This window comes from Xanthobacter agilis (assembly GCF_021730435.1).
GTDB classification, from domain to species: domain Bacteria; phylum Pseudomonadota; class Alphaproteobacteria; order Rhizobiales; family Xanthobacteraceae; genus Xanthobacter; species Xanthobacter agilis.
Window position 1 is genome coordinate 107,128 of the sequence record NZ_JABWGX010000004.1, and the last position, 112,177, is coordinate 219,304.

A 112,177-nucleotide genomic window follows, 5' to 3' on the forward strand; every position below is an offset into this window, starting at 1 on the left:
CGCCCTCATGCTGTGTTGTCGCGTCCATGGTTCTGCTCCTTGCTCTCAGCAGGATCCCAAAAACTTATCCTGGGATCTCCTGGAGCAACTGGCGTGCCAGCTTGCGGAGCGAAGAATCTGGAATATTTATCAATATGTTAGTGGGGTGTGTCGGTGTCGCGTTCCAAACATGTCCACACCGCGCGCATGACATGTTGGAAAAGTTACACGCGAACCGTGGGCAAACCAGCCCCATTGAAATGCAGCATCTACTCCGCGTCGAGCCGTCGGGCCATTCCGGAAAACTACGGAGACGCGGGCGGCGGCGACGGTCGCGGAAAACGAAAACGGGGCCCGCCACAAGGGCGGGCCCCGTTTTCAGACCATTCATGTCAGGCCTTGGCGTTCTCGACGATGATCTCGATGGCGCGCGGCAGGGGAATGGCGATCGGGGTGATCGCCTGTTCCAGAAGGAACTTGAGCTCGTTCTTGGTGAGCTCGTCGGGGTTCACCAGCGCGAAATGCGGCGTGCGCGAGCGCTTGGAGATCTGCCGCGCATAGTTGCGCAGCATCTGGTCGTGGAAGCGGCAGCCGAGGAACAGGAAGGCCCGTTCCGTGCGGCGGTGCTTGATGATGTCGGGGATCGGCGTCTGGATGTCGATCTCGGTGAGAACCTCCACATAGTCCGCATCGGAAATGAGGTAGTTCTTGGCCGGAGCCACGCTGCCGTGAGGCGTGTAGAGGACGGTGGTCCAGCCTTCGGCGGCGTCGCGCTTGGTTTCTCCGCCGGCGGCGTCATAGAAGCGATACCAGCGATCCTCGCCGATGCCGGCGCGGCTGATGCCCTGCACCTCGCCCCAGTCCGAGCGCTCGGCGAGCGCGCGGCGCATGGTCCCGTCATACCAGGCGTCCACGATCACCGGCAGCGGCAGCGACGCCAGCAGGCGATGAAGCGCCGTGGGTTCCACCACCGGCGTGAAGGCTTCCGTCATCAAGGCGATCACGGCGCCCCGCAGCTTGGTGCCTTCGATGTGCTGCGCGGCGGACCAGGGATTGCCCTTGGCCCGCTTCGGCAGCGCCACCTTGGTGGCGAAGAAGGCCGCGAGCGCATCCGGCGTCATGGGGACGGCCGGGTTGACCCCCGCGCTGATGGCGGGGCCGAGATAGGGGACGATGTTGCCCGAAGGCAGCGCGCGCGCCACGTCGGCGAGAACCGCTTCCGCATCGGCGAGCTTGAGGACATCCCCGGGGGGAACGGGCAGGTTCATGGCATTTACTCGTCTTCGCCGCGTTTGCGGGCGTTCACGGTGATGGGCAGGGTCGTGTCCGCAGCCATCTCGGGCAGCTCCAGCACCCAGCCATTGGCGATCTTGATCCAGCCACCCCACAGGGTTTCGTGCTCGTACTCCACGATCGGCTCCTCGAGGTCCTTCTTCGGGACATAGATCGACAGACCCATCTCCGGGGAACGGCGAATCATGATTTTCATACGTTGGGCTCCTGGATCGAGTTCAACTCGCCGCTGCGACCACGGCCGGGGCTCAAGGGGCCCGCCTGCCGGTCATTTCGGAAACCTGCGAGGGCACCTGACGCGGCACCGCGCATGTCAAAACTGTCGGGATCACGCATGGGGCGCCGCCGGTTCGCCCTGCCGGTTCTTCCACGCCGGGGACATGTCCCGCAGCTTGGTGACGATGTCGGGCAGCACCTCCAGCACCCGGTCCACGTCCGCCCCGGTGTTCTCCCGCGAGAGGGAGAAGCGGATGGCGCCGTGAAGCGCGGTCGCCGGCAGGTCCATGGCGCGCAGCACATGGGACGGCTCGGTGGAACCGGAGGTGCAGGCCGAGCCGGTGGAGGTGGCGACGCCGGCCCGGTTCAGGTGCATGAGTACCGCCTCGCCATCGAGATATTCAAAGGCGATGTTGGCGGTATTGGGCAGGCGGTTGGTCTCGTCCCCATTGCGCATGGTGTGGGGAACCTGCTGCAGCACGCCTTGTTCCAGGCGGTCGCGCAGGGCCTTGACCCGGCTGCCCTCGTCTTCCAGGTGCTGAAGGGCCAGGGTGGCCGCGGCGCCGAGGCCGACGATGGCGGGCACGTTCTCGGTGCCGCCGCGCCGGCCGCGTTCCTGGTGGCCACCGCGGATGAGCGGCTTGAACTTCACGCCCTTCTTGACATAGAGCGCGCCGATGCCCTTGGGGCCATGCAGCTTGTGTCCGGAGAGCGACAACATGTCGATCTCCATGGACTTCAGGTCCAGGGGCACCTTGCCCACTGCCTGCACGGCGTCGGTATGGAACAGGGCACCGGCCGCATGGGCCATGCGCGCCAGCTCGTTCACGGGAAACAGGGTGCCGGTCTCGTTGTTGGCCCACATCACCGAGGCGATGGCCGTGCGCGGACCGAGCGCCGCCGCATAGGCGTCCACGTCGAGCCGGCCCTGCCGGTCGACGCCGATCTGGTGCACCTTGATGCCGCGCGTCTTTTCCAGATGCGCCACCACGGCGAGGATGGCCTGGTGCTCCACCTTGGTGGTGATGATCTCGTCGCGCCCGGCGTCGAGGTCGGCCTGCGTCTCCAGGGCGGAGACGAGGGCGGCATTGTCGGATTCCGTGCCGCCCGAGGTGAAGATGATTTCATGGTCGAAGGCGGCGCCCAGCAGCGCTTGGAGCTGCTTGCGGGCCGCCTTGACCGCTTCGCCCACCTTTTCACCGAAGACGTGGGTGGAGGAGGCGTTGCCGAAATGCTCCGAAAAGAACGGCAGCATGGCTTCAACCACGGCCGGGTCGGTCCGGGTCGTCGCATTGTTGTCGAGATAGACGGGCGACACGGCAACTCCCCTCATGATCCGGCGGTGGATGGCCCGGCGCTCACTGCGCCGGGGTCGGAGCCTTCAGGTTGATGAGCGGCTTGTTGAGGCTGCCGGCCACCGGGATCAGGCGCACCAGCTCGCCGAGCCGTTCGACGATCTTGGACTGGATGCCCTCGATGGTCTCGCTGGCCAGCTTGCAGAAGACGCAGGCGCCGGTCATCTTCACCATGACCTTGTTGCCTTCGATCTCAACCAGCTCGCAATCGCCGCCGTCGCGCTTGAGGTTGGGTCGCACCTCCTCGATGACGGCGCGGATGATCGCCTCGCGCTCCGCCTGCCGGTCAGACGCGGGCTTGCGCTCTTCAGTCTTGAGCTCGTCGGTCTCGGCCAACATCGCACTGTCCTTTTCGTAAGGGGATCGGTCGTTCAGGCTCTGATGGGCCTCCCGGGAGACCCGGGCGGCGGACCCGGCGTCACGCCGGGCCGGACGGATCGGTCTCAGCCGAAGGATTTGCCGCAGGAACAGCTCGAGGTGGCATTGGGGTTTTCGAAGGTGAATCCAGAACCCTCGATGGCCACCACGAAATCGATGGTCGTGCCGGCCAGCAGGTCGTGGCTGTTCATGTCCACGAACACCTTCACGCCGTCCCGTTCGATCACCGTGTCGTCGGGCTCGCCGTCATTGACGAGACCCATCATGTACTTGTATCCGGCGCAACCACCCGCCTCGACCATGATACGCAGACCGCCCATGGGTTCTGGGGCGGTGCCGATGGCCTCGCGGACGGCATTCAGGGCGCTGTCGGTCAAATTGATCATCTGCTCGACCTTCGGTGCAGGGTACGCTTTGATGAAGTTCAAGCAAGCAGCGTGCCATTATCCAATGAACTGATTTATATCAATTTTTTGCGGCCGGGCTGTTGTCTTTCCGACGCGTGTTGGGTTTCGGACAGCTCCCGCCGCGGCATTTCGTCGGCGCTGCCGGGCGCGATGTCGCAGCCGCGCGGGGCCTCCGCGGCACCTCGAAAGCCATGGGAACACAAAGGCTTTGGCCGCGTTCGGCGGGGCCCTGGCGCGCGCTGGCCCCGGAGGCGGCGGGCGGCGATGCCCTTTTGCCTTTGCGACATTCGCTTTCGGCAAAACATTTGCATGAAGAGAGCGCTTGCGCCCGCGCAGGCCGTGCGCCGCGCCACCTGTGCCAAGAAGCGTCGTGCGTGACAACTCGGAGACCAGATATGACCGCGATCGACGATACCCCACTCGGCCGGCTGGACAAGGAGGGCCGTCTGCTCAACGCCGTGCTGAAGCAGCAGACGAAGCCGGGCCGGTTCGGCTTCCGCGGGGACATCGCCTTGAAGTTCCAGCCCCAGCTCGCCGACGAGAAGCGCCCGCCGGAATACACCATGGAGCAGGTGCTGACGTTCGGCGAGGAAGGCAAGAGCACCCTTCCGGTGCTGGCGGGCTACCTGCAGAACTTCGCCTTCCTGAAGGATGTTGCAGATGTTCTCGGTGACGCGCTCTCGCCCGATGGAAAGTACATCATCTTCGCCAACAACATCGACTTCCTGAAGAAATATCGGGTCAGCTACGGCGACAAGAAGTTCTACGTGCTGCCGTGCGATGAATCCACGGTGTGGAAGGAGATGACGGACCTCCTCAGCATCGACAAGAACGACATCAAGAAGCTCGACACCGGCGGCAAGACCGATGTGGTGCTGGAAGCCGCGCTCGCCTGGCACGAAGAGTTCGAGCCCATCACCTACGAGGAGGGCGTTGCCGCGATGGAGCCGGTGAAGAACCGTAACGAGAACCGTCCGGTCTGACGGGCGCGGGATATCGCCGTCTCCGATGCAGGTGTCGCGGGGGTGCGTCGCATCCCCGCCTTTTTGCGCGGTTGGCCCGCAGATCTGTCTCGATCCGGATGAGCGGTGCTCATCCGGATCCGGCCCTCAGGCCGTAGGGTTCAGACGCCGCCGCCCTCGTCCGAGCAGGAGGTGATTTCCTCCTCGTCATCGTCCACTTCCTCCGCGAGGGGGATGCCCACCACGCAGATGTCGTTGTCGAGGACCGCGAGCGGCACCGGGGTCAGCCCGTCGCCCTTGCACGGTCCGTCGAGGCAGGTGCCGGTGCCGATCTCGAACAGGGCGCCGTGCTTGCCGCACATGAGGCGGATGCCGTTGGGGTCCATGAACTGGTTGCGCTCCCAGTCCAAATTGACCTGCTGATGGGGGCAGATGTTTTCATAGCCGAACACCTGCTTGCCCCAGCGTACCACGACGATGTTGAACGGCTTCTCTTGGCCGTTCTCGTCGAGGCGTACCAGTTGGAACCCTCGCGCCCGCTGGCTCGGGATGTCGCTCATGCTGCAGATGGCGTAGGCGATCGGCTCGCCGGGGGCTTCTTTCTGTGCGACTTCGGTTTCCATTGCGTCCTCGTTCACGGCTCCAGTTCGGTGCGGCGGGCGGCCTCGGCCAATCGGCTCAAGAGGCCATTTCCGGCCGCGCCGCCAGTTCGGCCTTCGCCAGCAGGCGACGGTTGGCGGCAAGGGAGAAGTCGCGCCACGCGGCGGCGATATCCCTTAAGATTGTCTGCATGTAGTCCTTCGACAAGTGGTGCTCGTCCGGGAAGTTGGACAGCGCGCAGGAGGTGCGGTTGAAGGCCACCACGTCGTCGATCAGGGTCTGGATGAAATCGCGGAACGGCTGCTGCACCTCCGGCATCAGCGCCGAGCGGCCCTTCTCGACCGCCACGTCGCGCATGTCGAGGGGCAGGGCATCGAGCATGTCGAGGGCGCGATCATAGGTGTCCTCCACGGCGCCGAGGATGGCCCGTTGGGCGAGCTGGTCGCGCTGCTGGCTGGACAAGGCCCGGTTGAGGCGGGCGCGATAGGCGTCGAAGGCGGCATCGCTTTGTCCCGCCACCCAGGCGGAAAAGCGCGCGAGGCTCGTGGCATTGATGGAGCCGCCGATGGTCGGCAGGCCGTCATCGTCGGCTTCGGCGGCGTGCAGCCGGGCCAGGGCGCGGTCGATGCGGCGGGCCGCCTCCAGGGCGCCTTCCAGATAGCCCGCGCCCTGGGTCGCGGTCTCGGAGCCGCCGAGGTGCAGGCGCCCGTCCCACAGGGGCCGGCGCAGCAGGGGATTGGAGAAGGCCACATGCTCGCCGGCCGGCTCCGCCTTGTCGCGGGCGCTGCAGGTGAAGGGCTCGCGCGCCCAATCCTGGAAATGCAGCTCGCCGTCGCCGTCGAGGGCAGTGCCGAACACCTGCATCATCTGGCTCTTCATGAGCAAGGGCAGGCCGACCGCGAAGCTCTCCCTGAGCTCGGGCGGGAAGGAGAGGAAGCCGCCCAGGGCGGCCTTGGTGCCGGTGGCGTCGCAGGCGTCGAAGATCTCGCCGGTCACCGCCTGCTCGTGGGTCACGAAGGCATTGCCCGATTGCCCCGCCTCGCGCCAGTAGGGTTGCTTGTAGGCGATGACGACCTTGGCCTGGGCGGCCATCCAGGTCGGGGCGGCGCCCATGGCGTCGCGGGTGGCGGCGTCGAGAGCGGGCTCGAAGCGCACCGTTTCCGCCACGAGGCGCGGCGGCAAGGCGATCACCACATGCTTCGCCTTAACCTCCACCAGCACGTCGTTGACGCGGAAGGTGAGGGTGACGTGGTCGCCGGCGTCCGCCACCGCCACCAGCACATGGGAGAGGTGGATCTTTTCGTCGGGAACGCCATCGGCGAGGGTGGCCACCAGCCGCGTCACGCCGCCGGCGATGCGCCGGGCACCGCCGTGCACGCTCGGCGAGGCGAGCGGCTGAGCGCTCTTGTCGGCCTCGGCCAGGTGCAGCACCGTGCCCTCGTCGTGCTGGGCGAAGGTGGGCAGGCCGAGATCCGCCAGGAAGGCGGTGACGAGCGGCTGGGTGTCGGGCCAGAACCATGTGGGGCCGAGGTCGAGGGCCTCGCCGGTGGTGGCGGACACCGCGGTGAGAATGCGCCCGCCGAGGCGGGGGCGCGCCTCGTAGATGGCGAAATCACGGTCTTGCCGCTTCAGGTGCCGGGCCAGGGCGAGGCCGCAAAGTCCGCCGCCGATGATCGCTGTGTCGAGCATGGACTGTCCTTCGCATGACGTGCGTTTTTGGAAGCCTTGCAAGATTCGCGCTCATCTGTGGCCGATCGCGCCGCCGGTCCGCGCAAAGCCTTCGCCCGACAGGGTGGGGGGGCACCGTGGTTGATCGCAATGACCGATCGTGTCGGGTCACGACGCGGCGCGAGGGCGGCAAGCGGACACGGACAACGTCGTATTCTTACGGATTGCGGCGGCTTCCCGACATGGCACGCGCGAGGCTCCATCATCGACACGGTCTATCACCGGTGCCCTGAAGTCGTGCGCCCGCAATGGCTGGTGCCGGGTCCGCGATGGTTTCGATGCGCCGCCGCGGCGGCTGGCACGAAATTTGATGTTCTCAGGGCGAACCGTTTGCCTTTGGAGAGCTGAGATGAACGTTGCGTCTGAATTCGCCCAGAAGTCGCTGGACGAGATCAAGGAGCTGCTGGCGGGGGCCACCCTGACGGTCTATTCGGTGGCCCGTCCGACCTCGGCCGATCAGCCGGTGGACCGGAGCGGCAAGCTCGCCACCTTCACTTTCGCCACCCCGGCCTTCAACACGCCTTCGGAAGATGGTTCCGAGGTTCCGAGCTTCGTCGCCAACCCGGTGCCGGGGCTTGATGCCGGCACGCCCGGCTTTGCCCGCGCCGTCACCGCCGAGGGCACGGTGATCGCTGATTTCTCCGCCGGCCCTGGAGATCGCGAGATCAAGTTCGCGGAAGTGACGGTCTCCACCAACGCGCCGGTGAAGGTGGCGAAGTTCAAGTTCAATCCCGAAGGCGGCTGGCCGGAGCGTGAGGACTATTACGACAGCCATCCGCGTCCCGGCTTCGAGATGCCCAAGGTCCGCTGAATTCAAAAGGGCGCGCCGCTCCGGCTTGGGGGCGGCGCGACTGCGCAGTCGTGACATCCGCCGTGCGCGAAACGAGCCGCGCCGGCCCGCCGAGAAGGAGCCCGTGATCGCATGAGCACCACACTTCCCGGGGCCCTGGTCAGCACCGAATGGCTGACCGAGCATCTTTCGGACCCGGATCTCAAGATTCTCGACTGCACCTGGCATCACGAGAGCACAAACCTCGACGGCCGCACCCAGTATCGGGGCCGCCACTTGCCGGGCGCCGTCCATTTCGACATCGATCACGTCGCGGACAAGTCTACCGGACTGCCGCATATGCTGCCGTCGGCCGCCGACTTCGCCAAGAAAGTCGGCCTGCTGGGCATCGGTGACGGCGACCGGGTGGTGGTCTACGACCGCAATTGCGGCGGCTCGGCCGCGGCGCGCGTGTGGTGGATGTTCCATGTGTTCGGTTACGACAACGTGGCGATGCTCGACGGCGGCTACGGCAAGTGGGTCGCGGAGAAGCGCGCCACCGAGATGTCCCCGGTGCGGCCGGAGCCGAAGACCTTCACCGCCGCCTTCGCGCCCGAGCTGGTGCGCGGCATCGCGCAGATGCGCGCGAACCTGCTGTCGGGCGCCGAGCAGGTGCTCGACGCGCGCGGCCCCGCCAAATTCAACGGCAGCCAGGAAGATGTGTTTCCGGCGAGGAAGCTCGGGCACATTCCCAATGCCGTGAACCTGCCATGGGGCGATTTGATCGTGCCCGAGACCGGGGTTCTGGTGCCGCCGGAGGCCATTTCGGCGCGGTTTGCCGCGGCCGGCGTGGATCTGTCGAAGCCGATCGTGGTCACCTGCGCCTCGGGCACCATCTCGTGCGTGCTGGTGCTGGCGCTCGCGCTGATCGGCTGCAAGAATGTGGCGGTCTATGACGGCTCCTGGGCCGAATGGGGCCTTGCCGAAGATACTCCGGCGGTGGCCGCCTGAGGCGTGCCGCCGGAACCAAGCGATCCAAAGCCAGCGATGGGCGAGCCGGGAGCGCAAAGATGAGTGGCGAGCAGGATGTCGTCCTGGAGCAGATCTGCGAGGGGACGGAATATGCCCTTCAAGGCAGTGCCGATGGCGCGCATTATGTGCTCCGTTTCAAGGCGGAGCAGATGACCGCGACCATCGCGGGAGAGGATGCGGAACGTTTTCGTTCGGATTACGATGCCGTGAAGGCACAATTTCCGGACTGGACCTGTGACCAGCTGCTGGCGCAGCTTTGGGATCAGGGGGGCTATAGCTGGCTGGCCATTCAAGACGGGTGATCACGATGGCAACTACATTGATCAAGACCACGGCGGATGGACGCAAGCTCGAGGTTGTTGGCCTCGCCATCATGCTCGACGGAACGCTCGAAGCGTTCGACCTCATGGAGGTGAAGCTTCACCCCAACCGCCGCAAGATCTGGGAGGTCTCGCCGGACGCCGTGTATATGGCGGGGCGGGTGACCCTGACCCAGGAGGAGGCGGACAAGGTGAGCGAAGCCTTCAATGCGGCCGAGGCCGAAATTCTGGCAAGTCCGGCGGCCATCAACGAGCGGTTCCGCATCGCCATGATGTGGCGCGCACGCTCTGAAGGCATCGAATAAGCCAGCGGCGCCGGGATGCGCGTCAGGTTCGACGGAAAAGGGGCGATGGCGCGGCCATCGCCCCTTTCGGCGTTGGGTCGTGACGGTCGTTCCCCGCTCCCAGCCGCCGGTCGCAGTCTTCGGCCCCCCGATCTGCGCGGGCGCGCGAATGGGGTGGCGTCGGTGGAGCCGCGCAGCGGGGGGGGGGAGCGGTTGGCACGGCTCACATTGCACCTCTTGGCCTTTTACGCCATCGGCCGCAGTCGTCGCGCAGCGGCAGCGCAGACTCAAGCTAAGGCCATTCCTTTGGGCAAGATGAGAGACAGAATACCATCGGCCCCGGTTAAAGACCGGGGCCGATGGTATTCGTGCCCGGTCGTCGTCCGGTACCGGCGGGATTGACCGAAGGCCCACGGGCCTTCGGTAGAAGGCATCGGAGGCAGGTCCGTCAGCCGAACTTGAACAGCACGCCGTAGCCGCCGCGCGGATAGTTCCATTCGATGTCGCCCGAGGGCTCGCCGATGATGCGGCAGGTGCCACATTCCACGCAGCCGTCGGCGGTGATCTCCACCTGACCCTTGTCGTTCAGCTCATAGCAGCGCGCCGGGCAGGCGGTCAGCAGCGACTTGAGGGCCGGGGTCGGCTCGGTGTGGGCCCGAACCTTGATGTGGGCGCGGCCGGCGTCCACCAGATAGCGGTTCTGGAAGAGTTTATCCTCGACGCGAACCGCGGGTTCCGTGCTTGCCATATCCATCTCCCTTGATTGTCCGCGCCGGTGCTCTCTTCCCGACGCGGACGGGTGTACCGATCAGCGCTGTTTCAACGCCACGCCCGTGCGAGCTTGAAGGCATCGCCGAACAGGCCCGCCCAAGAGCGCGCCGAAGTGAACGACTTCATGGTGAGCTTCTGCTTCTCCTTCTTCGGCGTGCCATCGACGCGCACGAAGTTCTGCATCGCCTTGTTGACGAGCTGCGGATAGGTGAGGAAGAAGTTCTGAGACTGGACATGCAGAAGCTGCGGCATATCCTTGTATTTCTTGAGATCCTTCATCACGAAGGAGTCTTCCAGCATCTTCTTGTACAGCGAAAGGTTCGCCGCGGTCATGGGGTCCTTGCGGGACTTGACCTGGAAGATAGCCTCGGCGGCGATGCGGCCGGAGGTCATGGCGAGGTTCGAGCCCTCGCGGTGGATGGCATTGTTGAGCTGGGCCGCGTCACCCACCACCACCCAGCCGTCGCCGAACAGCTGCGGGATCGCCTTGTAGCCCCCTTCGGGGATGAGGTGGGCGGCGTATTCCTTCACCTCGGAGCCCTCGATGAGGGGCGCCACGGAGGGGTGCTTCTTGAACTTTTCCAGCAAGGTGTAGGGGCTTTCGCCGCCCTTTTGGAAGTCCGACACCAGGCAGCCGATGCCCAGCGAGATGCACTCGCGGTTGGTGTAGATGAAGCCCATGCCGGTCATCCCCTTGGAGATGGTGCCGGCGGCCTCGATAACCGCGCCTTCGTCGCCCTTGATGTTGAAGCGCTCCTCGATGACTTCCTGCGGCAGGAAGTGCATTTCCTTCACGGCGAGCGCCACATCGGTGGGCTTGGGGATCTTGCGCAGGCCGGCGCGGGTGCCCAGCAGGCCGCTGACACCCTCGGCGAGCACCACCACGTCGGCATGGATCTGGCCGCCGCCGCGATCGGTCTTCACGCCGATCACCTTGCCATAGGCGTCTTGCACCAGCTCGGTGACCGTGGTCTCGCACACCACCAGGGCGCCGGCCTCGCGGACCTTGGACGAGAACCACTTGTCGAACTGGGCGCGGATGATGGTGTAGCGGTTCGGCTTTTCTTCGTTGAAGTCTTCCGAACGATAGTGCAGGCCCACATGGGAGGTGTCGCCCATCATCCAGAAGCGCTGCTCGATGAGGTGACGCTCAAGGGGCGCGTCCTCACGGAAGTCGGGGATGATCTTCTCGAGCATGTCGGCGTACAGGATGGCGCCCTGCACGTTCTTGGAGCCCGAATACTCGCCCCGCTCCAGTTGCAGCACCTTCAGGCCGCGCTTGGCGAGAGTGTACGCGGCGGCATTGCCGGCCATACCGGCGCCAACCACGATCGCGTCGAATTTTTCGTCGATCATTGGAGTATCCTCAGCTGGCCAGCTTGTCGCGGGAGTGCGCGGACAGGCGCTTGCGGAAGGCTTCGGTCAACGCCGGCAGGAAGCGGATGGCGTCGGTGACGATGCCCACATGGGCGAAATCGAAGATGGGTGCATTCTTGTCGGTGTTGATGGCGACGATCAGGTCCGCGCCCTCCACACCCACACGATGCTGGATCGCGCCCGAAATGCCGGCGGCGATATAGAGCCGCGGGCGAATGGTCTTGCCGGTCTGGCCGATCTGGCGATCGGACGTCACCCAGCCCTTCTGCACCAGCGGACGCGAGCAGCCGTATTCGGCGCCGATGGCCTGGGCGAGCTGGCGCACCAGCTGGAAGTTCTCCGGCGAGCCGAGGCCCATGCCGCCGGCCACGACCACGTCCGCATAGGCGAGGTTCGACTTCGAGGACTCGCGGTCGGGGATGAAATTCAGCACCTTGGTGACGATGTCCGCCTCGGCAAGGCCCAGGGGCAGCTCGATCACCTTGCCGAGCGGCTTTTCCACTCGGTCAGGCATGGGCATCACGCGCGGGCGCACGGTGGCCATTTGCGGGCGATAGTTGAGGGTGTAGATGGTGCAGAGCAGCGAGCCACCGAAGGTGGGCCGGGTGGCGGCCAGCGAGCCGTCGGCATCCACGTCAAGCTCGGTGGAATCGGCGGTGAGGCCGGTGAGCAGGGTGGTGGCGACGGCGCCGGCGAGGTCGCGGCCCAGGGTGGTAGCGCCCAGAAGCAGGATTTCCGGCTTGTAGGTGTTGACGAGGTTCGTCATCGCCGCCGTGTAGGCCTCGTTACGGTAATCTGCGAGGGCCGGGTCGGCGCAGACATAAGCGAGGTCAGCGCCATAGCAGAAGGACTCGGCGACCGCGTTGCGCACCGTCTCGCCTTCCGCGCCCACCACCACTGCGGCGAGCTCGACGCCGAGTTTGTCGGCAAGAATGCGGCCCGCGCCCATCAGCTCCCACGACACGGGATGCACCTGACCGCGTTCCTGCTCCACGAACACCCAGACGTGCTTGTACGCCTTGAAGTGTTCCGGCAGCTCCTTCTTGGTGGATGCGCGTCCGCCGGCGGCGGCGGGGGCGGGGGTCTTTTTCGGCTCACTCATGGGTGTCGCTTTCTTCTTGATGCCTCTTGTGGTCGCGAACCTTCAGAACCCGCGAGCGAGTTCGGTGAGGTCGGCCTCGAGAGCGGGCTGGCGGGTGAAGATCTCCGCGATCAGCGCATCGGGCAGCGAGCCGCCTTCGGGGATCTCGATGAACTTGGCCTTTTCGGCGCGCGGGCTCGGCGCGAACACGCGCTTCACGATGGTGGGCGAGCCCTTGAGGCCGCACTTGCTGAGATCCTCGACGCCGGCCTCCTTGGCGTTCCACTTGATGATTTCTGCCCGGGCGCCGCGCAGGGCGTCGGCCATGGTGCCGCGACGGATCTCGTTGGTGCCTTCCAGCATGGCCACGAGGCAGGGCAGCTTGCTCTTGAGAACCTGGGTGCCACCTTCCGCGCGGCGCTCGATGGTCACGCTGCCCTCGGCGGCGTCATATTCGGTGACCTTGGCCGCATAGGTGATCTGCATCAGGCCGAGGCGCTTGGCGATGCCGGGGCCGACCTGGGCGGTGTCGCCATCGATGGTCTGCTTGCCGGTGAAGACAAGGTCGGGGGCGCCCCAGGTGTCGCTGATCTTCTTGATGGCGGTGGCGAGGGCGAACGAGGTGGCCAGCGTGTCGGAGCCGGCGAAGAAGCGGTCGGTGAGCAGCACCGCGCGGTTCGCGCCGAAGGTGAGCGCCTTGCGCAGGCTGTCCTCGGCCGAGGGCGGGCCCATGGTGAGCACGGTGACTTCGCCACCGAACTTGTCGCGCAGGCGCATGGCTTCTTCGAGGGCGAACAGGTCGTACGGATTGATGATGGTCGGCACGCCCTGCCGCATGATCGTATTCGTGACGGGATGGACGCGGATCTGCGCCGAATCCGGGACTTGTTTGATGCAGACGACGATATGCATGAGATTGCTCCGAGCCCTTCACCTTGGCTCCGGACCATGACTAGCAAGCACCGTACCAACGTCGCGAGGGTGACGATTCTGGAAATAAAACAATGAGCTGATAGGCGCGTCGTATGGCGCTGCAGCATGAGCGCTTCCCGTGGGTGGGGTCGCATGTCGGGAACGCGACAGATTCGCAGAAGTCCTGTCGCATCAAGGGGCGCGGCCGACAAAGGGCTCAGCGGCGGGTACGGGACGGCCGCCGATGGCCATGGGGCGCATGCCGGCCGAAGCCGGTTGGAGCGTCGTTGTGGGGAAATCGATGGACCTGCATCGGGCGCGGTACGGGCTGGGTTTCAGTCCCGCGATGCTGAGATGTCACGAAGACTTCACGACAGCCTGTGGCGTTCAGCCGGCATCGCCGGTGCGCGGCTTCCCGTTTTCGCGATCGGCGACGGCCGGCGACCCGAGGACAGGGAGGCGAGGATCTGTGTGGTGTCTTGAAAAAGGGTCCCCCGCCGTGCGGCGGGGGACCAAGCATGAATGGGGGGTGTTACGAAAAGTCGAAATAAGGGGGAAAAGAACTTCGAATGCTCCGGCCAACCGAAAAAGTCGGAATGGAAAAATCAGGGGCCGGTGGAAAAGGCGCACCAGGCGGATTTCAAATACGCTCCGCCTGGTGCGTTCTGGGCGTCAGCCTCAGGCGGTGAGCTCTGAGGCGGTCTTGCCGACCTGGCTCTCGTCCACGGCCTTCAGGATGCCGTGCTCCATGAGCATGTCTTCGAGCTCGTCCATGGTGATCGGGGTCGGGATGATGCCGTTGCCCTTGTTCGCATGCACCTTGGTGGCGAGGTTGCGGTAGTGCTGGGCCTGCTCGCTCTCGGGCGCATACTCGATCACGGTCATGCGGCGCAGCTCGGCATGCTGCACGATGTTGTCGCGCGGCACGAAGTAGATCAGCTCGGTGCCGAGCTTCTTGGCGAGGTTCTCCGCCAGCTCCAGCTCCTTGTCGGTCTGGCGCTCGTTGCACACCAGGCCGCCCAGGCGCACGCCGCCGGAATTGGCATACTTCAGAATGCCCTTGGAGATGTTGTTGGCCGCATACATGGCCATCATCTCGCCGGACATGACGATGTAGATTTCCTGCGCCTTGTTCTCGCGGATGGGCATGGCGAAGCCGCCGCACACCACGTCGCCGAGCACGTCGTAGGACACATAGTCAATGTCCTCATACGCGCCGTTTTCCTCCAGGAAGTTGATGGAGGTGATCACGCCGCGGCCGGCGCAGCCCACGCCCGGCTCCGGACCGCCCGACTCCACGCAACGGATGTCGCGGTAGCCGACCTTCATCACGTCCTCGAGCTCGAGGTCTTCCACCGAGCCGGCGTTGGCGGCCAGCGACAGGATGGTGTCCTGCGCCTTGGCGTGCAGGATCAGACGGGTCGAGTCGGCCTTCGGGTCGCAACCCACGATGAGGATCCTGTGACCCATCTGCGCAAGCGCAGCCAGGGTGTTCTGGGAGGTGGTCGACTTGCCGATACCACCCTTGCCGTAAAACGCGATCTGTCGCAGCGACATCTTGCTCTCCTTCGAACCTATTTGCAGAAGACCAGCGCGCGCGTGGCGCGAGGCCGTTTCTCTCGTCATCGATATTTCGTCGGAAACGCCCCGCGGGTTACGGGAAGGAGCGCATCGCTGGCAGGTCGCCTAGGCGTGCACTCAGCCCTCACTCGCCGTTGCGCCATGAGAGGAGCAACCAGCGTGCCAATTGCCCCGAGGGCTCAAAAAGCCTTGATGTACATCAAATTCGCCTCGGGAATGACGGATCGGCAACGCTGTGTCGAACCCGACAGCGACATGAGACGCTGTCGCAATCAAAACAACGTCGCGTCTGTCACGGGCGGTGCCGATTGCGCGGGGCGCCAGTCCGTGCCGCATGCCGCCGCGCGAGTCGCCGCTCTCTTCGTGCGCGGAATGAATATTGCTTGATGCGAACAGGCGGCTGGCCCGCGTGGCCGGGCGCTGTCAGCGGCGTTGAGGATTTGAGCGAGGAGCGACATGCAGATCGGCGTTGAAACTTCCAAGGCTGTCGACCAGCGGCGCGTCTTCGTCGTGGACGAGGACGAGATCATCCGGGCGGCGCTGCAGTTCATGCTGCATGACGAGATCGAGACCCACGAACTCGCCACCCCGGAAGAAGCCTATGAGAAGGGAACCGGCTGGCTGCTGCCCCATGTGGTGCTGCTGGGCGTGTCCTACATCAAGAGCCGGGGCAACGAGATCATCGCCGAGATGAAGGAGAAGTTCCCGAACGTGCGCATCCTCATCGTCTGCGACAAGGCGGACGAGGCGGTCGCGGTCGGCGCCATGAAGGCCGGCGCCGCCGGCGCGGTGGTGAAGCCGCTCACGCTCGAGGGTGTACGCAAGAAAGTGGACACGGTGCTGGGCCGCGGCGGCGCCGCGCCCTTGGTCCAGCTTTCCATCCTGAAATAAGGCGAACAACAGGGGTCACGCGTGGCGACAGTCGTCTTTTACGAGAAGCCCGGCTGCGGCACCAATGCCCGGCAGAAGCTGATGCTGGCCAATGCCGGCCACGCGCTGGAGGTGAAAAGCCTGCTGGCCGAGCCGTGGACCGTCGCGCGGCTGAAGTCGTTCTTCGGCCAGACGCCGGTCGCGAGCTGGTTCAACCCGGCCGCCCCGGCGGTGAAGTCCGGCGCCGTCGATCCGGCGGCCATGGAGGCCGAGGCCGCCCTCGCGCTGATGGTGGAACAGCCGATCCTGATCCGCCGCCCGCTGGTGGAGGTGGAGGGCGCGCGCTGCGCCGGCTTCGATCGCGAGCCGGTGCTCTCGCTGCTCGGCGCGGGCGTGGTGCCGCCGGAAGGCTGCTCGCGGCCCGCCGATGGCGCCTCCTGTCCCGATCCGACGGCCGCCACGCCGTCCGTGCAGCCGTGAACGTCGCGGCGGCCCCGGCCGCGACTCCGGCGGAGGTGGCGATCGCCTATCATGAGCGCACCAAGCACAGCCTGAAGCGCTATGCGGCGGGTCCCGAAACCCTGGACTGGGACGGGCAGCCCGACCCGTTCCGGCAGTTCGCGGGCGCCGCGCGCACCGAGCTGCCCTTGCTGGCGGACCAGCTCGACACCGTTTACGCGGACCTGTTCGTGCCGGGGGCGGTGGCGCCGGCCCCGCTCTCGCTGGCCGCCGTATCGACGCTCTTGGAATTGTCGGTGGGGCTCACCGCGTGGAAGGAGCTGGGGCCGGACCGGTGGGCGGTGCGCGCCAATCCGTCCAGCGGCAATCTGCATCCCACCGAAACCTATGTGATCGCGCAGAATGTGCCGGCGCTGCCAAGCGGCCTCCATCATTATGCGTGCCGCGATCATGTCCTGGAGCTGCGCTGCCCGAGCGCGGAGGCGGAGAGCGCCGCCGCCGGCCGGCTGTGGATCGGCCTCAGCTCCATTCATTGGCGCGAGGCGTGGAAATACGGCGAGCGCGCCTTCCGCTATTGCCAGCTCGACACCGGCCACGCCGTTGCGGCCTTCCGCTACGCGGCGGCGGCGTTGGGCTGGCGGGCGCAGCTCGTGCGCGGCCTGGACAGTGCCGCCCTCGCGGCGCTGCTGGGGCTCGACCGGGCGGAGGATTTTCCCGGCGCCGAGCGCGAGGAGCCGGAACTGCTGATCGCCATCGACGCGGACCCCGGCGCGGCGTTCGTGGCCGATGCGCTGCCGGCGCTGGACCGCGCGCACTGGACCGGCACCGCCAATGTGCTGGACCGCCATCCCATGTACCGTTGGCCAGTGATCGATGAGGTGGCCCGCGCCACCCGAGTGACGCAAGCCACGGCCGCGCCGCCGCCGCAGGCGGGGCCGGATTATCCGCCGCGCCTGCCGCCGGCCACCGCGCGGGCGGCGGGCGTCATCCTCGGCCGGCGCAGCGCGCAGCGGTTCGAGGCCAAGTACCACATGCCGCGCGAGACTTTCTGGTCCCTGCTCGACGCGCTCTTGCCGCGCGCGGTGGCGCCGTTTGACGTGTGGGAGCGGCCGGCGGCGCTGCACCCCATCGTGTTCGTGCACAAGGTGGAAGGGCTGGAGAGCGGTCTTTATGCGCTGCCCCGGCTACCGGCGGCGGGCGACGTCCTGCGGTCCCTGCTGCGGGATGATTTCGAATGGACCAGGCCCGAGGGCTGCCCCGCGCATCTGCCGCTCTACCGCCTCGTCCGCAATGACGCGCGGGGCGTCATTCGCACCTTGAGCTGTCACCAGGCCATCGCCGGCGACAGCTGCTTTTCGCTCGGCATGCTCGCCACCTTCGATGAGGCGATGGCGGGCGGGGCGGAGCATTACCGGTACTTGTTCTGGGAAGCGGGAATGATCGGGCAGGCGTTGTATCTGGAGGCGGAGGCGGCGGGCCTGCGCGGCACCGGCATCGGCTGCTATTTTGACGACGATTTCCATCACCTGCTCGGCCTCCAGGGGCGGCAGTTCCAATCCATGTATCACTTTACCGTCGGGCGACCCATGACGGATGCCCGCATCGTCTCATCCCCGGCCTATCCGGGCAGAAAGGCTTGAGGAGGCTGCCATGGCCGAACGCGTTCCGTTCCGCTGCATCGGCGTCAAGGAAGCCGACGCGCTGCTGAAGGATCCCCGCACTGTCACCCTCGACGTGCGCGATGCCGGCGCCTATGGCGCCAGCCATGTGGAAGGCGCCCGCAACATCACGTTTTCGGGCCTTTCCGAGCTGATCGTCGGTACCCCCAAGGCGGCGCCGGTGCTGATTTATTGCTACCATGGCCACGCCAGCCGCGAATTTGCGCAGACCTTGTCCGATTTCGGCTTCAAGGACGTGTACAGCCTCGATGGCGGCTATGAAGCCTGGCAGAGCTGGGAGCACGCCAATGCCCCCACCGGCACGCCCGACGCGACCCTCGCCGGCTGGCTCACCGGGCTCGGCTTTCCGGCCGAGGGCATCAATGCCACGGTGGACAACGGCATGACGCCGCTGATGAAGGCGGCACGGGAGGGGCTCGGCGAGATCGTGGACCGGCTGATCGCCCTCGGCGCGGCGCTCGACCAGCGCAATGCGGACGGCAACACCGCCCTCTGGCTCGCCTGCGTCGGCGATCACCTCGATATCATCACCGCTCTGGCGAAGGCGGGGATCGACATCGACAACTGCAACGACAACGGCGCCACCTCGCTCATGTATGCCTCGTCCGCCGGCAAGGCGGACGTGGTGGCGCGGCTGCTGGAGCTTGGCGCCGATCCCCTGCCGGAAACCCTCGACGGCTTTTCCGCCCTCGATCTTGCCGCCACCGAGGCCTGCCTTTTGCTGCTGCGGAAGGCCGCCAAAGCCGCCAAGGCGGGGCTCGCTCCGGCCTGATCCGCCGCCACGCGCGCAGCGCGCCTTTGTCCCGTCGACCGCCGGCGCCGGCGCCCCCATAGTCCGCCCAGCTGTATGCGCCGGCGCAGAGCTGCGCGTCGCCCGGCGCCGGGCGGTCGCGGCTCGGCGCGCGGCTGTTTTCCGGGAGCGCGAAATGATGAAGTGGTGGACCGAGGCCCTGCTCGACGAGCTGCTGGGCGAGGATACGCCCCATGGCGATCTCACCACGGAGGCCATCGGCATCTCCGGCGCGCCGGCGCGGCTCCACATGTCCATGCGGGCGGAGGCCACCTTATGCGGCGTCGAGGTGGCCGAAGCCCTGTTCCACAAGGTGGGGGTCGAGGCCGAGCGGCTGGAGTCTTCCGGCGCGCGGGTGCCGGCGGGTGGCGCCATTCTCACCGCGTGCGGTGCGGCGGGTGGCGTGTTCGCGGCCTGGAAGGTGGCGCAGACGCTGGTGGAATATCTCTCGGGCATCGCCACCCTGACCGCGGACATCATCGCCGCCGCGCGGGCGGTGTCGCCTGAGGTGGCGGTGGTGACCACGCGCAAGACCCTGCCCGGCGCCAAGGCGCAGATGATCGCCGCGATTCGCGCCGGCGGCGCCTTCCCCCACCGGTTGGGTTTGTCGGAAACCCTGCTGGTGTTTCCCGAACACCGCGCTTTCCTGGATGATACGGTGGCCCGTGTCGCCGCCTTGCGCCGGGCGATGCCGGAAAAGAAAGTGGTGGTGGAGGTCAAGACCCTGGACGAGGTGATCGCGGTGTTGCCCGCGCGACCCGACGTGTTCCAGTGCGAGAAGATGACGCCGGACGCCATCCGCGCCGTGGTGGAGCATGTGGAGGGCGCGGGTTCGCCGGCGCTGGTGGCGGCGGCCGGAGGGGTCAATCTGCAGAATGCGGCGGCCTATGCGGCGGCCGGAGCACGGATTTTGGTGACGTCCGCCCCCTATTGGGCGAAGCCCGCCGATGTGAAGGTGGCCATCGGTCCGGCGTGAGGAGCGTCCCGACCGGCGGGAGCCCCGCCGGTCGACCCACCAGGGAACTTCGGTCGGGCCTATTTGCCCACCAGGATGCTGGACGACGTGATGAGCGCGGTGACCGCGTCTCCCACCTTCAGCTCCAAGTCTTTTACCGATTGCTCGGTGATGTGCGCGAACAGCACATTGCCGCCGCCGATGTCGATGCTGACCGTGCCCGAGATCGGTCCTTCGTGGATCTCGACGATCTTGCCCTTCAACTGATTGCGCGCGCTGATCTTCATGTTCGGTCTCCCGAGCGGAGGCCGGGAAGGGTGCCGACGGACCATGATATCGCATGGGGCATAGAAAACCGGACCCGCGCAAACCCCTGTCGTGAACCCGCCGAAGTGGCGCTCATGGTCTTGCGCTGTCACCTTTACGACACCTGTCGGTTCGTGTTTTATATTTAAAATCAATACATTGATAAGTTGGTCCGGGCTTTGCATTGCTTGAGGCGAGCGGCCGGCTGCAAATCCGGTGGCTTCGATCCCGAAGGCGCCCGAAAGGGCGGTGAGGCAGGCGGACCGCAGGATGATCTCTCTTTCGGCCAGTGCGGTTGAAGTGGTGAAGGCGGCCATGTCGCGGGCCGATCGCGCCGCCGAGGGGCTGCGCCTGGTGGCGGGAGAGGGCGCGCGCGACGCGTTGCAGGTGGTGCTCCATCTCGATGTGGCGCGGGCGGACGACATGGTGATCGAGCAGGGCGGTTTGAAGCTGTTCGTGGACGATCGCTCCCGGCGGTTCGCGGACGGGTTACGCATCGATTTCGTGGCGTCTCGCGGCGCGGGAGATGGCGGGTTCGTGGTGGCTGCGGACGTGGTTCGCCCCGACCGGCTGGCGTGAGGCGGGCATGTTCGGATCGCTCTTATGTCTTCCTGATGCCGGGTGGCGGGCGACCGTCGCCCTGGATGTGCGGTTGAGTTTGCATTTGACGCTGTCCGTACCGACGCATCGTCGCCGGTGCTTTTCAACGCCACTCGCTTGGTAGATTGGAAGGGACCCATGCTCGCGAAGTCACCATCGGCCGTCTCGGGCCGCACGGCGCCGGAAGGATCGGGGCCTTCGTCCCGGGGAAAGCCGGCTCGGACCGTTTTCCTGAACGACACGACCTTGCGCGATGGCGAACAGGCGCCGGGCGTCGCTTTCACCCGCAGGGAGAAGATCGAGATCGCCGAGGCGCTGGCCGCCGCCGGCGTGCCCGAGATCGAGGCCGGCACCCCGGCCATGGGTGACGAGGAAATCGAGACCCTGCGCTCCATCGCCTCGCTCAAGCTGCCCATGCGGGTGGTGGCGTGGTGCCGGATGAGCGAGCAGGATCTGTTCGCCGCGGTGAGCGCAGGGGTGACGGCGGTCAACCTTTCCATCCCCACCTCCGATCGCCAGTTGCAGGGCAAGCTCGGCCGCGACCGGGCCTGGGCCCTCGAGGCCTTGCGCCATGTGGTGGGGCTCGCGCGCAAGATCGGCTTCACGGTCGCGGTGGGCTGTGAGGATGCCTCCCGCGCCGATCCGGAATTCCTCTGCCAGGTGGCCGAGGCCGCGCGCGACGTGGGCGCCTTCCGCCTGCGGCTCGCCGACACGCTGGGCGTGCTCGACCCGTTCTCGACCTATGCCCTGGTGCGGCGGGTGGCCAATGCCACCGATCTCGAGATCGAATATCACGCCCACGACGATCTGGGCCTTGCCACCGCCAACACCCTGGCGGCGGTGACGGGCGGTGCGCGCCACCTCTCGGTCACGGTGACCGGCCTTGGCGAACGCGCAGGCAATGCGCCGCTGGAAGAAGTGGCGATCGCGCTGCGCCAGACCGCGCGGGAGGAGACCGGCATCGATCCGCGGGCCCTGCGGCCCCTGGCGCAGCGGGTGATGGATGCCGCCGGCCGGCCCATGCCGCGCACCAAGGCGATCGTGGGCGAGGATGTCTTCACCCATGAGTCCGGCATCCATGTCTCCGGCCTGCTGAAGGATCGCGCCACCTACGAGGCGCTCAATCCGGACCTGCTGGGCCGCAAGCATACCCTGGTGCTGGGCAAGCATTCGGGCCTTTCGGCGGTGTCCCACGCCTTGTCCGAGCAGGGCTTGAGCGTGGACGACGCGCGCGGCCGGACGATCCTGGAGCGGGTGCGCGAATACGCCACCCGCACCAAGCAGAATGTCTCTCCGGAGGTGCTGCGGCGCTTCTATGAGGAGAGCTTCACCGAGGAGGCGTTGCGCCGCCGCCACCTGGCCGTGATGGGAGCCTGACCATGATCATGGGACACGCGAAGGGATCTGGCGCGGAAGCAGCCGCGGGGGTCGCCGGTCCGGTGGCTGCCACGGTTGCGGCGGAGGCGCCCGCCGTGGCGCCGGTTTCGGTCTGGCGGCTGATCCGCGAAGACGTCAATTGCGTGAAGTCTCGCGATCCGGCCGCCCGCAATACGCTGGAGATCGTGCTGACCTATCCGGGCGTGCACGCCATCATCTGGTACCGGCTTGCCAACCGGCTGTGGCTGCGGGGGGTGAAGTTTCCGGCCCGCTTCCTGTCGTGGCTCGGGCGCTTTTTCACCAATGTGGACATTCACCCCGGCGCCACCATCGGTCGTCGCTTCTTCATCGATCACGGGGCGGGCGTGGTGATCGGCGAAACGGCGGAAGTGGGCGATGACGTGACCCTCTATCACGGCGTGACCCTGGGCGGCACCTCGTGGACCGCCGGCAAGCGCCATCCCACTTTGCGCGACGGCGTGCTGGTGGGGGCCGGCGCGAAGATCCTGGGGCCGATCACGGTGGGGGCGGGCTGCCGCATCGGCGCCAATTCCGTGCTGATCGAGGATGTGCCGCCGGGCATGACGGTGGTGGGCATTCCGGGCCGGGTGGTGAAGCCGGTGGCCGACCGCCGGCGGCTCGGCGACGGTCGCATCGACCTTGAGCATCACCTGATGCCGGACCCGGTGGGCGAGGCCATCGTCTCCCTGCTCGATCGGATCGAATTTCTGGAGGCGCGGCTGGCCCATCTTCAGGGCGAGCTTCACCGCAGCCGCACCGGTGGCGGCTGTGCAACCGCCGATGAAGCCGCGTGACGTTTGAGTTTCCCGCTCCCTAAGCGGGGTCCCCGCAAGGGCAACAAAAGACTGGAGCTTGGAATGTCGGTTCTCGATACGCTGAAGTCGCTGTCCAGCGCCGAAGAGTTTTTCACCACCCTCAAGGTGGACTACCAGCCCGAGGTGCTGCAGGTGTTGCGCCTGCATATCCTGCGACGCATGGGCCAGTACCTCGTCTCTGCCGATTTTGAGGGCAAGAGTGAGGAGGAGGTCTTTTCCGCCGCGCAAGCCATGCTGGCGCAGGCCTATGAGGACTTCATCAAGTCGAATCCCATGGCGGAGCGGGTGTTCAAGGTGCTCAAGGAGCATGACCCGAGCCGCGCCGCCGCGAGCGGCCCCAAACCCGCGTTCGTGCCGCTGACCACGCTGACCACCGGCAGCTAGGACAGGGCCGACGCTTCCGTCGCGCCGCACTCGTGGCGCGACCGGTTACCCTCCCTCCGCATGCGTGGTGTTTGAACAGGCATTGCGAAGGTTCCCTTTTTTGATCGTGCGGATTGCTCGGCGCGCGCGGGGGGAGGGTAAACTCTGTGGCTGACGCCACACCAAGGCCGCGGCACCGAAGGGGGCCGCGGCCTTGGTGCATGTCGAGGGTCCCCTCGCGCCGGCCCCCGCTCCGTGCCCGCCCTCTTGATCGGCGCGCGCCGGAAGGATCACATCCCCGCGGCGGCCCGGCATGCCGCCTTGTGTTCGTGGATGCAGGAGCAGGGTATGGGTCATCGATCCGGAAATACCAGCGGCGACCGTGAGGCGGTGTCTCAGTCGGGTGAGGCCGGCCAGCCGGCGCGCGGGAAAACCCGTCCCCAAGTGATCTGCGGCGTCTGCGCCCAGACCTTCCCGCTGGACCAGACCGTGCCGCTGGCGGAGCTGCGCCCGGCGTTGGCCGCATTCGCCCGGGAGAGCCATCCCGATCTCGGAGCCGAGGGCCTTGTCTGCCTCAAGGATCTGGCGCGGCTGCGGGCGGCGTTCGTGGCGCGCCTGTTGGAGCGCGAGCGCGGCGAGCTGGGCGCGCTCGAGATAGAGGTGGTGGAAAGCCTCGCCGCCAACGAAACCCTGGCGGAAGATGTGGAGAAGAGTTTCGAGCGGGAGCGCACGTTCGGGGATCGGATGGCCGACGCTTTGGCCATGTTTGGCGGCAGTTGGGGCTTCATCGGCGTTTTCGCCGCGATCCTGGTGGTGTGGATCGTGTTCAATCTCATCACCGTGGGCCGGGCGCAGTTCGATCCCTATCCGTTCATCCTGCTGAACCTGGTGCTGTCCTGCCTCGCCGCCATTCAGGCACCGGTCATCATGATGAGCCAGAAGCGGGTCGAGGTGCGCGACCGGATGCGGGCCGAAAATGATTTCAAGGTCAATCTGAAGGCCGAACTGGAAATCCGCCACCTGCATGAAAAGCTCGACCACCTGCTCGGTCAGCAATGGGAGCGTCTGGCACAGATCCAGGAAATCCAGCTCGATGTGCTGGAGGCCATGAACGGACGGCGGAAATAGGCGCTGGCGGGGCGCTTGCGACCTCCGCCAGCGCCTCCGGCGATACGGATCACCACCGACGGTGTCGGTGTGCTGCATCGCACAAGAAGCAGTCAGCGGCGGCCATATCCCACTATTTGTGCAGGGCCGCCGGCTTGAACGCCTTGTCTAATGGGAGTAGTCAAGCGCCGCTCGGCTCCTGCTCGATACGACAGGCTCATTTCCGGGGAACAGGCATGGCCCGCAACAAGATCGCCCTCATCGGGGCCGGCCAGATCGGCGGAACGCTCGCCCTTCTGGCCGGGCTGAAGGATTTGGGCGACGTGGTGCTGTTCGATGTGGTGGAGGGCGTGCCCCAGGGCAAGGCGCTCGACCTCGCCGAGCTGGCTCCGGTCGCGGGCTTCGATGCCACCTTCGCCGGCACCAACACCTATGACGCCATCGGCGGCGCCGATGTGGTGATCGTTACCGCCGGCGTGCCCCGCAAGCCGGGCATGAGCCGCGACGACCTGCTCGCCATCAACCTCAAGGTGATGGAGCAGGTGGGCGCGGGTATACGAAAGTACGCGCCGGAAGCCTTCGTCATCTGCATCACCAATCCGCTGGATGCCATGGTGTGGGCGCTGCAGCGCACCAGCGGCCTGCCGGCGATGAAGGTGGTGGGTATGGCGGGCGTGCTCGATTCCGCGCGCTTCAGATACTTCCTGGCCGATGAATTTGGTGTGTCGGTGGAGGATGTGACCGCGTTCGTGCTGGGCGGCCACGGCGACACCATGGTGCCGCTTGTGCGCTATTCGACGGTCGGTGGCATTCCGGTGCCGGACCTGATCCGCATGGGCTGGACCAGCGCCGAGCGCATCGCCGCCATCGTCGAGCGCACCCGGAACGGCGGGGCGGAGATCGTCAACCTGCTCAAGAGCGGCTCGGCCTTCTACGCGCCGGCCGCGTCCGCCATCGCCATGGCGGAGAGCTACCTGAAGGACAAGAAGCGCCTTCTGCCGGCGGCCGTACGCCTCGATGGCGCCTATGGCCTCAGGGATATTTACGTGGGCGTGCCGGTCGTCATCGGGGCGCGGGGTGTGGAGCGTATCGTCGAGGTCGATCTCGACCCGGCGGAACGCGCCATGTTCGAAAAATCGGTCGCATCGGTCGAAGGACTGGTGGAGGCCTGTCTGAAGATCGCACCCGATCTCGGGAAGTGATCTCGGTCAACGGCGGCTCTCCCACGGGAGTGCCGTCATCGTGCCGGTCGTCAAGCCGGCGAGGTGAAGGAGACGAATGTTCCCCTCCTCGGGGCGCGCTCTCCCGCTTCGGCCTTCTGGTCCGGACGGAGGACGCGGGTCCCAGCATCGCGATGGAGGCGGTGCAATGGAGACGGTCGTCGTCCGCTCCAGCCACGGGTTCGGTTCGGGGCGGCCGGCGTCGGTTCAGGGGGGAAGGGGCACTTCGCAACCCTCAGGGGACGAAGACATGAATATTCACGAGTACCAAGCCAAGGCGCTGCTGAAGACGTTCGGCGCGCCGGTCTCGCGCGGCGTGCCCGTGCTCAAGGTGGAAGACGCCGAGGCGGCAGCCAAGGAACTCGGCGGCCCGCTCTGGGTCGTGAAGTCCCAGATCCATGCCGGTGGGCGTGGCAAGGGCAAGTTCAAGGAGGCCGCCGCCGGCGAGAAGGGCGGCGTGCGTCTCGCCAAGTCGATCGAGGACGTGAAGCAGTTTGCGCAGGAAATGCTGGGCAACACGCTCGTCACCGTGCAGACCGGCCCCGCCGGCAAGCAGGTGAACCGCCTCTACATCGAGGACGGCTCCGACATCGAGAAGGAGTTCTACCTGTCGCTGCTGGTGGACCGCGCGACCTCGCGCGTCGCGTTCGTGGTCTCCACGGAAGGCGGCATGGACATCGAGGACGTGGCCCACAAGTCGCCTGAGAAGATCGTGACCTTCTCGGTGGACCCGGCCACCGGCGCGCAGGCCTTCCACGGCCGCAAGGTGGCCGAGGCCCTGGGCCTGTCCGGCGACCTCGCCAAGCAGGCCGGCAAGCTCGTGAGCGCGCTCTACACCGCGTTCACCGAGACCGACATGGCCATGCTCGAGATCAACCCGCTGATCGTCACCAAGGACGGCCAGCTGCGGGTGCTCGACGCCAAGGTGTCGTTCGACTCGAATGCCCTGTTCCGCCATCCGGAGCTGACCGAGCTGCGCGACCTGACGGAAGAGGATGCGAAGGAAATCGAGGCGTCCAAGTACGACCTCGCCTACATCGCCCTCGACGGCACCATCGGCTGCATGGTGAACGGCGCCGGCCTTGCCATGGCGACCCTCGACATCATCCAGCTCTACGGCGAAAGCCCGGCCAACTTCCTCGACGTGGGCGGCGGCGCCAACGAAGAGAAGGTGACGGCGGCGTTCAAGATCATCACCGCGGATCCCAACGTGAAGGGCATCCTGGTGAACATCTTCGGCGGCATCATGAAGTGCGACGTGATCGCGCGCGGCGTGCTGGCGGCGGTGAAGGCGGTTGGCCTCCAGGTGCCGCTGGTGGTGCGCCTTGAGGGGACCAATGTGGAAGAGGGCAAGACGATCATCCGCGAGAGCGGCCTGAACGTGATTCCTGCCGACGACCTGGATGACGCCGCGCAGAAGATCGTGGCCGCTGTGAAGAAGGATGCCGCGTGATGTCCGTGCTGATCGACGCCAACACCCGGGTCATCACCCAGGGCTTCACCGGCAAGAACGGCACGTTCCACGCCGAGCAGGCCATCATGTACGGGACCAAGATGGTCGGCGGCACCAGCCCCGGCAAGGGCGGGTCCACCCACCTCGGCCTGCCGGTGTTCGACACCGTGATCGAGGCCAAGGAGAAGACCGGCGCCGATGCCTCGGTCATCTACGTGCCGCCGCCGGGGGCCGCCGACGCGATCCTGGAAGCCATCGACGCCGAGATCCCCCTCATCGTCTGCATCACCGAGGGTATCCCGGTGCTGGACATGGTGAAGGTGAAGCGGGCGCTGTCCGGCTCCAAGTCGCGCCTCATCGGCCCCAACTGCCCCGGCATCGTCACCGCCGGCCAGTCGAAGATCGGCATCATGCCGGCCAACATCTTCAAGCCGGGCTCGGTGGGCGTGGTCTCGCGCTCCGGTACGCTGACCTATGAGGCCGTGTTCCAGACCACCCAGGAAGGCCTCGGCCAGACCTCGGCGGTGGGCATCGGCGGCGACCCGGTGAAGGGCACCGAGTTCATCGACATCCTGGAGATGTTCCTGGCGGACCCCGCGACCCAGTCGATCATCATGATCGGCGAGATCGGCGGCTCGGCCGAGGAAGAAGCGGCCCAGTTCATCGCCGACGAGGCGAAGAAGGGCCGCAAGAAGCCGATGGTGGGTTTCATCGCCGGCCGCACCGCCCCTCCGGGGCGCCGCATGGGTCACGCCGGCGCCATCATCTCCGGCGGCAAGGGCGGAGCCGAGGACAAGATCGCGGCCATGGAAGCTGCGGGCATCCGGGTGTCCCCGTCTCCGGCGCGCCTCGGCAAGACCCTGGTGGACGTGCTCAAGGGTTGAGGATCGGCACCCCGCAAGGGGCCTGTCCGGATGCGGCCGCGGCCGCATCCGGGTTTTGGTTGGTCCGGCGGCGGTGATGCCGCCGCCGGACAGCCCGGCCGGCTTCGGCCGCCGGGGGCGCGGTGCGCCGGCGGGAGGTCAACACCCAGGGGGGTGGCCGCGGGCGCGCGCAAGCGCCGATGACGAAGAAGGGGCGCGGGGGGAAGCGCCGGCTCTGAATTTCGCCGTGTTTTCCGGCGAGGGGCGGAGCGGCTGAAAAACGATCATGCGGATGACGCACGTCAGGTCGGCTTTTGCCGTGCGCCTGGCGGGACTATGTAAGCTGACGAGCACCCCATCCCGTGGCTGCCACGAGCCGGGCGGGGGTGGAATAAGGCGATCCGGTTTCGGTCGGAGCGTCGTGTTTGTGGCAGATTTTTCGGTTTCGGGCTTGGTTTTCTGTGCGGAACGCGCACAAGGAGGGCGAGGCCCGAGGCCATCCGGGAAGACACCCATGTCGCGCGCGGAACAGAACGATATTTTCCTGAATACCTCCTTCCTCGATGGTGCCAATGCCGCCTGGATCGAGGACCTCTACGCCCGCTACGAGCAGGACCCGAGCTCGGTTGACGCCGAGTGGCAGAGCTTTTTCGCAGGTCTCAAGGACGATCCGGCCCAGGTGCTGGCGAACGCCCGCGGCGCGTCCTGGAAGCGGCCGAACTGGCCGCTGCACGCCAATGGCGAGCTGGTTTCGGCCATGGACGGCCAGTGGGCCGAGGTGGAGAAGCACGTCGGCGACAAGGTGAAGGCCAAGGCGCAGAAGGCGGGCGTGGAGCTTTCCGCCGCCGATGTGCAGCAGGCCACCCGTGACAGCGTGAAGGCGCTGATGATGATCCGCGCCTATCGCATGCGCGGCCATCTGCATGCCAATCTCGATCCGCTCGGCCTCACCCCGCCGCGCGAGGCACCGGAGCTGGACCCGGCGTCCTACGGCTTCTACGAGGCCGACCTCGACCGCAAGATCTTCATCGACCACGTCCTCGGCCTTGAATTCGCGACCGTGCGCGAGATGCTGGCGATCCTGCGCCGCACCTATTGCTCGGACATCGGCGTCGAGTTCATGCACATCTCCTCGCCCGAGGAGAAGGCCTGGATCCAGGAGCGCATCGAGGGGCCGGACAAGGAGGTCACCTTCACCCGCGAGGGCAAGCGCGCCATCCTCAACAAGCTGGTGGAGGCCGAGGGCTTCGAGAAATATCTCGACGTCAAGTATACCGGCACCAAGCGCTTCGGCCTCGACGGCGGCGAGAGCCTGATTCCGGCGCTGGAGCAGATCATCAAGCGCGGCGGCAATCTCGGCCTCAAGGAGATCGTGTTCGGCATGGCCCATCGCGGCCGCCTGAACGTGCTGACCCAGGTGATGGGCAAGCCCCACCGGGCGCTGTTCCACGAGTTCAAGGGCGGTTCCTGGGCCCCCGACGACGTGGAGGGCTCGGGCGATGTGAAGTACCATCTTGGTGCATCGTCCGACCGCGAGTTCGACAACAACAAGGTCCACCTGTCGCTGACCGCCAACCCGTCGCACCTGGAGATCGTCGATCCGGTGGTGCTCGGCAAGGCCCGCGCGAAGCAGGACCAGTGGGGCGACACCGAGCGGGTGAAGGTTCTGCCGCTCATCCTGCACGGCGACGCCGCCTTCGCGGGTCAGGGCGTGGTGGCCGAGTGCCTCGGCCTGTCGGGTCTGAAGGGGCACCGCACCGGCGGTTCGCTGCACTTCATCATCAACAATCAGATCGGCTTCACCACCAATCCGCGCTATTCGCGCTCCTCGCCCTATCCGTCCGACGTGGCGAAGATGATCGAGGCGCCGATCTTGCACTGCAACGGCGATGATCCGGAAGCGGTGGTGTTCTGCGCCAAGGTGGCCATCGAGTTCCGCCAGCGGTTCCACAAGCCGGTGGTCATCGACATGTTCTGCTACCGCCGCTTCGGCCACAACGAAGGCGACGAGCCGTCCTTCACCCAGCCGAAGATGTACAAGGTGATCCGCCAGCACCCGAGCGTGCTGGAACTGTACGGCAAGAAGCTGGAAGCCGAGGGCGTGGTCACCGCCGGCGAGCTCGACACCATGCGCGCCGCCTGGCGCGAGCGCCTGGAGGCCGAGTACGAAGCCGGCCAGGCCTACAAGCCCAACAAGGCCGATTGGCTCGACGGCCGCTGGGCCGGTTTCAAGGCGGCCCAGGAGAGCGATGATCCGCGCCGCGGCAACACCGGCGTCCCGGTGGATCTGCTGAAGAGCATCGGCGACAAGATCACCACCGTGCCGGAGGGCTTCAAGGTCCACCGCACCATCCAGCGCTTCCTCGACAACCGCAAGAAGGCGATCGAGGACGGCGTGGGCATCGACTGGGCGACTGGCGAGGCGCTGGCCTTCTCCAGCCTGCTGCTGGAAGGCCATCCGGTGCGCTTCAGCGGACAGGACGTGGAGCGCGGTACTTTCTCCCAGCGCCATTCGGTGCTGCTCGACCAGGAGACCGAGGCCCGCTACAAGCCGTTCAACCACCTCTCCGACACCCAGGCCAAATACGAGGTCATCAATTCGATGCTCTCGGAAGAGGCGGTGCTGGGCTTCGAGTACGGTTATACCCTCTCCGAGCCCAACACGCTGGTGCTGTGGGAGGCGCAGTTCGGCGACTTCGCCAATGGCGCCCAGGTGGTGTTCGACCAGTTCATTTCCTCGGGCGAGCGCAAGTGGCTGCGCATGAGCGGCCTCGTGTGCCTGTTGCCGCACGGCTATGAGGGCCAGGGGCCGGAGCACTCTTCCGCCCGCCTGGAGCGCTACCTCCAGCTCTGCGCCGAGGACAACATGCAGGTGGCGAACTGCACCACCCCGGCCAACTACTTCCACATTCTGCGCCGGCAGCTGAACCGCGAGTTCAGGAAGCCGCTCATCCTGATGACGCCCAAGTCCCTGCTGCGTCACAAGAAGGCGGTGTCGCGCCTGGACGATATGGTGGCCGGCACCTCGTTCCACCGCGTGTTGTGGGACGATGCCCAGTCGCATCCGGACGTGGCCGGCGTGACGCTGGTGCCGGATGAGAAGATCCGTCGGGTCGTGCTCACCACCGGCAAGGTCTATTACGACCTCCTCGAGGAGCGCGAGAAGCGCGGCGTCAACGACGTCTACCTGATGCGCGTGGAGCAGCTCTATCCGTTCCCGCTGAAGACGCTGGTTCAGGAGCTGTCCCGCTTCAAGAACGCGGAAGTGGTGTGGTGCCAGGAAGAGCCGAAGAACCAGGGGTCTTGGTTCTTCGTTCAGCCCTACCTGGAATGGGTGCTGGAGCAGGCGGGCGGGGTGGCCAAGCGGCCGCGCTATGCCGGCCGTCCGGCGTCCGCCGCCACCGCCACCGGCCTCATGTCCAAGCACATGGCGCAGCTCAAGGCCTTCCTCGAAGAAGCCCTGGGCTGAGGCGGATCCGTGCCGCACTTCCTGTTGCGCCTCACCCCGCCGCGCGCCTCGTTTCCGAGCGATGCGCGCCCGGCGGAGCTTGATGCCATGGTCGCCCACGGCGCCTTCTGGCAAGGCGAGGCCGATGCCGGCCGCGCGCTTGCGGTGGGGCCGGTGGCGGACCCGGACGGCATCTGGGGGCTGGCGCTGGTGGAGGTGGCGGACGAAGCCGAGGCCCGCGCGCTTGCCGCGCGTGATCCCGTCATCGGGGCGGATCTCGGCTTCACCTATGGGGTGATGCCCCTGTTGTCGCTCATCACCGGCCGGGCCGATGGTCCGGCCGCCGATTGACTATCCGCGGCCGGGCTCCGGCTTCGGCTTCATAAGATGTGCCGGGGGTGTCCGGCATCCGAGTTTCGCGAGATGTGCCGGGAAGGCCCGGCATCTGAGTTTCACATGATGTGCCGGGAAGGCCCGGCACATGCCGACATTTGAGGGAGGCCCCACAACAGGGGCGAACACCATGGCGACCGAGATCCGCGTACCCACTCTGGGCGAGTCCGTGACGGAAGCGACCATCGGCAAGTGGTTCAAGAAGCCCGGCGAGGCCGTGAAGGCCGACGAGCCCATCGTCGAGCTGGAGACCGACAAGGTCACCGTCGAGGTGCCCGCTCCGGCGGCCGGCGTGCTCGCCGAGATCATCGCCAAGGACGGCGATACCGTGGGTGTCGGCGCCCTGCTCGGTTCCATCACCGAAGGCGCCGGCGCGTCCGCGGTCGCCCCGGCCGCGGTGGCGCCCGCTCCGGCGCCCGTCGCCGCCCCGGCTCCGGCCGCGGCCGCCGCCCCGGTCGCGGGTGGCGCCAACGGCCCGGCGGTGGCCCGCATCGCCGCCGAGACCGGCCTCAACCCGGCGGCCGTTTCCGGCACCGGCAAGGATGGCCGTGTCACCAAGGGCGACATCCTCGCCGCCGTCGCCTCGGGCGTTCCGGCCGCCGCTCCGGCCGCGCCGCGCGCCCCGTCGACCCCGGTGGACGCCGCCCGCGAGGAGCGGGTGAAGATGACCAAGCTGCGGCAGACCATCGCCCGCCGCCTGAAGGACGCGCAGAACACCGCCGCCATGCTCACCACGTTCAACGACGTGGACATGTCCGGCGTGATGGGCCTGCGCGCCCAATACAAGGACGCGTTCGAGAAGAAGCACGGCACCAAGCTCGGCTTCATGGGCTTCTTCACCAAGGCGGTGATCGCGGCCCTCAAGGACCTGCCCGCGGTGAACGCCGAAATCGACGGCACCGACCTCGTCTACAAGAACTACTACAACATCGGCATCGCGGTCGGCACCGAGAAGGGCCTCGTGGTCCCGGTGGTGCGCGACGCCGACAAGCTCTCCATCTCCGACATCGAGAAGCAGATCGCCGGTTATGGCCGCAAGGCGCGTGACGGCAAGCTCGGCATCGAAGACATGCAGGGCGGCACCTTCACCATCACCAACGGCGGCATCTACGGCTCGCTGATGTCCACCCCGATCCTCAACGCGCCGCAGTCGGGCATCCTCGGCATGCACCGCATCGAGGAGCGCCCGGTGGTGGTGAAGGGCCAGATCGTCATCCGCCCGATGATGTATCTCGCCCTGTCCTACGATCACCGGATCGTCGACGGCCGCGAAGCCGTGACCTTCCTGGTGCGCGTGAAGGAGACCCTGGAAGACCCGGCGCGCCTCGTGCTGGATCTGTGATCGCAACGGACCTGTGAGCGGACCGGGGGCACGGCCAGCCGCGCCCCCGCAATCCCGCGCCGACCGGGAGCCCCGCCATGGTGAGCCACCTTTCGCAATATCTGACCCTGATGGCGGTGTTCGCGCTGGCGGCCGTCGCTCCGGGGCCGGATTTCGCCATGGTGGTGCGCCAGAGCGTGGTTCATGGCCGGCGCGCGGGCCTTTTCACCAGTGCCGGGATCGGCATCGCGCTGTTGTTCCACGCCAGCTACACGCTGGCGGGTGTCGGCGTGCTGGTGGCCCATTCGCTGACCGCCTTCACCGTCCTCAAGTGGGCCGGGGCGGCCTATCTCGTTTATGTGGGGGTCAAGACCCTGGGGGCGCCCGCACCCGTTGGGCTGCATTGCGAAGGTGAGGACCGCGCGGCGCCGGCGATCTCGGATCGGCGCAGCTTCGCCCTCGGTTTCCTCACCAACATCCTGAACCCCAAGGCGGTGCTGTTTTTCCTGTCGCTGTTCGGCAGCGTGGTCAGCGCCGATACCCCGCTTGCCGTCCAGGGCGGCTATGCCCTGTCCATGGCCGTGTTCGCCGTCTGCTGGTTCACGGTCGTCACCTTCTTCTTCACCGGGCGGGCCGTGCGTGACGGTCTTGCCCGCTTCGGCCGCTGGTTCAACCGGATCACCGGCGCGCTCCTTGTCGGCCTCGGCATCCGGATCGCTCTGCAAAGGGCCACCATGGTGCCCTGAGGCGGGCGCGGCGGCCTCTCACATCGAGGAAAGTCTCATGTCCTACGATCTCATCATCATCGGCACCGGCCCCGGCGGCTATGTGGCGGCCATCCGCGCCGCCCAGCTCGGCCTGAAGGTGGCGGTCTGCGAGAAGCGCGGCACCCATGGCGGCACCTGCCTGAACGTCGGCTGCATTCCCTCCAAGGCCCTGCTCTACGCTTCCGAATTCTTCGAGGAAGCCGGCCACAAGTTCGCCGAGATGGGCATCGGCGTTTCCGCGCCCAAGCTCGACCTGAAGGCGATGCTCGCGTTCAAGGAGCGCGGCGTGGATGGCAATGTGAAGGGCGTCGAGTTCCTGCTGAAGAAGAACAAGGTCGACGTCTACATGGGCGTCGCGAAGATCCTGGCCCCCGGCAAGGTCGAGGTGACGCTGAACGCCGACGGCAAGGTCGAGACCCTGGAGACGAAGAACATCCTCATCGCCACCGGCTCGGACGTGGCGCCGCTGCCGGGCGTGACCATCGACGAGAAGCGCATCGTCTCCTCCACCGGCGCGCTGTCGCTGGACAAGGTGCCGGGCAAGCTGGTGGTGGTCGGCGCCGGCGTCATCGGCCTGGAGCTCGGCTCCGTGTGGCGGCGCCTCGGCGCTCAGGTGACGGTGGTGGAATTCCTGGACCGCATCCTGCCCGGCATGGATGGCGAGGTGGCCCGCTCGTTCCAGCGCATCCTGGAAAAGCAGGGCTTCGCCTTCAAGCTCGGCACCAAGGTGACGGGCGTGGACAGCTCGGGCAAGACCCTCAAGGTGTCGGTGGAGCCCGCCGCCGGCGGTGCCGCCGAGGTGCTGGAGGCGGATGTGGTGCTGGTCGCCATCGGCCGTATTCCCTTCACCGCCGGCCTCGGCCTTGAAGAGGTGGGCGTGGCGAAGGACCCCAAGGGCCGGGTCGTCACCGACGCGCACTTCGCGACCTCGGTGCCCGGCATCTACGCCATCGGCGACGTGATCGCCGGCCCCATGCTCGCCCACAAGGCCGAAGACGAGGGCGTGGCCTGCGCCGAGATGCTGGCGGGCAAGGCCGGCCATGTGAACTACGATGTCATCCCCGGCGTGGTCTACACCTTCCCCGAGGTGGCCTCGGTGGGCAAGACCGAGGATGAGCTGAAGGCGGCGGGCGTGGCTTACAAGGTCGGCAAGTTCCCCTTCACCGCCAACGGCCGCACCAAGGTGAACAACACCACCGACGGCTTCGTGAAGATCCTGGCCGATGCGGTCACGGATCGGGTGCTGGGCGCCCACATCATCGGCCCCGAGGCCGGCGAGATGATCCACGAATGCGCGGTGCTGATGGAGTTCGCCGGTTCGTCCGAGGACCTCGCCCGCACCTGCCACGCTCACCCGACCCGCTCCGAGGCGGTGAAGGAAGCGGCCATGGCGGTGGAAAAGCGCGCCATCCATATGTGATCGCCGCGTCGCGGGGCCTGTCCCCGCGCCGGCCCTTCCGTTGCCGAGGCGCGGGCAAAAAAGAGCCCCTCGGGACGGGTGTCCGGAGGGGCCTGGAGGAGGTCAGTCGGTCTATCGGCAGGGCCGATCGATCTGGGGAACATGGGGTGCTTCGGCTAACAAACCGTTGCCCTTCCCGCCGGATTCCGGTCCGGGCGCCCGCCGGCCCGCCGGCCCGCCGGCCCGCCGGCCCGCCGGCCCGCCGGCCCGCCCACCGGCGCTGGCTACCCGTCGGCTCCGGCTATCCGGCGGCATAGGTCACGGCCTCGATCCGCCAGCCGTCGGGATCCTCGAGGAAGGCCGCGTAATAGCCCGCGCCATAGTGGGGGCGCGGACCCGGTGCGCCATTGTCGGTGCCGCCGTTGGCAAGGCCGGTGGCATGGAAGGCGTGAACCGCCGCGCGGTCCGGTGCCCAGAAGCACACATGAAAGCCCGGCGGGCAGGCGATGGGGCCGGGTCGCGCCTCGACCCAGAATGGCGCGGCGCCCGGCGTGCCCTCGGGCGCCGGCAGGGTGCCGGGCGGACCCCAGCAGGCGGAGGCGCCGGCGGGCTCCAATTCGTCCGCCACCTTGACCAGGCCGAGGGGGAACAGCACCGCGTTATAGAATGCGATGGCCCGCTTGAGGTCGGTGGTGCCGACCGACATGTGCTCGATAACGGGACGCACCAGCGTCATGGCGGTGTTTCTCCGGACTCCGACGGCAAGATGGCCGCGACTCCATGATACCATCGACTGTATCATCGGCTCTACCATCGGCCCTGGTCTTTGACCGGCGCCAAGAAGGTCGGTCCAGGCGCGGCCCGGACCAAGACTCATGGGTCAAACGCATGAGCCCGTGGCATGCGCCATCGGTGGCGCGAGATGCCGCGGCTCTTGCGGGGACGATCACAGTCCCCGAGTTCTGACCGCGCGGGGAGGGCGCGCGGCGGTCAGCCGGCGATGGGTCTTATACCATCGACCCTGCTCCTTGACCGGCGCCAAGCGGGTCCGCTCAGGCGCCGCGCGGGCTTGACCAAAGCCACGTGAGTCAAGCGCACAGGCCTTCGGTCTTACGCGCGCGGATGGGCGGCGCGATAGGCGGCCATGAGGGCGGTGGCGTCCACCTCGGTATAGATCTGGGTGGTGGCGAGGGAGGCGTGGCCCAGCAATTCCTGAATGGCGCGCAGCTCGCCGCCCCGCGCCAGCAGATGGGTGGCGAAGGAATGGCGCAAGGCATGGGGCGTGGCGCTGTCCGGCAGGCCCAGGGCACCGCGCATGCGTTCGACCGCGAGCTGCACGATGCGCGGCGAGAGCGGGCCGCCCTTGGCGCCGCGAAAGAGCGGGGCTTCCGAGGTCAGCACATAGGGACAGAGCACCTTGTAGGCGGCGATGGCCTCCGCCACCGGCGCGATGAGCGGCACCATCCGGGTCTTGTTGCCCTTGCCGGTCACTGTGATCTGATCGGTTCCGGCCATGACGGTGCCGGCGGTGAGGGAGAGCGCCTCCGAGATACGCAGCCCGGCGCCATAGAGCAGGGCGATGACGGCGGCGTCGCGCGTCAGGATCCAGGGCGCGCGGTCCTCTCCGGCGCGGGTGGCGGGATCGGCGAGGGCGCGGGCGGCGGCGACGGAGACCGGCTTCGGCAGGCTTCTCGGCACCTTGGGGGCGCGCACGGCGGTGAGAGCGCCCACCTTGCCCTGTCCTTCCCGCTCCAGGTGGCGGGCGAAGGAGCGTGCGGCCGCGAGCAGGCGCACCAGGGTGCGGGGCGCCACCCCGTCCGCGCGGCGGGCGGCCAGCACCGCGCGCACGTCGGCCGGCGTCAATGCGGCGAGATCAGGCAGGGACGGTCGCCCGCCGAGATGCAGCGCGAGGCGCTGCAAGACGGTGGCGAGGTCGCGGGCATAGGCTTCCAGCGTCTTTTGCGACAGGCGCCGCTCATGGGCGAGCCGGGCGAGCCAGGCTTCGGCGGCGGTGGCCACGTCCGGCGCGGCGGCCGCCAGCAGGGCATGGGTGGCGCGCGCGGCGCGATCCTTGTCGGTCATGGCCATGGCGGCAGCCTCCCGCTGCGCTGGGATGGGGCATCTCTGTCCGGCGCGAAGGTCCGGCGTGATGCCCAGAGTGCGCGCGCGGACGTTGCCATTTCGCTCATGCTGTCGCGAAATCGGCAAGCGCGCGGTCCTGAACTTGCATCGTGAGTGCGTCGTCGGATCCCGTCGCGCGTCGCGACCGAGGGGTCGTGTCCGGCCGCAGCGAAAGCGAGACAGGAACCCATGCCGGTCGATTTCAGCCGCCCCATGCACCAATGGCTACCCACCCTGACCTATGCGGGGTTCCAGCCGGGCCTGCCCGACCTGGTGCTGGGCCGCCTGCCGGAACCGGTCTCCATCGCGGTGGGCCGGGCCTACAAGGGGTGGATCGTGGAGAGCGAGGCCGAGCGCGCTGCGCTCGCGGATGCGCTCGATCGCCCCATTCCCCAGCCGGAGCCGGGCCGGCTTCATTTCAAGTCCGGGCCTGATGCCGCGTGCGCGGCGCCGTCGGAGGGGCCGTGCTTCCTTGCCCTGTACACGCCGCCGTCGGAGGGGTGGCCGTTCCTGGTGCTGTCGGCCTGGCCGGCGGATCGGGCGCGGCGCACCCGCATCCAGCGTGATCGCTACATCTGGGAAACCTTCGCGCAGAAGGCGGCGGCGCTGGCCGAACTCGAGCGGCTTTCGCCCTTGCTGCCGGATGCACCGGTGTTGCGACAGCCCGGCTGATCGGGCCGCGGGCGCCGAACCCTCGCGGGATGCGGCGGCGCGGCTCTCGACATCGGCCGAGGCCGCAGGCATAGCGGGGTCATGTCGTCCCCCGTCCGCATGCTCGCGGCCCGCACCTCGCTTGTGTCCGCCGCCACCCTGGCCTCGCGGGTTTTTGGCTTCGTGCGCGATGCAGCCACCGCCGCCATCCTGGGCGCGGGACCGGTGGCGGATGCGCTGACCGCCGCCCTCTCCTTGCCCCTGCTGGCGCGGCGGCTGCTGGCGGAAGGGGCCTTCAACCTCGCCTTCATCCCGGCCCTGGTGCGGGCCGAGCAGGGGGGGCCGCGCGCCGCGCGGCGGCTCGCGGGGGCGACCCTCATCGTGCTGGCCGGCGTGCTGCTGGCGCTCGCCCTTGTGGCCGCCTTCTTCATGCCGCAACTCATCCGGGTGCTGGCGCCGGGCTTCCTGCCCGATGGCGACCGCGCCACCGTCGCCATCCTGTGCGGGCGGGTGGCGGTGCTTTACCTGCCGCTGGCGGGTCTGGCCGCCATCTACGGCGGCGTCGCGAACACCGCGCAGCGGGTGCTGGTGGCGGCGCTGGCGCCGCTGGCGGCCAATCTCACCGTGCTGGCGGTCATCGCCGTGCTGCTGGCGCGCGATCTGGTGGCGAGCGATGTGGCCGCCCTCGCCATCGCCGCCGCCACCGTGGCGGCCGGCTTCAGCCAATGGTTCTTGATGATGGGCGCGGCGCGCGGCTGCCCGGCGGCGCCAACCCTGTCGCCGGGGCAGGGCGGATGCGTGGAGCCGGCGTCCCTGCCGTGGCGGGCCGCGTTCGGGGTGCTGCGCGCCGCGTCTCCGGCGCTGTTGTTCGCCGGGCTCAGCCAGTTCCGAATCATCATCGCGGCGGCATTCGCCTCGGGGTCGGAAGGCGCGGTGGCGGCGCTCAACTATGCCCAGCGCCTGATGGATCTGCCCTTGGGGCTGGTGGGGGCAAGCGCCGGCGCGGTGCTGGTGCCGCTGCTGGCCCGTCATGCCGCCGGCACCGGCGATGGCGGGCCCCGCGCCGCCGCCGGCGCGCTGCTGACAGCCTTGGCCTTCGCGCTCCCGGCGGCGGTGGGGCTGGCGGTGCTCGCCTATCCGATCGTGGTGGTGCTGTTCCAGCGGGGCGCGTTCGACACGCAGGATTCCGCCTTGACCGCCAATCTGCTGGCGGTGCTGGCGCTGGCCCTGCCGGCCCAGGGGCTGGAGCGGATCCTGTCCGCCACCGCCGCCACCTTCGGCCTTGTGCGCGGGGCGGAGCGGATCGCGCTCGGCTCCCTCGGCCTGTGCGTCCTGAGCGCCGCGCTTGGGGGACATCTGGTGGGGCCGGTGGGGGCGGCGGGTGCCGTCGCGGTGTCCGCCTTCGCCTCGCTGGCGGTGTTCGTCGTGCTGCTGGCGCGGCATGGCGCGCTCGCCATCGATCGCCGCATGGTCGGGGCCGCGATCGGCCTGCTGGCGTCGGCCCTCGCCATGGGGGCCGTGGTGGGGATAGCCGATGCGCACTGGACCGGCGGGACCGACGCGCCGGCCCAGGCGCTGCGTCTGGCCGCCTTGGTCGGCCTCGGCGTGGGGGTCTACGGCGGCTTGGGCCTGGGCTTCAAGCGCTGGATCGGTCGGGGGAAACGCTGAGCGCGCTGACGGGCGACGCCCCTGTGACGGGACTGGTCCGGCCGTCTCTTGCATCGGCGGGGCGGGGGTGGCATGACGCCACGGGTTCCAAATGGGGCCATGGCAAGGCGCTTTCACCGCGGCGGGTTTCATCCGGGGCGGCAACGCCGGCCGGGCCGCCCGGCTCGCGCAGCCGTCCGAGCATCCGGTTTCCGGATCGCGGCCGGCGCCGGCATGGTCCCAGGCGGGAGCGGGGCGGTTTCGCCGCCCCTCGTTTTCAAGAAGATCGGGGCGCAGGCCGCCCTTCAGGAGGTCGCCATGGCGGCGGTCGCGGAACGTGTGTTTTCTGGGGTGCAGCCCACGGGGAATCTGCATCTCGGCAATTATCTCGGCGCCATCAAGCGCTTCGTGGAGCTGCAGAACAGCCACGAGTGCATCTATTGCGTGGTGGACCTCCACGCCATCACCGTCTGGCAGGACCCTGAGGAGCTGAAGCGCCATACCCGCGAGGTCACGGCGGCCTTCATCGCCTGCGGCATCGACCCCAAGGCGCACATCGTGTTCAACCAGAGCCAGGTGTCGGGCCATGCGGAACTGGCCTGGATCTTCAACTGCGTGGCCCGCATGGGTTGGCTGAACCGCATGACGCAGTTCAAGGAAAAGGCCGGCAAGGACCGTGAGAACGTCTCGGTGGGCCTGTTCGCCTATCCGACCCTGATGGCGGCCGACATCCTGCTCTACCGCGCCACCCATGTGCCGGTGGGCGAGGACCAGAAGCAGCATCTTGAGCTCACGCGCGACATCGCGCAGAAATTCAATACGGACTTCGCCCCCTCCATCGCCGCCTATGGCCATGGCGAGGGCTATTTCCCGCTGACCGAGCCGCTGATCGCCGGACCCGCCACGCGGGTGATGAGCCTGCGTGATGGGGCGAAGAAGATGTCGAAGTCCGATGCATCCGACTTCTCCCGCATCAACCTCACCGACGATGCCGACGCCATCGCGGGCAAGGTGCGCAAGGCCAAGACCGACCCGGAGCCCCTGCCGTCCGAGGAGGAGGGCTTGAAGGGCCGTCCGGAGGCCGAGAATCTGGTCGGCATCTATGCCGCGCTGTCGGACAGCTCCAAGGCGCAGGTGCTGAAGGATTTCGGCGGCGGGCAATTCTCCGCCTTCAAGGCTGCGCTGGTGGATCTGGCGGTGGCCAAGCTTGGCCCCATCGGCGCGGACATGCAGCGCCTGATGAATGATGTGAGCGCTATCGACGCGATTCTTGCCGATGGCGCCGCCCGTGCGCGGGCGCTCGCCGACCAGACCATCCGCGATGTGAAGGACATTGTTGGCATGGTCCGCGCATAAATTTGCGCGGAGCGGCGATCGGGCCGCTCCGTGTTGGGAATGCGACGCGGCTCCGGGGCACGCTCCGGAGAGAAAAAGTGTCGCATCCGCGCTTCGGCGCGGTGCCGTGCGCGGGCGCTGCCCCCGTGCCGGCAGAGAGGGTCAACGGTATCTTTTGATGGAGCAAACGCGGATCCTTGCGGCAAACGTAGGGTCATGCACGGCGAAAGCGGGGGAAAAGCGTGCAGCGGGCGCGACCCGCCGCCGCAGGGCCGCCGCACCGCGCGACATCACGCACCTTTGACCTGTATCAAGGAGAAAATGGGCCTCGCGCGCATGGTGCGCTGGAGGCTCCGTGGGTGCAGTGTCACGCCTCGGCGCAAGGGGTTCTGCAATGTCGACAATTCAAGATCCAATCCCAGCCCCGGCGAAGTCCATGCGGTTTGGGGAGGCCGCTCTGCTGGTGGTCTTCGCTCTCTTGGCCTTCCTATCCATCATCGTGGCGGCGAAGGCTTACACCGCGGCTTACGCCTTCCACGCCTATCTGTTCGCGGCGGGTTCCATCGCCGCGGTGTTCGCCATCGGCAACCGCTACATGGACCGCCCGGCGGGCACCGTGCCGCAGCTTGTCGACGGCAAGCCCAACTACAATTTCGGCGTGGTGAAATTCGGCGTCATCGCGGCGGTGGTGTGGGGCGTCGCGGGCTTCCTCGCCGGCGACCTGGCGGCGTGGCAGCTGGCCTTTCCGGCCTTCAATCTTGACACCTCGTGGCTATCCTTCGGGCGGCTGCGTCCGCTGCATACCTCGGCGGTGATCTTCGCCTTCGGCGGCAACGTGCTGCTCTCCACCTCGTTCTACGTGGTGCAGCGCACATCCCACGCGCGCCTTGCCGGCGATCTCGCCCCCTGGTTCGTGATCCTGGGGTACAATTTCTTCATCGTCATCGCCGGCACCGGCTATCTGCTGGGCATCACCCAGTCGAAGGAATATGCCGAGCCCGAATGGTACGCCGATTTGTGGCTGACGGTGGTGTGGGTGACCTATCTGCTGGTGTTCGTCGCCACCATCTGGAAGCGCCGCGAGCCCCATATCTACGTGGCGAACTGGTTCTACCTTGCCTTCATCATCACCATTGCGATGCTGCATCTGGGCAACAACGTCACCATTCCGGTGTCGCTGTTCTCGGCCAAGTCCTACATCTATTGGTCGGGCGTCCAAGATGCCATGTTCCAGTGGTGGTATGGCCATAACGCGGTGGGCTTCTTCCTGACCGCCGGCTTCCTGGCCATCATGTACTACTTCATCCCGAAGCGGGCGGAGCGGCCGGTCTATTCGTACCGCCTGTCCATCGTCCACTTCTGGGCCCTGATCTTCATCTACATCTGGGCCGGTCCTCACCACCTGCACTACACGGCCCTTCCCGATTGGGCGCAGACCCTGGGCATGACCTTCTCGGTCATCCTGTGGATGCCGTCCTGGGGTGGCATGATCAACGGCCTGATGACCCTGTCGGGTGCGTGGGACAAGCTGCGCACGGATCCGGTGATCCGCATGATGGTGGTGTCGGTGGCGTTCTACGGCATGTCCACCTTCGAAGGTCCGATGATGGCGGTGAAGGCGGTGAACTCGCTCAGCCACTATACCGAATGGACCGTCGGCCATGTGCATTCCGGCGCGCTCGGCTGGGTGGCCTACATCTCCTTCGGCGCCATCTACTGCCTGGTGCCGTGGCTGTGGAACAAGCCCAACATGTATTCCGTGAAGGCCATCAGCTGGCACTTCTGGATCTCGACGCTGGGCATCGTGCTCTACATCTCCTCCATGTGGGTGGCGGGCATCATGCAGGGCCTGATGTGGCGTGCCTACACCGGCCTCGGCTTCCTTGAATATTCGTTCATCGAGACGGTGGACGCGGTGCATCCGCTCTATGTCATTCGCGCCACCGGCGGCCTCTTGTTCGTCGCGGGCGGTCTGATCATGGCGTGGAACGTGTGGAAGACCATCAACATGCCGCAGGCGGTGGCCGAGCAGAAGCTCGCCCTCGCCCCCGCGGAATGAGGGAGAAACGACCCATGGCGTCGCAAGGCACGTCCATCTGGGCCAAGCACCAGATCTTCGAGAAGCACACCTACTGGCTGATGCTGGGGATCCTCATCATGATCTCCATCGGTGGCCTGGTGGAGATCGCACCGCTCTTCTACCTGAAGGGCACGGTCGAGACGGTGCAGGGCATGCGGCCCTACACCCCTCTCGAACTGGTGGGGCGCAACATCTACATCCGCGAGGGCTGCTACAACTGCCACTCGCAGATGATCCGCCCGCTGCGTGACGAGGTGGAGCGCTACGGCCACTATTCGCTGGCGGCCGAGAGCATGTACGACCACCCCTTCCAGTGGGGCTCCAAGCGCACCGGTCCGGATCTGGCGCGCGTCGGCGGCAAGTATTCGGACATCTGGCATCAGGAGCATCTGCACAACCCGCGTTCGGTGGTGCCGGCCTCGATCATGCCGGCCTATCCGTGGCTGTCGCAGACGAAGCTCAACACCAAGCATGTCGAGCAGGACATGAAGGTGCTGCGGCTGGAGGGCGTGCCCTACACCGACGACGATATCGCCCATGCCCAGGCTGATCTTGTGACCCAGTCCACCACCGATGCCGAGGCGGATGCGTTTCAGAAGCGCTACCCCAAGGCGCAGGTGCGCGACTTCGACGGCAACCCTGGCGATCTCACGGAAGCCGACGCGCTCATCGCCTATCTGCAGATGCTGGGCACGCTGGTGGACTTCAAGCTTTATGACAACAAAGCGAACGTGAGGTGAGCCATGTCGGAGACCTACGAAACGGTGGCCGGCATCGCTCAGACCTGGGGTCTGGTGTTGTTCGTGGTCGCGTTCGCCCTCGTGGTGGCCTACGCCTTCTGGCCCGGCAAGAAACGGAAGAAGGAAATCGAGGACGCCGCCAACATTCCGCTCAAAGAGGATTGATCCCGTGAGCACGAGCGAAAATTCTCATCACGGCCGGCTCGACCCGGTCACCGGCGTCACCACCACCGGGCATGAGTGGGACGGCATCGAGGAACTCAACAATCCGCTGCCGCGCTGGTGGCTGTGGGTGTGGTACGCCTGCATCGTCTGGTCGATCGCCTACTGGGTCATGTATCCGGCGTGGCCGCTCATCTCCAGCGCGACTCCGGGCGTTCTCGGCTGGAACTCGCGCACGGCGGTAAGCACCCAGATCGCCGACCTGCAGGCACTACGCGCCGAAAGTACGGCGAAACTCGCGAGCGCGTCGCTCCCGCAGATCGAGGATACCCCGGCGCTGCTCACCCTGGCGCGGGCGCAGGGCCGGGTGGCCTTCGCGGACAATTGCGCGCCCTGTCACGGTCAGGGCGGCGGTGGTGCCGTGGGCTTCCCGAACCTGAATGACGACGATTGGCTGTGGGGTGGTAGTCTCGACCAGATTTACCAGACCATCAACTTTGGCATCCGTTCGGGTGACGATCAGGCCCATGTGGGCAACATGCCCGCCTTCGGTCGCGATGGCATCCTGACCAAGCCCGAGATTTCGGCCGTGGCCGGCTATGTCCGGACCCTGTCCGGCCTCGACAAGCCGGGCGCGGACACCGCCAAGGGCAAGGAAGTCTTCATCGCCAATTGCGCGGCCTGCCATGGCGACGAGGGCAAGGGCAATCCGGAGGTCGGCGCCCCCAACCTCACGGACAAGATCTGGCTCTATGGTCCCGACAAGGCGACCATCGAATATGCCGTCACCAACGGTCGCGGCAACGTGATGCCAGCGTGGCATGGGCGTCTCGACGCCACCACCATCAAGGTCTTGACGGTGTACGTGCACTCCCTCGGCGGCGGTCGCTGATCGCCGCGGAGCATGCCCTGACATTAGCCCCGGCCGTTGCGCGGCCGGGGCTTTTTGCATCGAGTGACTCTTTTCGGAGCTGCCGATGGAGCTTCGCGCCCGGCGTCCGCGCGGCGGTGGGGCATGGTCGCGAACCGCCGCCGTGCCGGGCGGAAACGCACCCGTGACACATTTCGCCGCGCGGCGAAATGTCGGTGTGGCCTTTCGACCACCTGACACGGTTCTACATTCTAGAGCATGAATATTTGAACGCTCCCAAACGCGCGATCGCTCCGATGGCGGTTCGCCGTCGGGGCCGCCAGCCCCTCCGACCCGCGGACATCTGGTTGCGGGAGCGGGACGCCTGATCGGCGGGGCAACATCCGTGTCGCCTCGGGTCGCTGTGCCCGAGGTCAACCTTCGGCGACGTATCCATGACAGCCCTGACGACCAAGTCTGAAGCCCATACCCCGGCATCGGGGCATACCCCCAACGTGGCCGGCCCAGACGACGATATTCCGCTCTATGAGAGCCGCCGGAAGATTTTTCCGCAGGCGGTTCACGGGCGCTATCGGACGATCAAATGGGCGGTGCTGATCGTCGCGCTGGCCATCTATTATTTCCTGCCGTTCCTGCGTTGGGATCGCGGGCCGGATGCACCCAACCAGGCGGTGCTGCTGGATCTGCCGGCGCGGCGCTTCTATTTCTTCTTCCTGGAGATCTGGCCGCAGGAATTCTATTACGTCGCCGGCCTGCTGATTCTTGCGGCGCTGGTGCTGTTCCTGATGAACGCCCTGGCCGGTCGCGTCTGGTGCGGCTACATGTGCCCGCAGACGGTGTGGACCGACCTGTTCATGGCGGTGGCGCGTCTGGTGGAAGGCGATCGGCGCGAGCAGATCCGCCTCGATGCCGCGCCCTGGACCCTGGACAAGGTGGTCCGCCGCACGTTGAAGCACTCCATCTGGCTACTGATCGCGTGGTGGACGGGCGGCGCCTGGGTGCTCTATTTCGCCGACGCGCCGACCCTGGTGAAGGAGCTGGTGACCTTCCAGGCCTCGACCGTGGCCTATGCCTGCATCGGCGTGCTGACCTTCACCACCTACATGCTCGCGGGCCACATGCGCGAGCAGGTGTGTACCTACATGTGCCCCTGGCCCCGCATCCAGGCGGCGCTGACGGACGAATATGCGCTCAACGTGACCTATTGCTACGATCGCGGCGAGCCGCGCGCGTCGGTGAAGAAGGCGGCGGCGGCCCGCGCGGCCGGCAAGCCGGCGGGCGATTGCATCGACTGCGACCAGTGCGTGGCGGTGTGCCCCACCGGCGTTGACATCCGCCAGGGTTCGCAACTGGCCTGCATCCAGTGCGGCCTGTGCATCGACGCCTGCAATACGGTCATGACCAAGATCGGCCGGCCGGGTGAGCTCATCACCTACGAGAGCGAAGCGAACATGGAAGCGCGCCTCGCCGGCAAGCCGTTCGTCCAGCGCCTCATCCGCCTGCGCACGCTGCTCTATGCGGCCCTGATCGCGGCGGTCTGCGGCCTGATGCTCACCACCCTCATGAACCGGTCGACGGAAGGCGTGTCGGCGCTGCATGACCGCAACCCGCTGTTTGTGAGCCTGTCCGACGGGTCGGTGCGCAACGCCTACACCCTGCGGCTGACCAACAAGCAGATCGGGGATCGCACCTTCGCCTTGTCCATTTCCGGGGTGCCGGGGGCGCGGCTCGATGTGGTCGGAGACGATGCCGGCAAGCTCGCCATCGGCCCGGACCAGACCCGCGAGCTGCGGGTTCTGGTGACGACCCACGACAAGCTCCCGCCTTCCGCCTCACTTCCGCTCACTTTCCAAATTCGGGATGTGGCCACGGGCGGGACGGCGTCGGTCACCGACCACTTCATCGGCCCGTAGGGAAGGATTGGGCGGTCGCGATCCGCGGCCGCCGCCACGATGGAGCGGTGGATGACGGCAGCAGACAAGGGCACGCGCCGCCCGCGTGAAATCACGGGCGCCATGGTGCTGGCGGGCCTGTTGGCCTTCTTCGCCCTCGTGATGACGGTGAATTTCACCATGGCGCGATTCGCCGTCAGCACGTTTGCCGGGCTGGAGACCGAGAGCTCCTACAAGGCCGGGCTGGCCTTCTCCAAGGAGAGCGACGCGGCCGAGGCGCAACAGGCGCGCCATTGGGCCGTGGAGGTGGACCTGGAATCGCCTGGCGGCACCCGCCGCACGGTCGAAGTGCGGGCCCTGGATGCGGCGGGCAAGCCGCTGTCGAACCTCGACGCCGATGGGCGCTTCGCCCATCCCACCGACGCCCGGCGCGACGTGGTGCTGGAGGTTCGCCCGCTCGGCGACGGGCGCTACAGCGCCAGCGCCGAGGTTGGGCCCGGTCAATGGGACTTGGTGATTGATTTTTCGCAAGGCGCGGACCGGCTGTTCCGGTCCAAGAATCGGGTGCAGCTTCCGTAAGCGGCTCCGTCGCGCGCGAACTCGCCCTGTGCGGGGAAGCCGGAGCGGCGCCGAGGCTGCGGGGTGGCGCGCACCAGCTGCGCCGCCTCACCCTGGAGTACGATGGCGAACGCGGGGTCGTCGCACCGGCTGCGCCGTCGTACTCACTTCTGTTTGAGGCCATGGCCGGCGTCCCCCGGGCGGCTTGCCGGACCAGCGCCGAGGTGCCATGCAGGTGACAAGAACAGGCCGGCGGGCCGGATGGCCGGCGTCGGGCGGGTCGGCATCCGGCTTACCCACGGGCATCCCGCCGGCCGATGCCGACCGGGAGGCGGCGGTCGTGGCGCAAGGTGGCCGCGGCAACCGGGAGGGGGAAACGGGACCAGGACGGGCCATGACAGAAGCGGCCGACTATTCCATCTTCGTGGCCCGGGGGGAGGACGGTCTCTCCCAGATGAGCCTTGCCATCGATGGCATCGATTGCGCCGCCTGCATCGCCGACATCGAGGATGGCGTGAAATCGTTGCCCGGCGTGGTGCGGGCACGTCTCAATTATTCCACGCATCGGCTCGCCGTGGCATGGAGCGCCGAGGCGAGCGCATCGGACGTGGTGGGTAAGCTGGAGCAGCTTGGCTACCGGGCCCATCCGTTCACGGGCCGGGTGGAGGAAGAGGAGGCCCGGCGTGCCCAATGGCTGCTGCGCTGCCTCGGGGTCGCCGGCTTCGCCATGATGAACATCATGCTGCTCTCCATCTCCGTGTGGTCGGGCAACGTGTCGGATATCACCCCCGAAACGCGGGACTTCTTTCACTGGATCTCGGCGCTCATCGCCCTGCCGGCGGCGGCCTATGCGGGCCAGCCCTTCTTCCAGAGCGCCATCCGGGCCATTCGAAGCGGCAAGCTCAACATGGATGTGCCGATCACCATCGGCGTGTCGCTGGCGCTGGGCATCAGCGTGTTCGAAACCGCCATGAGCCGCCCGGAGGCCTATTTCGACAGCGCCATCATGCTGCTGTTCTTCCTGCTGGCGGGCCGTTACCTGGACCATGAGGCGCGCCGGCGCACCCGCGCGGTGGCGGGCAACGTGGCCGCGCTCCGGGGCGAGATGGCCCACCGGCTGGAGCCGGACGGCACGCCGGTGCGGGTGCCGGTGCAGGCGCTGAAGCCCGGCGACCTGATCCTGGTGGCGCCCGGCGAGCGCCTGGGCGCCGATGGCGTGGTGGCCTCGGGGCGCTCCTGCGTGGATGAAAGCCTCGTGACCGGGGAAACCCTGCCGCGTGAGTTGACCGTGGGGGCGACGGTCTATGCCGGCAGCCTCAACGGCGATGGGGCGCTGCATGTGACGGTCACCGCCGGCGGACAGAACACCCTGGTCGACGATGTGCAGCGGCTGCTCGACGGGGCGCTGGCGGCGCGCGGTGCCTATGTGCGGCTCGCGGACCGGGTGGCGCGGCTTTATGCGCCGGTGGTGCACCTGACGGCCCTCGTGTCCATGATCGGCTGGCTGATCGCCGGCGCGGACCTGCACTTTGCGGTGATGATCGCGGTGGCGGTGCTCATCATCACCTGCCCCTGCGCGCTGGCGCTGGCGGTGCCGGCGGTACAGGTGACCGCCACCGGACGGCTGTTCCGGGCCGGGCTGCTCATCAATGCGGGCGACCTGCTGGAGCGCCTCGCCACCGTCGATACGGTGGTGTTCGACAAGACCGGAACATTGACCCTGCCGGAGCCCGCGCTGCGGTTGCCGCCGGGCGCCGATCCGGCGCTGGTGGGACTGGCCGGGCGGCTCGCGCTCTCCAGCCGCCACCCCCTGTCGCGGGCGCTGGCGGCCCATGCGGACGGCGGCGCCCTGCCGGATGTCGCCGAGGTGCCGGGCCAGGGGGTGCGGGCCGTGGTGGACGGCGCGGAAGCCCGCCTCGGCAGCCTCGCCTTCTGCGCGGCGCCGGTGCCGGAGGATCTGCCTGCGGATGTCTCCCTCATCGCCTTCCGGCATGGGGCGCGGGCGGTGGTGATCGGCGTGCAGCAGGCGCTGCGGCCCGATGCGGTGGCGGTGGTGGCCGCCCTCAAGGCGCGGGGTCTTGATGTGCGCATCCTGTCCGGCGACCGGGCGGACGCGGTGGCGCCGGTGGCGGCGGCGCTCGGCATCACCGAAGTGGCGGCGGGCCTGAAGCCGGCCGACAAGATTGCCGCTCTTGAGGCCTTGAAGGCTCAGGGGCACAAGGTTCTGATGGTGGGCGACGGGCTCAACGACGCGCCGGCTCTCGCCGCAGCCACGGTGTCGCTGTCACCCGCCACCGGCGCGGCGGTGACGCAGGCGCATGCCGATGCGGTGTTCCTCGGTCGCCGGCTGGCGCCGGTGCTGGCCACGGTGGATGGGGCGCGTGTCGCCGCCCGGCTCATGCGGCAGAACCTGGGGATCGCCGTCGTCTACAACCTCATTGCGGTACCACTGGCCATCGGCGGCATCGTGACGCCGCTGGTCGCCGCCCTTGCCATGTCCGGTTCGTCCATCCTCGTCACGGTCAATGCCTTGCGTGCGGCCCGGCCCGGGCGCAAGGATGAGGCCATCGACGCCAACCACCTCAAGGAGGCCGTCGCATGAACGTCCTCGTTTTCCTGATCCCGATGGCGCTGCTGCTGGGCCTTTTGGGCCTCGCCGGCTTTTTGTGGAGTCTCAAGAGCGGTCAGTACGATGACCTCGACGGGGCCGCCGTCCGCATCCTCAATGATGACGACGTGAAGACATGAGGCCGCAGGCGGAACCGGCCGAACCGCGAGCCGGCATGCTGGTCTGCGTCTGCGACCCGCAGCTCGACGCTCCGGCCAACGACAACGGGCCGAAGGCCATTCCCACCTTCGGCCTGGCGCTTGGCTTCGCCTTTGCCGTGCTGGCGCAGACGGTGGCCTCCGCGGCATTGCCGCTGGCCGGAGCCATGCTGGCGTCACAGCCGGCGTTCGCGACATGGCCGTTTGCGGCCATGCTGCTCGGCGCGGCGCTTGCGTCCTTTCCGGCGTCCTTCCTGCGGGACGCGTTCGGTCGGCGCACGGGGTTCGCCCTCGGCGCCTCGCTGGGCATCGCCGGTGGGGCGTTGCTGGTGGCGGCGCTGTTGCAACGCCAATTTGCCTGGGCCTGTCTCGGCGCCCTGTGGCTGGGGATGGCGCAGGGCTTCTCCTTCTTCTACCGCCACGAGGCCGCCGCCGCGAGCGGGCGGCCGGCGGCGGCCACTGCCGGCGTGCTGGCGGGCGGCGTGCTGGCGGCCCTGGCGGGGCCGACGCTCGCCGGCTTTGCCGAAAATCTCGCAGCCCCCTTCTTCCTGGTCGGCGCGGCGGGGCTGGCCGCCGGTGCGCATGCCTTGTCGCTCGGGGTGGCGGTGACCCTCGCGCCCGATCCGCCACCGGTGTTCCGCCCGAAATCCGTGGCGCCGCTGCGGGTCATCGTGGGGCCGACCCTGCTTGGCGCCCTGGCTTGGTTCGGCATGAGCGCCGTGATGTCCGGGGCACCGCTGGCGCTGATGGGCTGCGGCATCGGCGAGGCGGCGGTGTTCGGCTTCATCGCGCTGCATGTGGCTGCCATGTATGCGCCGGCCGTGCCCCTGGCCCTGGTGGGCGACCGGGTGTCGCCGCCGGTGCTGGCGGGGGTGGGCCTCGTTCTGGTGACGGCGGCAGTGCCCTTGCAGCTTTACGGTTCGGCGGAGGCGATTACGGCGGCGCTGCTTGCGGTCGGCGCCGGCTGGTCGATTGCCACGGTGGGTTGCACGGCATGGCTCTATCGCGCGGGCCGTCCGGGCCGCCTCGGCCTTGCCTTGCATGATGGCACACTGTTCCTGTGCGCCATTCTCGGTGCCCTGGCCGGCGGCCTGCTGTTCTGACGGGCGATGGCCGCCATGCCGTCATCCGGTGGGCGGGGCGGGATCATGCCGCCGCGCGTGATATCCGGACCGACGACGGGCGTGGGTCGGCGCCGGGCGGGGGATGTTTCTGGGTGCGATAGGGTGAAGCCCGCGCGGCTCCAGGGCGCGTGCTGTGGCTGTTGTCGCCACCATCCCCCGGCCAGGGTCCTCAAGCGAAGCGCCATGGGCGGGGCAAGGGACCGGTCGAAGGGCCGCTCGGAGCATTTTCAAGCGAAGTGGATTCCGGTTCGCGTGAAGAAAATGCGTGAATGCAAGAACTTGGAGCGGCTGACATGAGCTCGCGCAAACGGAAGGCGCTCTAAGCGCGGTGGAGGGTCGCCTGTGACGCATCCGTTTTCCCTTTCCGGCTCCACGGCCCTCGTCACCGGGTCCGCGTCCGGCCTTGGCTTCGAGATCGCGGCGGCGCTGGCCCAGGCCGGGGCCCATGTGCTGGTGAATGGGCGTGATGCCGCGCGGCTTGCCGCGGCGGTCACCGCAATCATCCGGCGGGGTGGCCATGCCGAACCGCTGCTGCTCGACGTGTGCGACGCGGCGGCGGTGACACGCACGGTGGCGGGGCTCGGGCCGGTGCATATCCTGGTCAACAATGCCGGGGCGCGGGACCGCCGGGGATTCCTCGACATGGCGCAGGACGATTTCCGCCGCTTGGTGGAGGTGGATCTGATGGCGCCGGCCCATCTCACCCGCGAGCTGGCGCGGGGCATGGTGGCGCGCGGCAGCGGGCGCATCATCAACATCGCCTCCATCGCCGGCCCCCTCGCGCGGGCGGGAGACGCGGCCTACACCACGGCCAAGGGCGGGCTGGTGGCCCTGACGCGGGCCTTGGCGGCGGATCTCGGGCCGCACGGCATCACGGTCAACGCTATCGCGCCGGGCTATTTTCTCACCGAGCCCAATGCGGAGTTCGTGCGCGACCAGGCGGTGGGCGAATGGCTGTCGCGGCGCACCGCCCTCGGACGCTGGGGGCGGCCGGAGGAAATCGCCGGGGCGGCGGTGTTCCTCGCCTCGCCGGCGGCATCCTATGTCACCGGTCATGTGCTGGCGGTGGACGGCGGCTACCTCGCCCATTTCTGACGCCCCCCCGAACGCGGGACGGCGGGGGAACGACGGTTTCAGCGCACCCAGAAGCGGGGCAGCAGCAGCACCAGCGCGGTGAGGATTTCCAGCCGGCCGAGCATCATGGCGAGGGTCAGCAGCCAGATGGCGCTGTCCGGCAGGCCAGCGTAATTGCTGGAGGGACCCACCACCGGGCCGAGGCCCGGCCCCACATTGGCAAGGCAGGAGACGGCCGCGGAAAAGGCGGTGACAAGGTCGAGCCCGATGAGGTTGAGGCCGATGGCAACCAGCATGAACGTGAAAAAATAGAGAAAGACGAAGCCCAGGACCGAGGCCACCACATCGTCCGCCACCGGTGCCCCCCCATAGCGCAGGGGGAACACGCCGTGGCGGAAGGCGATGCGCTTGAAATGCTGGCGGATGGCCTTGGCGGTGATGGCGACGCGCATGGCCTTCAGGCCGCCGGAGGTGGAGCCGGTGCAGCCGCCGAGGAACATTAGAACAAGGAAGATCGCGTTCGAGAGGGCACCCCAATGGGTGTAGTCCACCGCCATGAAGCCGGTGGTGGAAATGAGCGAAGCGACGGTGAACAGGGCGCCGCGGAAGGCGGCCTCGCCACTGGCAATGCCCTGGAATGTCTGCTGCAGGAACGAGGCGGCGGTGAATAGCGCCACGATGGTGAAGAACACCCGCACTTCCGGATTGGTGAACAGCCGCCCGACGTCGCCATTGAGGGCCCGCACATAGAGCGGGAACGGCAGGGAGGCCACCAGCATGAACACGATGGCCACATAGTCCACCATCGGGTTCTTGAACACCATCAAGGAGTAATCGGAATTGGCGAAGCCTCCCGTCGACAGGGTCGACATGCCGAGGGTGATGGAATCAAACAGGTTGAGCCCGGCCGCGCGGTAGCACACCGCGCACACGGCGGTGAGCAGCACATAGGCGATGATGAGACCCTTGGCGATGGCCCCGGCCCGCGGCAGGAACTTCTCCGACTTGTCGGATGATTCGGTGCGGAACAGCTGCATGCCGCCGATGGACAGCACCGGCAGCACGGCGATGGCGATGGCGATGATGCCGATGCCCCCGAACCAATGCAGCAGTGCCCGCCATAGCAGGATGCCCTTCGACTGGGCGTCGAGGCCGGACATCACGCTGGCGCCGGTGGTGGTGAGGCCGCTCATGGCCTCGAACACCGCCTTGGTGAAGCTGAGCTGGGAGGGGCCCCACATCAAGGGCAGTGCCGCGAACAGGGTCAGCACCACCCAAACGCCGGTGGTGAGCAGGAAGGCCTGGCGCAGGTCGAGCTTCTGCACGCCGCCGTTGCGGCCGGAGGTCCACAGCAGCACGCCGACGAAGACGGTGATGGCGGAGGCGCCGATGAACGCGCTCTGCCCGCCCGAGCCGTGGGCGAAATCCACCGCCGCCGGCGCCAGCATGCTGCCCCCGAGAATCGACAAAAGGATGCCGAGGGTCGCCGCCACCGGGCGCAGATTGAGAACGGAGAGGGCCTGGGCCTCCACCGTCGGGATACGCGCCGCGTGCATGTGGCCCCTGTCCTTGCCTCTTGTCCTTGGCGTCTTGCCCTTGGCCCTTGGCCTTGGCTTTAGCCCTGGCGTCCACGCTGGCGGGCCACCGGGCGACTTGCCTCGGTCCGGCGTTCCTCAGTTCAGAACGCGCCGGGCGTCGGGCACATCCAGGGAGAAGGGTGGCACCTCGATGGTAAATTTCTCGCCGCTTTCCGTTTGCATGTCGTAGCTGCCGCGCATGATGCCGGTGGCGGTATTGAGCGGCACGCCGCTCGTGTATTCGAACCGGCCGCCGGGCGGCAGTACCGGTTCTTCACCGACGACGCCGGCGCCGTGCACTTCCTCCACATGGCCGTGGGCATCGGTGATGACCCAGTGGCGCGCCTTCAATTGGACGGTTTCGGAACCGAGATTGGAGACTTCGATGGTGTAGGCCCAAAAATGGCGGCCGTGCTCCGGCTCGGACCGCTCGGCCACATAGCGCGGTGTCGCGGTGACCTGGATCTGCCGTGTAATGGCGCGGTACATTCCCGCTGAACTCCCCTCAAGGCGGGGGCGCGCCCCCGCGGCCAAAAATGAATTCGCGATCTGCTTCGCGGACATAAGAACGCGCGCAGCATATCGCGTGGCGCAGCGCTGTGCACCCTCCTCTTTGAACGGCCGACCTGCCCCGGGGTACCAGCGCAGGTCGCGGGTGCGGGCGTTTCGTGCCGATGCCGGCAAAAAGCGGCATCTGGGTTCCGTTGCACTGTGTCCAGGCCGGCCCTACTTCTGGTTCGATCTGATTTCCGGTCTGGTCCGGCGTCGGCAAATGCGCGTTCTCACGATGATCGGCCCTGGCGGTCCCGCAGTTCGCCGGTAAACAGGTTCCCTTGATTTCCTCGTGCGCTGGAGGCTTCCTTGGACGCGAACCCCACTCCCACCCTGCAGGATCTGCCCATTGGCCTCGCCGCCGACGCGGAGCGGCAGGAGTTCGACAGCATGGGCCAGATGCGCGTGCCGGGCGATCGCTATTGGGGCGCGCAGACCCAGCGCTCGTTGCAGCATTTCAACATCGGCGACGATCGCATGCCCAAGGCGGTGTATCACGCCTATGGCTATGTGAAGAAAGCCTGCGCGCTGGTGAACCACGCCGCCGGCCGGCTGCCGGAGTGGAAGACGAACGCCATCGTCCGCGCCGCCGACGAGGCCATCGCGGGCCTGCTGGACGACCATTTCCCGCTCTATGTCTGGCAGACGGGATCGGGCACCCAGTCCAACATGAACGTCAACGAGGTGATCTCGAACCGGGCGATCCAGCTGCTCGGCGGCGCCCTCGGGTCGCAGCACCCGGTGGGGCCCAACGACGACGTCAACATGGGGCAGTCGTCCAACGACACCTTCCCCACCGCCATGCACATTGCGGCGGTAGACGCCTTTGACACGAAGGTGCTGCCGCAGGTGGGCGCCTTGTGCGACTCGATCGAGCGGAAGGCCGAAGGCTGGATGGAGGTGGTCAAGATCGGCCGCACCCATCTGGAAGATGCCGTGCCCCTCACCGTCGGGCAGGAATGGTACGGCTGGGCGGGGCAGCTTCGCGCGGCCCTTGCCGATGTCGCTGCCAGCCGTGCCGGCCTTTACGAGCTGGCGGTGGGCGGCACCGCGGTCGGCACCGGCCTCAATGCTCCAGCCGGCTTCTCGCAGGACGTGGCGGCCAAGATCGCCGAGCTTACCGGCAAGCCCTTCGTGACCGCGCAGAACAAGTTCGCGGCCCAGGGCTCGCTCGACGCCATGGTGCGGGCCCATGCGGCGCTGAGAGGGCTCGCCGTGGCGCTGATGAAGATCGCCAACGACATGCGCTGGCTCGCCTCCGGTCCCCGCTGCGGCTTCGCCGAGTTGAAGCTGCCCGACAACGAGCCGGGCTCTTCCATCATGCCGGGCAAGGTGAACCCCACCCAGTGCGAGGCCATGGTGATGATCGCCATCCAGGTGCTGGGCAATGACACGGCGGTGGCGTTCGCGGGCTCTCAGGGCAATTTCGAGCTCAATGCCATGCGTCCCGTCATCATCAAGAATGTCCTGCATTCCGCGGGCATCCTGGCGGACGGCTGCGAGAAGTTCCGGCTCTATTCGGTGGAAGGCACCGAGCTGAACCGCGCCCGCATCCAGCAGTATGTCGAGGGGTCGGTGATGCTGGTCACCGCATTGTCGCCGGTGATCGGATACCAGAATGCCGCCCATATCGCCGAAAAGGCCATCGCCGACGGCACCACCCTGAGGGAAGCCGCGCTCGCGTCCGGAAAGGTGAGCGCGGACGTGTTCGATCAGACCATCGTGCCGCTGAACATGGTGGGCAAGGGCCTCGCCGGCGCCTGAGGCGCGAAGGCTCCGGGGCCGCTCTTCAGGTCTCGAGCCTTCCCCTCGGCGGGCCGCGGGGCAGGGGCGGTTCGCGCTGGCCTGGAGCAGGCGCGTCGCGGGGCCAGATGGCGATCCACTCTCGCTCGGAACGCCAGATCTCGCCTCCGGCTCCGGGGGGCATCCGTGGCCTCAGAAGCGCTGGCAGGGCGTCGCGGATGTCCTCGTCAATGCGTTCGTCTTCCAGTCGGGTGCCCCAGCCGAGATAGAAGAACGGCTGGGCATAGCTCCAGTCGCCGGGGTTCGTGGGCAGCCGGTCGAGGGCTTCGTTCAGGGCTTCCGAAGCCGGACCGAAATGGGCGGCGATGGCGCGCAGCGAGGCATCTGCGGTGGCCGGGCTGGCGAAACAGACCCGCACGATCGGTGCCCCGAACCAGCGGCTGAACAGCCCCGCGAAATTGTTGGCGACGCTTTCGGCCGGCGTATCGAGGGCGGTCCGCGAAGCCGAGCACCAGACGGCGCGTGCTGACCCGTGCCAGGTCGGCAACGCTCGATCCGATGAGGGCGGGGATCGGATTAAGGCCCATCTGGTGCAGCAGGGCGCCGACGATGTGGACCGGCCCGGCAGCCTCGCGAAAGAAGGGCAGGGTCACGTCGAGCCGCCTCGCCCGCTCCCGCAGCCGACGCGCGGCGGCGGATTTGAAGGCGGCGGCCGCCGCTCGCCGCGCCCTTGTGCCGGAACGGTGTGGGGAGCATATGATGGAAACTCGCTGCGTGGATCATTATTAGAATTATTCTAATTACAATGATTTTTGAGTGCTTATTTTGGCCTTGGCAAGCCGTTAAGATGAATTGATTGTAGCTGGACGCGAGGTTTCAGGTCTCTGAGCTGATGTCTTGCACCGGGGGTGGGATGTGTTTGCAACCAAGGCGCGAGCGTCGTTCCGGAAGAACATGATCCTTCAGATGAACTGTTGGCGCTTCGTGACGACATGCCTCACGGCTACCATGTCTCGGTTGAGCCTGGCCCCTTTTTCTCTGTCGCTGGCGCTCCCTGCGTCATGTGCTCGTCGGTCGGTGCCGGATGAGTGCGCGCGAACGCCGAGCGCGCCTGGGTGGATCAACTTCGGTGGAATGAACCCTTTCCTGATGCCGGATCCGGCTGGAGGTAACAATGCATGACGCCGCCATGACGCTCTCTGCTGACGGGGAGGTGGTGACGCTGGCGAGCCTGGAGCCGGGGGAAAGCGGAATCGTCGCGGGTGTCTTGGCCGGCGTTTTCGAGAACGGGCTCTCCATTCGTCTGCGTGCGCTGGGCGTGACCGTGTCGCGCGAGGTCTTCATGGTGCGGAAGGGGTGGTTTGGCGGCCCCTTCGTCGTGCGCGCCGGCAAGGCGACCGAGATCGCCATCCGCAGGACCGAGGCCACCCTCGTCATGGTGCGTAGGTCTTGAGGGCGATGAGCTAGAGCATTTTCGGTGAACTCCGGTTCACCGAAAATGCTCTAGCTTCTTGTTTTATCGCAATTTCAGACGCAAAACCGCTGCACACTTTTGCTGAAATTGCTCTAGGGATAGTGAGTACAGAATATGTCCGGCGTGGCGGGACGCTCGCCAAAGGCAAGTATACGGCGCGCAAGCGTACGGCGCGCAAGCGTACGGCGCGCGTGGGACACGGGAGCGCGCGTGCCTTGTTCGATCGCATTTTTCTAGACTTCTGGAATCCATCATGAATTGCTGTGCGCCGGAAGAAAAGCTTGTTCCGCTGAATAGTGTGCCGCGTGTCGCCCTGATCGGCCAGCCCAATACGGGCAAGTCCATGTTGTACAACCGGATCACCGGCGCCAGCGCCTATGTGGGAAACTGGCCGGGCATCACGGTCAGTCTGTCCAATGCGCGCATCAAGCTCGCCGCGCGCGATGTGGAGTTCGTGGATCTGCCGGGGATCTATGATCTCGAAGGATTTTCCGACGACGAACGGGTGGTGGCCGATTTCCTGAAGACCTACCCGGTGGATCTCGTCATCGTCGTCGTCAACGCCAGCCAGATCGATCGTCAGATCCTGATGCCGCTGCAGGTCCGGCAGCTCGGCTTGCCGGCCGTCGTCATGCTCAACATGGCCGATGAGGCGCGCAAGGCCGGCATTGAGATCGATCCCGCAGCGCTCGCCGCGCGGCTCGGGGTGCCGGTACATCTCATCAGCGCCAAATATGGCGAGGGATTTCCCGAAGCCATGGCCACGGTGGCCACGGTGCTCGATCAGCGCCACGGCACGCCGCCGGTGATGGCGGACTACGACACCCTGCGCGGCACTTTGATGACCGAGGACACGCTGGCCGAGGCCCTCCGTGGCTCCGTGATCTATCCCGAGACGCCGCCGAAGTCGCTCACCGAGCGGCTTGATCGCTGGCTTCTGCATCCGATCCTGGGGTTGCCGCTATTTTTCGCGGTCATGCTGTGCGTCTTTTACCTCGTCTGGAGCATCGGCCTGCCCTCGCAGGACTGGGTGGGGGCGATCACCGATTGGATCCAGGCCCGGATTTTGGAGCCTGTGTTGGCGTTCGGGCCAGCCTGGTTGCAGAACTTCGCCATCAACGGCATCTGGCTGGGCGTGGCCACCGTCGCCTCGTTCGTGCCGCTCATCATGCTGTTTTTCTTCTGCATGGCGGTGGTGGAGGACAGCGGCTACCTGTCGCGCGCGGCCTATCTGATGGACACTTGGATGCGGCGGGTCGGTCTCGACGGCCGCTCCTTCGTCATGCAGATGATGGGCTTCGGCTGCAACGTGCCGGCGCTCATGGGCACGCGGGTCATGCGCTCGCGGCCGCTGCGGCTGCTGTCCATGCTCATCATCCCCTTTTCGCTGTGCTCGGCGCGGCTGGCGGTGTTCGTCTTCATCATCTCCGCCGTATTCCCGGCGAGCCAAGGGCCGTTGGTGCTGTTCTCCTTCTATGTGGTGAGCTTCGCCGCGGCATTTCTGGCCGCCGCCGTGTTCAGCCGATCCAGGCAGTTCAAGAATTCCGAGCCGTTCGTGCTGGAGCTGCCGCCCTATCGGGTTCCCACATTGCGGCAGGTGTGGCTTAGGGGCTACGGCGAACTGCGGGAGTTCCTGCGTCGCGCCACGAGCTTCATCATCCTCGGGTCGGTGGGCGTGTGGTTCCTCACCAACTTCCCGACCGACGCCGAGGGGCTGAACACCTGGGGTGGCCAGCTCGGTCAGGCGCTGCAGCCGATCATGGCCCCCATCGGCATCGATCCCTATCTCACGTTGGCGCTGATCTTCGGCTTTATCGCCAAGGAGGTCGTCATCGGGTCGCTGTCCACCATCTATGCCATGTCGGCGGGAATGGTGGCGCACCAGATCTCGCTGACGGTCTCGCCGGTGGCCGCCTATAGCTTCTGCCTCTTCTGCCTGCTCTATACGCCGTGCCTGACGACTGTCGCGACGGTTAAGGCCGAGAGCCGGTCCTGGGGCTTCATGTTGTTCTCGCTGGGCGTGTCCCTCGTCTATGCGTGGGGCGTCGCCTTCATTTTCTACCAGTCGGCCTTGCTGCTGGGCTTCAAGTAGGACGCCGTGCCGACGGCGACCTGAGGCGCCCCCTCCGGCGGAGACACCAGCATCGGCGTGCTGGCGGGGGTAAGTCCTGCTTGAGCCGGGTTGAACGGTCGCCGCCGTGCTCGGCTCCTCTTCGCCACAAAGCGGCCCAACAATCTCCCCGTGCCGACCGTGTGCCCGTAAGCCGCCTGTAAGCTCAGCTTTGCAAGGTCCGCTCGTTCCTCACCGCAGGACGAGCGCCCATGAGAACAGTCCATATTGCCGAGCCCGCCGACGCCGATCGCGCCGATGCGGAAGCCTTCATTCAAGACATTTATGGCCGCGAATACGGCGCGCGCATCGCACAGTTCGCCCCTCGCATTCTCTGTCGCACCGGGCCGGAGGGTGACCTGCGCTGCGTCGCCGGGCTGAGACTGCCGGACGACGGCTTCTTCTCCGAAGGGTATCTCGATGAGCCGGTCGAAGCCGCGCTTACCCGCGCCGCGGGACGCCGGGTGCGGCGCGATGATGTGTTCGAAGTCACCACGCTCGCCAGCCGCTCTCCCCGCGAGATCGCCGCCTTTGTGGACGACATCATCGCCTTTGGCGCCGACCACGGCCTGTCGTGGTGCTTCTTCACCCTCACCCGGCGGCTGAGCCTGCTGATCCAGCGTCTGCACCTCGCGCCGATTCCCCTCGCCGATGCGGATCCGGCACGGATCGCCGACGCGGCGGCCTGGGGGCGCTATTACGCGACCGAGCCCAAGGTGTTTGGCGTGTGCGGCGTGACCATGCGACACCCCCTCGCTCCCGTGCGCACCGTATCTCATGCGGCTGTGTCCCAAGCGGTTGTGTCCCATGCGGTCGTTCCTTGAGGCAGTGGCGGGCCAGGCCCGCCGCGATCCGCACCGGGTTGCCTTCACCGACGACAAAGGGGTGCTGACCCGCGCCGGTCTCCTCGGCGATGCCGCCCGTCTCGCCGCCACCCTGCCGGCGGCGGCGCGGGTGGTCGGGCTTCTGCTGCCGAACCGGCGGGAATGGGCGGTGGCGCAGCTCGCCTGCATGGCCACGGGCCGCATCACTGTGCCGCTGCCCCCCTTCTTCAGTACCCAACAGCTGGATCACGTCATCCGCGACGCCGGGGTCGAACTCGTCCTCTGGGCGGCGGACACGGGCGCGGCTGTCCCCGCCGGCGTTGCGGTCCAGACCGTCGCCGTCACCAATGAAGAGGGGCCGGAGCCGGTCATGCGCGACGGCTTCGGCACCATCATCTACACCTCCGGCAGCACCGGCCGGCCCAAGGGCGTGCGGCACGAGAGCGGGCAACTGGCTTGGTCGGCGCGGACGTTGGCCGAGGCCATCGGTGCGGGGGAGGCGGATTCCTATCTCGGCGTGCTGCCGCTGTCGCTGCTGCTGGAGAGCCTGTGCGCGGTGCTTGTGCCGCTCCTGGTGGGAGGACGGACGCACTTCGCGACCGCTGTGTCGGACGCGGTCGTGCGCGGCGCTCCGCAAGGCATCGCAGCGGTGTTCGCCGCCCACCGCCCCACCATCAGCGTTATGGCGCCGGAGCTTTTGAGGGTCTGGGCCGCTGAACTCCAGGGCGCCGGCGTGCGCGCCCCGGACAGCCTGCGCTTCGTCGCCGCCGGTGGCGCGCCGGTGCCGCCCCGGCTTGCGGCGGCGGCCTGGCAGCTCGGCATTCCCGTCCATGAAGGCTACGGGCTGTCCGAATGCGGCTCGGTGGTGGCGATGAACCGGCCCGGCGCGCGCGCGCCGGGCACCGTGGGGCGCCCGCTGCCTGGATTGTCCGTGACCCTGCGCGACGGTGAGATCCTGGTGGATGGCCCTTCGGTCACCGATGGCTATCTCGGCGGGGCTCCCGCCATGCGTCCCTGGGCCACGGGAGACCTCGGCGCCTTCGACGCCGAGGGGCGGCTCGTGGTGTTCGGGCGGAAGGACAACCTGATCGTCACCGCGAACGGGCGCAACATCAGCCCCGAATGGGTGGAGACCTCCATCCTTGATGATCCTGGCATCGCCGCCTGCGCGGTCGGTACCCTTGCGGGGCGGCTCGCCGCGCTGATCGTCCCCACTCCGCTAGCGGCGGTCTGGTTCGCCACGGCCGACCGGGAGGCGATCGCCGCGCGCATCGCGGGCCGCTGCGCGGGGCTCCCCGTCTATGCGCGGCCCGCGCGCGTGATGGTCCTTGGCCTTCCACAGGCGCGGATCGCCGGGCTCCTCACCGACAACGGGCGCATCCGGCGTGGCGTGGCGCGGGCGGTGTTCGCGCAGCCCGATGCTTTTCCGCTCCTCCCCTCCGCCTCTCCCATCGAAAGTCCCGTCGAGCCATGAGCTTCCATGACCGTCTTCTGCAGGACACCGCGCCCGAGCGCGACCGCTTCCTGACCATTCCCCTGGTGCAGCAGGCCCTGAACTCCGGCGGGTCGAAGGCCCTCTACGTGGCGTTCCTCACCGAGGCCTATCACCATGTGAAGCACACCTTCCCGCTGCTGGCGCTTGCCGCCTCGCGCACCACGGACCCGCGCTATCAGGCCGCGCTGCTCGAATATATGGAGGAGGAGCGGGGCCACGAGGCCTGGATCCTCGACGACATCCGCGCCATGGGCGGCAACGCCGAAGGCGTGCGCCTGGGGCAGCCGGGGCCGGCCTGCCGGATCATGGTGGCCTTCTCCTACCACGCCATCGAGCATGTGAGCCCCTATGCGCTGCTGGGCAGCGTCCATGTGCTCGAAGGCATGTCGGTGCGGCTGGCGGACCGGCTGGCGGAGATCCTGCGCCGCCAGTTCGGGAGCGGCGGGGACGCGGGCTTCTTCTACCTGACCTCCCACGGCAGCCTCGATCAGGAGCATGTCGCCTTCTTCCGCACCGTGGTGGACAGCATCGGCGATCCGGCCATTCACGATATCATCATCGACCACGCCAGGATGTTCTATCGCCTGTACGGCGACATCTTCCGCGACCTCGGCGCCAGTCTGGAGATGAGCCATGCGGCATGAGGGGAAGTGCGTTCTCATCACCGGCGGCGGCTCCGGGATCGGACGGGCCCTCGCCATCGCGGCGGCCCGCCGGGGCATGGAGGTGGCTTTGTGCGGGCGGCGTCTTTCGGCGCTCCAGGAGACGGCCGCCGAGATGGTCGCCGCCGCCCCCGCCGCCGTCGGTCCGCTGCTGATCCCCGCCGATATCACCCGCGCGGCGGACCGCATCCACATCGCCGAACGCCTGGGGGCAGTCTGGGGCGCCCTCGATGTGCTCGTCAACAATGCCGGCATCGTGGAAGGCGGCGCGGTGGAGACGGTGGACGACAGCGCTCTGGAGGCTCTCTTCCGCACCAATGTGACCGCACCCATCGCCTTGACGCGGGAGCTGGCGCCCCTGCTCGTCGCGGCCCGGCCCGCGCGGGTGGTGAATGTGGGCTCCATGTTCGGCGACATCGCCTATCCCGGCTTTGCCGCCTATTCCGCCTCCAAATTCGCGCTTCGTGGCTTTTCCAGTGCCCTGCGGCGGGAATGGAAGGAGCTCGGCATCGGCGTCACCTATGCGGCGCCGCGCGCCACCCGGACCGATGCCGCGGCGGCCTTTGATGGCCTCATTGCCGCCACCGGCATGCGGCTCGACGCGCCGGAGCGCGTCGCCGCCCACATCTGGCGGGCGGTGGAGCGCGGGCGGGACACGGCCTATCCCACCGGGCCGGAACGCCTGTTCGTGCTCATCCAGCGCCTCGCCCCGAAGCTCATCGACAGCGCTCTCGCGCGGACCGCCGCCCGCGCTGCGGCCTGATATCCCAACACATAAGGACACGTCCCATGCGAACCTCGTCGCACCTGCGCCTTCGCGCCCTCCTCGCCGCCGCGGTGCTGCTGGCCGCCCCCGCCGTCGTGCGGGCCGCCGACGACCCCCTGACGGCCCAGGTGAAGCAGCTTCAGCTTAAATGGGAGGCCATCAAGTTCACCGTGCCCGAAGGCGACAAGCAGACCGAGCAGATGACCGCCCTCGGCGGCGAGGCCGACGCCTTGGCCGCCAAGTATCCGGACCGGGTGGAAGCGCTCATCTGGGACGGCGTCGTCACCAGCGAGCGGGCTTCCATGGTCAATCCCATCTCCGCCTTGTCGCTGGCGAGCCGCGCCCGCGACACGCTGGAGAAGGCCTACAAGCTGAACCCCGATGCGCTGGACGCCGGCGCGCCCACCAGCCTCGGCGTGCTTTATTACCGTGTGCCCAGCTTCCCGGTGGCGTTCGGCGACAAGGCGAAGGCGCGCCATCTGCTGGAGCAGGCCACCACGGCCGCCCCGGACGGGCTCGACGCCTGGTATTTCTACGGCGACTTCCTGCTGGCCCAGGGCGAGTATGCCAAGGCGCGCGAGGCCTTCACCCACGCCCTCGCCATCCCGCTCCATCCGGACCGGCCGTTGTGGGACGAGAACCGGCGCCTCGTGATCCGCGAGAAGCTCGACACCATCAAGGCCAAGCTGTGATGGCGCAATCGCGCGGGCCCGCGCGGCCCATGGCGCGCGCACCATCGGAGGGCGGGGGGCTCTGGCACCGGCTCGGCTGCCAGCTCGCCCATCCGGAGGGCCCCTGGGGCACCCTCGCCGGGCGCGTCATGGCGCGGATCAATGCCACGCCCTACCGGCATGCCATCGCCGCGCTCGCCCCGTACCCCGACGACCAGGTGCTGGAGATCGGCTTCGGCCCCGGCGCGGGATTGGCGGAGCTGGCCCGGCGGGTGACGCGCGGGCACGTCTGCGGCCTGGAGGCCTCGGACGCCATGCTTCGTCTGGCCCGGCGCCGCAACGGCGCGGCGCTCGCGGCACGGCGGATGACCCTCGCCATGGGTGATTTCCGCCGCCTGCCGTGGGCGGATCGGAGCTTCGACCGGGTGCTGGGCGTCAATGTCGCCTATTTCTTCGATCCGGACGGCGATGCCGTCGGCGAGATCGCCCGCGTGCTGCGGCCCGGCGGGTGGCTCGTCCTCTATGTCACCGATCGCGCCACCATGGTCCGCTGGCCCTTCGCTGGGCCGCGGACCCATGTGACTTACGACGCCGAGGCGCTGCGGCGGATTCTGGAACGCGGCGGATTCGCGCCGGAAGCCATCGACATCCGCTCCTCGCGCCTGCCATTGGGCGTCAAGGGTCTTGTCGCCACGGCGCGCGCGCTTTCCGTTCGCACCGGCTCACATCATCCGCTTTAGGTTATTGTATTTGCGCATTTTCTCCATGCGCACCGGAATCCGCTTCGCTTGAAAATGCTCTCACCGCCGGGCGGGCTGAGCGCGCGTCCGTCAGGCCGCGCCGGCCGCCGGCCGTGACGGGAGGGAGGGCGAGGCCGGGCGTGGGAAGACCATCTCGGCGCAGGCACCGCCCGCCTCCGGATTGGTCAGATCCAATCGACCGCCGTGCACCTGCATGGTGCGTTCCACAATGGCGAGGCCGAGCCCCACCCCCTCCCGCCGGTCGCTGCGCACCAGCCCGCGTTGCCGCCGCTCCGCATCCAGCAACACCGACGGGAACCCCGCTCCGCCATCGACCACGCGGATGGCGGGGCGGTCGGTGACCGCGAGGGAGATCAGGCTGCCGGCGGGCGCGTGCTCAAGGGCATTTTCCACCAGATTGCGCACCGCGCGAAACAGGTCGTCGCGTCCCCCTGCCACCAGGACCGGGGTCGGCCCCGCCTCGACTTCGATAGCGCGGCCGCGGGCGACGACCCGCGGCGCGAGGAAGGCGGCCGCCTCCCGCGTCACCTCGCGCAGGTCCACCACGTCCCCCGGCTCGATGCGGAAGCGGCCGAGCCGCACGCGGTCCAGGAGCTGCTCCACCAGCCGTTCCATGCCCGACAGCTCGCGCTCCAACACCCGCCCATAGGGGGCGTCGATGACGGCGAGCTGCGCCTTCATGACCGCCAGCGGCGTGCGCAGCTCGTGGGCCATGTCGCCGGAGAACTCCTCTTGGGCGCGATAGCCCTCCCGCAGCCGCTTAAGCGCCTGATTCACCGCCCGCACCAACGCCAGCACGTCGTCGGGTAGACCCTTTTCGCTGAGGCTGACCGAGACGCCGCCGGGCTGGATGGCCCCGGCCTCCTCCACCGTCTGCGCGAGGGGTCGCAGCGCGATGCGGGCGACCAGGAGGTTCGTCGCCAGCATCAGCAGCATGAAGGGGATCCACAGCCAGGCGATATCCTGCAGGAACTCCTCCAGCACCGAATCGAAGACCACGTCGCTGCTCGGGAACGCCACCTGCACATAGGCCGGCGGGGAGGCCTCCGGCAGCCGTAGGGAGAGGCCGTAGAGGGTGTCGGGTCCGGTGCCCTTGGGCAGCTCGAAATAGCGTTCCGGCACATCCTCCACCGGCACGAAAGCGTCGGTCGCGCCGGCCGAGCTGGCGAGGCGCGCGCCCGAGGGTCCGAGCACGATGAAACGGCCGCCCTCCTTCTCCATGCGCGCCATGGTGGAGGGACGGATGGTGGCGAAGACCTTGCGGCCGACCCCATGCACATCCTTGGCGATGCTCACCGCGAAGCTGTGCAGCGTGCCTTCCCGGAAGCGCGTGTTGATGGCATCGAAGCGGATGTAGAGGAAAACCGCCGTGACGCAGACGGCAAGCACGCTCACCGCAATCATGCCCAGCATCAGGCGCCCGAACAGGCCGCGGATGAGCCGCCTCATGTCCGCCGTCCGGCGAGCAGGTAGCCGATGCCGCGCAGCGTGTGGATCTCGATATCGGCGCCGATGCTCGCGAGCTTCCGGCGCAGGCGGTGGATCAGGACCTCGACGGCGTTGGAGCTGACCTCCTCTCCGAAGCCATAGAGCGTATCTTCAAGCACCGGCTTGGAGATCACGGTGCCCGGCCGCCGCATCAGCAGTTCCAGGGCGGCGGTTTCCCTGCGGCTGAGATCAAGGGCGTGGCCGGCGATGCGCACCCGCCGCGCGGCGGCATCAAGTTCCACATTGCCTTCCTGAAGCACCGGGCTGACCGAGGCCGTGGGGCGCCGCAGCAGGGCACGGATGCGCGCGATCAGTTCATCCATGTCGAACGGCTTGCGCAGATAGTCGTCCGCGCCGCCGTTCAGCCCGGCCACCACCGAGGGCGCGTCATCCCGCGCGGTCAGAAGCAGGATGGGCGTGGACAGTCCCCGCCGCCGGGTTGTCTCCAGCAGTTCCATGCCATCGCGATCGGGAAGGCCGAGGTCGAGCACCACCCCGTCGTAGCGCGTGACAGCCATGGCTTCTTCCCCATCGGAAACAGTGTTTACGGCATCCACGGTAAAACCCGCGCCCCGCAGCGCACCGGCGACGAGAAGACGCAAAGGCCCATTGTCCTCGACCAGAAGAAGCCGCATCACTGACACTCACATGGCGGGCCACTTCAAAAATAAGAATGTGGCGGAAACCCACTTCGTCAGGAGAAAGCGATTTAAAGATTTGGCATCACGCCAAAATCGCTTGGTCTTGACGTGCAGGTCCTGGCTCCAGCACGTGCGGGGTGTGAGTAAACCCGCTTGGTGCCGGCCCGGGTTGCGTCGGCGGGCACGGGCGCATGATCTCGCGTCATGACAGCAGGTGCCCCATCACGATGCCGGCCAGCGCCGCGGACGCGGCGATGGCGAGGGTCTCCGCCGTGGCGCGCACCACGGACCGTTTTCCCACCAGCCCGCGGCCGATGCCCAGCGCCACCAGCAGTACCGTGGTGAGGGCGAGGGAAAGGAAACGCGCGCTCTCCATGGGTAGGAAGGCGAACGGTAGAACCGGAGTAAATCCGGCAAGCAGATCGGACACGAACATCCAAAAGGCGTGGGAGGTGGGCGTGGCGCCGTCGTCGGCATCGGCGAGTTCCGCGCGCAGCCCTGCCACGGCGCGTGGCGCGCGGGCGAGCGTCGCCGCCACCCGCGTCACATCCTCGCTCGCCATTCCGCCCCGCGCCAGGGCCGCGGTGATCGCCTCGGCCTCGATCCGCACCATTTGCGGATCCACCGGCCCGGCCTGCCGCGCCTGACGGGCATCGCGCACCGATTCCGCGTCGAGATAGCTCCCCGCCATCATGGAGACCGCCGCCGCCGCCGCTCCGGTGGCGCCGGCGATCAACACGGTGTGGGGGTCGCTGGTGCTGATGGCGACGCCGAACACAAGGCCGAAAATGGAGACGGTGCCGTCCTCCATGCCGAACACCACGTCGCCGATGGAGGCATTGAGCGAGGAAAGAATGCGTGAGGGCATCGACACGGCGCTGTTCCTTTCGGCGGATTGTCGCGGGCGGCCGGCGTGGCTTCGAACACGACATCTCGATCATCTTCGGCCGCCCGGCAAGCGCCGACGGCGCCGGGCAGGGGGCTGCCTGCCGTCCGGAAACATTGGCGGGTGATCCGCCCCGGCCAATGGGTGCGCGGCCGGGTGGGTCGGAGGCGGTTCCGTTCCCCGCCTGTGGGCGCGAGATCGCCGCTGAACGCGCCCTCGCGCTACCGCCGACGTGCATTCCGGCCGCCTGCGGCGCCCGAGACCTTGACGGCGTGCTCAAGGTGTTGGAATGAGGGAGCCGCCGGGCAACGGGCTGAAGCCCCTGTTGATCGATAGCGCAGTGCGGGCGTGGCGGAACTGGTAGACGCAGCGGACTCAAAATCCGCCGTCCTCACGGATATGTCGGTTCGAGTCCGACCGCCCGCACCATCTTCCCCTGCATGCCGACTGCGTCCCAGGGCGGGGATCGAAGCCCCAGATCCCTTCGGTGTTCCAGTTTTCTTCTGAAAATCAGATGTTTGGTAAGTGCCTCCAGGGCCGTTCCCATTTTCCCGTGTCTTCCGCGCGGGTGGAACGCGGGCGGGTGCGCGTTTTGCGCGGCGCGCCATCGCGGGGCCGACCAGGGCCCCTGGGGGACTGAGCGTGGGATGCAAAACCCTCTCAAGCAGGCGGGCGCCGAACGGGCGCGACATGCCTGATTCGGCATTCGCCGCGGCTTGCGCGTCGCGCCTTTGAATAGGGAGCAAGGCCGAGCAGGCCGGACGCGGCGGACCCGAGCACCGCGCCATGCGCCGCGTTCACGACGGCGCGGCTCCGTGCTAGCGTGGCCCATGCTATGTCTCGACATCGAAGTGTGAGCGGTTCCGTGCGATCAGGTTGCCGCACACTCATCCTCGCCCTGCTGCTTTTGACGCTGGGGTTGTCCGCGCCCGCCCGCGCGGCCGATGCCGCCTTTGCTCAATTCGTCGCCTCGGTCTGGCCGGAGGCGCAGGCGGCCGGGGTCTCCCGCGAAACGTTCGAGCGCGAAACGCGCGGCCTCGAGCCGGATTACAAGCTGCCGGACCTTGTTCTGTCGGGGCGGCCCGCCACCGGCGCGTCGGCGCAGGCCGAGTTTGTGCAGGTTCCGGCCAGTTATGTGAAGGAAGCCACCATCGCCCGGCTGGCCGCCGACGGGCGGCGGCTGATGCAGAAGCACAGGGCCGCGCTCGACCGGATTGAAAGCCAGTTCGGCGTTCCGGCGACGATGGTGCTGGCGTTGTGGGGTCGCGAGACCGATTTTGGTCGCTACACCTCCCCGTATGACACGCTGCGGGTGGTGGCGACACAGGCCTATGTGGGTCGACGCAAGGCGCAGTACCGCGATGAATTCATTCTCGCCCTGAAGATCCTCGATGAAGGGGCGGTGGCGCGGCGGGACTTTCGCTCGTCCTGGGCCGGCGCCTCCGGCCTCACCCAATTCCTGCCGTCCGAATATTACCAGCACGGCGTCGATCTCGACGGCGATGGCCGCGTCGATATCTGGCACTCGGTGCCGGACGCCTTGGCCTCCGCCGCCAAGCAACTCGCCGACAAGGGGTGGCAGCCCGGCCTGCGCTGGGCTTATGAGGTCCGCCCGCCAGAGAATGTCGACTGCACCCTGGGGGTGCCTGAAGTCCGCCACCCCTTGGGGGAATGGTTGCGCGCGGGCTTTGCGCCGGTGGAGAGGCTTTCGCCAGCCGAGCAGGCGCAGCCGGCATCACTGCTGCAGCCCGAAGGCATCTACGGCCCGTCATTCCTCACTACGGCCAACTATTTCGTCATCAAGCAATATAATTTCTCGGATCTCTATGTGCTGTTCGTCGGCCATCTGTCCGACCGCATGGTGAGCCCCGCGCCCTTTGCGACGCCGTGGTCGGCCTCGACACAGCTGCGCACGGCCTCGGTGGAGGCGATGCAGAAGCATCTGGCGCGCATCGGCCTTTACACCGACAAGATCGACGGCAAAGCCGGAATGCTGACCCGCGCGGCCCTTGGCGCCTATCAGAAGTCGGCCGGTCTGAAGGTGGATTGCTGGCCGAGCGAGGCGGTGCTGCAATCCATGCGCGCCGCGAGATAGCGCCGAGGAGGCCGGCTAGCTGGGGAGGCGACCCATGCGGCGGCCTTGTGGGCCGCCGGTCTTTCCCGCGATGCCGTGGGGATGATGCTTTTGATCGCGCGCCCTGGCCGACCTTGGGAAGGCTACACGCCGCAGGGTAGCAGCACCGCCAGGATGCCTTGAATTGGGAAGTCTGCGTCGCTCATAAACTGTCTTGCCGGGCTGAAGTGCGTCATCGGTACCATGCCGACGTATGACGGTGTCGCATCGAGATGGATGCGGCCCCCGTCGGTCGGGCATTCCATGGCCTTCCGGGCCGACATGGAGTGCCCGCGATGGCCTATGGCTCCGCTCAGGGTTGGTGGGGGCTTCGTCTCTCTGCCGCGAAGATCGAAAGGGAGGCGCTTGCGGCGCATCGGATGCGGCACGGGACGGCCATCGTGTTGCTCTCCCCTGCAGCAGTGGAGCCGCTCGAGGCCCTTTTGTTTCCAATTATGCTGGAGCGTCCATGCCATCGGCGGGCGCTGCGAGAGCGGGTTGAACTTGGCGGCAGCGATCGTTCAGGCACCGAAAAATCAGGATAGGCCAAAGGCTTGTTTGCCAATGGCGTGCCCCCTTCCCAGATCGGGGCCATGTCAACTAATTGTGCCTGAATCCTTTCCAGGGCAGTCCTCACTCTGGATCGGACGGTATGGGCGATGGCGAGACAAAGTGTGTGCACCTTCGGGGCTCTGCACGTCGCCGCAGCATATGGAAAATATTCCCGCAGCAGCCTAAGATGCTGCACGATATCGGCATTGCAGGGCAACCCATCCGTGTGATATATTGATGTCGCCCCTTGAAAGACCGATTGTTGAATTGGACGTCGCCATGACGCCGAGGCCACATGCGCATTTGATGGCTGAAATCGGCCTCAAGGAGGTTGGTCCACTGCACCACTTTCTTGATGAGATTTGGCGGCATCTGCCGTTCACGGCGGCCGGAGCCGTGTCGGTCTCCGTTCTCGTGGCCGTGGTTTTAAATGGCCAACTCCTTCTTTATACGCTGATGGGCAGCCTGCTCACGATGCAGGTTGCTGCCGGAACTTATGGGCTTTACCTGTGGCGGATGGCGGAGCGTCGAAAGCGGCTCTATGACAGCGTGCGGTGCCAGAATTACCTGCGTAACCTGGAAGCCAGGGCGCAAGGATTAGTTGCTTCCGAACGAGGGACCGTCTGGGTGATCACTGATCCCGCCCAGCACGACCCGGCCTCGCGGGTTCGGATCATGGCCGCGCCCGAATATAAGCGGTTCAAGGCGGATGAGATCACGGCTGGCCGTAGCCTGGATGAAGTTCGGGTTCACGCCAAGCATAAAACGCCCAAGATCCAGCTTAGCATGGCCCGCAACGGTCAGGAGCTGGAGTCGGAAGACGTCGACATGGACAAGGTCATGGAGGCATCTGGTCGGATTGAGCGCTGGCTTCACCGCACGGCGCCGTCAAAGGCTCCGTAGCCCGTCCCGCGAGAACCGCCTCTCGCTGTTCGACGCGGGCCGGAGGCCGGGGCGAACCCCGCGCAGCAGCGAGACGAGGGCAAAGCCTCTCGTTCCGATGCCTTCCGGCCGCCTCCGCTCGGAGCCGCTGCGAAGGCGACGTCCTATCGGCGGAACCGCCCCAGGTTCACCGGAGGCTGTTTGGCTTAAAACAGCTCACAAAGCCATTTGTAACCCTATCAGGCCGCGGCTTGGGCATGGCCAAGACTCAACCAAGCATGATTAACAAAATGTTTTATTATACCAAGGGTCTGTGAGCGTGACACATGGGGCTTTGGTCGAGCCCGCGCGGCGCCTGAGCGAACCCACTTGGCACCGGTCAAAGACCGGGGCCGATGGTATTCGGCGCCCTAAGACGCGGCGCGGTGCCCGGCCTTGTTCATCGCCTCGGTCATGGACCGGGCGATGGTGTCAGTTGCCGCTGATGGCCTTGAGGAAGGCTTCGGCCCGCCCGACCGCGGCGGCGTAGAAGGGCTGGCTGGGCGCCTCCTTGGCGAAGCAGGTCCGGAAGGCGGTTGATCCCTCGTCCAGGATCTTCTGGATGTCGTTCCAGCGCGGATCTTCCGGCTTGTTGTCCTTCTCCACCACCTTGGTCAGGGCCGCGGCCTTGTCCTCGTGGGGCTTCCATAGGGCATTGCAGGCGGCGATGGGCTTGATGTCCAGGTTCGCCGAGGTGAGCCCCACCATGGCCTTGCCGTTGGCGATGCGAAGAATGGCGATGTCATCGGGAAGGGCATTGCCCGGCGCCTCATCAATCTGGAGGCCGAGAACTGCGTAAGCTTTCTCTCCGGGCGTGGTGGTGATGGGCAGCTCCAAATAGGGCTGGAAATAGCCGCCATCGAAAACGAGGGCGTCGTTATAGAATGCGTTGGTCGCCATGGCGGCCTTCGGCCCGGCGCCCAAAGCGGGCGGGGCGTCATCGTCCTTGGCGCGGGCGGCCAGCCACGCGTTGAAGACCGGCTCGGGGGTCACGACGAGGCGGGTGGTGTAATCGGCGTTCGCGAATGAGATCCCATCCAGCTGCCGGGTCGGAGTGATCTCGTCATAGGTCAACATGTTCAGGGTGTAGGTGGGGGACCCCAACGCCTTGAACGTCATCGGGCCCAGCACTGCGGTAAGGCGCTTGGAGAGGTCCTTCATGGCCGCCGTCTCGCGCTTGATGATCGCATCATCCCCGCTCTTATGCGCCTTGGCGGCGGCGAGGGAGGCGGCAATGGCTTGGTCGCGGGCCGCGACGTAATCGCTGAGCGCATCAGCGGCGGCGGCCGCCGGCCAGGCGGAAGCAAGAAGGAGGGCGCAGGCGAGGGGACGGAAAAAGCCTCTCATGGGGCGGTCCTTTGGCGAGGGGGCGACATGCCAGCTTTCGAACGCAGCGGTAGCGCAAACGTCCCCTGGGTCAAGGGCGAATTCAAGCTGCTTCCGTCCGGATTTTCGCGCAGTCTTGGGGTCCATGCAGGGAAGCGCGGTGCGGTTGGGTCAGGGCTATCGTCCCCGCTCGCTGCCCGCTTGAGCCGCCATGCGGCATCCGTGGCGGCTTGCTCTACGGCGTCAAGCCGCCGAACCGGGCTTATGCCGTCCGTGACCACGCCGTGGGTGGCCGGAACCCAATCCGCAAGCCAGCCAAAGCGGGCCTCCATGGCCCCAACCGGTTCGCGGTGTCACGGGGCAGGGCGTTGATGGAACGGGTGAGATTTCCGGTTGCCAGGGGGCGACGGCGGCCTCGTGCCGCTCCACTTCGTCGGCGGCCAGGCGAGGCGCCGTGGTGATCCGGCCTTCCCTATATTCGGCTTCCTCCCCTTCGGCGGGGAAGGGGAGCGCCAGGGTGCGACCTCGCGCCGCTTGGGCGACATCGGCGGGAACGCGGGCGCGGAAGATGTGGAAGGCTGGACTCAGGGCGGAGCACGGGACAGGGCATGCAAAGGACCATTGTGTACCGCTCCTGTGTACCCGTGGAGCGACCCAAAGTCTTTTCATCGCAACGATTTGAGGCTGCTCAACGCCTTAGGCTGGTGCTGCGAGAGAGGATTGAACTCTCGACCTCTCCCTTACCAAGGGAGTGCTCTACCACTGAGCTACCGCAGCAACACATTCAAAGACGAAACGAGAAGAATTGTTTCGGCTTTCGAACCGCAGCGAATTTGTTCGCTGTCAGGGCGCTTCATCTGCCACATGGATTCGGGTCATGCAAGGGCATTTGCGCGACCTTTTTGTCCGCCACCCCATAAAATGGAGTTATGAACAGGCGGGGCGACCCGCCGCCGGGGGGCTTGTGGTCTCGCGGCGCGAGACTTTGGACGGGCGAGGGGCGGGAAACAGGGCCGTGCCCGTCTGTTGCGCTGCATGAGCTGTTTTTTTGCGCGTGCACGCGTCTTGAGCGTTTCTCGTTCCCTCTGTAGCCTTCAAAAAGGAAGGCCAGTGCGGGGGACAGAATGGCTGCGGAAAAGCCGCGCAATCAGACCATCGGTGCCGTGCGGCGGACGTTTGCGCCCTGGACGGACCCTGACAAGAAGCCGCTCATCCGCTTCGAAAACGTGGTGAAGCGATTCGGCGATTTCACCGCCGTCGACAATGTGAGCCTCGATATCTACGAGCGGGAGTTCTTCGCGCTGCTCGGCCCTTCGGGATGCGGCAAGACCACCCTCATGCGCATGCTGGCCGGTTTCGAGCAGCCCACGCAAGGCCGCCTCACCCTTGCCGGCGCGGATATCTCCGAAGTGCCGCCCTACCGGCGGCCGGTGAACATGATGTTCCAGTCCTATGCGCTGTTTCCGCACATGAACGTGATGGACAACATCGCCTTTGGCCTGAAGCAGGACAAGATGCCGAAGGCCGACATCGCCGCTCGGGTCGAGGAGATGCTCAAGCTCACCAAGCTTGAGACGTTCGCCAAGCGGAAGCCGCACCAGCTCTCCGGCGGCCAGCGCCAGCGGGTGGCGCTGGCCCGCTCCCTCGCCAAGCGTCCCAAGGTGCTGCTGCTCGATGAGCCGCTCGGCGCCCTCGACAAGAAGCTGCGGGAGGAGACTCAGTTCGAGCTGATGGACCTGCAGATGGATCTGGGCATGACCTTCCTCATCGTTACCCACGACCAGGAAGAAGCCATGACGGTGGCCGACCGCATCGCGGTCATGAACCACGGCGTGCTGATGCAGGTGGCGCCGCCCTCCGAAATCTACGAGCAGCCGGCCACCCGCTATGTGGCCGACTTCATCGGCGAGGTGAATCTGGTGGAGGGCAAGGTCATCTCCGCCAGCAGCGAGGAGACGCGACTGACCTCGCCCATCACGCCTCATCCGCTGCATGTGACGCAGGGGCTCGACGCCAAGCCCGGCGACGAGGCATGCATCGCCATCCGGCCGGAGAAGCTGCGCATCTCCCTTGATCCGCCCGCCGACACCTCGGTGAACTGCTTCGAGGGCGAGATCTGGGACATCGGCTATCTCGGCGATCTCTCCATCTACCATGTGGAGCTTGCCTGCGGGCAGCGGATCAAGGTGTCCCAGCCCAATCTGTCGCGCGTGGTGCAGCGGCCCATCACCTGGGATGACAAGGTGTGGGTCACGTTCGCGCCCCACGCCGGCGTCGTGCTCACCCGCTGAAGGAGGCGCGCATGCCGATGGCAGGAGAAAAGGGGCGCGGGCGGCTGTTCGTGATCGCGGTGCCCTATCTGTGGCTGCTGGCGCTGTTCCTGGCGCCGTTCCTCATCGTGTTCAAGATCTCGCTGTCGCAAGATGCGGTGGCGCAGCCGCCCTACACGCCGCTGCTCGACTTCTCTCAAGGGTGGGCGGGATTTGTCGATTTCCTGTCCGGTCTCTCCTTCGACAACTACCTTTATGTGCTTGATTTTTCGAACGAGTTCATCGAGGCTTATGGCTCGTCGCTGGTCATCGCCTCTATCTCCACGCTGTTGCTGCTGCTGGTGGGCTATCCCATCGCCTATGCCATGGCGCGGGCGCCGCGCTCCATCCAGCCTACCTTGCTGATGCTGGTGATCCTGCCGTTCTGGACCTCGTTCCTGATCCGCGTCTATGCCTGGATCGGCATCCTCTCGCCGGAGGGCCTGCTCAATCAGGGACTGATGGCGCTGGGCGTCATCGACGAGCCGCTGGAAATTCTCAACACCGACATCGCGGTCTATATCGGCATCGTCTATTCCTACCTGCCGTTCATGGTGCTGCCGCTTTATTCGGCACTCGAGAAGCTGGACGAGACCCTGCTCGAGGCCGCGGCCGACCTCGGGTGCCCGCCCACAAAGGCGTTCTGGACCATCACTTTCCCGCTCTCGCTGCCGGGCGTGGCGGCGGGCGCGCTGTTGTGCTTCATCCCGGCGGTGGGCGAGTTCGTGATCCCCGACCTGCTCGGCGGCTCCAACACGCTCATGATCGGCAAGTCGCTGTGGACCGAGTTCACCGTGAACCGGTCCTGGACCGTGTCCTCGGCGGTGGCGGTGCTGCTGTTGCTGGTGCTGGTGATCCCCATCGTGATCTACCAGAACATCCAGCAACGCGAGCTGGAGGCCGGGAAATGAAGCAAAAGCCGGGGGCGGTGACATGAAACAAGAGCCGGAGGCGATGAAATGAGAAGAGGCCTCACCTGGTTCAACGTGACGGCCATCGTTTTGGGCTTCGCGTTTCTCTACATCCCCATCCTGTTGCTGGTGGTCTACTCCTTCAACGCGTCGCGTCTGGTGACCGTGTGGGCGGGCTTCTCGACCCAATGGTATTGGGCGCTGCTGGAGAATGAGCAGCTCATCGACGCGGCCTGGGTGACGCTGCGCATCGCCTTCTTCTCGTCGCTGGTGTCCACGGTGCTCGGCACCATGGCGGCGCTGGTGCTGACCCGTTACGGGCGGTTTCGCGGGCGGACCCTGTTCTCTGGCATGATCTATGCGCCGCTGGTCATGCCAGAGGTCATCACCGGCCTGTCGTTGCTGCTGCTGTTCGTGGCGGTGAACTTCGATCGCGGCTTCTGGACGGTGCTGCTCGCTCACATCACCTTCACCATGTGCTTTGTGGCGGTGGTGGTTCAGTCGCGCCTCGTCACTTTCGATCGCACCCTGGAAGAGGCAGCGCTCGATCTCGGCTGTCCGCCGTTCCGGACCTTCTTCTCCATCACCCTGCCGCTCATCCTGCCGGCGGTGGTGTCGGGCTTCATGCTGGCCTTCACCTTGTCCCTGGATGATCTGGTGATCGCGAGCTTCACCACCGGCCCGGGCGCGACCACCCTGCCCATGCGCATCTATTCCCAGGTGCGCCTGGGCGTGACCCCCGAGATCAACGCGGTCTGCACCATCCTCATCGCCATCGTCACGGTGGTGGTCATCATCGCTTCCATCGTCACCAAACGGGCCGAGAGCCTGCGCCAGGCCGAGGAGCGCGCGGCGCTTCAGGGCTAGGGGCATCATGGCCCAATGCCGGCGGACTCCAGCCGGCTTGATTGCGCGGGGTGGTCTTTGCCATAAGCTGGCCTCTTCCGCGCGCCCGGCCGAGGGCGCGCGGCGGTCTGCGCGGTCAGGCCGGGGCGGCGGCGGACCTGGACTTCCCTTATGCGTTATCGTGCGGACATCAGCGGCCTGCGGGCGCTGGCCGTCATTCCCGTTGTCCTGTTCCATGCGGATCCGCGGCTGGCGCCGGGCGGCTATGTGGGGGTGGACGTCTTTTTCGTCATCTCCGGCTATCTCATCACCTCCATCATCGCGGCCGATCTCGACCGGGGCGGCTTCAGCCTCGCGCGTTTCTATGATCGGCGGGTGCGGCGCATCCTGCCGGCCTATGGGTTCATGGCGCTGGTCACGACGCTCGCGGCCCTGGTGCTGCTGCCGCCGGCCATGCTGGTCGGCTATGGCGACCAGCTCAAGGCGGCCTCCACCTTCCTGGCCAACCGCTACTTCCTGTCGGTGACCTCCTATTTCGGTCCGGCGGCGGAGGAGCAGCCCTTGCTGCACACTTGGTCGTTGGCCATCGAGGAGCAGTTCTACCTGTTCTGGCCGCTGCTCCTGGTCGGGCTGGCGCATCCGCGACTCAAGGCGCTGCGGCCCTATGTGGTGGGCGCCCTCATTGCCGCGTCCCTGTTCGTCGCCACCCGCAATGCGGTGCTGCGTCCGGCCCCCGCCTTCTTCAATTTCACCGGGCGGGTCTGGGAGCTTGCCCTGGGCGCGACGCTGGCGCTCGGCCTCCTGCCGCGCCTGATGCACCCTTGGATCGGGGAGGCCTTGGCGGCGGCAGGCGTGGCGATGATCGCCGCCGCCGTCGCCGTGTTCGACAAGCATAGCGTGTTCCCTGGCGCGCTGGCGCTGGTGCCCACCCTCGGGGCGCTGTTCATCCTGTGGGCGGGGGAGGGCGGACACGTCACCTGGGCCGGGCGGCTGCTGTCGTTGCCGCCGCTGGTGTTCGTGGGGCTGATCTCCTATTCGCTCTATCTTTGGCACTGGCCGATCCTGGTGTTCCTGCGGCTGGTGGCCGGGCCCCATCTCTCCGCTGCTGAGGTGGCGGGGGCCGTTGCCGCGGCCGTGGCCATGGCCGCCGTGTCATGGCGGTTCGTGGAGGCGCCCTTCCGCCGGGCCGGCTTCACCACCCTCCGGGATGAGCTGAAAAGCATCGCGATCGGCGTCGGTGGGCTTGCGGTGCTGGTGGCCATCGGCTTCGGCTTCGCCCTCTCCCACGGTCTGCCGGGGCGGGCCTCGGCCGCAGCCCTGGCGGCCGAGCAGGCCGCGGCGGATGCCTGGGCGGGCACCGGCTTATGCCTGCTGGGACCCAACCAGTCGCTGCCCCTCGCCGGCTGCCGTTTCGGACGTCGCGACACGGCGGTGCCGGCGATCGCGCTGTGGGGGGATTCCCTCGCCAATCATCATGCTCCGGCGCTGGATGACCTCGCTCGGCGGATGGGCTTCGCGCTGGTGCAACTGACGAAGGCGGGGTGTTCGCCACGCCTGCCGGTGGGGGAGGGGCGTGCGCCGCGCACGACCGAGGCGCGGGTGTGCGATGGGTTTCGGGCGGCCGCGCTGCAGGCGATCCTCGCTGATCCCGCCATCCGTATCGTGGTGGTGGGGGGCAATTGGGACGCGGGCGGCACCCTCGACGCGGCGCTGGCCTCCCTCGGGGAGGCGGTACGGAAGATCACCGCCTCGGGCCGTGGCGTGATCCTCATGGCGCCGACGGTGGCCTTTGCCAGCGGCGGCGGGCGATGCATCGCCCGGCGCCGCTTCATGGGGCTCGACGAGGCCGGCTGCGCCATGCCCGCGAGCGAAGCGGCGGCACGCGCCAGCAGGGTCGAGACCGCTTTGGCCGCGCTTGCCGCGACCGATCCGCTGGTCCGGGCGGTGCTGCTCCGCCCCCATGTGTGCGACGCGACCACCTGCCGGCCGCTGATCGGCGGCCAGGTGGCCATGACCGATGGCGGGCATCTCAACGTGGCCGGCTCGATGGCGTTGCGCGGCGATCTCGCCGCCGCCATCGGGAGCCTGCTGCCGGCGCTGCCGCCAGCGCGGTGAGACGCGGCCTTCAGCGGGGCGGGGCGGCGTCCAGGGCGCAGAAGTTGGTGTAGATGGCGGCCATGACCTCGGTCACGACCGGATTTGAGATGAAATAATAAAGATGCCGGTGCTCGCGGCGGAAGGAGACGATGCCCTCGTTCTTCAGCTTCGCCAGATGCTGGGACATGGATGTCTGCGAAATGCCGGTAGCCTCCGAAAGCTCGGAGACGCTTTTCTCGCCGCTGGTCAATTGACAGAGGATGCGCAGGCGGCGGGGATTGGCCAAGCCGCTGAGAAATTGAGCGGCCGCCTCGGATCGGTCCTCCGCGAGGGCGCGGGCGGCGTCCAGGCGCTCGCTCTCCGTGCTGCCCGTGTCCCTCCCTTCGCTCTCCGTCCCTTCGCTCTCCGGCATGGCGCTTCCCGTCCTCGCATCGGCTGCGATTGACATATCATGGACTCTTGATATGAGAAACTCGTCATATGTTAGGGGTCGTCAATGAGCAAGGACTACAAAGAGCTGATCGCCGACATCTCGCGTTATACCGCCGAGATGCGGAAGGAAACTCCGGATGCCATGGCCGGCTTTTATAGCCTCGCCAAGGCCGCGAGCGCGGACGGGGTGCTCGACAAGAAGACGAAGGAACTCATTGCCCTGGCCATCGGCGTCACCCAGCGCTGCGACGGCTGCATCGGCTTCCACACCAAGGCCCTGAAGGATCTCGGCGCGACCCGCACGGAAGTGTCGGAGATGCTGGCCATGTGCGTCTACATGGGCGGCGGGCCGGCCCTGATGTACGCCGCCGACGCGCTGCGCGCCTTCGACCAGTTCAGCGCGGCCTGACGCCGGGCGCGACCCGCGTCGTCCATCACCGGTGGATTTGAGAAATCGCCGCCTGCATCCGTGTCGCCACGAGATGCAGGCGGCTTTTTTGTCGGTTCGCTGTGTTTGCCGGTTTGCCGGTTTGCCGTGCGCCGGGTTGCAGGGGCGAAGGTTCAGCGCCCTTCCCGCACCCAGGCGGCGGTGAGCGCGCCGAGCAGGAGCAGCAGCCCGGTGAGGCCGGCGAAGACCGGGAACAGGCCGATCCCGCGAACCACGGACACGTCGCGGGTTTTCACGCCCAGCCAGTCGTCGCCCGCCAGCCGATCGCCGGAGGAGACCTGAACCACCCGCGGCACGCCGCCGTTCAGGTCCGCGAGGCGCCAGACCCGCCCGCCGGTGGCTGCCACCAGGGGGCCGACCACGTCGCGGGTGCTGGTCACTTCCGCGAATTCCTTGGGGTTCAGGGGGCCGATGTTGGCGAGGGCGGTGAGCGTGCCGTTGGTGGCCCGCCACAGGCCGAGCTGGTCGGCCGGGGTGGTGGCGCGCCACAGGCCGGGTTCGGCCTCCTTGAGGGTCAGGGTGCGGGTGGCGCCGGACGGGGTGGTGACCACGGCCGGGGGCACGGTGTTGCCCATGGTCTGGCGCTCCACCGTCAGTTCGCGGCCGGCGACGCTCAGCTTCAGGCGCTCCTCTTCGAGGTCGGGCTCCTTCATGAGCCAATGGGAGAGGCGCCGGAGCAGATCGATATGGGGGCCGCCGCCCTCATAGCCGCGCGCCCACAGCCAGATGTGATCCGACAGAAGCTGAGCCACCCGGCCTTCGCCCACCTTGTCCACCAGCAGAATGGGCTTGTCGCCGGGCGCCGCCATCAGCTCGGTGCCGGAGCGGGCCATGGTGTCGATGACGCGGAAGAAGCGGCTCCAGTGGGGGGGCTCGCTCTGCGAACCCGGCAGGTTGCGGGTGACGGGATGGCGCTTGCCGGGGTCGGTGAGGCGGGCGTGGAACGGCGCCTCGGTCACGTCGCCGGTGGGCATGGCGGGGAGGATCTCGTCGAGGGGCGTGTTGTAGAGCGAGCCCGGTTCCACATAATCGAGGCCGGATGCCACCAGCACCGCGCCGCCACCGCGCACATAGCGCACGATGTTGTCGAGGTAGACTTGCGGCAACACGCCCTGCTGGGCGTAGCGGTCGAAGATGATGAGATCGAAATCCTTGATCTTGGTCTGGAACAGCTCGCGGGTCGGGAAGGCGATGAGCGAAAGCTCGTTGATGGGCGTGCCGTCCTGCTTCTCCGGCGGACGCAGGATGGTGAAGTGGACCAAGTCCACATTGGCGTCGCTCTTCAACAGGTTGCGCCATGTGCGTTCGCCGGCGTTGGGCTCTCCGGAGACCAGCAGCACCTTCAATTTGTCGCGGATGCCGTCGATGGCCACGGCGGTGCGGTTGTTCACCGTGGTCAGCTCGTTCTCCAGCGGCGGCACCTCGAACTCGACGATGTTGGGCCCGGCGTGGGTGATGTCCACGTCGATGGTCTCGCTCTGCCCGGCGGTGACGATGGGGCGGGCGATCTCCTCCCCGTCCCGGCGGATGGTCACCGCCACCCGCGCGCCCGCCGGCACCCCCTCGTCGCTGACGCGGAAGGTGACCGATTGCTTCTGCCCGACGATGCCGAAGCGCGGCGTTTTCTCCAGGGCGATGCGACGGTCGCGCTCGCCGTCGTGACCGGAGATCAGCGCATGCACCGGCGCCGCGAAGCCGAGGGCCGCCGGGGTCTGGGGCACGTCGTGCACGCGCCCGTCGGTGATGAGAATGGCGCCCGCCACCCGCTCCGGCGGCACGTCGGCCAAGCCCGCCGACAGGGCCGAGAACAGGCGCGTGCCGTCGGTTTCGCCGGTGCTGGAATCGGCGGTGATGGTGCGTACCTCCACCCCCGCCAGCGTGCCGAGCTGGGCCGAAAGGGCGGCGCGCGCGGCTTCCGTCTGCGCGGCGCGATCGTCGAAGGACTGGCTGGCGCTCTTGTCCACCACCACGGCCACCACCGAGGGCAGGGGCTCGCGCTCCTCGCGGGTGAGGGAGGGGTTGGCCAAGGCGGCGAGGCCCACCAGCAGCGCCAGGGTGCGGAACACCGCGCCGCGGGTGCGGGCGGCCAGCAGCGCGAGCGCCAGCATCGCCGCAGCGACGGCCAATGCGATCAGCACCGGCCAGGAAACGAAGGGGGCGAAGGCAAGGCCGTAGGTCACGTCAGCCCCTGGCGGTCGTGGCGCGGGTCAGGCCCATGGGGCGCAAGGGCGGCGCTCATTGTCCGAGCCTTTCCAGGAGGGCCGGCACATGCACCTGATCGGCCTTGTAGTTCCCGGTAAGGACATACATGGCCATGTTGGCTCCGGCACGGAAGGCGATCTCCCGCTGGCGCGGCTCGCCGGGCGTCAGCGGCAGCATGGGCTCGCCCGTGGCGGTGACCGCCCAGGCGCCGGCCAGATCGTTGGAGGTGATGATGACCGGCGAGACGCCATCGCCCGCGCGGGCGGGGCGGTCGGTGTCGTCGGCGGGCGGCAGCGCCTCCACCCAGGTCGTGCCGCCGGTGAATCGGCCGGGAAAATCTTTCAGCAAATAGAATGCCTTGGTGAGAACGTGGTCGCGCGGCACAGGGGCAAGCTCGGGAATGTCGAGGCCCGAGAGGATCTCGCGGAGCTTGGCGGCGGCCGGGGTCAGGGGCGCGCCCGGCACGTCGGACGCGGCGATGGCGTCGCGGGTATCGAAGATCACGGTGCCGCCCTGCTTCATGTAGGCGTCGAGCTTGGCCAGCACGGCTGGCGGTGGCACCGGCGCATCGGGCAGGATGGGCCAATAGATGAAGGGGAAAAAGGCGAGTTCGTCCTTGGCAAGGTCGATCCCCATCGCCTCGCCCGCCTGGAGCGCGGTGCGCTGGCTGACGAAGGCGGCAAGGCCGCTGAGCCCGGCGCGGGAGATGTCGTCCACCTCGGGGTTGCCGGTGACCACATAGGCGAAGCGCGTCTGCCCGGTGGCCTGGAGCGCGAAGGTGTCGTCGCCGGCGCGCGCGGTCTGGGGCAGGGCGGCGGCGCCGAGGGCGGCAAGCGCCAGCAGCGCGGCGGCGGTGGCACGCCGTCCGCCGAAGCGCGACAGCCCGCCGGCCAGGAGGAGCACGGCCAGCGCATCGAGCAGCAGCAGCGCCATGGCGGCGATCAGCAGCGGCCCGACAAGGTCCCGCGGCGCGCTCTCCTGCAGCGGCTCCGCCTTGAGCCCGAGGGTCGTGAAGTCGATGGCCCTGGGCGCGTCGGCCGGCAGCAGCGCGTTGACCGCCACCAGCCCGTCCGGCGGTCCGTAGAAGCCCGGCGGATGATCGGCGCTGGCGCGGCCGGTGAAATCGGCGGGAATGGCCCGCGCCGTGGGGCCAGCGGGCTGGAAGGCGCCGAAGCCGTCCAGCACGCGGGCGGGGGCAAGGCTCGCCACGTCTGGCCGGTCGGCGGCGCGGGCGGCGTCCGCGGGGCTGGCGTCGAGGGCGGGCGGCGCGTCCGACAAGGCGATTACGCGGCGGAGCATGTCCACGAAGGCGCCGGACAGCGGCAGGTTGGACCAGGAGGTGTCGGCGGTGACATGGAACAGCACCAGCGCGCCCTTGCCGATGCGGGTGCCGGTGACAAGGGGCGTGCCGTCGGCCAGCGCCGCCCAGGTGTGGTCGCCGAGGGTGGCATCCGGCTCCGCCAGCACCTGCCGGTTCACGGTGACGTCGGTGGGCACCTTCATGTCGCGGAACGGACCCTCCGGGGTCAAGGCCCCAAGCGGCTGCGGCGTTTCCCAGGATAGGGAGCCGCCCAGTACCCGCCCGCCGCGCCGCAGCTTCACCGGCAACAGGTCGTCCTGGGCATTGGCGAGGCGCGGGCCGGCGAAGCGCACCAGCACGCCGCCGTCATTGACGAACTTGGCGAGCCGGGCGCGGGTGGCGGGGGGAATGGTGCCCACGTCCGGCAGCAGCAGCACCGGCACGCGCTGTTCCAGGAACCGGTTGATGTTCTCGATGGCCGACCCCGTTTCCGCGACGCGAAGGTCGGCATAGGGGGCGAGCGCCCGCGTCAGGTAATAGGTGGGGGCGAGCAGGGGCTGGCCGGTGTCAGTCGAGGTCCCGGAGACGATGCCCACGGTGCGCCGCCGCCAGCTCTTGTCGATGAGCTGGACCGCGCCGGCCGCGTGCGCGCCGATGATGTCGAGGCGCGCGATCTCGTTGCGGATCTCCACCGGCATGACGAAGCGGGCCTCGGTGGCGCTGGCCCCCTCGGGCAGGGTGAACGGCGCATCGGCGAGGGTCAGGCCGCGCATGTCCTTGGCCTCCACCCGGCCGGCGCGGGGCGGGCCGCCGGCGGGGCGCAGGACCTTCACGGTGAGCGCGTCAGCGCCGTTCTCGGGACCGGCGAGGGCGAGCGGCGGCGCCACGCCGCCGCTGACGATGCGCGCGGTGGCCGCTTTCAGGGGCGCAAGCGCCGTGGCCAGGTCCGCATCGGCGCCCATGTCCACCCCGTCGGACAGGAAGACGAGGCCGGCCCGGGGCTCCGCCGCCTGCATCCGCGCGGCCAGGGCGAAGGCGTCGGCGCGGGCCGGGGCATAGGGCACGGGCGCCAGCGAGCGCAGCCGGTCGCGGGCGGCGTCCGGCGTGAGCAAGGTCGCGTCGCGCGGCACGTCGCCGGTGGGGATGAGGGCAACGCCGCGCCCGGTCGTTGCCGCCGCGTCGATGAGCGCGCCGGCGGCGGCCATGCGCGCCTCCCACTGGCCGGCGGCCGGCCAGCCCTGGTCGATGACCAGCAGCAACGGCCCGTCCGCGCCGGGGTTTGCCGCCGGCGGATTCCAGATCGGCCCGGCGGCGGCCAGGATGACGAGGGCGGCCAGCGCCATGCGCAGGGCGGTGAGCCACCAGGGCGTGCGCGCGGCGCTTTCCTCCTTCGGCTTGATCTCGAACAGGAGGCGGGTGGGCGGGAAGGCGACGGCGCGTGGCTTGGGCGGCACCACCCGCAGCACGTACCACAGCAGCGGCAGGGCCAGGAACGCGGTGAGCAGCAGCGGCGCCGAAAAGGCGAGGGGAAGGCCGAACATCAGGCAAGCCCTCCGGCCGCAGCACCGGCGCCACCGGCGCCCATGCGCATGTGGAGGGAGAGCAGCAGCGCACTGGCGGGCTGGTCGGTGCGATGGATGATGAAGCTCCAGCCGTGGCGCTCGGCGCTGGCGCGGATCACCGCGCGGTGCTCCGCCAGCTTCAGCGCATAGTCGTCGCACCAACTCTCGGCGCGGCCGACGGTGAGCCTGTCGCCGCCCACGGGATCGGAAAACGCGATGCGGCCGGAAAAGGGAAAGGTCTCCTCCGCCGGGTCCACGATCTGCACCACATGGCCGTGCGCGCCGCCGGAGGCGAGCGCGGTGATCTGCGCCGCGACCTCGCTCGCCGGGCTCCAAAAGTCGCCGAGCAGCACCACCTCGGCAGTGGGGGCGGGCGCGAAGGGCGGCGGCAGGCGCGCCGGCAATTTGGGCGCCAGCACAATGTTTTCGGCCATGCGCTCGACGATACGCCGGTCGGCGGAGGGGCGCATCAGGCCGGGCACGCCCACCCGCTCGCCGCCGCGCACCAGTAAATCGGCCAAGGCGAACGCCGTCACCAGCGCCCGCTCCCGCTTGGGCGGGCGGTTGCCGGTGGCATAGTCCATGGAGGGGGAGAGATCGGGCCAGATCCACACCGTGTGGGCGGCCTCCCATTCGCGTTCGCGCACATAAAGATGATCGTCCCGCGCCGAGCGGCGCCAATCCACGCGCGCCGCCGGCTCGCCGCCAAGGAAGCGGCGGTATTGCCAGAAGTTCTCGCCGGTGCCGGCCCGCCGACGCCCGTGCAGGCCATGGGCCACGGACGAAGCGATGCGCCGGGCTTCCAGCACCAGCCGCGGCATGGCTGAAACCAGGCTCGCCGCTTGAAGGGCAGCCTGCTCCACGGTGCGGGAGGCGGGGGACGTTTCAGCCACTGTGTTCGATCCTGCCGCGGTCAGCCGATCCGCTCCACCAGCCGTCGGATGATATGGGGCACGCTCTCGCCTTCCGCGCGGGCGGCGAAAGTGAGGGCCATGCGGTGCTTCAATACCGGCTCCGCCAGGGCGGCCACATCGTCGAGGGAGGGGGCGAAGCGGCCGTCGAGCAGCGCGCGGGCGCGGGTGGCCAGCATCAGCGCCTGGGAGGCGCGCGGACCCGGTCCCCAGGCGATGAAGCGCTGCTCGGGGCTCTCGCTGCCGGGGCGGGCGGAGCGCACCAGGGTGAGGATCGCTTCGACCACCGATTCGCCCACCGGCAGGCGCCGGACCAGATGCTGGGCCGACATGAGGTCGTCCACCGTCATGGCGGCGCGGGGCTTCTGCTCCTCGGCGCCGGTGGTCTCGAACAGGATGCGGCGCTCGGCATCCCGGTCCGGATAGTCGACGTCGATCTGCATCAGGAAGCGGTCGAGCTGGGCCTCGGGCAAGGGATAGGTGCCCTCCTGCTCCAGCGGGTTCTGAGTGGCGAGCACATGGAATGGCCGGGGCAGGTCGTGGCGCTCGCCGGCGACGGTGACGTGGTATTCCTGCATGGCCTGGAGCAGCGCCGACTGGGTGCGCGGCGAAGCGCGGTTGATCTCGTCCGCCATCAGCAGCTGGGCGAAGATGGGGCCGCGGATGAAGCGGAAGGCGCGCTGGCCGCCGGGCGTCTCCTCCAGCACCTCGGCGCCCAGGATGTCCGAGGGCATGAGGTCCGGGGTGAACTGAACGCGGCGGGCATCGAGCCCGAGCACGGTGCCGAGCGTCTCGACCAGCTTGGTCTTGGCGAGGCCCGGCACGCCGACCAGAAGCGCATGGCCGCCAGCAAGAAGGGTGACGAGCGCCCGCTCGACCACCGCCTCTTGGCCGAAGATGACGGCGGCGATGGCGGTTCTGGCGGCCTTCACATGGCCGGCGGCGGTTTCCGCGTTGCGGACGATCATCTGATCGAGGTCGAAGGTCTCGCCGGCAGCCGACATCACCTGAAGTCTCCGTGCACCAATTTCCAAGCGGCGTGCGTCGCCGCAAGGCTCACCGCAAAAAGCGGCGATAAAACGCCCCGGCGGCGCCGTCCGATTGCGTCCGGGTCCATTTTCCGGATTTCGCCGTGCAAAGGTCGCGCCGCCCGGATAGAGAGCTTACGATAAGATTGTGTTCCGTCTAATCCCCCCGGTGTTTTCCCCGGTGCGGAAGGCGGCGGGGCCATCTCAACTCATCGCGAGGACCAGGCCATGGCGAGCCGGGACGGCGGCGAAACCGTTGCGCGGAGTGGGGCGCCCCATGGGCCGCCGACCGATGGGGGCGGCCGGCTGGAGGCGCTGATGGCGGCGGTGCGCGCCGCGGGCGACAGCGGGCCGGCGCCGGTGGACAAGTGGAATCCGCCCGATTGTGGCGACATGGATCTGCGAATCGCCGCCGACGGCACCTGGTTCTACATGGGCACGCCCATCGGCCGGCCGGCGCTGGTGCGCCTGTTCGCCTCGGTGCTGACGCGCGAGGGCGAGCGCTTCGTGCTCAAGACGCCGGTGGAGAAGATCGGCATCCGGGTGGACGATGCCCCCTTCCAGGCGGTGGAGATGGCCGAGGAGCCGGGGGCGGACGGCCGGACCCTGGTGTTTCGCACCAATCTCGACGATCTCGTGCGCTGCGGTCCCGGCCATGGCCTGCGTTTCGCGCCCGGCGCGGCACCCGGAGCGTTCATGCCCTATATCCATGTCCGCAACGGGTTGGAGGCGCGCTTGACCCGCGCCGTCTCGTTCGATCTCGCCGCCGCCGGCGAGGTGCGCGGGGTGGAGGGGCGCGAGATGTTCGGGGTCGCTTCGGGCGGCATGTTCTTTCCCATCATGCCGGCGGCGGAATTGGACCGCCTTGCGTCATGAGCCATCCTGCCGTTCTCGATCCGCCGCAAGGCTCCGGCCTCTCGGATTTCCTGGCCCGCGCGATGCGTGGCCTATCCCCGTCGCCGCCGCCCTTCTATACGCAGGGCGCCCTGGAGCAGGTCAATGGCGACCACGCCTTGCAGCCGAGCCTTGAAGGGCTCGCGCCGGCGCAGCCGCCGCGCCATGCCGCCGTGCTGGTGCCCATCGTGGCGCGGCCGGATCCGGGCGTGCTCCTGACCCTGCGTTCGGCCCGGCTATCCAACCATGCCGGCCAGATCGCCTTTCCCGGCGGCCGCGTGGACCCGGAGGACGCCGACGAGAAGGCCGCCGCCTTGCGCGAGGCGCAAGAAGAGGTGGGGCTCGACGCGCGCCTGGTGCGGCACCTGGGCTATCTCGACGGCTATCTCTCGGGAACCGGATTCTGGATCGTGCCGGTGGTGGGGCTGGTGGACCCCGACTACGCCCTCACCCTCAGCCCCGCCGAGGTGGACGAGGCGTTCGAGGTGCCGCTGAAATTCCTCATGACGCCGGCGAACCACCAGCGCCAGTCGCGCAAATGGCAGGGCACGCTGCGCCATTATTACGCCATGCCCTACGAGGGGCGCTTCATCTGGGGCGCCACCGCCGGCATGCTGCGCAACCTCTATGACCGGGTCTATGCCTGATGCTGCGCACCTTGCTGGTGGAACTCGCGCTGTTCCTCACCCCGTTTGTGCTTTACGGCGCCCTGCTCATCGCCACCAAGGGCTCGGTGGTGCCCGAGCACTGGTCGCCACGCGCCCTGGCCAGCCTGGCGGTGGCGGCGCTGGTGCTGATGGCGCTTGGCTTGCTGCTGTTTGAAGGCGGGCGCAGCGCGCCGCCCGGCAGCCACTATGTGCCGGCGCAGACGCGCGACGGCGTGTTTGTGCCCGGGCATTTCGAATGAGCGGGGCCTCCCTCGCCGGGGCGGGCTTCTGGGATCGCCATGGCCTTTCGGCTCTGCTGGGCGTGCTGAACGCGGCCGGGGAAGAGGCCCGCGTGGTCGGCGGCGCGGTGCGCAACACCCTGCTCGGCCTCACCGTGACCGATGTGGACATCGCCACCACCGCTTTGCCCGAGGTGGTGGCGGGGCGGGTGCGCGCGGCGGGCATGAAGGCCGTGCCGACGGGGGTGGAGCACGGCACCGTCACGGTGGTGGTGGACCATGCGGCCTACGAGGTGACCACCCTGCGCGAGGATATGGAGACCGACGGGCGCCGGGCCGTGGTGCGCTTCGGCCGGAGCTGGGACCACGATGCGGCCCGGCGCGACTTCACCATCAACGCCCTTTACGCCACCGTGGACCGGCAGGTGATCGATCTCGTGGGCGGGCTGGCCGACCTTGCCGCGCGGCGGGTGCGCTTCATCGGCGACGCGGACGCGCGCATCGCCGAGGATTATCTGCGCATCCTGCGCCTGTTCCGCTTCCATGCCGCCTACGGGGAAGGCCTGGTGGACGCGACCGCGCTCCGGGCCGTGGTCCGCGCCCGCGCCGGCCTGCGCGGCCTGTCCCATGAGCGGGTGCGGGCGGAACTCCTGAAGCTGCTGCTGGCGCCCGGCGCCCCGCGCACGCTGGAGATCATGAGCGATTGCGGCCTGGTGCAGCCGCTCCTCGCCGGCCTTGCCGACGTTAAGGCTTTTACCCGCCTTGTGGGGCTGGAAGCGCGGCTCGGCGTTCCCGCCGATCCGGTCCGCCGGCTGGCGGCCCTGGCCCTGCGGGTGCCGGACGATGTGCCCCGGCTGCGTGAGAAGCTGCGCCTGTCCAATGGGGAGATGCGGCGGCTGTCGGCCCTGGCCGCGTCGCGGCCCCCGTTGCCGGGGGCGGGCGCGCCGGCGGCGGCGCTGCGCGCCTTCGTCTATGGCGCCGGACCCGAGGCGGCGCTCGACCGCATATTGCTGGCGGCGGCAGGCCCGTGTTCCGAAGCGATGCAGGCGGAACTCCAATCCCGGGTCGCGCTGGCCACGGCCTGGACGCCGCCGCGCTTGCCCGTGAGCGCCGGGGATCTGATGGCCCGCGGCCTGAAGCCCGGCCCCGCCCTCGGCCGTGCCCTCGCCGCCGTGGAAGCGGCCTGGGTGGCGGCGGATTTTCCAATGTCGGGGGACGCCAAGGAGGCGCTGATCGGCGCAGCCCTCGCCACCGTGGCATCTGCCCGCTGAGGCGCGCAGGGCCTCGCGCGGACAGGTGGACTGCTGCCCGCGCGTCGCCCGGTGCCGGGACTGGTCAGTCCTCGTCCGCCTCGGCTTCGTCTTCTTCCTCGATCTCGAATTCGGTCAGGTCGAGGGTTTCCAGCGAGATCGCCGGCAGGCTCTGGCTGCGGAACTCGCCCACTTCCTCGGCGTACCATACGACCTTGACGTCCAGCTCCTGCACTTCGACCACAGTCAAAGCGGGGCTCCCCGACTTGAGCTGAACGATTTCTCCCGGCTCGAACGCCATGGTCCTCTCCCCCGATCGCGGCGCGATGCGCGCCCAGGAAAGCCTTATCGGGGCTTTATGACAGCGCCATCACGGCCACTTCACCACCGGCGGCATGGACGAGAGAATGGAGTCCACATTGCCGCCGGTCTTCAGGCCGAAGATGGTGCCGCGATCATAGAGCAGGTTGAACTCCACATAGCGCCCGCGACGGACCAATTGTTCCTCGCGGTCCTCTTCGCTCCAGGGCACGTGCATGTTGGCCCGCACCAGGCGCGGGTAGATGTCGAGGAAGGACAGTCCCACATCGCGGGTGAAGGCCAGATCATCCTCGAAGGTGCCGGCGCCGGCTCCCGCGCTGTCGAGATAATCATAGAAAATGCCGCCGATGCCGCGCATCTCGCCCCGGTGCTTCAGAAAGAAATACTCGTCGCACCACGCCTTGTAGCGCTCATAGTCCGCCACCTTGTGGGGGCTACAGGCGGCCGCCATGGCGGCATGGAAGGCGATGGTGTCCGGATCTTCCTGGGTGCGGCGCCGGGCGAGCGAGGGGGTGAGGTCCGCCCCGCCTCCGAACCACGCCTTGGTCGTCACCACGAACCTTGTGTTCATGTGCACCGCCGGCACATGGGGGCTCGCCATGTGGGCGATGAGGGAGATGCCGGACGCCCAAAAGCGCGGGTCTTCCGCGGCGCCGGGGATCTGGGCGCGAAACTCGGGGGCGAACGTGCCGAACACCGTGGAGGTGTGCACCCCCACCTTCTCGAACAGGCGCCCGCGCATGAGCGCCATGGTGCCGCCGCCCCCCGGCGCCCCGGTGTGGTCGGTGCGGGTCCAGGGGCTGCGGCTGAAACGGCCGGCGGGACCCGCGAACAAGGCCGCGGGCGCCTCGTCCTCCAGGGCCTCGAACGCGGCGATGATGCGCCCCTGCAGCTCCTCGAACCAAGCGCGCGCGTGGGCCTTGTGGGCGGTGAGGGGCGTATCGAAGGCTGCGGGATCAGAGCTCATTCGGAAGTCCGGGGCTGGCGGTGATGACCGCATGCGGTCATCACGAGGAATTCGTTTCGGGGGCGCCTGGGGGCCGGAGCGTGCGCGTGCCCACTTGGTGCCGGTCCCACTTGGTGCATGTCCCTTTGGCGCCGGTCAAAGACCGGGGCCAAAGGTATGACAGCAAGCGCATTGGAGCACAGCTTTCGCGCATTTTCTTCACGCGCGCCGGGGATCACTGCGCTTGAAGATGCTCCGGCCCACCATGGCGCGCGCTCAAGACCTTGGAAAGCCCGAGGTCTGGCGCAGGGCCTCGGCAAGGCCGATGCCGGCGCTCACCGCCACGTTGAGGGAGCGCAGGCCCGCCCGCATGGGAATGGTCACGCGCGCGTCCGCGGCGTGATGCACCGCCTCGGGTACGCCCGCGGATTCCCGTCCGAACAGCAAAGCGTCGTCGGGGTGGAAGCGGAAGTCGGTGTGCGCCTGCGCGGCGCCGGTGGTGAACAGCACCAGACGTCGCCCCTCGGTGCGCAGCATCTCCAGGAATCGGTCGAAATGCGCGTGGCGATGCCATTCCACGGTGTCGATATAGTCCATCCCGGCCCGCCGGAACGCCGCCGCGCCCACCGGGAACCCGGCCGGCTCGATGATGTGGACCGGAACGCCGAGGCACGCGCCCGTGCGCAGGCAGGTGCCCGCATTCTGGGCGATATCGGGGCAATAGAGGGCGAGGATCATGGGCACGCGATCAGCCGCGCGTCCCGTGAAGGACGGCGCGGCACGTCATGGGAGCGAAGGCGGTGTTCAGGGGGAATGGCTCAGGGGCAGGTCATCCGCGCCATGTTGCCGGCCAGCGGATAGAGGGTCAGGTTGATCGAGGTCGGCTGAATGAGCGAGGTGGTGCTGCTCTGGGAGCACACGTCATCGTAGCCGAAGGTGTAAGCCTCCTGATTGTAGGCGAATTGGTGAATCACCTTGGAATATTGATTGATCGGGCTCGATGTATAAGGCGTCATGCCGGAGCATTTGGACAGGTTGTTGTTCGTCAGGAAGGTGGAGCGCAGGAATGAGGCCTGGATGAATTTCTGCAGCGTGGCCACATTGCCGCCGCTGATCGGTGGCGCTCCATTCGCCCAAAGATACTGGGACGTCGGCTTGCCGAACACGGTCGCCGCTCCGCCGCCGGTGGGCGTGAGCACCATCTGCCCGTTCGTGACGGTACCCTTATAGGTTGTGGTTCCGGTATTCACCGAAAAAGAGTTGCTGGCTTTGGCGTAATAGTTGAATACGGATGTGATGTATTTGTCCCAATAATTGCTCGGGAAATAATAGGGCGACGAGGTGGCAAGCGTCATCGTGTGGACGGGGGAGATGAGGCGGATCGGCCACTTGCCGTTGCTGACCATCAGCTTCGTCCAGGGGGCGCCGGCCTTCTTGATCGCCGCGATGATGTTGGGGCCGGCGGTGGGGCTGTTGAAGCCGCCGGTGAGTTGCGTGGCCTTGCCATAGGGCTTGCCCGCGAGCGTCATCCGGATCGGCAGGCCGAACGCGTCCACCTGGGTGGTGTTGACCCAGATCTGGGTGTTGTTCTTCGGCGTCGCGATCGGCACCCAAGTGTATTCGACGAAGTCAAACGGGATGTTGAAGGTCTGGCTGCCGGGGGTCGTGGCGTCGGGCGTGGACGGCGTGCCGTTGGCGACGGTGAGCTTCAGCGGTGCGCAGAAAGAAAAATAGATCCGCGCCGACTGGAGCATCGGGACCCGCAGCGCGGTGCTGCTCCCGGTGAAGGAAAAGCCGAAATTCGTCGGCTGCTTGACCGTGTCGTTGAACTTCGTGGCCGCGCCGGTCTTGGCCACATAGTACCAGGTATTCGGCTTTGCGGGATTTTCGGAGCCGTAGACCGTGACGTAGATCGGCCCCTTGTAGCCAGTCTGGTTGGTGATCGTCACCGGGAGCAATTGCTCCGCCGACGCAGCCTGGGCGCCGGCGAGGCCGGTCATCAGCGCGATGGCGGACGTGACTGTTCGGATCCAATGCGCGCGCATGTGCCGCTGCCCTTACGGAATAAATGTGCCGACGCGAAAGTCTTCCGCATCGGCGGGTGCAAGGTCAAGCTACCGCGCGCGTGATCAAGTAGGCAAGAGCGCGCGGCTTCTCGTCCGCCCGCCAATCCTTGTCTTTCAGTCGTTAGCCGGCATTTGCATGCAACGCCGGCGCCGCCGAGCGTTTCGCGCGCACTCTCGGCGTGCCGGTCGGCGCGGCCCCAGGCCGCATCGCGCTGGCCCCGGAAAAGACCGCGTGCCGCATCGCCATCATCTGGACAAGAACCGGCGGGGGTGCAATTAGAGGCCCTCGAAGGTGGGGAATTATGGCTTCATAGCTCCGCCACATTCATGCGCAGGAGCCGGGCCGTGTGCTCCAGCGCGGATCGTGGACGGACGACAGGACGGGGATCAGCGCCGTGGCACATACGGAGACGTCGCAGAAGGCGACGCGTCGGGACTTCCTCTATATCGCGACCGGCGCGGTGGGCGCCGCGGGCGTGGCCGGCATGGTGTGGCCATTCGTCTCGCAGCTCCAGCCCGATGCCTCGGTGCTGGCGCTGTCCACCACCGAGGTGGACCTCTCGCCCATCGCGGAGGGGCAGATCGTGACCGTGCAGTGGCGCGGCAAGCCGATCTTCATTTCCCATCGCACGAAGAAGGAGATCGAGGAGGCGCGGAGCGCCGACATCGCCTCCCTGCGCGATCCCCAGCCCGACGCCGACCGCGTGAAGGCCGGCAAGGACCAGTGGTTGGTGGTGATCGGCATCTGCACCCATCTGGGCTGCGTGCCGCTGGGTCACCAGGGGGCCTATGATGGCTGGTTCTGCCCGTGCCACGGCTCGGTCTACGATACCTCCGGCCGCATTCGGCAGGGGCCGGCGCCGCTTAATCTTGCCCTTCCGCCCTACGCTTTCACATCCGATACGAAGATCGTGATCGGCTGACGTTTAACCGTCGCCGGCGCAATAAAGGTTGGACCCCATGGAAGGACATTCCAGCTATCAGCCGAAGAGCAAGGTGGCGCAGTGGTTTGAAAGCCGCCTGCCGCTCGTCGGTTTGATCCATTCCTCGGCCATCGCTTACCCGGTGCCGAAGAATCTCAATTATTTCTGGACCTTCGGCGCCATCTTGAGCTTCATGCTCGTGGTGCAGATCGTTTCCGGCATCGTGCTCGCCATGCATTATGTGGCTTATGCGCCGGTGGCCTTCGCCCGCGTCGAGCACATCATGCGGGACGTGAGCTACGGCTGGCTCATGCGCTACATCCACGCCAACGGCGCGTCGATGTTCTTCATCGCGGTCTACATCCACATCTTCCGCGGCCTCTATTACGGGTCCTACAAGGCCCCGCGCGAGGTGCTGTGGATCCTCGGCGTCATCATTTACCTGCTGATGATGGCCGCCGCTTTCATGGGCTATGTGCTGCCCTGGGGTCAGATGTCCTATTGGGGCGCCACCGTCATCACCAACCTCTTCTCCGCCATTCCGGTGGTGGGCGAGGTGATCGTGCAGTGGCTGTGGGGCGGCTATTCGGTGGGTGACCCCACCCTCAACCGCTTCTTCGCGCTGCACTATCTGCTGCCGTTCATGATCGCGGGCGTGGTCGGGCTCCATATCTGGGCTCTGCACCATGTCGGCCAGAACAACCCTGACGGCATTGATGTGAAGAGCGTGAGCAAGGACACGGTGCCCTTCACCCCCTACGCGACGATCAAGGATACGTTCGCGGTGGTGTTGTTCATCATCTTCTTCTCGTGGTTCATCTTCTATACTCCGAACTATCTCGGACATTCGGACAATTATATCCCGGCCAATCCCATGTCGACGCCGGCGCATATCGTGCCCGAATGGTACTTCCTGCCGTTCTACGCCATCCTGCGCTCCATCCCGGACAAGCTCGGCGGCGTGCTCGCCATGTTCGCGGCGATCGCGGTGCTGGCGTTCCTGCCCTGGCTGGACACCTCCAAGGTGCGCTCGGCGCGCTACCGCCCGCTGTTCAGGATCTTCTTCTGGATCTTCGCGGTGGTGGCGGTGGGGCTCGGCTATCTCGGCTCTCAGCCGGCGGACGGTATCTATGTGATCGTGTCGCGGATTTTCACGGTCTATTACTTCGCTCATTTCCTCATCATCCTGCCCCTCCTGGGCTTCATCGAGAAGACGAAGCCGCTGCCAGCCTCCATCGCGGATGCGGTGCTGGCCAAGGGCGGTGCGACGGTGGTGGCCGGTGCGGCTGCCCCCGAGACCAAGTGACCCGGGCGCGGAGAGAACAGCATGACCATTCGTAGCATTCTCTTCGGCGCCGCCGCGGCGGCGCTCCTCTTCACGGCGCCGGCCACGGCGGCGGAAGCCGGCGGCCATGACGGTCGCCCGCCGCGGCTCAGCTGGTCGTTCGCGGGGCCCTTCGGCTCCTACGACACGGCGCAGCTGCAGCGCGGGTTCAAGGTGTTTAAGGAGGTCTGCACCGCCTGCCACTCCGCGAACTTCCTTTACTTCCGCAATCTGTCCCAGCCCGGCGGCCCGAGCTTCAGCGAGGCGCAGGTCAAACAGATCGCGAGCGAGTACCAGATTACGGACGGGCCGAACGATTCCGGCGATATGTTCCAGCGTCCGGGCCGTCCGTCAGACCAGTGGCCGGCGCCGTTCCCCAACGACCAGGCTGCCCGTGCCTCCAACGGCGGCGCCTTGCCGCCGGACATGTCGGTGCTGGCCAAGGCCCGCTCCTACCATGTGGGCTTTCCGGGATTCATCACCGACGCCTTCATTCAGTACCAGGAGCACGGTGTGGACTATATCCACGCCGTGCTGACCGGCTATTCCGAGCCGGCGGAAGGCGTGACGGTGCAGGCGGGCCTGCATTACAACAAGTATTTCCCGGGCAACCAGATCGCGATGCCGAAGCCGCTCAGCGACGGCCAAGTGGAATATACGGACGGCACGCCGCAGACGGTGGATCAGTATTCGACCGATGTCGCCGCCTTTCTGATGTGGATGGCGGAGCCGCATCTCGATGCACGCAAGCGCATCGGCTTCCAGGTGGTCATCTTCCTCATCGTGTTGAGCGGCCTGCTCTATTTCACGAAGAAGAAGATCTGGAAGAACGTGGCGCACTGAGCGTTACCTCCACTTCAGGAAAAGGGGCCTCGCGGGCCCCTTTTCTTTTAGCCAGCCCTGGGCTCTCATCAGCGGCCACGTCGGGGCCCTGAAGGTGCAGTGTCTGTGCGGCCCCGCGGCGCGCGGCCGCGTCCGGAGTGTGCGATGACGCCAAATGAATTCGCTGCCACCATCCGCAGCATTCCCGATTATCCGAAGCCAGGTATCCTGTTCCGCGATATCACGACCTTGCTGGGCGATCCGAGGGCCTTTCGCCGGGCGGTGGATGAACTGGTGCAGCCGTTTGCCGGCGCCAAGATCGCGAAGGTGGCGGGCATCGAGGCGCGCGGCTTCATTCTTGGCGGCGCGGTGGCGCACCAGCTTTCGGCCGGATTCGTGCCGATCCGCAAGAAAGGCAAGCTGCCGCACCAGACGGTGCGCATGGCCTATGCCTTGGAATATGGCCAGGACGAGATCGAGATGCATGTGGACGCGGTCACCCGAGGGGAGCAGGTGCTCCTGGTGGATGACCTGGTGGCTACGGGCGGCACGGCGGTGGGCGCCGTCCAATTGCTGCGGGAGTGTGGGGCCCAGGTGGTGGCGGCCTGCTTCGTGGTGGACCTGCCGGATCTTGGAGGCGTGGCGAAGCTGGAGGCGCTTGGCGTGCCGGTTCGCAGCCTGGTTTCGTTCCCCGGGCACTGAGGCGTTTCGGGATTTTTTCGGAGAGAGGCGGCGTCGAGCCGAGCCCCTCCGTCCTCCGGTTCAGGGGGAGGGGCGGCTTGTGGTCCCGTCCGGCCTGGGGCTGGGTCAGACGATGACCGCGCGCGCCTGCTGGGTCCCGACCTCGAAGACCCGCCGATAACGCTCCAGCTCCGAGGCTGGGCCCATCGCCTTGGTCGGGGTGTCGGAGAGCTTCACCGCCGGGCGTCCGTTGGCGGAGACCACCTTGCAGACAATGGAGATGGGGTCGAGGGCGCCGTCGCGGGTGAGGCCGCGGAAGTCGTTGGTGAGCAGCGTTCCCCATCCAAAGCCCATGCGCAGCCGCCCGTCGAAGGCGGCGCGGATGCGCGCTACCTCGGCTACGTCGAGGGCGTCGGAGAATATGGCGAGCTTCTCGCGCGGATCCTGGCCGCGGGCGGTCCACCAGCGGATTGCCTCCTCGCCGCCTTCGACCGGGTCCTTGCTGTCGATGCGGATGCCGGTCCAGCGCGCCACCCAGTCGGGGGCGTGGGCGAGGAAGCCGGCGGTGCCGTAGGTGTCGGGCAGGATGATGCGCAGGTTGCCGTCGTAATCCTGCTGCCAGTCGGCGAGCACCTGATAAGGGGCCTGGGCCAGCTCCGCGTCGGTCCGCGCGAGGGCGGCGTAGACCATGGGCAGTTCGTGGGCGTTGGTGCCGGTGGCCTCGACCTCGCGGCGCATGGCGATGAGGCAGTTGGAGGTGCCGAGAAAGCCCTCGCCGAGCCCTTCGATCAGCGCCTGCACGCACCAATCCTGCCACAGGAAGCCGTGGCGGCGGCGGGTACCGAAATCAGCGATGTTGATCGGGCCGAGGGCGCGCAGAACCTCCACCTTTTCCCACACGCGGGCCATGGCGCGGGCGTAGAGAATCTGCAGCTCGAACTTGCCCATGTCCTTCAACACGGCGCGCGAACGCAACTCGTTGATGATGGCGAGGGCGGGAATTTCCCACATGGTGGTTTCCACCCACGGCCCTTCGAAGGTGAGTTCGTATTGCCCGTCCCACTTCTCCAGATGGTAGGCGGGAAAGCGAAAGTCCTCGAGCCAGGCGATGTAGTCCGGGGAGAACATCTGCCGCTTGCCGTAGAACATGTTGCCCCGCAGCCAGGTGCTCTCGCCGCGGGTGAGGGAGAGGCCGCGTACATGATCGAGCTGCTCGCGCAGGGCGCCGATGTCGACGATGTCGGCGAGGCGGACGCGGCTGGTGCGGTTGTGGATGCCGAAGGTGACGCGCGTGTCCCGGTGGCGATGAAAGATCATCTGCCCCATGAGCAACTTGTAGAAATCGGTGTCGAGCACCGAGCGGACGATGGGGTCGATCTTCCAGGTGTGGTTGTAGACGCGCGCGGCAATATCGGTCATGGCGGCCCCGGGTGGCGGATCGGCGGCGCACGGCCGCGATGCACGACAGACCCCTCTATCATTGATCCATGGGACGGTCGCCCCCGCCGGGGCCCGGCCGGGGAAGAGAGGCCGGGGGGGCGCGCCCCCCGGCGCGGTGTCAGGCCGCCGGCGTGGTGCCGGCGGCGATGGCGGCCTTCAGCTTCTCCTCGTCGGCGTTGGACAGGGAGGTCTTCAGAACCCGCGGGCCGTAGGGCTCGATCTCGGGCAGTACCTTGTCGAAGGTGACGCTCTTCACCAGCACGAACAAGGCGGAAGAACTGGCGGGAATGGTCTCGCCGAGCTGCTTCACGAAGTCATCGTTGATGCCATAGTCGGAAAGGGAGCCGGACAAGGCGCCGGCGCCGGCCCCCGCCGCCGCGCCGAGCGCCATGCCGGCGATCGGGTTCAGGAACAAAAGCCCCACGAGGCCGCCCCACAGGGCACCCATGGTGCCACCCTGGGCGGCGCCGAGGGCGGTGAGGTTCACAGCCTGCTTCACATGCACCTTGCCATCGGCCTCCCGCTCCACGACGCAGGCATCCTCAAGGTCGATCAGGTGCGCCTTCTGCAGGGAGCGCAGCTTGTTGAGCACTTCGTCCGCCTGATGAAGCCCCGAGAAGCCGAAAACGACGAGATCGCTCATGCACGCCTCTTTGATTGGTGTTGGCCGGTCGCCTGGGGCCGCCGGTGCCGGAAGCCCCGCGGACCTTCGTCCGAATCCACGACGGGCGCAAGACGACGTGCGCGCGACGATGGGAGCGAGACAATGGTTGCAGGGTGGCGCTCTGACGCCGGTCATGCGCGGACTTGCCTCGGGCCACCCCTGCGGTCCCGGGGCTCTTGGCGGTGGGACGCTCGCGTTGCCCTATCGCGCGCGAAAGGAGGATCCGCCGCATTGCCACCGCCGAAGCGGAACAGTAAACAGGGGCACTCCATGCGTTGCGCCGTCGAGGGATGTATGTGCTCACTCGACGGCAGGAGGGATCCGCTCGCCCCATGCGGCGAGGTCGGATGCCGCGTTCCCGTCGACAGTCGAATGTGTCCTGTGCTGACGCCGGTTTGGTCGGGCGCCACCCGCGCCAAGGTTTTAAGCGCGTCCCTGAGCATGTCTTTTTGCCGGTCCTTGCAGGCCGATGCGGGCCAGGTGAAGGAAAAAGCGTCCTCGATCATCACTGCATGCGGTGCGGCGGCAGTAGTTTTGGAATAATTCCGATGTTGACTGCATCTGTGTTCCTGTCCGCAGCCGCGATGAGGGGTCATCGGTCGAGCTTGGAAGGGCCGGCGGGTCCCGGATGTCCTCGGAGTGGAAGGGGCGGGCGCATTCCTGCCGGTCGAACCGCCCGCCATCCGCCGCGGATGGAGGGAACAAAGATGAACGCATCCATGATCGCAGCTTTGATCTCGTGCGCGGGGCTGGGCTTTGCGGCCGTGGTCGGGGCGGCGCCGGCCACCGGGCGCGCGGCATGACGGCGGCGATGACCGGCGATGGTCCCGGCCCGTGGGTGCGGCGCCGCCCCACCCCCATGCAGCATGCGGTGCGCAGCCTTTGGTTCTTTCTGGCCTGGGTGGCGCTCGGTCGTGTGGGCCTGGTGGATCTCGTCGCCGGCCTGGCGACGAGCGTCGTGGTGGCACCGATCAGCCTGCGTCTGTTGCCGCCGGCGGCGGGCCGGAGGCGTGTGACCGCGCTCGGGGTCTTCGTGCTGCATTTCGTGCGCCGCTCGTTCGCGTCTGGCATCGATGTGGCGCGGCACGTGATGGATCCCGCGCTGCCGCTGGCGCCGGGGATGCTGGCGGTGGAGTGTGGTCTGCCGCCGGGGCTTGCCCGGCAGGCATTCGCCGCGACCATCAGTCTTCAGCCCGGTTCCCTGCCGGTGGGGGAAGAGGCCGATGCGCTGCTACTGCATGCGCTCGATCTCGACGGGCCGGTGCTGGAGGCGCTCGACGCGGATCTGGTCGTGTTTCTCGACGCCTTGGGGCAGGGCGAGGCGGCGCATGGGGAGGGGGACCGGCGTGGCTGATTTTCTTGTCGCGGCGGCCGGCGTTCTCCTGCTGATCGCCGCCACTGGCCTCCTGGGGGTGTGGCGCAGCGGTGCCGTGGGCCGGATGATGGCGCTGCAACTGCTCGGCACCTGCGCCATCGCCGTGCTGCTGCTGCTGGCCATTGCTCAGCAGGATGCGGCGGTGCTGGATGTGGCGCTGGTGCTGGCGGTGCTCGCCGCGTGCGCGGTGGCGGCGTTCCGCGCATTCGCGCTGCGCGGCCGGGGACGCGGGCCGGAGGGGAGGGGCGCGCCATGACCCTCGTCCTCGATATCTTCACCGTGGTGCTGGTCGCCGCCGGGCTGCTGTTTTTCATCGTCGGCACCGTGGGGCTGCTGCGCCTGCCCGATCCGCTCGCCCGGCTGCACGCCCTCACCAAGGCGGACAACATCGGCCTCGGGTTGCTGGTGCTGGGCCTTGTGCCCCAGGCCGTGGTCGCGGGCGGGGGGCTGGAGGCGGTCAAGATGGTCGCCATCTGGCTGCTGGTGCAACTGTCCTCCGGCGCGGTCTCGCAGCTGATGGGCGACGTGGCCTATCACGCCGCCATGACGGCGGACCCGGCTGCCCCCGATCGCTCCGCCCACGGGGAGGAACCCGCGCCGTGAGCCTGTTGCTCGATGCGATCCTGGCGCTCCTGGTCCTTGCGGCCGCCGTACGCGTTGCCGCCGGGGGCGACGGATTCGCGCGGGTGGTGGCCTTCATGGGGGTCGGGCTGCTGCTGGGGCTGATCTGGGTGCGGCTCGCGGCGGTGGATGTCGCGCTCACCGAGGTGGCGGTGGGCAGCGGCATCACAGGCCTGGTGCTGTTGCAGGCGGCGGCCGATGCGCCGCTCACCCGTGAGCGGGAGGTGGGGCTGCTCTATCATCTGTGCGCCGGGATGGTGGGCCTCGTGGTGTTCGCCGCCCTCGCGGTGGTGGTGCTGCTGCTGCCGGACCCGGCGCCAAGCCTGGCGCCCGATGTGGTGCGCGCCTTGCCCGCGACCGACCTCGGCAACCCGGTCACGGGTGTGCTGCTGGTGTTTCGCGCCCTCGATACGCTTTTGGAAACGATGGTGCTGCTGGTCGCCCTGATCGGGGTGTGGTCGCTGTCGCCGGATCGACATTGGCGCCGCGCGCCGGCTCCGTTGTGGCCGGCGCCGCCTTCGGGTGCGCTGGATTTCCTGGCGCGGGTGCTGGTTCCCATCGGTGCCCTGGTGGGCATCTACATGTTCTGGGCGGGGGCCGATGTGCCGGGCGGCGCGTTCCAGGGCGGGGCGGTGCTCGCGGCCATGGCCCTCATGGCGATGATGGCGGGGCTTAGCCCCGTGCCTGCCATCGGCGGCGCGGGGCTAAGGCTTGCCGTGCTCGCGGGGCCGTTCGCCTTCCTCGGCGTGGGCATCGCCGGCTGGTTCCTGGCCGGCGCCTTCCTTGATTATCCGGAGGGTTTCGAAAAAACCGTCATCATCGCGGTGGAGGTGGCCATCACCGTGTCCATCGCCGTGACCCTGGCGCTGCTGGTGCTGGGGCCGCCGATGGGGAGGAAGGCATGAGCGCGCCGGTCTTGTTCGGCCTTCTGGGCGCGGCGCTTTCGGCGGTCGGCGTCTATGGCCTGATGGTGGGGCGGGACGCGCTGGCGCGCATCCTCGCCTTCAACCTCCTGGGCGGTGGCGTGTTCCTGGTGTTCGGCGCGGTGGCGCGGCGCGGGGCGGGGGCGGGCTTCGCCGCCGATCCGGTGCCGCAGGCCCTGGTCATCACCGGCATCGTGGTGGCCTTCTCCGCCACCGCGCTCGCGGTGGCACTGCTGAAACGCCTCGCGGCGCTGCGGGCGCGGCCCGGCGCCGCGCCCGCCAAGGTGGCGGGTGCCCAGGCGGAAGGGACCAAGGGCCGGGTCCAGCCGGGGGGTGACGCGTGAGCGGCGCAGTCCTTTTCGCCTCCGCGGATGCGCTGCTGGTGGTGGCGGTGATCCTGCCGCTGTTCGCTGTGCCGGTGCTGTTCCTGGCGCCGTCGCGGATCGCGGAGCGCGCGACGGTGGTCGTGCTGGGGCTGTCGCTGCTCGTGGCCCTCGCCATCGCCGGCGGGGTGGGGCGCTCCGGCGCCGCGGCCGCGAGCTTCATCGGCGGCTGGCGCCCGCCGCTGGGCGTGGGGCTGCGGGCGGATGGCTTCTCCGCCTTCATGCTGGTGATGACGGCGGCGGTGCTGTTGGCCACCGGCCTGTTCGCGATGACCACGCCCGGCCGTTCGAGGGCCGGGGGCGAGCGCATGCCGCCGGCGTTCTGGATGCTGCTCGCGAGCGTCTTCAGCGCGCTGAACCTTGTGTTCCTGGCCGAAGACCTGTTCACGCTCTATGTGGCGCTGGAACTGCTGACCTTCGCGGCGGTGCCCCTGGTCTGCCTGGAGGGCAAGCTTGCCCAGGTGGAGGCGGCGCTGCGCTACCTGCTGTTCGCCTTGTTCGGCTCGCTGCTCTATCTGCTCGGGGTGGTGGTCATCTACGGGCTTTACGGCACGCTCGACATTATCCTGGTGGCGCGCGAAGCGACCGCCAGCCCCGGTTTCGTGCTGGCGCTGGCCCTGATGACCGCCGGCATGATGGCGAAGGCGGCCCTTTTCCCCCTGCACCTGTGGCTTCCGCCGGCCCATTCGGGTGCGCCGCCGGCGGCGAGCGCCCTGCTCTCGGCGGTGGTCATCAAGGCCCCCATCTTCCTGCTGGTGCGGTTCTGGCTGGACCTTGCCCCCTCCACCCTGGCGGTGGCGGTGGCGCCGATGCTGGCCGGGCTCGGCGCGGCGGCGATCGTGGTGTGCAGCCTCGTCGCCTTGGCGCAGCCACGGCTGAAGCTGCTGATCGCCTATTCCACGGCGGCGCAGATCGGCTACCTGTTCCTCATGTTTCCTCTGGCGGCGGCGTCGAGCCCCTGGAGCGCGCTGGCCTGGACCGGCGGGGCGCTGCACCTCGCCTCCCATGCCTTTTCCAAGGCGGCCATGTTCATGGCGGCCGGGCTGATCGCCGAGGCGCTGGGCCATGACCGCATCGCGGGCCTGTCCGGGGTGGGGCGGGTGGTGCCGGTGAGCCTGTTCGCGTTCGGCCTCGGCGGGCTCTCGCTCATGGGCCTGCCGCCGGCCGGCGGGTTCGTGGCCAAGGTGATGCTGCTGAGCGCGGCGGTTCATCTCGGCGCGTGGTGGATCGCGGCGGTGATCCTGCTCGGCGGGCTGCTGGCGGGCGGCTATGTGCTGAAGGTGGTGGTGCTGGCGCTGCAGCGCCCGGCCGAGCCGCTGGTGGCGCAGCCGGTGGCGCATTGGCGGGAATGGGTGGCCCTGGCCCTGGCGCTGGTGGCGGTGGGCTTCGGCTTCGTGCCGCTGGAGCCGTCGCACTTCCTCTTCATTGGCCGCCCGGCGAGCTGGGCGGGGATGGTGCCGTGATGGCGGGCCTGAGCGCGAGCGATCTGATGCTGCTGGCCGCGGTTCTGGTGCCGCTGGTGCTCGCCCTTGCCGCTATCAAGCCGTTCGTGCGGCGGCGGGTCGACGTGCTGCTCCTGGTTGCGCCGCTGCCGGGGCTGCTGGCCGCCGTAGCGGTCCCGCTGGGGCAATCGGTGCTGGTGGTGCCGTCGCCGTTCCGGCTCACCTTCGCCCTGGACCTGCCGGGCGCCGTGCTGCTGGGCGGCGCCGCGCTGCTGTGGCTGGCCGCGGGCGCCTATGCCGTCTGCTATCTGAGAAGCGACCCGGCGCGGGGCGCATTCTCGGTGTGGTGGCTGCTGACCCTCGCCGGCTCGTTCGCGGTATTCCTGGTGGCGGACGTGGCGAGCTTCTACCTCGCCTATGCGCTGGTGAGCTTTTCCGCCTTTGGCCTCGCCACCCATGACGACACCGTCGCGGCGCGCCGGGCCGGCCGGGTCTATCTGGCGCTCACCGTGTTCGGCGAGGCGCTGCTGATCGCCGCCTTCGTGATGCTCGCGGCCAGCGTCACCGAGCCCAATCCCCTGATCCGCGATGCGGTCGCGGGCCTGCCCGCCTCGCCTTGGCGGGGTGCCATCCTGGCGCTGTTGCTGGTGGGCTTCGGCATGAAGATGGGCCTGTTTCCGCTCCATGTCTGGATGCCGCTCGCCCATGCGGTGGCGCCGGTGCCGGGCTCGGCGGTGCTGTCGGGCATCGTGGTGAAGGCGGGGCTGATCGGGCTCATCCGCTTCCTGCCGGCCGGCACCCCATGGTTCGATTGGGGCGCCGGGCTGCTGGCGGCGGGCTTGTTCACCGCCTTCTACGGGGTGGCCATCGGCCTCACCCAGCGCCACCCCAAGAGGGTGCTCGCCTATTCCACGGTCAGTCAGATGGGCGTCGTGGCGGCTGTGCTCGGGGTGGGGCTGAAGACCGGCGACGCCACGGTGCCGGTCCTGGCCGCGTTCTACGGCTTCAACCACATGCTGCTGAAAGGGGCGATGTTTCTCACGGTGGGGGTGGCGGCGGCATGCCCGCGCCGGCGGTTGGTTCCGGTCCTCGTGGTGGCGGCGGTGCTGGGCCTCAGCCTCGCGGGGCTGCCCTTCACCGGCGGCGCGCTGGCGAAGTTCGCGGTGAAGGAGCCGGTGGGGGACGGGCTGGCCGGGCTGCTTCTCGCCCTCTCCGCCGTCGGCACCACGGTGCTGATGGCGCGTTATGTTCTGTTGCTGGCGGATGTCGGCGCCGGGGCCACGGCGACCGGCGGATCGGTGGCGCCGGGCCTGCGCGTGCCGTGGGCGGTGCTGAGCGCGGCGGCGGTGGGGCTGCCGTTCGCGCTGTTCACAGCGGTGACGGGCACGTCCCTTGCCCTGCTGTTCAGCCTCGACACCCTTATCAAGGGCCTGTGGCCGGTGGCGCTCGGCCTTGGGGTGGCGGCGCTGATCTATCAAAAGCCGCCGAAATTCGTGGAGGTGCCCGCCGGCGACATCCTGGTGGCGGCGGCGCCCCTGGCGCGGCTGTACCAGCACGTTCGGGATGGCGCGGTGCTGCTCGACACGCTGCTGCGGCGGTGGTCCACCGCCGCGCTCGCGCTGGTGCTGCTGGCGCTTGTGCTGGGCTACGTGATGGCGGGCGTGGCGTTTCCGCCGCATTCGGCACCGTGACGCCCCCGCGCGCGGGTGAGCGCGCGGCAGAGCGGGCAGTGGAGCGGGCAGCGGAGCGGGCGCCTCAGAACGCCAGCCCGCCGAGCCAGGCCCCGAAGAAGCCGGCATAAAGCTCCGGCGCCTCCACGTTCATGGAATGGCTGACGCCGGGCACCGCCACGAACCGGCAGTCCGGCATGGCATCGGCCATCAGCCGCAGGTCCGCCTCCTGGATCACCATGTCCATGGTGCCCCAGGCGATGAGGTGGGGGTGGCGGATTTCCCCCATGCGCGCCTTCAGTTCGCCGCTCTGGGCTTCCTTGGTGAGGGTTACCGGGGTGCCGTACCAGATGCCGTCCGAGACGGCGAAGGTCTGGTCCACGATGCGGTCGAACAGAGCGCCGCGGGCCCCCACCCCCGGCTTGAACCGCACCGGCCCCTTGGCGAAGCTTTCCGGCTCGAACAGGCTCATGCAGGTGGCGGCCATGATCTGCCGGGTGAGCGGCTTGCTTTTCTTCATCTGATCGAAATAGGCGGCCTTCTCCGGCGGGAAGTCGACGCTCTGCGGACCCACCGGAGAGAGTGAGAACACCCGCCCGAACCGGTCCGGCTGCTTCAGCAGCATGCGGGTGGCGATGATGCCGCCGGCGGAGTGGGTGGCCAGATGGCAGAAGGACACGCCCAGGGCGTCGAGGGCGCCGAGCATGTCGTCCGCGTGCTGGGCGATGGAATAATTGGAAAAGCAGGGCAGGGGCGTTGGCTTGTCGCTGTCGCCGCAGCCGCGCCAATCCACGGCGAGGGTGCGCACCCCCCGCGGGAAATGGGGCGCGGCCAGCTCGATCCAGTCCTTGCTGGCGAGATTGCCATGGATGAACAGGACCGTGACCTCGCCCTCGCCCCATTCGCGCCAGGCCAGCTCGACGTCCCCGACCGTGATCCGACCCATGTTCCTGCCCTTTCCGCCTTCGGCCACCCTGGGGCGCCACGGGGCGCCATGTGGAGTTCGTTTGCGCCGCGCAGGCGCTGCCGTGCCCGGCGAGTCGGACCGACGGTCGATCTTAACCGCAGCGGTTGCTGTTTGTTGAGCGGCAGCACCACGAGCGGCTGGCGTATCGCCCGGATCCGTCCGGGTGCAAACCGCTCGGTCACCCCCCGGGGCGGCGTGGGCCGTGGCCTGAACAACGGGGCTGTCGCTGGAGTTTTTCCAGGTCGATGCCATGGTCGTGGCGCCATGACGGACGATGTGGAATGCTTAAACGGGCGATGCGTATGCTCTCCCATGTGCCGATTTTGTACGGTTTACATGCATTTTTGCCGATGTGGAGGGTTCGAGCCCCTGTCGCACTCGTAGATCGTGGGCTCTTTTACATCCCATGAGCCCATCGAGCCGCAGTTGATGGTGTGGTGGAGGCTTGGCCTCTTTTCCGGCGGGGGGATTCCGGCGGCGATTTGGGGGCGTCAGTTTACGTTTTTCATTGGATCGGTTTCCGTTTTTCTCAGACGGCCATCGCCAATATGGAATAATTTCACATGGAATCGAAAGTCGAGCGGCAAGAACGGTGCGACTTTCGGCTTGGGGACCGGTGCGGTGGGATGTCTTTTCGTGTTGCTGCGATGCAAAAACGGCGCTATTGGAAGAGTTAAGCTCGTTATTGCTATGCTCGATCCGGGTTTCGTTGAAGATGGATTGCGTGCGGTCCCCATGTCAGGTTCCGTTTCCGGAATATGCCAGAGGCACCGGCGTCGAGTGGTCGTGAAGTACCGCGCGGTCGGAGGGGGACATTCGTGGGTGCGCAGATGACGGGATGGGGATCAATGGACACGTTCAGCCTGTGGGGGCTCCACACGGGCCGGCTGGCGCGGCTGGCCGCGCTCGGCCTCGTGGCGCTCGGCCTGTCGGCATGCGGCGAGGACAAGACCGAGGTCGCGCCGGAGATCCGGCCGGTGCGCACCATCGTCACCACCAATCGGGCGGCGGGCGAGGCCTTTTCCCTCACCGGCCATGTGGAGGCGGAGAACGAGGCCTCCTATGGTTTCCGCATCGGCGGGCGGGTCGTCGAGCGCCTCGTGAATGTGGGCGACCAGGTCAAGCCGGGCCAGGTGATGGCGCGGCTCGATCCGCAGAACGAACAGAATGCGGTGCGTTCGGCCCAGGCCGCCGTGTCGGCCGCCACCGCGAGCCTCACCCAGACCCGCAACCAGTATGAGCGCCAGCGCCAGCTGCTCGCCCGCGGCTTCACGCCGCGCGCCCAGTATGAGCAGGCCGAGCAGGCCTTTCTGAACGCCCGCTCCCAGGTGGAGGATGCGCAGGCCCAGCTCCAGATCGCCGAGGATCGCCTCGGCTATACCGAGCTGAAGGCCGACACCGCCGGCGTCGTCACCCAACGCCGGGCGGAGCCGGGCGAGGTGGTGCAGGCGGGGCAGACCGTGATCCAGGTGGCGCGCCAGGACGGCCGCGACGCCGTGTTCGAGGTGCCGGCCCAGGTGCTGGGCTCGACCACGGGTGATCCGGAGGTTCAGGTCAGCCTCACCAGCGATCCGGCGGTGACCGCCATGGGCCGCGTGCGCGAGGTGTCGCCCCAGGCCGATCCGGTCACGCGCACCTTCCGCGTGCGCGTCGGCCTCATCGATCCGCCCGCGGCCATGCGGCTCGGCACCACCGTGACCGGTCGCGTGGTGGTGGATCGCGGCCCGGTGATCGAGGTGCCCGCGAGCGCGCTGACGCGCCTCAACGACAAGCCGGCGGTGTGGGTGGTGGACCCCAAGGCCCACACGGTGAGCCTGCGCAACGTGGAGGTGCTGCGCTTCACGCCCGCCACGGTCGCGGTGGCCGAGGGGCTGAAGCCGGACGAGATCGTCGTCACCGCCGGCGTGCAGGCGCTGCATCCGGGGCAGAGGGTGCGCCTGCTCGGTGCCTCCGGCGCGGGGGCGAGGCTGTGAAGGGCTTCAATCTCTCCGCCTGGGCGCTGAAGCACCGCTCGGTCATCCTCTATCTGATGGCGATCGCGGTGGTGGCCGGGGCCATGGCCTTCAAGGGCCTCGGGCGCGCCGAGGACCCGACCTTCGTCATCAAGACCATGGTGGTGCAGGCCAATTGGCCGGGCGCGACGATCGAGGAGACGTTCAGCCAGGTGGCCGAGCGCCTGGAGCGCAAGCTCCAGGACGTGCCGAAGCTCGATTACCTCGAGAGTTATACCAGGGCCGGCGCCACCACGATCTTCGTGCATCTGAAGGGCTCGGCCACCGCCGCCGAGGTGCCGGACCTCTGGTACCATGTGCGCAAGAGCGTGGGCGACATCCGCCACACCCTGCCCCAGGGCATCGTTGGCCCGTTCTTCAACGACGAGTTCGGCGACACTTTCGGCATCATCTACGGCTTCACCGCGGACGGCTTCACCCAGCGCGAGCTGCGCGACCATGTGGAAGATATCCGCTCCGAGCTGCTGCACGTGCCCGACGTGTCCAAGATCGAGATCCTGGGCGCCCAGGACGAGCGCATCTTCCTCGAATTTTCCATGCGCGAGCTGGCCAGCCTCGGCATCGACCGTTCGGCGGTGCTGGCGGCGTTGCAGCGGCAGAATATCGTGCAGCCGGCGGGCGAGATCCAGACCAGCGCCGAGAACATGTCGGTGCGCGTCTCCGGCGCCTTCGGCTCGGAAGCGGACATCGCCAACGTCAATTTCGTGGTGCAGGGGCGCCTGATCCGCCTCGCCGACATCGCCACCATCCGGCGCGGCTTCGCGGACCCGCCCCAGCCCATGTTCCGGGTGAACGGCAAGCCCGCCATCGGTCTTGCCATCGCCATGCGGGACGGCGGCGACATCCTCGCCATGGGCCGGGCCATCGATGCCCGCATGAACCGGCTGATCGCCAACCTGCCCATCGGCATCGAGGCGCACCTTGTGGCCGACCAGGCGGTGACGGTGAACACCGCCATCGCCGAGTTCATGGAGAGCCTGTGGCAGGCCATCGCCATCATCCTGGTGGTGTCGTTCATCGCGCTCGGCGTGCGGGCCGGGGCGATCGTGGCGCTCGCCATTCCGCTCACGCTGGCGGTGGTGTTCGCGCTGATGCAGCTCGCGCACATCGACATGCAGCGGATCTCGCTCGGCGCCCTCATCATCGCCCTTGCGCTGATGGTGGACGACGCCATGACCACCACCGACGCCACCCTGACCCGGCTCGCCGCCGGCGACGACAAGGCGACGGCCGCGTCCTACGCCTTCAAGGCTTATGCCGCGGCCATGCTGGCGGGCACGCTGGTGACGGTGGCTGGCTTCGTGCCGGTGGGATTTGCCGCCTCGTCGGCGGGCGAATACACTTTCACCCTGTTCGCGGTGGTCACCATCGCGCTCCTGGTGTCGTGGATCGTGGCGGTGCTGTTCACGCCGCTGATGCAGGTGGCGATCCTGAAGGCGCCGCCGAAGGAGAGCGTGCCGGACCCGGACGCGCCGCCCAAGGGCGTGCTCGGCCTGTATCGCGCGTTCCTGGTCCTGTGCCTGAAGATGCGGTGGGCGACGGTGGCCGTCACCCTTGGCCTGTTCGTGCTCTCGGTGCTGGCGCTGCCGCTGATCCCGCGGCAGTTCTTTCCCTCGTCCGACCGGCCGGAACTGCTGGTGGACCTCGCCTCGCCGCAGAACGCCTCCATTTATGCCAGCGAGACCGTGGCGGAGGCGTTCGACACGGTGCTCGGGGGCGACCCGGACGTGGCGCGCTGGTCGACCTATGTGGGGCGCGGCGCCATCCGCTTCTACCTGCCGCTCGACGTGCAATTGCCCAACGATTTCTTCGCCCAGACCGTGATCGTGGCGCGGGACGTGGCGGCGCGCGACCGGTTGCGCAAGAAGCTGGAGAAGGTGCTGGCCGAGGACTTCCCGCAGCTCGTCTCCCGTATCGCGCCGCTGGAGCTCGGTCCGCCGGTCGGCTGGCCGGTGCAATATCGGGTGTCGGGTCCCAACATCGAGAAGGTTCGCGCCATCGCCTTCGATCTGGCGGCGGCGGTGGCCTCCAACCCGGATGCGGTGAAGGTCAATTACGACTGGATCGAGCCGGCCCGGCAGGTGCGCATCGCCGTGAACCAGGATGAGGCGCGCCTGCTTGGTCTCTCCACGGCCCAGCTCGCCCATGTGCTCAACACGGTGCTGAACGGGGCGCCGGTGACCCAGGTGCGCGACGACATCTACCTCGTCAACGTGGTGGCCCGCGCCACCGACGAGGAGCGGGTGTCCCTCGACACGCTGGCGAGCCTCCAGGTGCCGTTGCCGAGCGGGCGCACGGTGCCCCTGAGCCAGATCGCCAGCTTCCAGTTCGACCAGGAATACCCGGTGATCTGGCGGCGCGACCGGGTGCCGACCCTGACGGTGCAGGCCGACGTGAAGCCCGGCGTGCTGCCGGAGACGGTGGTGGAGGCCCTCGGGTCGAAGATCGAGGCCCTGCGCAAGACCCTGCCGCCCGGCTATGCCATCGCGGTGGGCGGCACGGTGGAGGAAAGCGCGGCCTCGCTCGCCTCGGTGATGGCGGTGGTGCCGGTGATGCTGCTTATCATGTTCACGGTGCTCATGTTCGAGCTCAAGAGCTTCCAGCGGCTCGTCATCGTGCTGTCGGTGGCGCCGCTGGGGCTGATCGGCGTGGTGGGGGCGCTGCTGCTGTCCGGGCGGCCGCTCGGCTTCGTGGCGATCCTCGGCGTGCTCGCCCTGATTGGCATGATCACCAAGAACGCGGTCATCCTCATCGGCCAGATCGAGGCGGACCGGGCGGCGGGCAAGAGGGTGTGGGACGCGGTGATCGCGGCCTCTTCGGCCCGCTTCCGGCCGATCATGCTCACGGCGGTCTCGACCGTGCTGGGCATGATCCCCATCGCGCCGACCGTGTTCTGGGGACCCATGGCATTCGCCATCATGGGCGGCCTCCTGGTGGGCACGTTGCTGACGCTCATCTTCCTGCCCGCGCTTTATGTGGCGTGGTTCGGACCGGACACGCCGCCCGAGCCGGCGGCGCAGGCGCAAGCGGGACAGGCCCTGGCGGCCTGACGGTCGGCAGGGGACGGAATTGAGGTCCGCCGCGCCGGCCGGGGTCCGCCTCGCCCGGCCGGCGGCCGCGGATTGCGAAGAGGGGTCGCGGATGGAACGGGAACCTGTGCTGGTGGACTTCGCCCTGCAGGGCGGAGGCTCCCACGGCGCCTTCACCTGGGGCGTGCTGGATCGCCTTCTTGAGGAAAGCTGGCTCGACATCGAGGGCGTGTCGGGCACGTCCGCCGGCGCCATGAACGCCGCGGTGCTGGCGGACGGCTTCGCCGCCGGGGGCCGCGAGGGCGCGAAAGCGGCGCTGGAGGGCTATTGGCGCCATGTCTCGGAGGAGGCGCGCTTCAGCCCGTTCCGGCGCACGCCGTGGGACAAGGCCATGGGCCGCTGGTCGCTGGATTCGGCGCCGGGCTTCCTGTTCATGGACCTGATGACGCGCGTGTTCTCGCCCTATCAGTACAATCCGCTCGGCCGGAACGCGCTGGCCCCCATTCTCGAAAAGCAGATCGATTTCGAGCGGCTGCGCACATCGCCCATCAAGGTCTTCATCACCGCGACCAACGTGCGCACCGGCCGCCCCAAGGTGTTCCGCAACGCCGACATCACCCCCGAGGTGCTGATGGCCTCGGCCTGCCTGCCGACCCTG

General features: G+C 67.6%; 105 protein-coding genes and 2 tRNA genes (2 of these 107 running past the window's edge). 71 read left to right on the forward strand and 36 right to left on the reverse strand.

All coding sequences use genetic code 11. From position 1 onward, the window contains the following. From nifB to HUW53_RS03990, 6 genes are all read right to left on the reverse strand, one after another. Positions 1-28 carry the beginning of a nitrogenase cofactor biosynthesis protein NifB gene (nifB, locus tag HUW53_RS03965; RefSeq protein ID WP_237344448.1) on the reverse strand. The gene continues 1,535 nt to the left of window position 1, outside the view, so 28 of the gene's 1,563 nt are visible here — the first part of the coding sequence; it begins with the start codon at positions 26-28; the stop codon falls past the left edge of the window. A gap of 343 nt (positions 29-371) precedes the next feature. Then, entirely contained in the window at positions 372-1,247 is an 876-nt protein-coding gene (locus HUW53_RS03970) for an SIR2 family NAD-dependent protein deacylase (RefSeq protein WP_237344449.1), read from the reverse strand. Positions 1,248-1,252: 5 nt separating this feature from the next. Next, positions 1,253-1,468: a putative nitrogen fixation protein NifT gene (gene nifT / locus HUW53_RS03975; protein WP_237344450.1), complete on the reverse strand. Its 216-nt coding sequence runs from the start codon at positions 1,466-1,468 to the stop codon at positions 1,253-1,255. Positions 1,469-1,600: 132 nt separating this feature from the next. After that, entirely contained in the window at positions 1,601-2,806 is a 1,206-nt protein-coding gene (nifS, locus tag HUW53_RS03980) for a cysteine desulfurase NifS (protein WP_237344451.1), read from the reverse strand. A 40-nt stretch (positions 2,807-2,846) separates the two neighbouring features. Next, positions 2,847-3,182, reverse strand: coding sequence for a NifU family protein (locus HUW53_RS03985; protein ID WP_237344452.1), 336 nt, complete (start codon positions 3,180-3,182; stop codon positions 2,847-2,849). A gap of 104 nt (positions 3,183-3,286) precedes the next feature. Continuing rightward, positions 3,287-3,607, reverse strand: coding sequence for a HesB/IscA family protein (locus HUW53_RS03990; RefSeq protein ID WP_237344453.1), 321 nt, complete (start codon positions 3,605-3,607; stop codon positions 3,287-3,289). A gap of 416 nt (positions 3,608-4,023) precedes the next feature. On the opposite strand from HUW53_RS03990, the gene HUW53_RS03995 reads away from it, so the two are divergent. After that, positions 4,024-4,611, forward strand: a complete 588-nt coding sequence (locus tag HUW53_RS03995; RefSeq protein WP_237344454.1) for a hypothetical protein — start codon at positions 4,024-4,026, stop codon at positions 4,609-4,611. Between the two features lie 140 nt (positions 4,612-4,751). Here the strand turns inward: HUW53_RS03995 and HUW53_RS04000 are convergent, their stop codons facing one another. Further along, entirely contained in the window at positions 4,752-5,213 is a 462-nt protein-coding gene (locus tag HUW53_RS04000) for a Rieske (2Fe-2S) protein (protein ID WP_237344455.1), read from the reverse strand. A 55-nt stretch (positions 5,214-5,268) separates the two neighbouring features. Further along, positions 5,269-6,879, reverse strand: a complete 1,611-nt coding sequence (locus HUW53_RS04005; protein ID WP_237344456.1) for a flavin monoamine oxidase family protein — start codon at positions 6,877-6,879, stop codon at positions 5,269-5,271. 388 nt (positions 6,880-7,267) lie between these two features. Here HUW53_RS04005 and HUW53_RS04010 point away from each other — a divergent pair, with 388 nt between their 5' ends. The 4 genes from HUW53_RS04010 to HUW53_RS04025 all read left to right on the forward strand — a co-directional run bounded on the left by HUW53_RS04010 (position 7,268) and on the right by HUW53_RS04025 (position 9,344). Beyond that, a complete protein-coding gene (locus HUW53_RS04010; RefSeq protein WP_237344457.1) occupies positions 7,268-7,729 on the forward strand; it encodes a hypothetical protein in 462 nt (153 codons plus the stop codon). A gap of 111 nt (positions 7,730-7,840) precedes the next feature. Then, positions 7,841-8,698, forward strand: a complete 858-nt coding sequence (locus tag HUW53_RS04015) for a sulfurtransferase (protein ID WP_237344458.1) — start codon at positions 7,841-7,843, stop codon at positions 8,696-8,698. A 59-nt stretch (positions 8,699-8,757) separates the two neighbouring features. After that, the gene (locus HUW53_RS04020) at positions 8,758-9,021 is read left to right on the forward strand and encodes a hypothetical protein (protein WP_237344459.1); all 264 of its coding nucleotides are present in this window, start codon (positions 8,758-8,760) and stop codon (positions 9,019-9,021) included. Between the two features lie 5 nt (positions 9,022-9,026). Continuing rightward, positions 9,027-9,344 (forward strand): hypothetical protein, encoded by a 318-nt coding sequence (locus tag HUW53_RS04025; protein WP_237344460.1) that lies wholly within the window; start codon positions 9,027-9,029, stop codon positions 9,342-9,344. Positions 9,345-9,771: 427 nt separating this feature from the next. Here the strand turns inward: HUW53_RS04025 and HUW53_RS04030 are convergent, their stop codons facing one another. The 5 genes from HUW53_RS04030 to nifH form a co-directional block, all read right to left on the reverse strand. Beyond that, a complete protein-coding gene (locus HUW53_RS04030) occupies positions 9,772-10,071 on the reverse strand; it encodes a ferredoxin family protein (RefSeq protein ID WP_237344461.1) in 300 nt (99 codons plus the stop codon). A 71-nt stretch (positions 10,072-10,142) separates the two neighbouring features. Next, positions 10,143-11,450 carry an FAD-dependent oxidoreductase gene (locus HUW53_RS04035; RefSeq protein WP_237344462.1) on the reverse strand — a complete coding sequence of 436 codons (1,308 nt, stop codon included), beginning with the start codon at positions 11,448-11,450 and terminating at the stop codon, positions 10,143-10,145. 10 nt (positions 11,451-11,460) lie between these two features. After that, a complete protein-coding gene (locus HUW53_RS04040; protein WP_237344463.1) occupies positions 11,461-12,573 on the reverse strand; it encodes an electron transfer flavoprotein subunit alpha/FixB family protein in 1,113 nt (370 codons plus the stop codon). Positions 12,574-12,615: 42 nt separating this feature from the next. Further along, positions 12,616-13,464: an electron transfer flavoprotein subunit beta/FixA family protein gene (locus tag HUW53_RS04045; RefSeq protein WP_237344464.1), complete on the reverse strand. Its 849-nt coding sequence runs from the start codon at positions 13,462-13,464 to the stop codon at positions 12,616-12,618. Between the two features lie 678 nt (positions 13,465-14,142). Then, positions 14,143-15,021: a nitrogenase iron protein gene (gene nifH / locus HUW53_RS04050; protein WP_237344465.1), complete on the reverse strand. Its 879-nt coding sequence runs from the start codon at positions 15,019-15,021 to the stop codon at positions 14,143-14,145. 480 nt (positions 15,022-15,501) lie between these two features. Here nifH and HUW53_RS04055 point away from each other — a divergent pair, with 480 nt between their 5' ends. The 5 genes from HUW53_RS04055 (at position 15,502) to modD (ending at position 19,819) form a co-directional block, all read left to right on the forward strand. Continuing rightward, complete coding sequence (locus HUW53_RS04055) at positions 15,502-15,936, forward strand: response regulator (RefSeq protein WP_237344466.1); 435 nt, start codon at positions 15,502-15,504, stop codon at positions 15,934-15,936. Between the two features lie 21 nt (positions 15,937-15,957). Continuing rightward, positions 15,958-16,395, forward strand: coding sequence for an ArsC/Spx/MgsR family protein (locus HUW53_RS04060; RefSeq protein WP_237344467.1), 438 nt, complete (start codon positions 15,958-15,960; stop codon positions 16,393-16,395). Further along, positions 16,392-18,014: a SagB/ThcOx family dehydrogenase gene (locus HUW53_RS04065; protein WP_237344468.1), complete on the forward strand. Its 1,623-nt coding sequence runs from the start codon at positions 16,392-16,394 to the stop codon at positions 18,012-18,014. The genes HUW53_RS04060 and HUW53_RS04065 overlap by 4 nt, the downstream gene beginning before the upstream one ends. Before the next feature lie 10 nt (positions 18,015-18,024). Then, entirely contained in the window at positions 18,025-18,825 is an 801-nt protein-coding gene (locus HUW53_RS04070) for an ankyrin repeat domain-containing protein (protein WP_237344469.1), read from the forward strand. A 154-nt stretch (positions 18,826-18,979) separates the two neighbouring features. Beyond that, on the forward strand, positions 18,980-19,819 hold the full coding sequence (modD, locus tag HUW53_RS04075) for a ModD protein (protein WP_370877803.1): 840 nt from the start codon (positions 18,980-18,982) through the stop codon (positions 19,817-19,819). A 59-nt stretch (positions 19,820-19,878) separates the two neighbouring features. Here modD and HUW53_RS04080 read toward each other — a convergent pair whose 3' ends face one another. Then, positions 19,879-20,085: a TOBE domain-containing protein gene (locus HUW53_RS04080; RefSeq protein ID WP_237344470.1), complete on the reverse strand. Its 207-nt coding sequence runs from the start codon at positions 20,083-20,085 to the stop codon at positions 19,879-19,881. 289 nt (positions 20,086-20,374) lie between these two features. Between HUW53_RS04080 and HUW53_RS04085 the strand changes: the two genes are divergently transcribed. The 13 genes from HUW53_RS04085 to lpdA all read left to right on the forward strand — a co-directional run bounded on the left by HUW53_RS04085 (position 20,375) and on the right by lpdA (position 35,272). Beyond that, positions 20,375-20,683 carry a HesB/IscA family protein gene (locus HUW53_RS04085; protein WP_237344471.1) on the forward strand — a complete coding sequence of 103 codons (309 nt, stop codon included), beginning with the start codon at positions 20,375-20,377 and terminating at the stop codon, positions 20,681-20,683. Between the two features lie 159 nt (positions 20,684-20,842). After that, the gene (gene nifV / locus HUW53_RS04090) at positions 20,843-22,081 is read left to right on the forward strand and encodes a homocitrate synthase (protein WP_237344472.1); all 1,239 of its coding nucleotides are present in this window, start codon (positions 20,843-20,845) and stop codon (positions 22,079-22,081) included. 2 nt (positions 22,082-22,083) lie between these two features. Then, on the forward strand, positions 22,084-22,896 hold the full coding sequence (cysE, locus tag HUW53_RS04095; RefSeq protein ID WP_237344473.1) for a serine O-acetyltransferase: 813 nt from the start codon (positions 22,084-22,086) through the stop codon (positions 22,894-22,896). A 63-nt stretch (positions 22,897-22,959) separates the two neighbouring features. After that, entirely contained in the window at positions 22,960-23,301 is a 342-nt protein-coding gene (gene nifW / locus HUW53_RS04100) for a nitrogenase stabilizing/protective protein NifW (RefSeq protein ID WP_237344474.1), read from the forward strand. Between the two features lie 327 nt (positions 23,302-23,628). Then, positions 23,629-24,408, forward strand: a complete 780-nt coding sequence (locus tag HUW53_RS04105) for a DUF1003 domain-containing protein (protein WP_237344475.1) — start codon at positions 23,629-23,631, stop codon at positions 24,406-24,408. Between the two features lie 215 nt (positions 24,409-24,623). Next, positions 24,624-25,589, forward strand: a complete 966-nt coding sequence (gene mdh, locus HUW53_RS04110) for a malate dehydrogenase (RefSeq protein ID WP_237344476.1) — start codon at positions 24,624-24,626, stop codon at positions 25,587-25,589. Positions 25,590-25,857: 268 nt separating this feature from the next. After that, positions 25,858-27,060: an ADP-forming succinate--CoA ligase subunit beta gene (gene sucC, locus HUW53_RS04115; RefSeq protein WP_237344477.1), complete on the forward strand. Its 1,203-nt coding sequence runs from the start codon at positions 25,858-25,860 to the stop codon at positions 27,058-27,060. Next, complete coding sequence (sucD, locus tag HUW53_RS04120) at positions 27,060-27,944, forward strand: succinate--CoA ligase subunit alpha (RefSeq protein ID WP_237344478.1); 885 nt, start codon at positions 27,060-27,062, stop codon at positions 27,942-27,944. Before sucC ends, sucD begins: the two co-directional genes overlap by 1 nt. Positions 27,945-28,437: 493 nt before the next feature. After that, positions 28,438-31,392, forward strand: coding sequence for a 2-oxoglutarate dehydrogenase E1 component (locus HUW53_RS04125; protein WP_237344479.1), 2,955 nt, complete (start codon positions 28,438-28,440; stop codon positions 31,390-31,392). A 9-nt stretch (positions 31,393-31,401) separates the two neighbouring features. Further along, complete coding sequence (locus HUW53_RS04130; RefSeq protein WP_237344480.1) at positions 31,402-31,722, forward strand: YciI family protein; 321 nt, start codon at positions 31,402-31,404, stop codon at positions 31,720-31,722. A 172-nt stretch (positions 31,723-31,894) separates the two neighbouring features. Next, on the forward strand, positions 31,895-33,106 hold the full coding sequence (gene odhB, locus HUW53_RS04135) for a 2-oxoglutarate dehydrogenase complex dihydrolipoyllysine-residue succinyltransferase (RefSeq protein ID WP_237344481.1): 1,212 nt from the start codon (positions 31,895-31,897) through the stop codon (positions 33,104-33,106). Between the two features lie 80 nt (positions 33,107-33,186). Next, a complete protein-coding gene (locus HUW53_RS04140; RefSeq protein WP_237344576.1) occupies positions 33,187-33,831 on the forward strand; it encodes a LysE family translocator in 645 nt (214 codons plus the stop codon). A 37-nt stretch (positions 33,832-33,868) separates the two neighbouring features. Further along, positions 33,869-35,272 carry a dihydrolipoyl dehydrogenase gene (lpdA, locus tag HUW53_RS04145; RefSeq protein ID WP_237344482.1) on the forward strand — a complete coding sequence of 468 codons (1,404 nt, stop codon included), beginning with the start codon at positions 33,869-33,871 and terminating at the stop codon, positions 35,270-35,272. Between the two features lie 280 nt (positions 35,273-35,552). On the opposite strand, the gene HUW53_RS04150 is transcribed toward lpdA, so the two are convergent. Both HUW53_RS04150 and HUW53_RS04155 read right to left on the reverse strand, forming a co-directional pair. Then, the gene (locus HUW53_RS04150) at positions 35,553-35,987 is read right to left on the reverse strand and encodes a VOC family protein (protein ID WP_237344483.1); all 435 of its coding nucleotides are present in this window, start codon (positions 35,985-35,987) and stop codon (positions 35,553-35,555) included. Between the two features lie 374 nt (positions 35,988-36,361). Further along, positions 36,362-37,339, reverse strand: a complete 978-nt coding sequence (locus HUW53_RS04155) for a tyrosine recombinase XerC (protein WP_237344484.1) — start codon at positions 37,337-37,339, stop codon at positions 36,362-36,364. Between the two features lie 222 nt (positions 37,340-37,561). Here HUW53_RS04155 and HUW53_RS04160 point away from each other — a divergent pair, with 222 nt between their 5' ends. From HUW53_RS04160 to HUW53_RS04220, 13 genes are all read left to right on the forward strand, one after another. Then, a complete protein-coding gene (locus tag HUW53_RS04160; protein WP_237344485.1) occupies positions 37,562-38,044 on the forward strand; it encodes a hypothetical protein in 483 nt (160 codons plus the stop codon). Positions 38,045-38,125: 81 nt separating this feature from the next. Then, positions 38,126-39,691: a lipid II flippase MurJ gene (locus HUW53_RS04165; protein WP_237344486.1), complete on the forward strand. Its 1,566-nt coding sequence runs from the start codon at positions 38,126-38,128 to the stop codon at positions 39,689-39,691. A gap of 297 nt (positions 39,692-39,988) precedes the next feature. Beyond that, entirely contained in the window at positions 39,989-41,026 is a 1,038-nt protein-coding gene (gene trpS / locus HUW53_RS04170) for a tryptophan--tRNA ligase (protein WP_237344487.1), read from the forward strand. Positions 41,027-41,441: 415 nt separating this feature from the next. Beyond that, entirely contained in the window at positions 41,442-43,064 is a 1,623-nt protein-coding gene (gene ccoN, locus HUW53_RS04175) for a cytochrome-c oxidase, cbb3-type subunit I (protein WP_237344488.1), read from the forward strand. Between the two features lie 14 nt (positions 43,065-43,078). Further along, a complete protein-coding gene (gene ccoO, locus HUW53_RS04180) occupies positions 43,079-43,825 on the forward strand; it encodes a cytochrome-c oxidase, cbb3-type subunit II (RefSeq protein ID WP_237344489.1) in 747 nt (248 codons plus the stop codon). A gap of 3 nt (positions 43,826-43,828) precedes the next feature. After that, on the forward strand, positions 43,829-43,990 hold the full coding sequence (locus HUW53_RS04185; protein WP_237344490.1) for a cbb3-type cytochrome c oxidase subunit 3: 162 nt from the start codon (positions 43,829-43,831) through the stop codon (positions 43,988-43,990). A gap of 4 nt (positions 43,991-43,994) precedes the next feature. After that, complete coding sequence (ccoP, locus tag HUW53_RS04190) at positions 43,995-44,879, forward strand: cytochrome-c oxidase, cbb3-type subunit III (protein WP_237344491.1); 885 nt, start codon at positions 43,995-43,997, stop codon at positions 44,877-44,879. A gap of 413 nt (positions 44,880-45,292) precedes the next feature. After that, entirely contained in the window at positions 45,293-46,771 is a 1,479-nt protein-coding gene (gene ccoG / locus HUW53_RS04195; protein WP_272903757.1) for a cytochrome c oxidase accessory protein CcoG, read from the forward strand. Between the two features lie 51 nt (positions 46,772-46,822). Beyond that, positions 46,823-47,329, forward strand: a complete 507-nt coding sequence (locus HUW53_RS04200; RefSeq protein WP_237344492.1) for a FixH family protein — start codon at positions 46,823-46,825, stop codon at positions 47,327-47,329. Between the two features lie 373 nt (positions 47,330-47,702). Continuing rightward, positions 47,703-49,910 (forward strand): heavy metal translocating P-type ATPase, encoded by a 2,208-nt coding sequence (locus HUW53_RS04205; protein WP_237344493.1) that lies wholly within the window; start codon positions 47,703-47,705, stop codon positions 49,908-49,910. After that, positions 49,907-50,056 (forward strand): cbb3-type cytochrome oxidase assembly protein CcoS, encoded by a 150-nt coding sequence (ccoS, locus tag HUW53_RS04210; RefSeq protein ID WP_237344494.1) that lies wholly within the window; start codon positions 49,907-49,909, stop codon positions 50,054-50,056. Before HUW53_RS04205 ends, ccoS begins: the two co-directional genes overlap by 4 nt. A 35-nt stretch (positions 50,057-50,091) precedes the next feature. Then, positions 50,092-51,177 carry a hypothetical protein gene (locus HUW53_RS04215; RefSeq protein WP_237344495.1) on the forward strand — a complete coding sequence of 362 codons (1,086 nt, stop codon included), beginning with the start codon at positions 50,092-50,094 and terminating at the stop codon, positions 51,175-51,177. A gap of 363 nt (positions 51,178-51,540) precedes the next feature. Next, positions 51,541-52,293: an SDR family oxidoreductase gene (locus HUW53_RS04220; protein WP_237344496.1), complete on the forward strand. Its 753-nt coding sequence runs from the start codon at positions 51,541-51,543 to the stop codon at positions 52,291-52,293. Positions 52,294-52,331: 38 nt separating this feature from the next. Here HUW53_RS04220 and HUW53_RS04225 read toward each other — a convergent pair whose 3' ends face one another. Both HUW53_RS04225 and apaG read right to left on the reverse strand, forming a co-directional pair. Next, on the reverse strand, positions 52,332-53,828 hold the full coding sequence (locus HUW53_RS04225) for a TrkH family potassium uptake protein (protein WP_237344497.1): 1,497 nt from the start codon (positions 53,826-53,828) through the stop codon (positions 52,332-52,334). A gap of 117 nt (positions 53,829-53,945) precedes the next feature. Continuing rightward, positions 53,946-54,338 (reverse strand): Co2+/Mg2+ efflux protein ApaG, encoded by a 393-nt coding sequence (gene apaG, locus HUW53_RS04230; protein WP_237344578.1) that lies wholly within the window; start codon positions 54,336-54,338, stop codon positions 53,946-53,948. Between the two features lie 372 nt (positions 54,339-54,710). Here apaG and fumC point away from each other — a divergent pair, with 372 nt between their 5' ends. Next, complete coding sequence (gene fumC / locus HUW53_RS04235) at positions 54,711-56,165, forward strand: class II fumarate hydratase (protein ID WP_237344498.1); 1,455 nt, start codon at positions 54,711-54,713, stop codon at positions 56,163-56,165. 25 nt (positions 56,166-56,190) lie between these two features. Here the strand turns inward: fumC and HUW53_RS04240 are convergent, their stop codons facing one another. Beyond that, entirely contained in the window at positions 56,191-56,691 is a 501-nt protein-coding gene (locus tag HUW53_RS04240) for a hypothetical protein (RefSeq protein ID WP_237344499.1), read from the reverse strand. Positions 56,692-57,318: 627 nt separating this feature from the next. Between HUW53_RS04240 and HUW53_RS04245 the strand changes: the two genes are divergently transcribed. From HUW53_RS04245 to HUW53_RS04280, 8 genes are all read left to right on the forward strand, one after another. Beyond that, on the forward strand, positions 57,319-57,597 hold the full coding sequence (locus HUW53_RS04245; protein ID WP_237344500.1) for a FeoA family protein: 279 nt from the start codon (positions 57,319-57,321) through the stop codon (positions 57,595-57,597). 274 nt (positions 57,598-57,871) lie between these two features. Continuing rightward, positions 57,872-59,710 (forward strand): ferrous iron transport protein B, encoded by a 1,839-nt coding sequence (gene feoB, locus HUW53_RS04250; RefSeq protein WP_237344501.1) that lies wholly within the window; start codon positions 57,872-57,874, stop codon positions 59,708-59,710. A 230-nt stretch (positions 59,711-59,940) separates the two neighbouring features. Further along, positions 59,941-60,552: a thermostable hemolysin gene (locus tag HUW53_RS04255; protein ID WP_237344502.1), complete on the forward strand. Its 612-nt coding sequence runs from the start codon at positions 59,941-59,943 to the stop codon at positions 60,550-60,552. Then, entirely contained in the window at positions 60,536-62,026 is a 1,491-nt protein-coding gene (locus HUW53_RS04260) for an AMP-binding protein (protein ID WP_237344503.1), read from the forward strand. Before HUW53_RS04255 ends, HUW53_RS04260 begins: the two co-directional genes overlap by 17 nt. Further along, a complete protein-coding gene (locus tag HUW53_RS04265) occupies positions 62,023-62,691 on the forward strand; it encodes an iron-containing redox enzyme family protein (RefSeq protein WP_237344504.1) in 669 nt (222 codons plus the stop codon). The genes HUW53_RS04260 and HUW53_RS04265 overlap by 4 nt, the downstream gene beginning before the upstream one ends. Beyond that, positions 62,681-63,472: an SDR family NAD(P)-dependent oxidoreductase gene (locus HUW53_RS04270; RefSeq protein ID WP_237344505.1), complete on the forward strand. Its 792-nt coding sequence runs from the start codon at positions 62,681-62,683 to the stop codon at positions 63,470-63,472. Before HUW53_RS04265 ends, HUW53_RS04270 begins: the two co-directional genes overlap by 11 nt. A 26-nt stretch (positions 63,473-63,498) precedes the next feature. After that, a complete protein-coding gene (locus tag HUW53_RS04275) occupies positions 63,499-64,167 on the forward strand; it encodes a tetratricopeptide repeat protein (RefSeq protein WP_237344506.1) in 669 nt (222 codons plus the stop codon). 29 nt (positions 64,168-64,196) lie between these two features. Then, positions 64,197-64,886: a class I SAM-dependent methyltransferase gene (locus HUW53_RS04280; RefSeq protein WP_237344507.1), complete on the forward strand. Its 690-nt coding sequence runs from the start codon at positions 64,197-64,199 to the stop codon at positions 64,884-64,886. 90 nt (positions 64,887-64,976) lie between these two features. On the opposite strand, the gene HUW53_RS04285 is transcribed toward HUW53_RS04280, so the two are convergent. The 3 genes from HUW53_RS04285 to HUW53_RS04295 all read right to left on the reverse strand — a co-directional run bounded on the left by HUW53_RS04285 (position 64,977) and on the right by HUW53_RS04295 (position 67,904). Beyond that, positions 64,977-66,356 (reverse strand): sensor histidine kinase, encoded by a 1,380-nt coding sequence (locus HUW53_RS04285; protein WP_237344508.1) that lies wholly within the window; start codon positions 66,354-66,356, stop codon positions 64,977-64,979. Beyond that, positions 66,353-67,030 carry a response regulator gene (locus HUW53_RS04290; RefSeq protein ID WP_237344509.1) on the reverse strand — a complete coding sequence of 226 codons (678 nt, stop codon included), beginning with the start codon at positions 67,028-67,030 and terminating at the stop codon, positions 66,353-66,355. Before HUW53_RS04290 ends, HUW53_RS04285 begins: the two co-directional genes overlap by 4 nt. 208 nt (positions 67,031-67,238) lie before the next feature. Next, positions 67,239-67,904 (reverse strand): VIT1/CCC1 transporter family protein, encoded by a 666-nt coding sequence (locus tag HUW53_RS04295; protein ID WP_237344579.1) that lies wholly within the window; start codon positions 67,902-67,904, stop codon positions 67,239-67,241. 360 nt (positions 67,905-68,264) lie between these two features. Here HUW53_RS04295 and HUW53_RS04300 point away from each other — a divergent pair. From HUW53_RS04300 to HUW53_RS04310, 3 genes are all read left to right on the forward strand, one after another. After that, a tRNA-Leu gene (locus HUW53_RS04300) sits at positions 68,265-68,351 on the forward strand. Positions 68,352-68,757: 406 nt separating this feature from the next. Further along, positions 68,758-70,017 carry a lytic murein transglycosylase gene (locus HUW53_RS04305; protein ID WP_237344510.1) on the forward strand — a complete coding sequence of 420 codons (1,260 nt, stop codon included), beginning with the start codon at positions 68,758-68,760 and terminating at the stop codon, positions 70,015-70,017. 807 nt (positions 70,018-70,824) lie between these two features. After that, a complete protein-coding gene (locus HUW53_RS04310; RefSeq protein ID WP_237344511.1) occupies positions 70,825-71,490 on the forward strand; it encodes a hypothetical protein in 666 nt (221 codons plus the stop codon). A 450-nt stretch (positions 71,491-71,940) separates the two neighbouring features. On the opposite strand, the gene HUW53_RS04315 is transcribed toward HUW53_RS04310, so the two are convergent. Further along, positions 71,941-72,855: a hypothetical protein gene (locus HUW53_RS04315; RefSeq protein WP_237344512.1), complete on the reverse strand. Its 915-nt coding sequence runs from the start codon at positions 72,853-72,855 to the stop codon at positions 71,941-71,943. Positions 72,856-73,536: 681 nt separating this feature from the next. After that, positions 73,537-73,611, reverse strand: a tRNA-Thr gene (locus tag HUW53_RS04320). Positions 73,612-73,958: 347 nt separating this feature from the next. Here HUW53_RS04320 and HUW53_RS04325 point away from each other — a divergent pair. The 4 genes from HUW53_RS04325 (at position 73,959) to HUW53_RS04340 (ending at position 79,015) form a co-directional block, all read left to right on the forward strand. Next, entirely contained in the window at positions 73,959-75,125 is a 1,167-nt protein-coding gene (locus HUW53_RS04325; RefSeq protein ID WP_237344513.1) for an ABC transporter ATP-binding protein, read from the forward strand. An 11-nt stretch (positions 75,126-75,136) separates the two neighbouring features. Further along, positions 75,137-76,054, forward strand: a complete 918-nt coding sequence (locus HUW53_RS04330; RefSeq protein WP_237344514.1) for an ABC transporter permease subunit — start codon at positions 75,137-75,139, stop codon at positions 76,052-76,054. A 48-nt stretch (positions 76,055-76,102) separates the two neighbouring features. Continuing rightward, a complete protein-coding gene (locus HUW53_RS04335) occupies positions 76,103-76,921 on the forward strand; it encodes an ABC transporter permease (protein ID WP_237344515.1) in 819 nt (272 codons plus the stop codon). Positions 76,922-77,071: 150 nt separating this feature from the next. Next, the gene (locus tag HUW53_RS04340; protein WP_237344516.1) at positions 77,072-79,015 is read left to right on the forward strand and encodes an acyltransferase family protein; all 1,944 of its coding nucleotides are present in this window, start codon (positions 77,072-77,074) and stop codon (positions 79,013-79,015) included. A gap of 10 nt (positions 79,016-79,025) precedes the next feature. Here the strand turns inward: HUW53_RS04340 and HUW53_RS04345 are convergent, their stop codons facing one another. Next, the gene (locus HUW53_RS04345) at positions 79,026-79,409 is read right to left on the reverse strand and encodes an ArsR/SmtB family transcription factor (RefSeq protein WP_237344517.1); all 384 of its coding nucleotides are present in this window, start codon (positions 79,407-79,409) and stop codon (positions 79,026-79,028) included. Between the two features lie 84 nt (positions 79,410-79,493). On the opposite strand from HUW53_RS04345, the gene HUW53_RS04350 reads away from it, so the two are divergent. Beyond that, a complete protein-coding gene (locus tag HUW53_RS04350; RefSeq protein ID WP_237344518.1) occupies positions 79,494-79,838 on the forward strand; it encodes a carboxymuconolactone decarboxylase family protein in 345 nt (114 codons plus the stop codon). A gap of 152 nt (positions 79,839-79,990) precedes the next feature. On the opposite strand, the gene HUW53_RS04355 is transcribed toward HUW53_RS04350, so the two are convergent. The 4 genes from HUW53_RS04355 to HUW53_RS04370 are packed head-to-tail and all read right to left on the reverse strand — an operon-like array spanning position 79,991 to position 86,856. Next, on the reverse strand, positions 79,991-82,057 hold the full coding sequence (locus HUW53_RS04355; RefSeq protein WP_237344519.1) for a hypothetical protein: 2,067 nt from the start codon (positions 82,055-82,057) through the stop codon (positions 79,991-79,993). A 55-nt stretch (positions 82,058-82,112) separates the two neighbouring features. Continuing rightward, on the reverse strand, positions 82,113-84,920 hold the full coding sequence (locus tag HUW53_RS04360; RefSeq protein WP_237344520.1) for a DUF4159 domain-containing protein: 2,808 nt from the start codon (positions 84,918-84,920) through the stop codon (positions 82,113-82,115). Further along, positions 84,920-85,834 carry a DUF58 domain-containing protein gene (locus HUW53_RS04365; RefSeq protein ID WP_237344521.1) on the reverse strand — a complete coding sequence of 305 codons (915 nt, stop codon included), beginning with the start codon at positions 85,832-85,834 and terminating at the stop codon, positions 84,920-84,922. Before HUW53_RS04365 ends, HUW53_RS04360 begins: the two co-directional genes overlap by 1 nt. 20 nt (positions 85,835-85,854) lie before the next feature. Then, on the reverse strand, positions 85,855-86,856 hold the full coding sequence (locus HUW53_RS04370; RefSeq protein WP_237344580.1) for an AAA family ATPase: 1,002 nt from the start codon (positions 86,854-86,856) through the stop codon (positions 85,855-85,857). 342 nt (positions 86,857-87,198) lie between these two features. Here HUW53_RS04370 and HUW53_RS04375 point away from each other — a divergent pair, with 342 nt between their 5' ends. Genes HUW53_RS04375 through HUW53_RS04390 form a run of 4 tightly spaced genes read left to right on the forward strand, consistent with a single transcriptional unit; the run spans position 87,199 to position 89,931 of the window. Beyond that, the gene (locus HUW53_RS04375; RefSeq protein WP_237344581.1) at positions 87,199-87,756 is read left to right on the forward strand and encodes a DUF1285 domain-containing protein; all 558 of its coding nucleotides are present in this window, start codon (positions 87,199-87,201) and stop codon (positions 87,754-87,756) included. Continuing rightward, complete coding sequence (locus tag HUW53_RS04380) at positions 87,753-88,421, forward strand: CoA pyrophosphatase (RefSeq protein ID WP_237344522.1); 669 nt, start codon at positions 87,753-87,755, stop codon at positions 88,419-88,421. Before HUW53_RS04375 ends, HUW53_RS04380 begins: the two co-directional genes overlap by 4 nt. Continuing rightward, a complete protein-coding gene (locus tag HUW53_RS04385; protein ID WP_237344523.1) occupies positions 88,421-88,681 on the forward strand; it encodes a DUF6111 family protein in 261 nt (86 codons plus the stop codon). Before HUW53_RS04380 ends, HUW53_RS04385 begins: the two co-directional genes overlap by 1 nt. Then, complete coding sequence (locus tag HUW53_RS04390) at positions 88,678-89,931, forward strand: CCA tRNA nucleotidyltransferase (protein WP_237344524.1); 1,254 nt, start codon at positions 88,678-88,680, stop codon at positions 89,929-89,931. The genes HUW53_RS04385 and HUW53_RS04390 overlap by 4 nt, the downstream gene beginning before the upstream one ends. Positions 89,932-89,995: 64 nt before the next feature. Here HUW53_RS04390 and HUW53_RS04395 read toward each other — a convergent pair whose 3' ends face one another. The 4 genes from HUW53_RS04395 to HUW53_RS04410 all read right to left on the reverse strand — a co-directional run bounded on the left by HUW53_RS04395 (position 89,996) and on the right by HUW53_RS04410 (position 93,222). Next, positions 89,996-90,160, reverse strand: coding sequence for a hypothetical protein (locus HUW53_RS04395; RefSeq protein WP_237344525.1), 165 nt, complete (start codon positions 90,158-90,160; stop codon positions 89,996-89,998). Between the two features lie 120 nt (positions 90,161-90,280). Continuing rightward, a complete protein-coding gene (gene hemF / locus HUW53_RS04400; RefSeq protein WP_237344526.1) occupies positions 90,281-91,198 on the reverse strand; it encodes an oxygen-dependent coproporphyrinogen oxidase in 918 nt (305 codons plus the stop codon). 255 nt (positions 91,199-91,453) lie between these two features. Continuing rightward, complete coding sequence (locus HUW53_RS04405) at positions 91,454-91,915, reverse strand: tRNA (cytidine(34)-2'-O)-methyltransferase (protein WP_237344527.1); 462 nt, start codon at positions 91,913-91,915, stop codon at positions 91,454-91,456. A gap of 80 nt (positions 91,916-91,995) precedes the next feature. Next, a complete protein-coding gene (locus tag HUW53_RS04410) occupies positions 91,996-93,222 on the reverse strand; it encodes a beta-1,3-glucanase family protein (RefSeq protein ID WP_237344528.1) in 1,227 nt (408 codons plus the stop codon). Between the two features lie 416 nt (positions 93,223-93,638). On the opposite strand from HUW53_RS04410, the gene petA reads away from it, so the two are divergent. From petA to HUW53_RS04430, 4 genes are all read left to right on the forward strand, one after another. Beyond that, positions 93,639-94,166: a ubiquinol-cytochrome c reductase iron-sulfur subunit gene (gene petA / locus HUW53_RS04415; RefSeq protein ID WP_237344529.1), complete on the forward strand. Its 528-nt coding sequence runs from the start codon at positions 93,639-93,641 to the stop codon at positions 94,164-94,166. Between the two features lie 37 nt (positions 94,167-94,203). Further along, positions 94,204-95,472, forward strand: a complete 1,269-nt coding sequence (locus HUW53_RS04420; RefSeq protein ID WP_237344530.1) for a cytochrome b — start codon at positions 94,204-94,206, stop codon at positions 95,470-95,472. Positions 95,473-95,493: 21 nt separating this feature from the next. Beyond that, positions 95,494-96,333 carry a cytochrome c1 gene (locus HUW53_RS04425; protein WP_237344531.1) on the forward strand — a complete coding sequence of 280 codons (840 nt, stop codon included), beginning with the start codon at positions 95,494-95,496 and terminating at the stop codon, positions 96,331-96,333. Positions 96,334-96,477: 144 nt separating this feature from the next. Continuing rightward, the gene (locus tag HUW53_RS04430; RefSeq protein ID WP_237344532.1) at positions 96,478-97,014 is read left to right on the forward strand and encodes an adenine phosphoribosyltransferase; all 537 of its coding nucleotides are present in this window, start codon (positions 96,478-96,480) and stop codon (positions 97,012-97,014) included. Positions 97,015-97,119: 105 nt separating this feature from the next. On the opposite strand, the gene pncB is transcribed toward HUW53_RS04430, so the two are convergent. Together pncB and HUW53_RS04440 are read right to left on the reverse strand one after the other, a co-directional pair. Beyond that, complete coding sequence (gene pncB / locus HUW53_RS04435; RefSeq protein ID WP_237344533.1) at positions 97,120-98,412, reverse strand: nicotinate phosphoribosyltransferase; 1,293 nt, start codon at positions 98,410-98,412, stop codon at positions 97,120-97,122. Positions 98,413-98,551: 139 nt separating this feature from the next. Beyond that, positions 98,552-99,076: a DUF1269 domain-containing protein gene (locus HUW53_RS04440; protein ID WP_237344534.1), complete on the reverse strand. Its 525-nt coding sequence runs from the start codon at positions 99,074-99,076 to the stop codon at positions 98,552-98,554. Positions 99,077-99,896: 820 nt separating this feature from the next. Between HUW53_RS04440 and HUW53_RS04445 the strand changes: the two genes are divergently transcribed. The 7 genes from HUW53_RS04445 to HUW53_RS04475 are packed head-to-tail and all read left to right on the forward strand — an operon-like array spanning position 99,897 to position 105,532. Further along, positions 99,897-100,451: a Na+/H+ antiporter subunit E gene (locus tag HUW53_RS04445; protein WP_237344535.1), complete on the forward strand. Its 555-nt coding sequence runs from the start codon at positions 99,897-99,899 to the stop codon at positions 100,449-100,451. Then, positions 100,444-100,728 carry a monovalent cation/H+ antiporter complex subunit F gene (locus tag HUW53_RS04450; RefSeq protein WP_237344536.1) on the forward strand — a complete coding sequence of 95 codons (285 nt, stop codon included), beginning with the start codon at positions 100,444-100,446 and terminating at the stop codon, positions 100,726-100,728. The genes HUW53_RS04445 and HUW53_RS04450 overlap by 8 nt, the downstream gene beginning before the upstream one ends. After that, positions 100,725-101,075 (forward strand): cation:proton antiporter, encoded by a 351-nt coding sequence (locus tag HUW53_RS04455; protein WP_237344537.1) that lies wholly within the window; start codon positions 100,725-100,727, stop codon positions 101,073-101,075. The genes HUW53_RS04450 and HUW53_RS04455 overlap by 4 nt, the downstream gene beginning before the upstream one ends. Next, positions 101,072-101,998: an MnhB domain-containing protein gene (locus HUW53_RS04460; protein WP_237344538.1), complete on the forward strand. Its 927-nt coding sequence runs from the start codon at positions 101,072-101,074 to the stop codon at positions 101,996-101,998. Before HUW53_RS04455 ends, HUW53_RS04460 begins: the two co-directional genes overlap by 4 nt. After that, a complete protein-coding gene (locus tag HUW53_RS04465) occupies positions 101,995-102,360 on the forward strand; it encodes an NADH-quinone oxidoreductase subunit K (protein WP_237344539.1) in 366 nt (121 codons plus the stop codon). Before HUW53_RS04460 ends, HUW53_RS04465 begins: the two co-directional genes overlap by 4 nt. Beyond that, complete coding sequence (locus HUW53_RS04470) at positions 102,357-103,862, forward strand: complex I subunit 5 family protein (protein WP_237344540.1); 1,506 nt, start codon at positions 102,357-102,359, stop codon at positions 103,860-103,862. Before HUW53_RS04465 ends, HUW53_RS04470 begins: the two co-directional genes overlap by 4 nt. Then, positions 103,862-105,532: a complex I subunit 5 family protein gene (locus HUW53_RS04475; protein WP_237344541.1), complete on the forward strand. Its 1,671-nt coding sequence runs from the start codon at positions 103,862-103,864 to the stop codon at positions 105,530-105,532. Before HUW53_RS04470 ends, HUW53_RS04475 begins: the two co-directional genes overlap by 1 nt. A 64-nt stretch (positions 105,533-105,596) precedes the next feature. Here the strand turns inward: HUW53_RS04475 and HUW53_RS04480 are convergent, their stop codons facing one another. Next, positions 105,597-106,457: an alpha/beta fold hydrolase gene (locus tag HUW53_RS04480; protein ID WP_237344542.1), complete on the reverse strand. Its 861-nt coding sequence runs from the start codon at positions 106,455-106,457 to the stop codon at positions 105,597-105,599. A gap of 869 nt (positions 106,458-107,326) precedes the next feature. Here HUW53_RS04480 and HUW53_RS04485 point away from each other — a divergent pair. The 3 genes from HUW53_RS04485 to HUW53_RS04495 form a co-directional block, all read left to right on the forward strand. Further along, the gene (locus HUW53_RS04485; RefSeq protein WP_237344543.1) at positions 107,327-108,451 is read left to right on the forward strand and encodes an efflux RND transporter periplasmic adaptor subunit; all 1,125 of its coding nucleotides are present in this window, start codon (positions 107,327-107,329) and stop codon (positions 108,449-108,451) included. Beyond that, positions 108,448-111,540, forward strand: coding sequence for an efflux RND transporter permease subunit (locus HUW53_RS04490; RefSeq protein WP_307500186.1), 3,093 nt, complete (start codon positions 108,448-108,450; stop codon positions 111,538-111,540). The genes HUW53_RS04485 and HUW53_RS04490 overlap by 4 nt, the downstream gene beginning before the upstream one ends. A gap of 91 nt (positions 111,541-111,631) precedes the next feature. Then, positions 111,632-112,177: the 5' portion of a patatin-like phospholipase family protein gene (locus HUW53_RS04495; protein ID WP_237344544.1), read on the forward strand. Its footprint extends 480 nt past the window's final position; only the first 546 of its 1,026 coding nucleotides appear in the window; it begins with the start codon at positions 111,632-111,634; its stop codon lies beyond the right edge, outside the window.

What these genes read in the sequence shown, in the direction of transcription:
- HUW53_RS04030 (WP_237344461.1), bottom strand. Translation starts at nt 10,071, where the DNA reads ATGGCAAGCACGGAACCCGCGGTTCGCGTCGAGGATAAACTCTTCCAG.
- HUW53_RS04020 (WP_237344459.1), top strand. Translation starts at nt 8,758, where the DNA reads ATGAGTGGCGAGCAGGATGTCGTCCTGGAGCAGATCTGCGAGGGGACG.
- HUW53_RS04390 (WP_237344524.1), top strand. Translation starts at nt 88,678, where the DNA reads ATGAGCGGGGCCTCCCTCGCCGGGGCGGGCTTCTGGGATCGCCATGGC.
- ccoO (WP_237344489.1), top strand. Translation starts at nt 43,079, where the DNA reads ATGGCGTCGCAAGGCACGTCCATCTGGGCCAAGCACCAGATCTTCGAG.
- HUW53_RS04010 (WP_237344457.1), top strand. Translation starts at nt 7,268, where the DNA reads ATGAACGTTGCGTCTGAATTCGCCCAGAAGTCGCTGGACGAGATCAAG.
- nifV (WP_237344472.1), top strand. Translation starts at nt 20,843, where the DNA reads ATGCTCGCGAAGTCACCATCGGCCGTCTCGGGCCGCACGGCGCCGGAA.
- hemF (WP_237344526.1), bottom strand. Translation starts at nt 91,198, where the DNA reads ATGAGCTCTGATCCCGCAGCCTTCGATACGCCCCTCACCGCCCACAAG.
- HUW53_RS04340 (WP_237344516.1), top strand. Translation starts at nt 77,072, where the DNA reads ATGCGTTATCGTGCGGACATCAGCGGCCTGCGGGCGCTGGCCGTCATT.
- HUW53_RS04350 (WP_237344518.1), top strand. Translation starts at nt 79,494, where the DNA reads ATGAGCAAGGACTACAAAGAGCTGATCGCCGACATCTCGCGTTATACC.
- HUW53_RS04280 (WP_237344507.1), top strand. Translation starts at nt 64,197, where the DNA reads ATGGCGCGCGCACCATCGGAGGGCGGGGGGCTCTGGCACCGGCTCGGC.
- HUW53_RS04025 (WP_237344460.1), top strand. Translation starts at nt 9,027, where the DNA reads ATGGCAACTACATTGATCAAGACCACGGCGGATGGACGCAAGCTCGAG.
- HUW53_RS04430 (WP_237344532.1), top strand. Translation starts at nt 96,478, where the DNA reads ATGACGCCAAATGAATTCGCTGCCACCATCCGCAGCATTCCCGATTAT.
- HUW53_RS04070 (WP_237344469.1), top strand. Translation starts at nt 18,025, where the DNA reads ATGGCCGAACGCGTTCCGTTCCGCTGCATCGGCGTCAAGGAAGCCGAC.
- HUW53_RS04275 (WP_237344506.1), top strand. Translation starts at nt 63,499, where the DNA reads ATGCGAACCTCGTCGCACCTGCGCCTTCGCGCCCTCCTCGCCGCCGCG.
- HUW53_RS03970 (WP_237344449.1), bottom strand. Translation starts at nt 1,247, where the DNA reads ATGAACCTGCCCGTTCCCCCCGGGGATGTCCTCAAGCTCGCCGATGCG.
- HUW53_RS04225 (WP_237344497.1), bottom strand. Translation starts at nt 53,828, where the DNA reads ATGCACGCGGCGCGTATCCCGACGGTGGAGGCCCAGGCCCTCTCCGTT.
- HUW53_RS04205 (WP_237344493.1), top strand. Translation starts at nt 47,703, where the DNA reads ATGACAGAAGCGGCCGACTATTCCATCTTCGTGGCCCGGGGGGAGGAC.
- HUW53_RS04375 (WP_237344581.1), top strand. Translation starts at nt 87,199, where the DNA reads ATGGCGGCGGTGCGCGCCGCGGGCGACAGCGGGCCGGCGCCGGTGGAC.
- HUW53_RS04085 (WP_237344471.1), top strand. Translation starts at nt 20,375, where the DNA reads ATGATCTCTCTTTCGGCCAGTGCGGTTGAAGTGGTGAAGGCGGCCATG.
- lpdA (WP_237344482.1), top strand. Translation starts at nt 33,869, where the DNA reads ATGTCCTACGATCTCATCATCATCGGCACCGGCCCCGGCGGCTATGTG.
- HUW53_RS04360 (WP_237344520.1), bottom strand. Translation starts at nt 84,920, where the DNA reads ATGTTCGGCCTTCCCCTCGCCTTTTCGGCGCCGCTGCTGCTCACCGCG.
- odhB (WP_237344481.1), top strand. Translation starts at nt 31,895, where the DNA reads ATGGCGACCGAGATCCGCGTACCCACTCTGGGCGAGTCCGTGACGGAA.
- HUW53_RS04265 (WP_237344504.1), top strand. Translation starts at nt 62,023, where the DNA reads ATGAGCTTCCATGACCGTCTTCTGCAGGACACCGCGCCCGAGCGCGAC.
- HUW53_RS04055 (WP_237344466.1), top strand. Translation starts at nt 15,502, where the DNA reads ATGCAGATCGGCGTTGAAACTTCCAAGGCTGTCGACCAGCGGCGCGTC.
- HUW53_RS04380 (WP_237344522.1), top strand. Translation starts at nt 87,753, where the DNA reads ATGAGCCATCCTGCCGTTCTCGATCCGCCGCAAGGCTCCGGCCTCTCG.
- sucC (WP_237344477.1), top strand. Translation starts at nt 25,858, where the DNA reads ATGAATATTCACGAGTACCAAGCCAAGGCGCTGCTGAAGACGTTCGGC.
- HUW53_RS04125 (WP_237344479.1), top strand. Translation starts at nt 28,438, where the DNA reads ATGTCGCGCGCGGAACAGAACGATATTTTCCTGAATACCTCCTTCCTC.
- HUW53_RS04035 (WP_237344462.1), bottom strand. Translation starts at nt 11,450, where the DNA reads ATGATCGACGAAAAATTCGACGCGATCGTGGTTGGCGCCGGTATGGCC.
- nifH (WP_237344465.1), bottom strand. Translation starts at nt 15,021, where the DNA reads ATGTCGCTGCGACAGATCGCGTTTTACGGCAAGGGTGGTATCGGCAAG.
- HUW53_RS04405 (WP_237344527.1), bottom strand. Translation starts at nt 91,915, where the DNA reads ATGATCCTCGCCCTCTATTGCCCCGATATCGCCCAGAATGCGGGCACC.
- HUW53_RS04005 (WP_237344456.1), bottom strand. Translation starts at nt 6,879, where the DNA reads ATGCTCGACACAGCGATCATCGGCGGCGGACTTTGCGGCCTCGCCCTG.
- HUW53_RS04000 (WP_237344455.1), bottom strand. Translation starts at nt 5,213, where the DNA reads ATGGAAACCGAAGTCGCACAGAAAGAAGCCCCCGGCGAGCCGATCGCC.
- HUW53_RS04315 (WP_237344512.1), bottom strand. Translation starts at nt 72,855, where the DNA reads ATGAGAGGCTTTTTCCGTCCCCTCGCCTGCGCCCTCCTTCTTGCTTCC.
- HUW53_RS03995 (WP_237344454.1), top strand. Translation starts at nt 4,024, where the DNA reads ATGACCGCGATCGACGATACCCCACTCGGCCGGCTGGACAAGGAGGGC.
- HUW53_RS04160 (WP_237344485.1), top strand. Translation starts at nt 37,562, where the DNA reads ATGCCGGTCGATTTCAGCCGCCCCATGCACCAATGGCTACCCACCCTG.
- HUW53_RS04410 (WP_237344528.1), bottom strand. Translation starts at nt 93,222, where the DNA reads ATGCGCGCGCATTGGATCCGAACAGTCACGTCCGCCATCGCGCTGATG.
- HUW53_RS04385 (WP_237344523.1), top strand. Translation starts at nt 88,421, where the DNA reads ATGCTGCGCACCTTGCTGGTGGAACTCGCGCTGTTCCTCACCCCGTTT.
- HUW53_RS04150 (WP_237344483.1), bottom strand. Translation starts at nt 35,987, where the DNA reads ATGACGCTGGTGCGTCCCGTTATCGAGCACATGTCGGTCGGCACCACC.
- ccoG (WP_272903757.1), top strand. Translation starts at nt 45,293, where the DNA reads ATGACAGCCCTGACGACCAAGTCTGAAGCCCATACCCCGGCATCGGGG.
- HUW53_RS04465 (WP_237344539.1), top strand. Translation starts at nt 101,995, where the DNA reads ATGAGCGCGCCGGTCTTGTTCGGCCTTCTGGGCGCGGCGCTTTCGGCG.
- HUW53_RS04295 (WP_237344579.1), bottom strand. Translation starts at nt 67,904, where the DNA reads ATGCCCTCACGCATTCTTTCCTCGCTCAATGCCTCCATCGGCGACGTG.
- cysE (WP_237344473.1), top strand. Translation starts at nt 22,084, where the DNA reads ATGATCATGGGACACGCGAAGGGATCTGGCGCGGAAGCAGCCGCGGGG.
- HUW53_RS04440 (WP_237344534.1), bottom strand. Translation starts at nt 99,076, where the DNA reads ATGAGCGATCTCGTCGTTTTCGGCTTCTCGGGGCTTCATCAGGCGGAC.
- HUW53_RS04305 (WP_237344510.1), top strand. Translation starts at nt 68,758, where the DNA reads ATGTCTCGACATCGAAGTGTGAGCGGTTCCGTGCGATCAGGTTGCCGC.
- sucD (WP_237344478.1), top strand. Translation starts at nt 27,060, where the DNA reads ATGTCCGTGCTGATCGACGCCAACACCCGGGTCATCACCCAGGGCTTC.
- HUW53_RS04290 (WP_237344509.1), bottom strand. Translation starts at nt 67,030, where the DNA reads ATGCGGCTTCTTCTGGTCGAGGACAATGGGCCTTTGCGTCTTCTCGTC.
- HUW53_RS04040 (WP_237344463.1), bottom strand. Translation starts at nt 12,573, where the DNA reads ATGAGTGAGCCGAAAAAGACCCCCGCCCCCGCCGCCGCCGGCGGACGC.
- HUW53_RS04155 (WP_237344484.1), bottom strand. Translation starts at nt 37,339, where the DNA reads ATGGCCATGACCGACAAGGATCGCGCCGCGCGCGCCACCCATGCCCTG.
- HUW53_RS04370 (WP_237344580.1), bottom strand. Translation starts at nt 86,856, where the DNA reads ATGTCGGCTGCCGGCGAGACCTTCGACCTCGATCAGATGATCGTCCGC.
- HUW53_RS03985 (WP_237344452.1), bottom strand. Translation starts at nt 3,182, where the DNA reads ATGTTGGCCGAGACCGACGAGCTCAAGACTGAAGAGCGCAAGCCCGCG.
- HUW53_RS04260 (WP_237344503.1), top strand. Translation starts at nt 60,536, where the DNA reads ATGCGGTCGTTCCTTGAGGCAGTGGCGGGCCAGGCCCGCCGCGATCCG.
- HUW53_RS04165 (WP_237344486.1), top strand. Translation starts at nt 38,126, where the DNA reads ATGTCGTCCCCCGTCCGCATGCTCGCGGCCCGCACCTCGCTTGTGTCC.
- HUW53_RS04105 (WP_237344475.1), top strand. Translation starts at nt 23,629, where the DNA reads ATGGGTCATCGATCCGGAAATACCAGCGGCGACCGTGAGGCGGTGTCT.
- HUW53_RS04445 (WP_237344535.1), top strand. Translation starts at nt 99,897, where the DNA reads ATGACGGCGGCGATGACCGGCGATGGTCCCGGCCCGTGGGTGCGGCGC.
- HUW53_RS04345 (WP_237344517.1), bottom strand. Translation starts at nt 79,409, where the DNA reads ATGCCGGAGAGCGAAGGGACGGAGAGCGAAGGGAGGGACACGGGCAGC.
- modD (WP_370877803.1), top strand. Translation starts at nt 18,980, where the DNA reads ATGATGAAGTGGTGGACCGAGGCCCTGCTCGACGAGCTGCTGGGCGAG.
- trpS (WP_237344487.1), top strand. Translation starts at nt 39,989, where the DNA reads ATGGCGGCGGTCGCGGAACGTGTGTTTTCTGGGGTGCAGCCCACGGGG.
- HUW53_RS04420 (WP_237344530.1), top strand. Translation starts at nt 94,204, where the DNA reads ATGGAAGGACATTCCAGCTATCAGCCGAAGAGCAAGGTGGCGCAGTGG.
- HUW53_RS04080 (WP_237344470.1), bottom strand. Translation starts at nt 20,085, where the DNA reads ATGAAGATCAGCGCGCGCAATCAGTTGAAGGGCAAGATCGTCGAGATC.
- HUW53_RS04045 (WP_237344464.1), bottom strand. Translation starts at nt 13,464, where the DNA reads ATGCATATCGTCGTCTGCATCAAACAAGTCCCGGATTCGGCGCAGATC.
- HUW53_RS04485 (WP_237344543.1), top strand. Translation starts at nt 107,327, where the DNA reads ATGGACACGTTCAGCCTGTGGGGGCTCCACACGGGCCGGCTGGCGCGG.
- HUW53_RS04215 (WP_237344495.1), top strand. Translation starts at nt 50,092, where the DNA reads ATGCTGGTCTGCGTCTGCGACCCGCAGCTCGACGCTCCGGCCAACGAC.
- mdh (WP_237344476.1), top strand. Translation starts at nt 24,624, where the DNA reads ATGGCCCGCAACAAGATCGCCCTCATCGGGGCCGGCCAGATCGGCGGA.
- HUW53_RS04335 (WP_237344515.1), top strand. Translation starts at nt 76,103, where the DNA reads ATGAGAAGAGGCCTCACCTGGTTCAACGTGACGGCCATCGTTTTGGGC.
- HUW53_RS04480 (WP_237344542.1), bottom strand. Translation starts at nt 106,457, where the DNA reads ATGGGTCGGATCACGGTCGGGGACGTCGAGCTGGCCTGGCGCGAATGG.
- HUW53_RS04330 (WP_237344514.1), top strand. Translation starts at nt 75,137, where the DNA reads ATGCCGATGGCAGGAGAAAAGGGGCGCGGGCGGCTGTTCGTGATCGCG.
- HUW53_RS04310 (WP_237344511.1), top strand. Translation starts at nt 70,825, where the DNA reads ATGTCGCCCCTTGAAAGACCGATTGTTGAATTGGACGTCGCCATGACG.
- HUW53_RS04270 (WP_237344505.1), top strand. Translation starts at nt 62,681, where the DNA reads ATGCGGCATGAGGGGAAGTGCGTTCTCATCACCGGCGGCGGCTCCGGG.
- HUW53_RS04200 (WP_237344492.1), top strand. Translation starts at nt 46,823, where the DNA reads ATGACGGCAGCAGACAAGGGCACGCGCCGCCCGCGTGAAATCACGGGC.
- apaG (WP_237344578.1), bottom strand. Translation starts at nt 54,338, where the DNA reads ATGTACCGCGCCATTACACGGCAGATCCAGGTCACCGCGACACCGCGC.
- HUW53_RS04285 (WP_237344508.1), bottom strand. Translation starts at nt 66,356, where the DNA reads ATGAGGCGGCTCATCCGCGGCCTGTTCGGGCGCCTGATGCTGGGCATG.
- nifW (WP_237344474.1), top strand. Translation starts at nt 22,960, where the DNA reads ATGTCGGTTCTCGATACGCTGAAGTCGCTGTCCAGCGCCGAAGAGTTT.
- pncB (WP_237344533.1), bottom strand. Translation starts at nt 98,412, where the DNA reads ATGACCGATATTGCCGCGCGCGTCTACAACCACACCTGGAAGATCGAC.
- ccoS (WP_237344494.1), top strand. Translation starts at nt 49,907, where the DNA reads ATGAACGTCCTCGTTTTCCTGATCCCGATGGCGCTGCTGCTGGGCCTT.
- HUW53_RS04425 (WP_237344531.1), top strand. Translation starts at nt 95,494, where the DNA reads ATGACCATTCGTAGCATTCTCTTCGGCGCCGCCGCGGCGGCGCTCCTC.
- ccoN (WP_237344488.1), top strand. Translation starts at nt 41,442, where the DNA reads ATGCGGTTTGGGGAGGCCGCTCTGCTGGTGGTCTTCGCTCTCTTGGCC.
- HUW53_RS04185 (WP_237344490.1), top strand. Translation starts at nt 43,829, where the DNA reads ATGTCGGAGACCTACGAAACGGTGGCCGGCATCGCTCAGACCTGGGGT.
- nifT (WP_237344450.1), bottom strand. Translation starts at nt 1,468, where the DNA reads ATGAAAATCATGATTCGCCGTTCCCCGGAGATGGGTCTGTCGATCTAT.
- HUW53_RS04255 (WP_237344502.1), top strand. Translation starts at nt 59,941, where the DNA reads ATGAGAACAGTCCATATTGCCGAGCCCGCCGACGCCGATCGCGCCGAT.
- HUW53_RS04325 (WP_237344513.1), top strand. Translation starts at nt 73,959, where the DNA reads ATGGCTGCGGAAAAGCCGCGCAATCAGACCATCGGTGCCGTGCGGCGG.
- HUW53_RS03990 (WP_237344453.1), bottom strand. Translation starts at nt 3,607, where the DNA reads ATGATCAATTTGACCGACAGCGCCCTGAATGCCGTCCGCGAGGCCATC.
- HUW53_RS04475 (WP_237344541.1), top strand. Translation starts at nt 103,862, where the DNA reads ATGGCGGGCCTGAGCGCGAGCGATCTGATGCTGCTGGCCGCGGTTCTG.
- feoB (WP_237344501.1), top strand. Translation starts at nt 57,872, where the DNA reads ATGAATTGCTGTGCGCCGGAAGAAAAGCTTGTTCCGCTGAATAGTGTG.
- HUW53_RS04015 (WP_237344458.1), top strand. Translation starts at nt 7,841, where the DNA reads ATGAGCACCACACTTCCCGGGGCCCTGGTCAGCACCGAATGGCTGACC.
- HUW53_RS04245 (WP_237344500.1), top strand. Translation starts at nt 57,319, where the DNA reads ATGCATGACGCCGCCATGACGCTCTCTGCTGACGGGGAGGTGGTGACG.
- HUW53_RS04455 (WP_237344537.1), top strand. Translation starts at nt 100,725, where the DNA reads ATGACCCTCGTCCTCGATATCTTCACCGTGGTGCTGGTCGCCGCCGGG.